Source organism: Phycicoccus sp. Root101 (assembly GCF_001426245.1).
Lineage (GTDB): Bacteria > Actinomycetota > Actinomycetes > Actinomycetales > Dermatophilaceae > Pedococcus.
Window position 1 is genome coordinate 567,394 of sequence record NZ_LMCM01000006.1, and the last position, 115,343, is coordinate 682,736.

Consider the following 115,343-nt stretch of genomic DNA (forward strand, 5'->3'; position numbering starts at 1 on the left):
GGTGACGACGAGCGTTGGCGCTACGACGGCGGCGTGCCCGGGCTCGGGGTGGCTGGATCCGGGGACGTCAAGGCCGGCGTGGTGGCTGGGCTCCTCGCCCGTGGACTGCCTCCTCACGGTGCCGCCGCATGGGGCGTACTGCTCCACGCCGGTGCCGGCCATTCCGCCAGCCAGCACCTGGCCCCGCTCGGCTTCCTGGCCCGGGAGGTTCTGCCCTGGGTGCCTCGGGTCATGAACCAGCTGTCCGAGAGCGCGGAGTAGACAGCCTCGGGCCGCGTCCGCCCGCCGATCGCGCCCAGTCCTGCGGCCGCGACCCCAGGCCCACGGCCACAGGACCGCGACCCCGGGGTCTGCGAGGCGGATCGTGAAACGTGTGCCCTGGCGCGTCAACGAGTCCCGTGCCCCGGCTCTGGCAAGCACCCCCGCGCGTGATCCGAGCCGGGACACGGTCACCCACTGTGTGCCCCGAACCGGTGACGCCAAACGACGCGCTCACAGGTGGCGACAAGTCGCCACGGGTTGGCGCGGCCCCACCGGACCTCGATCGTCGTGCGCGCCGGACGCCCAACGAGTCGGACAACTGCTCGGTGCTGGTCAGTCGTCCTTCTTCAGGCTCGGATACTTCTTCTCGACCGCTGACCGCACCTGCTTCTTCTCCTCCGCCGTACCGTGCTGCGCCACCCTGGCCAAGGCGTTCCGTGCGTGCTCGATATCCGGTATCGGGTACTTCCTCTGTTCCGGAAGGGCAAATGACGACTCCTTCAGCTTCTTGCGGTTGTCGTTGTCACTGAGATCCTTGGACATTGCAGACTCCTTGCTCGGGGTTCCACTCCTACTACCCCTTCGGCGACTGCTCAACCTGCTGGCGGCGTGGTGTGTCCTTCCTTCCCGGTGCCCGCGCCCAAGGGCTCCGGGCCTTGGCTAACGCCGTTCACGTTGGGATCATCGGATGATGGCTGGGAAACCCGAGACCTGCCCGAACTGCGACTCCCCCAAGTGGACGATCGTCACCCTTCCGCGCGCACGGGACGAGCCAGGACCGCACAGGATCCGGCACGTCGCCCGTTGCCTTGCCTGCAGTCACCAGTGGGAGCTGGCGCCTTCGACCTACCGGCCCGGTCAGTCCAAGCAGGGGTGACGCCCTTGGAACAGATCGCTCGCCTCGTCGTGCACCGTCGCAGGGACGTCACCGAGGGCGTCGATCTCAGCCGAGGTGACTCACGAATACAGCCCCTGATCTGCGCTTCCGCAGGTCAGGGGCTGTTTCACTGTTGGGCGATACTGGGTTTGAACCAGTGACCTCTTCCGTGTCAGCGACTTTCGCACCGTCCTTGGCCGTCCGCCGGCATCCGTCTGAGCACAACCACTCCCCCGCAGTCCCCCGACGTCCGCCCGAATCCGCGTTCGTTGTCACTCACTTAGTCACTCACCGCCGATACCTCGCCCGGCGCCCTTAGCCATGAGACCACCTGCGTCGACTACCAGTCCCCAGGGCACCTTCGCGGATCGGGACCGCACGCCGCCCGGACATGGCGCGCCGTCGACCCGCGTCTTCCCGCCGCTTTCGCAGCGTCCTGACCTGCCGACGACGGCCGGAAGGGCCCGCCCTGGATGCCGTTCGAGTGGTCGTTTCTATCGAGCGTGACGGCCTGCTTGGCTACGGACCTCGAGTTGTGCACCATGCTCTCAAACCCAGCGATGCCGCGATGATCGCGAGGTGTCTGGCTGCACGTCGCACTTCTCTGGTGGGCTCAGCCAATGATGTCTCCAACCCGACCCGACCCGGTTGACGAATGCTTCACCGTCGATAATAGTTAGGTCCGTGCCTAAGTATTATGACGAGCTGGACGCCGTGATCCGCGCTCTCGCGGATCCGACGCGTCGGGCAGTCGTGGAACGGTTGGCCAAGTCCCCCGCCGTCGTGTCCGAACTCGCGGCACCGTTCTCGATGGCGTTGCCCTCGCTCATGCAGCACCTGCGCGTCCTGGAGAACGCCGGACTGGTCACCTCGCAGAAGCACGGACGCATCCGCACCGTGAGCCTGCGACCGGGCGCCCTCGACGTCCTTCACTTGTGGCTGGGCCAGCAACGAACTCCCGCAGAGCACCAGGCCGACCGGCTCGGCATTCACCTGACCCGCAGCACCGCGAAGGAGACCTGACATGACCCGCGTCCGTATCAACCTGTTCGTCTCGCTGGACGGCTACACCTGTGCCACCGATCACGCGCCCGACGATCCGATGGGTGAGGACTGGGGGCGCCTCACGGCGGCCTGGGCGGCGACGCGCACGTTCCACGAGCGAATCCTCGGCGACAGCACCGGCATTGGCACGACCGGCATCGACGACTCCTACGCCGCCGCGCACTCCGACGACATCGGCGCCGAGATCATGGGCGCAGCCATGTTCGGCCTGCACACGTTCCCCGACGATCCCGACTGGAAGGGGTGGTGGGGTGACCAGCCCCCGTTCGGCACCCCGGTCTACGTCCTCACCCACACAGCACCGCGCCCGTCGATCCCGATGGCGGGCGGAACGACGTTCCACTTCCGCAACGCAGCGATCAAGGACGTGCTCGCCGAGGCAACCGAGGCTGCCGGCGGGCAGGACGTGCGCATCGGAGGCGGGGTCGGCACCGCGCGCGACTTCTTGCACGCCGGCCTGGTCGACGACCTGCACCTCATGGTCGCCCCGATCGTCCTCGGCCGGGGCAATCGGCTTTGGGACGACCTGCCGAGCCTCGACCTCACCCACAGGGTGACGACGGAAGTGGCCGAGAGCGGCACGATCCACGTCGCCTTCACGCGATAGGACGAACACATGACGATCGAACGCCGGCTCGCCCGCGCCGGGTTCACCCTGACCCGCGACTACCCCGCTCCCCTCGAGCGCGTCTGGGACGCGTTCGCCGAGGAGGACCAGAAGCTGGGCTGGTGGGGTGCCGGGGACGCCATCGAGTCCGGCGAGTGGACGTTCGACTTCCGCGTCGGCGGACGCGATGTCGCCGAGGGAAAGTTTCACGACGGTCCCGTCTCGCGCTACGAGGCCACCTACACCGACATCGTCGAGCATGTCCGCATCGTCACGACGTACGACATGTGGCAGGACGGGGTCCACATGTCCACGTCGGTGGCGTCGTTGGAGTTCGAGCCGATCGACGAGGGCACCCGATATACGCACGTCGAGCACGGCATTTTCTTCGACCAGTTCTGGGCCGACGGGCCGGGCCGCGAAGAAGGCAGCCGTGGCCTGCTCAAGGCCCTAGGCAACTACCTTGCGTAACCCGCGCGACTGGGCGGTAGCAGAGCAAGCAGCCCGGGCCGACACCCTGGCGCGCGTTAGCCGAGAAGTGCGACCTCCTTTGGCCAGGGCCTGCTCGACTTCTCCATCGACGAGGTTGAGGAACCGATCGACCAGCGCCCGCCGGTATCCACACGGTGCCTCGTATCGCCGCCTGTCGACCATCTGGGGCGGCGCCTCGCAGGCGCCCCTCGGTCAACCGAACTTTGCCGCCGCGACAAGGTACGTTCCGACCCAACGCTGAAGGTGGTCGAGGATCCGTGTCATGGCTTCAATCGTGCGGTCATGACCCAACCTGGGCTACCCGACAGATCTGCACCACCTGGCTGAGAAGGTGGCGGTGTCCGTCGCGGCACTCGAGCGCGACGAACCGACACGCCTTTGCCTGCGCCCACCTGCCCGAGTGAACGCCGCCGACCTGCTGCAGCATCAGACGCGTCGAAGCCCCTGTCCGGCCGAGCGTCATCCGGGCTCTTGACGGAACGATGAGTGCCGAACGTAGGCAAGGACCTAGGGCAGCGGATCGCTCAGGGCCGTTGGCGACTCGGCTGAGGGTCGGCCAGGTCAATCGCAGGCTTTGCTGCCATACGGGCACTCTCGGCCTCCTGAGCGTCGCGCCTCCTCGCCAGGATACGGCGTCCACGGCGAGCCGCCCACACGGCACACTCGGAGGATGCAGACGTTCCTGCCGTACGCCGACTTTGAGCGCTCGGCGCGCGCTTTGGACCACAAGCGGCTCGGCAAGCAGCGCGTGGAGACGATCCAGGTGATACGTGCGCTGACTAGGCCTGGCTACGGATGGGCCAACCACCCCGCAGTGCTCATGTGGAGAGGATTCGAGGAAGCGCTTGGCCGGTATGGCTTCACCTGCTGCCAAGCATGGGCCGAGCTCGGCTTCGGCGACACCTGCGCCCTCACCATCGCGACGGACCTACGCGCAGCCGGCGTCGACACTGTTCGCACGCAGCCAGAACTTGCCGCCGCCGAAGCGATGCCCCCATGGCTCGGGGATGAGGCGGTACACCGCAGCCACCAGTCCGCGCTCGTGCGCAAGGCCCCCGAGCACTACCGACCGCTCTTCCCAGACATCCCCGATGACCTGCCATACGTGTGGCCGGTTCGATCCCTGAGGGTCATTGCCGCGGAACAGCGCAGAGCCGACAACGAAATGCGGCGACAGCAACGGGTAGTCGAGCAAGAGCGACTCGAGGCCGAACGACTGCGCCGCATGCGCAGCCGGGCCGCCAAGAAGGCCTGGCAGACACGGCGGCAGAACAATGCTCCTCCGACTCGCGCTCGGTCCGAGCCTGACAAGGACGGATGACACCCATGGCTACCCGCCCGCCTCGCTCGGTGAGCCGAGCAGCACCCATAGGCGATCACTACGGGCTATGGGTAAGAGCCAGCCAGAAAAGGGACAGTCGAAGAAGTTCGGCCTTGGCACGAAGGCTTCGGAGTGGCGACCGGCGCCGCGCAGGACGACAGCTGGGAGCAACCGATGCACGTGGGAGACGACGCGACCGTGCGGTCGGTCACTGACGTGCTCGCGCATATCAAAGAACCCGCCGATCGCGTCGGCAACCTGAGCACGTACCCGTGTCTCGCGACCCGCATACCGGGGGTACCGAGGACCGGCTGAGACGCCGCGATCCGGCGGCCGTGAACACAACGGGTGGTCCTGATGAAGGTCCGCACCCGGATTGTCACTGTCCTGGTCGGCACGCTGCAGGTCATCGGGTGCCCTACCTCACCCACGGCCCTGCTCCGATCACCGGGCTAGTCGAGCCAATGCCATCCTGCGCGCCGGAGATTTGCCGATAAGTCTTTCTGACCAGACCCTCACCGCTTCGGGTACATCTTGCTCACCGCCGGCTCCTTGTCCGCCTCACGCGCGTGCCAAAGATGGCCAAATTTCGGTCCGCCCCTTATGTGCTGGCACGTGTCTGCACCGTCCTCACGAGGCTGGCACCCGACGGGCCGCGCGATAGGACGGTTCCCGCAGCGCTGAGACGACGGAATACCGAGGGGTGCCCGGCAAGGTATGCAGGACGGGGTCGTACCGACGCCGGTCGTGCGAATTCTCCTGAGCGACGCCTGTGAGGCTGGTGCCTCGGAGCCGTTGAAGGGCTGTCGTGCTCATCCGGCCGGGCACACCGCGTCGCGGTAGTGCCCCTGCTCATCCCCTGCTGAGTGGGGGCGTTCACGTCTACGGCAGGCCAGAGGCGGCGGCACGGCCGGGCCTTCGTAACGGTCACGTATCGGCCGTCACTTCGCGGTGGCACCGGACCAAAGTCACTTTTTCATCCGTCATGCGCAGACATACTGTGCCCATGAGCGACGAGAAGCAGGACGAGTTGGTGTCGCAGCGGCGCTTCGAGGAACTCAGCGCCAGAGTGAATGCCAACCGCGCGGACATCGAGGCCTTGCGAACGAGGGTCGACGTGGACCAGGAGCTGATCGCCGCCATCGACGCCCAGGCAGCGTTGGGTCTGGAGCGCGCTTCTCAGTTGCAGGTCGCCCTGCGTACGTCGCGAAAGATCGGTGCCGCGATGGGCATCATCATGGCCGAGCGCAAGTTGGGCGAGACCGACGCCTTCGCGGTTCTGTGCAAGGCCAGCCAAGACACGAACCGGAAGCTTCGCGACATCGCCGAGGCAGTTGTCGAGACGGGCGACGCGAGCGGGCTGCCGCAGCTGTAGGAGGTCGGCTCGCATCGCAGCCGTCCAACAGGGCCGTCGGCGTTTAGGTGCTCGGCTCTGGGTAGATCTTCAACCGTGGCACGGCCTCGCCGTGGGGCGTGAATGGGGGGCCACGGCAGGGCAAACGCTACCCATGTCGCCACGACGTCGGACGAAGAGCCCGGCCGGGGCTGGGTGCACCGGCCGGGTTCTCTCGTCGATCACGTGGCGCGGACGTCACCCGTGCGAGCGGCTTGACGGCGCAGCATCAGGCCAGCAGCGATCATGGCGGCACCGAGGAAGAAGTGCAGCCAGTCGTCCGCGGAGTTGACAGGCACGAAGTTGGCGGAGGACTCCTTGTCGATGAACAGACCGTAGAGCCACAGCACCAGGTATATGGCGCCCCCGCCGACGAGGTAGGTGAAGGCAGTGCGAGCCCTCTTCGCCATCACCAGACCAGCGACACCGAACGCAAGGTGCACGAGGTTGTGCAGCACCGACACCTGGAAGATGCCGAGCAGCTTGGCCTGGGAGTGATGGTCGGCGAACGCGAGTTGGTCGTAGTTGGTGGTGATGCCTGGGACGAATCCGAGGATCCCCACGAGAAGGAACACGGCGCCAACGAGGGCCGCCACGCGCTGAATTGTGGTCCGAGCGCCCGTCCCCGTGTCAGTGTCGAGTGTTCGGTTGGTGCTCATCAATCCTCCGTCTCATGCTCCGCGGCCATCGCGAGGCAACTTCTATCTGCCCCTTCCACGACCCGCCCAAACAATCGCCGTTCGGCGACGGCGCGGTCGGGCACGCGAACGCAGTCGACTCCGCATGGGAGAGGCTTGGCCCAGCCGAGGAGCCGGACAGACCACTACCGATGACGCATGCCATGCGCAGAGCACTCGCGCATGGTCATGCGAGTGCGGATCAAGGTGTGTCTTTTCGCCGCTCTTGCATCAACTCTCGCTAGAGCGAAGCCGACCCGGACGTGAGGAGCCGGCGCTCTCGTGAGCATGACGAGTCTTGGCTCCGGCGTGTGCATCACGCATGGCCTGATGGCTCCGGAGGATCTCGTGGAGCTCCTTTGCCCGGGCCGCGCTGATGTCACCGACGTTGCAGTAACGGAGCCAAGCATCCGCGGCGGCGACCCCCTTGACGACGTGGACCTCGTCCACAACCGTCCAGTCGTTCTCCAGTTGTCGCGCGCCGGGTCCCCAGATCATCAGCACCGCGTCGACAGGTACGTCCCTGACTCCTTGGGAGCGAAAGATCGATCGCACAGACCTGGCACTCGCGCGGGCACCATCCATCGCAGCCTCGCGATAGTGATCCGTCGCCCACTGCCGGCCAGCACCCACGAACTTGGTCTCGATCGCCAGCACCGCGCGGGGACTGACCGCGACGTGATCGATGTTGCGCTTCTCCATCGGGACGTCGTCCAGGAACGGCCAGCCGAACTCGCGACTGGCAAGGACCTCCCGCGTGAAGGACTCGCCCCACTCCCCCATCGTCACCGGATACGTCCGGATCAACGACGTCACGAACACCATCCACGCCCAGCTCGTTACCAGCGCCCCGGCGAAGGCCCCTCGAACCATGGTCGGCCCGACCGGCAGCACGACCACTACCAAGGCGGCACCCAGCATCCAGGCGGCCGCCGCCGCGATGTTGCGCCGACTACTCCATAGCTCGGCCCGCCCCAGCTCCCACCGGCGCCGCTGCTCGAACGTCTTCCTCCCCCGCCTCAACACCCCCACAGTCTGCGGCAGCCAGACATCGACCACGGCCCGAATGCGCTCAACCCACGGAAGAGGTCATCAGTGAGTCAACCCAAGGCCCACGGCCCGGGACCGAGTACCCACGCATGGCCAGGGATCGCCACGGACCCCGATGGACGACCGCTCCGAGTGAGCGCGAGGGACTTAGTCACTCAGTTAGTCACTCACCCGCACGGAAGAGGTCAGAATCGGCCCTCCGCAGCTGGCAACGAAACAGCCCCTGACCGATGTTTCCGCAGGTCAGGGGCTGTTTCGTACTGGTGGGCGATACTGGGTTTGAACCAGTGACCTCTTCCGTGTCAAGCATTCTCATGCCGTGCGTCACTGTTCGTCGACGTCCTGCTGCGCACGAACCAGTACCCCGATGTTCCTCGACATCCGGTCTAGCACGCCGGCGTTGTCAAGCAGTTAGTCAAGCAGACGTTATGCGACTGTCACGGGAACCGGGGGTCGGCCGGGGCGCGACCTTGGGTGGTTTCGTGCTGACGCGTCCGTGCCCGTCGCCACCCCAGACACGTTGCGATCTTTCGTTCCGCCGACCCGGACGAGCTAAACGGCCAGTCGATAGCCAGGCCCCTCCTCTGCACCTCCAAGGTGCTCAGCCTTCTCTTGATCGGAGCGCAGTGAAGGAGGGTATGCGGTCGTGCTCAATATGGGTGTAGGCGAGTGCCTCAGCCAGGCGCTCGTTGCCCGAGCGAATCGCATCAGTCAGATGCACGTGATCGTTGAACGCCTCGTCGGCATCGAGCTGCGAGGTCAGGTAGAACAGCCAGAGGGCTCGTTCCGAGACTGACCGCATCAACGTGGCCATCAGGTCGTTACCCGCCAGCTGAACGATTGCCTCGTGGTAGCGGGTGCTGGCCTCCGCGATCTTGTAGGGGTCACCCTCGTGCACGACATCTTGAGCTAATTGCAGTGCCGCATCCAGTGGCTCTGTCGACGCCCCGGCAGCGACCCGTGCGGCGGCGTAGCGCGCAGCCCCGACTTCGAGGCTCAGCCGCAGGTCGAACAGGTCGTTCACCCGCTTGGCGTCCCACGTGGCCACCACGGCACCTCTGCGGGGAGACGTCTCCACAAAGCCATGCATCTCCAGCTGCGGAACTGCCTCCCGGAGTGGAACCCGGGAGACTTCGAGCTCTTCGGCAAGGCGTTGCTCGATCAGACGCGAACCTTGCGGGTAGGTCCCGAGGATGATTCCTTCGCGCAGCGCCAAGTAGACCTGCCGCGCCAACGAGTCCTTCTGAGCAACCTCGACCAGTTCCCGTTCCTGGGTGGCCATGTGACTCCTTCATTTGGGTACGTGCGGCACTCGTGCGGTGACCCGATCTCGCCTGGGGGGCCAGCAGTCAGTCTGCTGGCCCCCGCTGTCGCGGGCGTGTCTACTTCTTGATGGACAGCATGCTGAAGTTGAGCTCATTGGCGCCAATATTCTGGGACTCCGGCACGCCTGTGAGCCACTTCTGCGCCACCACCCAGTCCTTGTTGTAGGACAGGTTCATCCAGCAACCCGTGGCTGAGTACGTCTGGGCGGCCTTGGCGAACAGCGCCTTGTCGCCGGTCTTTAGCGCGGCGTTGAGGTCGGCGTCCGTGGACGGGTCGTCGCACTTGAAGTAGTTGATGCCTCCGGTCTTGTCCCAGAATACGTGGCCCCACATGTACGGGCTGCCTCCGTCAGGTCCGTTGTTGCCGTCGAAGAAGACGTCTGGGCCCTTGGTGGGGTCGTTGGGCCAGTTGAAGACCTGCGACGTCGGATAGCTCTGAGCGCTGGCCTTGATCCCGAGGGCCTGCAACTGCGCAGCCACGATGTTGGCCATCTGCTGAGCGTTGACATTGTCAGAAGCATGTCCGATCACCATTGCCGTCCCGGCGGGCAAGCTTTTCGCATACTTGCTCAGCACGGACGGGTCGTACGTGATGTTCTGCTTGTCTGACCCGTCGTCGATCATTCCCTTGGCGTAGATCGTCGTCGCGGGCGTCGACCGGGCGCCCAGCACCTGTTCGACGAGCTGCTTCTGGTTGATGGATTGGAGGAATGCGGTCCGGGCCTCCTGCTTGGCGAAGAAGTCCTTGCTGGGGTTCATGAAGATCATCGCGGACTGGATGGTCGGCAGGAAGTAGCTGGCAACGGTCTGGCTGTCTTGGTACTTCTTCAGGCTCGAGGACGGCAGGTTTGCCACGCTGACGGATACGTCGCCGTTGTCGATTGCCAGTTGCAGCGACGACACGTCGTCGTAGACCGGCATGTTGATGGTCTTGAACGGCGAGATCGTCCCCCAGTAGTCCTTGTACTGGCTCAGGACGTACTTCGATCCCACCTGCACGTCACTCAACTCGTAGGGGCCTGTGCCAAGGTCGTGGGTGGACAGGTACGTCTGGGCGTTGTCCGAGCCCGCGTTCTTCTTCACACCGTCGGGCGAGACCATCTTCGGGCCGAAGGGGGATGCCAGATAGTCCAGGAAGGCGGAGTTCGAGGACTTGAGCTCGACGACGGCCGTGGCTGCGTCGGGGGTCTTAACCGACGCGACATCCTCGACCATGTAAGCAGCGCCACCCTTGACCGCCGCGCGGCGGGCGAAGGACGAGCGGACAGCGTCCGAGGTGAACGGGGTGCCGTCGTGGAAGGTGACGCCCTTGCGCAACTTGAAGGTATAGGTCTTGAAGTCCGGTGAAACGGTCCAGGACTCAGCCAGACGCGGCGCGACCTCTACCTTGTCGAGGTTGTTCTTGTACTGCACCAAACCTTCGTAGACGTTGAGGATGATGGCACAGCCATTGTTGGCGTAGTACACATCGGGGTCAGGTGGCTGTCCGATGTCACCCAGCAGTCCAACCGTCAACACGCCGTCGGTAGGGGCCGCCTTACCGCCCGCGGACCCCTGGGAGCTGGTCTTGCCAGCACAGCCGGCGACTGCGAGCAGAGGAAGGATGGCGACGGCGACCAACGCCTTCAGAGCCCTCTTCCCACCTAGTTGATTCATCACGCGCTACTCCTTAGTTGTGATCCGGCAGACTTCTTGTGTTCAAGCTGGGGGCACGCGCGCCCTTTCGGGGCAGCACGGCGGGTCATAGGTTCAAGCGTGGGTCGGCGGCCGCCTGAAGGAGATCTACCAGCGCGTTGGCGATGATGTAGATCGTGCCGAGGACAAGCGTGACCGCGGCGATGGCCGGGAAGTCTGATACCGGAATGCTCCGAGCCAGGTAGTTCCCGATGCCGGGCCAACTGAAGATCTGCTCGACGACGACCACGCCCGCAAACATGAAGCCGAGTTGCAGGCCGGCCATCGACAGCGCTGGTCCGATCGAGTTACGAACTACGTGGCCTCCCAGAACCGCCCCTTCGCTGAGGCCCTTGGCACGCGCGGTGCGGACGTGGTCGGCATTCATCGTGGTCTCTAGGCTCGCGCGCAGGATGCGTCCGATGGCGATGGCCGGGGCGATCGCCAGGGCAAGGGCGGGCAGAACCAGGTGCTGAAGGGCTGTCGCCCACTGCGCTACGTCTCCATGGAGGAGACTGTCGATCATCAGGAACCCGGTCGGGCCCGAGGCGTTGGCGCCGCGGTCGCCGCCCGGGAGCCAGCCGAGACGAGAGTAGAAGAGGACGATGCCGCCCAGGGCCAGGAGAAAGGACGGGCCGGTGGCCAGCACGAGCAGCAGGCCGCGTAGGACCGAGGTTCCCCACCACCGCAGTGCCCCCGATACGGCGAACAGAATGCCCAGCACAAGGGCGAACACGAACGCCACCGTCACCAGCTCGGCCGTCGCTGGCAGGAAGTCGCCTAGGTCGGAGACGACCGACCTGTGAGTGCGGAAGGAGACGCCAAGGTCACCGTGTAGGAGGCGTCCCAAGAAGTGCAGGTAGCGCAGGGGAAGTGGGCTGTTCAACCCGAGAGACTCCCGGGCCGCCGCAACGGCTTCCGGCGAGGCGTTCAGTCCGATGTAGGCCCTGACAGGGTCCCCGGGGGTGATCTCTTGGAGAAGGAAGATGATTGCTGACAGCACGAGGATGAGAACGAGGCTCGACCCTAGGCGACGCACGATGAACTTGAGCACGGTCGTCCCCTTATCGCTTTGAGTTCAGTAGTTGCCGGACGGCGTCCCCGCCCAGGTTGGCGATCAGGCTCATTAACAACACGGCAATGCCTGGAGTGATGGGAATCCACCACTGGGTCAGCAAGAGCTGCAGACTGCGGGCAGTGTCTGCTCCGAGCTCGGGGGCAGGGGCGGACTGGCCGAGCCCGAGGAATGACAGACCTGCCAGGAGCAGGATCACGTTCCCGATGTCCAGGCTGGCCGTCACCAGGGCCGTGGGCACGGCTCCGGGGACGATGTGTCGCAGCACCAAGCGACCGCGCCCGACACCGGCGAGCCGCGCCGCCTCCACATGCGGTCTCGATGCGAGGGACTTCACCTCGGCACGGATGATGCGGGCGTAGTAGGGCCACCAGACGATCATGATTCCGATCAGGGTGTTCTTGAGTCCGGGTCCGAGCGCAGCGACGATGGCGATGGCCACCAGAGCGCCGGGTAGCGCCAGAAACAGGTCGGTGAACCGCATCAGCAGGTTGTCGATCCAACCGCCACACACCCCTGCCGTGACGCCGATGGCACCGCCAATGACCAAGCCGGAGGCCACGACGACCAGTGAGGTGAACCAGCTGATTTGGATGCCCCACAGGGTTCGGCTGAGCAGGTCACGGCCGATCGAGTCGGTGCCGAGAAGGTGGTCGGGAGACCCTGGCGGCAAGTTGAGCATCCCCACCGGCTGGACTGGGTCGTAGGGCGAGAGGACGCGACCGAGAACGGCAACGATGGTGACGAGCAGAAGCAGTGAGGCGACAGCCATACTGGCCCGTGACCCCGAGGGGGTGCGAGACGTGAACGCCAGCACGCGCATTCGTGACGCAGGGATCTTCGCAACAGTCATGACGTCGTCACCTCGATCGTCGGGACCGAGGCAAGAAGAGAGCGCGTATAGGGGTGCTCCGGTCTCTCGATGACATCCGTCGCCGGTCCCATCTCGACGATCTGCCCTTGGGTCATCACGGCGATCTGGTCACCCATGAGGCGAGCTACCGACAGGTCGTGCGTCACGAAGATGACGGTCATCGCGAATGCGCTGCGCAGCTCACGGATGAGGTTGAGCACACTGGCCGCCAAGGAGGCGTCGAGGGCACTGGTCGGCTCGTCGCACAACAGCACGGACGGTGGGATGACGGTGGCACGAGCGAGGGCGACACGCTGCTTCTGGCCGCCGGACAGCTCGCTCGGGCGGGCGTTGGCAATACCAGCCGGGAGACCGATCGTGGTGAGCGCCAAGTCCAGCCGGCGCTGCACCTCAGCCGAACCCAGGCGCAGCGGGCGCAGGCGCTCACGGAGGAGTTCACCCACCGTCAACCAGGGCGTGAGAGATGAGCCGGCATCCTGGAAGACCATCTGCGCTCCCTTGTTGCCCACGTGCACGGCACCGGAGGTGGGGGGAATCAGTCCCGCCACCACGCGCAGCAGGGTGGACTTCCCCGACCCGCTCTCACCCACGATCGAGAGTGATTCGCCGGCTCCGACCGTCAGGTCGACGCCACGAAGGGCATGCACCTCCTCGCGGTGGCGCGCCCCGGACTTCAGGACGAACCGCACGTGCACGTCGTCGAGGCGTACCGACTCCCCTGCCTCCGAGAGCTGACGGCTCTCGGACCGCAGCACCGTATCGACGGGAGCCCGCGAGTGGGCAAGAGCCTGCACCTGAGCCACGGATCGCCAGCACGACCGTTCGTGCAGGAGCGTCGCATCGGCGCCCAAGGCGACGGGAGCTAGCGGCGGCTGTTCGCGCGAGCACTTTTCGTCGGCGAGGGGGCACCGCGAGTGGTAGGCGCAACCCAGCATGCGCTCGGCCGGGGTAGCCGTCTCCGGCTTCAAGGTCGTCAGTGGCAGGTTGCGTGGTGTCTCGAGGGAGAGCCGGGAACTCAGCAGCCCCACGGTGTACGGGTGCGTGGGACGTCGCAGCATCTCCGCGACGGGACCGAGCTCAGCCACCCGTCCGGCGTAGAGAACAGCGATGCGATCGGCAATCTGGGCAGCGACGGCGAGGTCGTGGGTGATCAGGACGACACTGCAGCCAAAGGTGTCACGGAGGTCGGCGAGCAGTTCCAGCACTTGGGCCTGCACCGTGACGTCCAGGGCGGTGGTGGGTTCGTCGGCGATGATCAAGGAGGGTCGCCCTGCTACAGCGATGGCCGTCATCACCCGCTGGCGCAGTCCGCCTGAGAGCTCGTGGGGGAATACCCGGAAACGTAGTTCGGGATCAGGGATCCCGACCGACGTCATCAGCTGGAGCGACGTTTCCCGGTCGTGGCTGACCTCACTGATCTGCGTGCCCACCCGCATGGTCGGATTGAGCGAGGTCATTGGATCCTGGAAGATCACACCTAGCTCGTGGCGGCGCAGGTCACGCAGCTCAGATGGCGCGCTGTTGAGGACGTCCACGCCCGCGATCTCAATCGAACCGTGCGTGCGCGGTCGGGACGCCTGGGGCAGCAGGCCCATCATGCTCAGCGCAAGCACGCTCTTGCCCGATCCGGACTCGCCCACCAGTCCTACGATCTCGCCGCGTCCGACGTCAAGGTCGACACCACGCAGCACCTCGCTGCGTGCACCGTCGCGTTCCAGGCTGACCGTGAGCCCACGGATGGAGGCAGCCAAACCCTCGGCGGGGTGCGTGTCGGGCCGGTCCCCGGTCGACCGCTTCGAGCGAACGTCAGCGAACTTCATCAGTCACGTCCATTCCGGTTGCTGCGGATCGTTCGTCAGCCATGACGCGGTAGATCTCACGCGGTTGGGTGAACCAGACTTGGTCTCCCCTGCCGGCGAGGTGCTCCAGCGCGCGAGCGAGCTGCCGAAGTCGGAACGGCGCGCCCGAGATGAACGAATGGATCACGATGCTCATGACCAGTCGCTGTTCCCCTGCAGCCAGCAGCAACTCCTCGAACTCGTCGATGATCATGTCCGCGAACTCGCGGGCGCCCACGTTGCGACCGATGATCGACGTGCTGTCGTTGAGCTCGAGGGCGTAAGGAATCGCCAGCAACGGAGCCGAGCGAGTGTTTAGCCAGACGGGCTGGTCGTCCAGGCGGAGGTCCAGCACGTACCGGTAGCCGCTCTCCCCCAGCAGGTCGAGCGTGTTGCTGGTCTGGGTCAGCCATGGGCTTGACCAGCCGAGGGGGGCTGCACCCTCCTCGTCATGGATCCGCGCAGCCACCTCCTTGAGGTACAGGAGCTCTTCGGGCTCGCTGAAGGAACCCAGAGAGTGTGAGTTGGACACTCCGTGGCCCACCACCTCGGCGCCGCTTCGACGCACGGCCTCGAGCAGCTGAGGCGCGCTGTCATAGAGCGCCGTGTTGAGCAGGACCGTAGGTGCGATGTCGAAGGTCTCCATGCGCCGTAGCAGCCTGAAGGCGCCCACGCGGTTGCCGTAGTCGCGCCAGCTGGCGTTCACCAGATCGGGCGCCGAGACTCCTTCAAGGAGGTCCTCGGTCTGGCCCTCTCCGAAGGTGTAGTGCTCCACGCCCATGGCCACGTAGACGGCGAGCTTCTTACCACCGGGCCAGGAGGCGGATGGGCGGTCCAGGATGGGTGAGTAGTCGTAACGCTCGTCAGGCCTTGGCACGCATGTCATGCAGATCCCACCCATCGGTTCATGCCGACGTCGGCGAGCGCCGCGTCGTGGACGAGCCCCTTGTAATGGGGAAGGAAAGCCTCGGCGTCATGGCGGGCGCGCTCGACCGCTGGCCGCTTCCGGGCGAAGAGGTCGCGCGCTTCGTCCAGGAGGGCGGATTCGTCGACGGTCGAGATGGCGCCGTCCTCGAAGACGATGCGCCCATCCACCATGGTCAGTTCCACGCTATTGCCGGACTCGCAGTAGACGAGCTGACCGCGCAGGTCGTTGAAGGGCGTGAAGGCCCGGCTATGAAGGTCAAGGACGACCAGGTCGGCCAAGAACCCCTCTCGCACCGCGCCGAGCTCATCAGACCTCAACAGGGCCGCCGCGCCGCCCACCCAAAGACTGTCGAGAACCTCATGAGGCGATGGCCAATCATCGCTCTCGAGTCCGGACACGTTGTGGATCAGGCCGGCCATCTTGACGACTCCCCACAGGTTGCACGAGTCGTCGCAAATCGCCTCGTCAATCCCCAGGCAGGTGGTGATCCCGCGATCCTTGAGCTTGCGGAAGGGCGCCACGCCGCTTCCCAGCCGCAGATTGCTGACCGGGTTGTGGGCGACGATGGCTCCAGAGGATGCGATGAGGTCCAGGTCGTGGTCATCGACCCAGACAGCATGGATGACGTTCATCCGCTCACTCAGCAGGCCGAGGTCCGCGGTGTACTCCACCAGGGACCGGCCAGCGAACCGTGGCTGGGTCGTCGCCAACGTCCGTTGCAACTTCGTCTCGAGCATGTGCGCGAACAGAGGGATCCGGTGGACACGACTCAGGTCGTCCAGCGCCGCAAAGTACTCAGGGCTCACTCGTTGCGGTGCCGACACGGACACGGCGGCAGTGAGGCGACCGCCCTCGGAGCCGTGCCAGCGGGAGATCAGGTGGTCGTACATGTCGAGCAGCGCCGCCGCGCCCATCGGGGGCGACGCCGACAGGGCGGCACGGACGTGGGGGTCTGCCGTCTGGGAGAGGGGGAGCTTGTCCGCCTCCGTGACCTCGGGCTGGTCCAGCGCCACGCTGGCACGCATGCCGGAATCCGCGTAGGCCTGCATGACGGCGTCGATGATCTCCGAGGTGGGAAAGGGCATGAGGAACGCGTCGTCCTGCACCGTGGTCACACCCGTGCGAAGCATCTCGAGAGCCGCCAGCATCGTGCGCACGTACGCTTCCCGCGGCGTGGGAACGAGCTGCTCGTCCGACGGTGACTCGAAGAGCATGAACATTTCCAGTGGCAGGCTGCGCAGCGAACCCTTGAGGTGGTTCGCGGGCGAATGGAAGTGAGCGTTGACCAGACCGGGGACGATGAGCTTCTGTGCCCTGCCGTCGATGACCCGGTGCGGGCCGTCCTGGCCGAGCCCCTCGTCGAAAAGCCGTCGAGCGTCAGCCCCGATCGAGGTCACCCGGTTGCCGAGGACCAGAAGGTCGGTGGGGCCCACCATCCCTGCAGGGTGGTCGCCGTCGTACACGAAGACATCCGTGAACAGGACGCTCATGATCGGTCCCCCGTCGTCGGTCGGTCGGGCCGAGCCCAGGTACCCGCACGGGAGGTGGCCACGCCCTGCGCGACCAGCCCCTCGGCCAGCACGACTGCTGCTGCTACTCCCTCGATCACCGGGACGCCGAGGCGCGCCTGAAGCGGAACGACGAGGTCAGCCAAGCCGGCACAGCCGAGAATGATGGCCTCGCTCGATTCCTGTTGGATGGCGATCCTGCCCTGCTCCACGAATGCTTCGAGCAGGTGGCTGGATCCGTCAGCCAGTTCGCTGACCGGCACGTCGATCGCACGAACCGTGCAGCGGTGCCCCAGCCCCAGGGCGCGCACGACCCGGTCAGACTGGGCCAGCGTGCGCCGCGGCATCGTGATCACCGTGAACCGGTGCGCCACCAAGGTCGCGGTGAGCAGCGCGGCCTCGGTCATCCCCACCACCGGGCCGAGTGCGACTTCGCGGGCCGCCTGCAGTCCCGTGTCACCGAAGCAGGCGATCACGTAGGCAGCCGGCGGCTCGTCCGTCGCCTCCGCCTTCTCGACCTCCTCGAGGACGCTGAGGGCAGCGGTGACCTCATCGGTGTGGCTCTCCACCGTGGCCACGCCGTGTCCCGGCGTGACACCCACCAGTTCTGTCCCCGGCCGGGTCGCCAGGGAAGCGCGAGCCACCACACCAGCAGTCATCGACTCGGTGGTGTTGGGATTGACGACCGCGATCCGCAGTACGTCCTTCATCTGCCGACACCTCCATCCCCAGCGCCTGGCCCAAACATCTGACCGGATCTTTCGACCTGTTGAGCTGCTGACACGAGGGCGTCGACGCCGTAGGCACTGATCGCGACCCTCGCTGCCGTGGCTCCGGCACGGGCGGCCGTCGCGGCGTCACCGGTGCGCAGGTGGACTGCCGCGAACGCTCCGCAGAAGGCATCTCCCGCCCCGGTGCTGTCGATCGCGGGAACAGGCTCGGTCGGCACTTCGAGGACGCGGCCTTCCTCGACCACGAGGCTCCCCCGCTCGGCCCGCTTGATCACGACCGTCCGCGGCCCAAGTCCTCGGAACTGTTGCGCGGCCGCCACCAGGTCCGTGGTGCCGGTCAAGGCGACAGCTTCGACCTCACTGGGCAGGAACACGTCGCAGCACGAGATCATCGCGTTGATCGACTCCCGGTTCCCCTCCAGGTAGTCCTCCTGGAGATCCAGGTAGAGGCGGGCACCACTGTTCTTCTTCAGCCACGGTGTGAGCGCGAGCTGCGAGGCCAAGCTCATGGCCAACAGGACGATGCCGTCGGCGCCCAACGCTGCGCGCGGGACGTCCACTGGGTAGACCGACATGAGGTCGAAGTCCTCCTCGGTCGACAACATGTCCCAGGTGCGGGTCCCGTCCGCGTGGTAGGTGATGATGTTGCGGATGGTCGCGCTGTCCCTCTCGGGGAGGTGATCGGCGCCGACGCCTGCCGTAGCGAGGGCGCTGAGGAGCTCCTGCGGGACGTCGTGCCCCACCGGGGCCAGCATCCTGACGTTCTCGGTGAACAGACGGGCGGCCAGCGCCGCATACGCCGCATCACCACCGAGCGCCGGTCTGCCGCGCTCTCCGCCGTACCTTGCTTCGTCGATCGTCAGGTTGCCGACGCAGACCAACGAGCGGTCCGACGTCCCGTCAGTCACCGAGGGCCGCCTCAGCAAGGGCGAACTTCGCCATCCCGAGGTGATAACCGATCATCTGGGCCGGCACTAGGTACAGCAGGGGGCTCAGGGTCTCCGAGACCGCAGGCATCTCCACAACCTGGTTGGCGTCCGCGTCGAAGGCTCGTTCTCCTTCGGTACTGATGGCGTAGAGCGTGCCGCCGTACCGTCGAGCGTCCCGCCCGGTGTATGTGGCCCGAGCTACCGAAGGTCCTGTGGGCGCGAAGAGGAACAACGGCTCGTGCGGCTTCTGGGAGTTGTAGTGGTGGTACTCCTCGACCTGGATCTCCACCGCGTGGTCTGGAGTCGTCTCCTTGACCTTGGCGGCGCCGACGATTGCAGCGGCCCAGTTCGGGCCTGCCGCCGAGAACAGGTACATCTGCCGTGCTGCTTCGGCAGCAGCGATCTGGGCGATGGGCCCGTCCACTCGATCAAGCACACGGGCCATCAGCTCGGGGGCACCAGCGAGTTCACGACCCAGGTCGGCCGCCCCCGTCGCGCCACGCTGGATACCGACCTTGCTCGCCAGTCGGAGCAGGAGCGCGAGAGCGGCTGTGGACGACTGCGTGGGCCAGCCCACTCTCGTGGCCTCGATCATCAGGGAGTGCTGGCTTTCCTGGTCGATCGAGGAGGCGGGTGTGTTCGTCAGCGCAAGGGTGTAGGCGCCAGCGTGCTGGGCCACCAGCACTGCCTCGACCGTGCGAGTCGTCTCTCCCGAGCTGGACAGGGCGATGACCATGGAGCGGTTGGTGACGAGGTGTTGCTGGTAGTAGGCGAACTCCATGCACTGCACGGCCTCGCAGGGCACGCCGGTCATCAGCTCCAGTGCCTGTCGCGCCGCGATCATCACGGCCAGGGAGTCACCGGCGCCGACCAGGAAGATCCGGTCGAACGACCGGGTAGCCATGTGCTCGCTCACCGAGTCGAGACCAGCGACGTTCCGCTCCCACGTGTCGAGGATGGCTTGCGGCTGGCCGAACATCTCTCCTCGGGTGACCTCGACGCGGTGTCGACGCTTCGGGTCCAAGGGGTCGTCGGTCGGCAGCGCGAGAATGCTCGCGCGTTCCGCTTCGGAGACACGCGCGACGACAGACTGCTGGCGCGCATCGAGGGGGCTGCCCGGCCCCAGGAGGGGGCTGTCGAGGGTCATTGGCAGGTGCCTTTCAGGTCAGTGGTCAACGGGTCACAGGGGCCGACGACGTCAGCGCGGAAGGGAGTCGCGATACAGCGACCCCAGATGATCGGCCCTCGCGGCGTCGATCCGCGGCGCGGACCCGCCGGAGGTCTTGAGCACGCTTCCTAGGATCGCTCCGTCGGCTCCCCGAAGAACCGCAGGCAATGACTCGGCAGTGACCCTGCCGCCAACAAGCACGTCGATCCCGGCGCCCAACTCGGCCTTGACGCGAGCGATGTCGTCGATCGCGTCGCCGACTCCGCTGTCTCGGGTCACGATGAGCTTGTCAGCCCCGCCGAAAGCCACGGCCTGCGCTGCCGCCCAGGGGGTGTCGCCAAGGAGGGATGCACTGGTCGCCTCGTGGGCGTCTGCCCAGACTTCCACCTCGCTGCCGAGAAGCCGCTTCATCTGTGCAACCTGCAGCGAGCAACCCTGGATGAACCCCGTCGGGCCCGCGGAGACGCCAGTGAGGACCTTGACACGGACAAACTGCGCGCCAACAGCATGGGCGACCGCAACGGAAGCGGCTCCATCGTTGTGGCCCACGATCACACCCAGCCCCAAGCTGGTGGCAGCGCGCACGGCCGCTCCAACCACGGCCAATGCCGCGACGGTCGGGGCCCCCACCAAGGAGGGCTGAGGATTGTCGCTGGCGTCTTGCACCATCACGTCGGTGAATCCCGCGGCCTCCAATATCTTGGCATCGGCCGCGGCGGCCTTCGCCATCTCCCGGACGCAGGCACCACCATAGTTGGCGGCCCCCGGCAGCGGCGGGAGATGCAGCACCCCTACAAGGCGGAACGTGCTCATTGGCACCTCTCAGTCGATAGATCTCGGACGGTATACAATCGCTCGCGACACGTCAATGGTCGCAGGAGCTGAAATCTCGGCTCTTGGACGAGCGCAGCGCTGAACGTCGCTCATTCCAACGACTTTGCCTCGATGACGGCACCGATCGACTCCTGAAGCCTATGGACTCCGAACTATTCGCGCCCAGTTCGGTATACATAGCGTGGGAAGCGTGGGCGACGTCCACCTGCCTGTTGATGACGCACCGCCTGGGCCACGTTTCAGACGTCATGGACGTGACAGTGGATGCGTCGGCCAATAGACCGGGGATTGCCCCGGCAGGATGCCGCTCTGCTGGGAAGTCCCCTAGTCCCAATCCTTCGAGGTGGTCGACCCACACCGAGATCCTGCGGCCCAGCTCCGCGGCACGTCAGGCCGCCCAGAGGGCGGACGTACTCGTCCAAGGTCCACAACACGATCGCCATGGCCGTGAGGTCGGTCTCAGGAGACTCGAGAGACGGCCTCGAGACGCAGCGACTGACCTCTTCCCTGCGCGGGAAGTGACTGGCTCCCCTCCGGACGTCCACGCACGTCAGCGGACGCGCAGGGACTGGCGCCGAGGTCGAAACGCGACCTCTTAGTCAAGCAGTTAGTCACGCAGACTCTATGGACGCCAAGCAACGAAGAAGCCCCTGATCTGCGTTTCCGCAGGTCAGGGGCTGTTTCGTACTGGTGGGCGATACTGGGTTTGAACCAGTGACCTCTTCCGTGTCAAGCATTCCCAGACCATCCGCGAACCTGCCTCGACGTCCGTGTGAGTACGAAACCAGTCCCCCGACGTTCGCCTGCGCCCACCCGGACGCGCTCCAGTTGTCAAGCAGTTAGTCAAGCATCCTCGGTCCTTCACTCTGTCGCTCGAGCGGCCTCGCGCACTCGCCATGTCTACCGACCTGCCAGCGCACACCCTCGCCCGTGACATCCCCGAAACAAGGGACCTTTGGCACTAGTCAGGCCAAGAAACTTCCCTATCTTTGGTTCGCGTGGCGCCCGCCGCCGATGGACATCGAGGAGACTGGACATGGCGAGCGAGGCCGTCGCATCTTCCGGTCATGGCGTCGAAGCAGACGAGCCACGGCCGCCGAGTGGAAGCGAGGCGACTTCTCCTCCGGTCGGTGTGCACCCGTCCGGCTTGGGAACCGGGTCGCCGTGGGTGATGCTGGCGATGGCCACTCTGGGTTTCGCCGTGAACTTCTGGGCCTGGGCGCTCATCAGCCCCTTGGGTCCACTCTTCCGCACGACCGGATCACTCGGTGAGCTCAGCGAGTCCGACGTCGCGCTGCTGGTGGCAGTGCCGGTCGTGGTTGGCTCGCTGGGACGCATCGTCGTCGGCGGCTTGACCGACCGGTACGGCGGCCGGGTGATGTTCCCCATCGTCTCGGGCGTGACGATCCTGCCCATCCTGTTCATCGCCTTCTTCGCGCTCGAGTCGTACGCACTGCTCCTCCTCGGCGGCTTCTTCCTCGGGATCGCAGGCACGGCGTTCGCCGTGGGCGTCCCCTTCGTCAACGCTTGGTTCCCACCGGAAAAGCGCGGCCTCGCCATTGGCGTCTTCGGCGCCGGCATGGGCGGAACGGCCATCAGCGCCCTGACCACGGTCAAGCTCACGGCTCACCTCGGTGCGAGGTCTCCCTTCCTCATTACGGCCGCCGTGCTGGCGGTGTATGCCGTCGCCGCCTGGGTGATCCTGCGTGACGCACCCGGCAGGGCCGTGCCCACCACCTCCCTCGCCTCACGGATCTCCGCGAACGCCCGGCTCCCGATCACCTGGCAGGCATGCCTCCTGTATGCGGTCGCATTCGGTGGGTACGTGGCGTTCTCGGTCTACCTCCCCGCCTACCTCAAGACCGCCCACCACCTCACCCCCGACAACGCCGCCAGCCGAATGGCGGGCTTCGTGCTCGTCGCCGTTGTCATGCGCCCGGTCGGGGGTTGGCTCGCAGACAAGGTGGGGGCGATCCCGGTGCTCGCGGCCGGTTTCGGCGTGGTCGTGGTGTGCGCAGGCATCTCGGCGGGGACCCCGCCCCTGCGGGGCATCGGCACCGTCGCCTTCCTCGCCATGGCCGCCGCACTCGGATCCGGCAGCGGGGCCACCTTCGCCCTCATCGCCAAGGTCACCGAACCGTCCCGCGTCGGCGGCGTCACCGGGCTCGTCGGAGCTGCCGGCGGCCTGGGCGGCTTCGTACCGCCCCTGGTCATGGGCTACGTGTACGGTCGCACAGAGTCCTACGCCATCGGCTTGTGGATGCTCTGCGCCACAGCCGCCCTCGCCCTGCTTCTCACCGTCACCGTCGTCCGACGAACAGCCGCCCAAGGACAGGAAGCGCGTTGACCCCTCCGCGGAAGAACTCCACGCCCGACATCGGTATGGACGGCCCCCTGTTGGGGGCCCTCGTCCGCAGCAGGAGGTTCTTCACCCGCGGGACCGTCTCCGCCGACCTGCGGACCATCTCGCAGGTCGGTGGTCGCCAGGCCGACGACTTCTACCGGGACCGGTGGAGCCACGACAAGGTGGTGCGGTCCACCCACGGCGTGAACTGCACGGGCTCCTGCTCGTGGAAGGTGTACGTCAAGGACGGGATCATCACCTGGGAGACCCAGCAGACCGACTACCCCTCCGTCGGTCCGGACTCCCCCGAGTACGAACCGCGCGGCTGCCCTCGAGGGGCGGCGTTCTCCTGGTACACCTACTCACCAACCCGTGTGCGCTACCCCTACGTCCGCGGCGTGCTGCTCCAGATGTTCCGCGAGGCCAAGGCCCAGCACGACGGCGACCCGGTCAAGGCTTGGGAGCACATCGTCGAGAACCCTTTGCGCGCCAAGGCCTACAAGTCCGCCCGCGGCAAGGGCGGACTCGTCCGGGCCACCTGGGACGAAGCGACCGAGATCATCGCCGCCGCGCACGTCCACACGATCAAGAAGTACGGGCCCGACCGCGTCGCCGGGTTCTCCCCCATCCCTGCCATGTCGATGGTCTCCCACGCGTCAGGCGCACGGTTCGTCAACCTCATCGGCGGCTCGATGCTGAGCTTCTACGACTGGTACGCCGACCTGCCCGTCGCCTCACCCCAGGTCTTCGGGGACCAGACCGACGTCCCCGAGTCCGGTGACTGGTGGAACGCCGGCTACCTCATCATGTGGGGTTCCAACCTCCCAGTGACCCGGACGCCGGACGCGCACTGGATGACCGAGGCCCGCTACCGCGGCCAGAAGGTGATCGCGGTGGCCCCCGACTACGCCGACAACGTGAAGTTCGCCGACGAGTGGCTTGCCGCCAAGCCCGGCACCGACGGTGCCCTGGCGATGGCGATGGGCCACGTCGTCCTCAAGGAGTTCTTCGTCGACCGGCAGACGCCGTACTTCACCCAGTACGTCAAGACCTACACCGACCTGTCCCACCTCGTGCGTCTCGAGGAATCGGCCAACGGGGAGTACACCGCTGGCAAGTTCCTCACGGCAGACGACCTCCCGGCCCACGCCGCGGAGGAGAACGCAGCCTTCAGGACCGTCCTCCTCGACTCGGTCACCGACCAGGCCGTCATACCCAACGGCTCCCTGGGCCACCGCTACGGCGAGAGCGGCATCGGGTCCTGGAACCTCGACCTCGGGGACGTCGACCCCCATCTGTCGCTCCTCGACTCCGCCACCGAGTCGGTCGTGGTCCGTATGCCGCGGTTCGACACCGCCGACGGCGCTGCCGCCGACCTCCCGCGCGGCGTCCCCGTGCGTCGTGTGGACGGCCACCTGGTCACCACCGTCTTCGACCTGCTCCTCGCCCAGTACGGGGTGGGCCGCACCTTCCAGGGCCAGCCGCTGCCCGGAGCGTGGCCGACCGGGGACGACAGGGGGTATGGCGACGCGTCCGCGCCATACACCCCTGCGTGGCAGGAGAAGATCACCGGCGTTCCGGCAGCCACGGCCGCACGGATCGGGCGCGAGTTCGCCCAGAACGCCGAGGAGTCCAAGGGCCGCTCGATGATCGTCATGGGTGCGGGCACCAACCACTGGTTCCACTCCGACACGATCTACCGCGCCTTCCTCACCCTGACCAACCTCACGGGCTGCCAGGGCGTCAACGGCGGCGGCTGGGCGCACTACGTCGGCCAGGAGAAGGTCCGCCCGATCACCGGATACACCCAGATCGCCAACGCGTTGGACTGGAACCGCCCTCCCCGCAACATGATCCAGACCGCGTACTGGTACCTGCACACCAACCAGTTCCGCTACGACCAGTTCGGCGCCGACACCCTCTCGGCCACCACCGGCAAGGGGCAGCTCGCTGGCAAGTCCACCGCCGACGTCATTGCGCAGAGCGCCCGCATGGGCTGGATGCCCTCCTACCCCACGTTCGACCGCAACCCCCTGGACCTGAGCGACGACGCCGCCGCCGCCGGAAAGCCGGTCGGCGAGTACGTCGTCGACCAGCTCAAGTCCGGCGACCTAGAGTTCGCCGGCGAGGATCCCGACGCACCCGGCAACTACCCCCGCATCCTGTCCATCTGGCGCGCCAACCTGCTGGGCTCCTCTGGCAAGGGAAACGAGTACTTCCTCAAGCACCTGCTGGGCACCGACTCCTCCGTACGCGCCACCGAGACACCCGTGGACCAACGCCCTGTCGACGTGACGTGGCGCGACACGGCACCCGAGGGCAAGCTCGACCTGCTGATGACGATCGACTTCCGCCAGACCAGCACCACGATCTTCTCCGACGTCGTCCTCCCTGCCGCGACCTGGTACGAGAAGCACGACCTCAACACGACCGACATGCATCCCTTCGTGCACTCGTTCAACCCGGCCATCGCACCTCCTTGGCAGACCCGCACCGACTGGGACGCCTGGCAGACGATCGCCGAGAAGTTCAGCGAGCTCGCAGGCACACACCTGGGGGTCCGTAAGGACGTCGTCGCGGTGCCGCTGACGCACGACACCCCGGACGCCATGGCCAACCCGCACGGCGTCGTCCGCGACTGGAAGAAGGGCGACTGCGAACCGATCCCGGGCGTCACGATGCCCAGGCTGGTCGAGGTCGAACGCGACTACGGCGCCGTGTTCGAGAAGATGAATGCCCTCGGTCCCCTGGTGGACACCCTCGGCGCGACCACCAAGGGCGTCACCTTCGAGCTCAGCAAGCAGGTCGACTACCTCCGGGCCAAGAACGGAGCCGTCCGCGGCGGTGTGGCCGACGGCCGGCCCTCCCTGAAGAAGGATGTCAACGTCTGCGAGGCGATCCTCGCCCTGTCCGGGACCACGAACGGACACCTGGCCACCCAGGGTTTCAGGACCCTCGAGAAGCGCACCGGTGTCCAGCTCGCAGACCTCGCTGCCGAGCACGAGGGAAAACAGATCACGTTCGCGGACACGCAAGGGCCACCGGTCCCCGTGATCACGTCTCCCGAGTGGTCCGGCTCCGAGACCGGAGGACGGCGATACTCCCCCTTCACCATCAACGTGGAACGCAAGAAGCCATGGCACACCCTCACGGGACGGATGCACTTCTACCTCGACCACGACTGGATGACCGAACTCGGTGAAGGCCTCCCGGTCTACCGGCCACCCCTGAACATGGCAGCCCTGTTTTCCGAGCCCACGTTGGGGACGGTGTCGGACGGGTCCGACGGCCAGGTCGAGGGGCTGACCCTGCGCTACCTGACACCCCACAACAAGTGGTCGATCCACTCCGAGTACCAGGACAACCTGTTCATGCTCTCGCTGTCACGCGGAGGCCAGAACATCTGGATGAGCGACCGAGACGCGGTCAAGGTCGGCATCAAGGACAACGACTGGATCGAGGCGGTCAACCGCAACGGCGTCGTCGTGGCCAGGGCGATCGTGTCCCACCGCATGCCGGAAGGAACCGTGTACATGTACCACGCCCAGGACCGGCTGATCGACGTGCCGCTGGCAGAGACCTCGGGCAAGCGCGGAGGCATCCACAACTCGCTGACCCGGTTGCTCGTCAAGCCCTCCCACCTGATCGGCGGCTATGCGCAGCTCACCTTCGCGTTCAACTACCTCGGCCCGACCGGCAACCAGCGCGACGAGGTCACCATCATCCGCAAGCGCAGCCAGGACGTGACGTACTGATGAAGGTCATGGCCCAGATGGCGATGGTGATGAACCTCGACAAGTGCATCGGTTGCCACACCTGCTCGGTGACCTGCAAGCAGGCGTGGACCAACCGGTCTGGCACGGAGTACATCTGGTTCAACAACGTCGAGACCCGGCCGGGTCTGGGCTATCCACGCACCTACGAGGACCAGGAGAAGTGGAAGGGCGGCTGGGAGCTCGACAAGCGCGGACGGATGAAGCTCAAGGCGGGCGGGCGCCTGAAGAACCTCATGACGATCTTCTCCAACCCCGTCCTGCCCTCGATCGGTGAGTACTACGAGCCGTGGACCTACGACTACTCGACCCTGACCGACGCCCCGGCGCAGGAGCAGACCCCGGTCGCACGACCCAAGTCCCTCATCAGCGGCAAGAACATGAAGATCGAGTGGTCGGCCAACTGGGACGACGACCTCGGAGGGTCGATGGCCACGGCCCACCGTGACCCGATGCTCAAGAAGATCGCCGACAAGGTGAAGTTCGAGTTCGAGCAGACCTTCATGTTCTACCTGCCCCGGATCTGCGAGCACTGCCTCAACCCGTCGTGTGCCGCGTCCTGCCCCAGCGGCGCGATCTACAAACGCGAGGAGGACGGCATCGTCCTGGTCGACCAGGAGAAGTGTCGTGGATGGCGCAAGTGCGTCTCTGGTTGCCCCTACAAGAAGATCTACTTCAACCACCGCACCGGCAAGGCCGAGAAGTGCACGTTCTGCTTCCCGCGCATCGAGGTCGGGCTGCCGACCGTCTGCGCGGAGACCTGCGTGGGGCGACTGCGATACATCGGGCTGATGCTCTACGACGCGGACAAGGTCCTCGCGGCCGCCTCGACCACCGATGACGAAGGTCTCGTCGAGGCCCAGCGAGACGTGTTCCTGGACCCCTTCGACCCCGAGGTGATGCGCGAGGCAGAGCGGGCGGGCATCGCCCGGGACTGGGTCGACGCCGCCCAGCGCTCCCCCATCTACGCGCTCATCAACACCTTTCGCGTCGCCCTGCCCCTGCACCCGGAGTACCGCACCATGCCGATGGTCTGGTACATCCCGCCGCTGTCCCCGGTGGTGGACGTCGTTGCCGAGACCGGCGAGGACGCCGAGGACACGGGCAACCTCTTCGCTGCCATCGACGCCCTCCGGATCCCGGTCGAGTACCTCGCGGAGCTGTTCACCGCCGGTGACGTCGGGCCCGTCGACGCGGTGCTCAAGAAGCTCGCAGCCATGCGCTGCTACATGCGCGACATCAACATGGGGCGCGACCCGGACGCGTCCATCCCCGCCGCGGTGGAGATGACCGAGGAGCAGATGTACGACATGTACCGACTCCTCGCGATCGCCAAGTACGACGAGCGGTACGTCATCCCACCGGCGCATGCCGAGCTGGCGCACTCCCTGGAGGAGCTGTCGACGGAGTGCTCCGTCTCGGACTACGGCGGCGGGCAGCAGGACGTCTTCGGCGAGGGGTCCGGAACGCCCACTCCGGTGGCGGTCGAGAACTTCCAGATGCTCCAGGCCCGGCAGACCTCCGACTCCCTTGCGGGACCGGTCAACAAGGCGGGACGCGTCAACCTGCTCAACTGGGACGGCAAGGGCTCACCCCCCGGCATGTTCCCGCCGACCGGGTCCGACTCATGAGCGACCGCAGACCTGCTCCCACGCTGCCCCCCGACCAGCTGACCATCGTGTGGCAGTCGGTCTCCCTCCTGCTCGACTACCCCGACGACCGGCTCCCGGACCGGGTCGCGCTCGTCCGATCGGCATCGCGCGACGTGTCCCCGGTCATCCGCGACTCCCTCACGACCTTCCTCGACCACGTCGAGCAGACACCCCTGCCTGAGCTCCAGGCCGACTACGTGGAGACGTTCGACACGCGTCGTCGCTGCAACCTGTTCCTCACGTACTTCGCGCACGGTGACACCCGCAAGCGTGGGATGGCGCTGCTGCGCTTCAAGCAGACCTACCTGCAGGCAGGTTTCGAGCTCGATGACGCGGAGCTGCCTGACCACCTCTGCGTCGTGCTCGAGTTCGCGGCCACGGTCGACCGGGCCCGCGGTCGGGACCTGCTCCTCGACCACCGCGCCGGCCTGGAGCTGTTGCGGCTCTCGTTGCGCGACATGGGTTCTCCGTGGGCCGACCTCATCGACGCGGTCACTACCACCCTGCCCAAGCTGCGTGGCGACGAGCGGGACGCAGTTCGACGGCTGGCCGCAGAGGGCCCACCCGAGGAGGAGGTCGGGCTCGCCCCGTTCGCCAGCCCGCAGTTCAGCCCCGGCGCCTCCAGCGGCGAGGTCGCCGGGTCCATCCAGCTGCCCATGCCCTCGTTCCCCGGAGCCCGGACATGAGCGTGTTCTTCTTCGTCATCTTTCCATACGTCTGCCTGACGACCTTCGTCGTCGGACACCTGTGGCGCTACCGCTACGACAAGTTCGGCTGGACCACCCGGTCGTCCCAGCTCTACGAGAACCGACTGCTGCGGATCGGGAGCCCGCTGTTCCACTTCGGCATGCTCGGGGTCGTCGGTGGCCACATCATCGGTCTCCTCGTGCCGGAGTCCTGGACCGAGGCGGTAGGGATCAGTGAACACGGCTACCACGTGGTGGCCGTGGCGGGAGGCCTCGTCGCCGGGCTGGCGGCCCTGGTGGGCATGGTCATCCTCATCTATCGCCGCCGCACCGTGGGGCCGGTGTTCTCCGCGACCACCGTGATGGACAAGGTGATGTACGCGTTCCTGGCCGTCGTCATCGTCCTGGGCATGTGGAACACCATTGCCGGGTCGATCCTGACCATCGGTGGCGAGTACAACTACCGCGAGGGCGTGTCGGTCTGGTACCGCTCGTTCCTGGCCTTCCAGCCTGACGCGTCCCTGATGGCAAGGGCACCACTGGGCTTCCAGCTGCACGCGCTCGTCGCCTTCGGGCTCTTCGCACTGTGGCCCTTCACCCGGCTCGTGCACGTGTTCAGCGCGCCAGTCGGCTACCTCACCCGGCCCTACATCGTCTACCGCAGCCGCGACGACGACCAGCTCGGCAGCCACCGGGACCGGCGAGGCTGGGATCGCGTCAGCTGATCACCCACGTGCGGGACACGTCGACGTCCCCACCCACCCCTAGCTCAGGAGCAAACGTGCAGAAGCAGTCACTGACGGCACTGGCCCGACACCAGCTGCAGATGGCATCGACCGCCTCCAGCGGTCGCAGCGCCCACACGGTCTACGGGGGCAACGAGCACGTCCTGCGTCAGACCCTCATCGCACTCGCGGCCGGGAGCAGACTGGATGACCACGAAAACCCAGGCGAAGCCACCCTGCAGGTGCTCCAGGGACGGGTCACCCTCATCGCCGGCGACGACAGCTGGAACGGATCGCCGGGCGACCTCCTGTTCATCCCCGACTCCCGACACGCCCTGCACGCAGTCGAGGACTCGGTCATCCTGCTGACCGTGGCCAAGAAGACGTGACATCGGTACCGACTGAAGGCGTCATGATCGCGCGACCGGGGACGAGGCCCTAGACGATGTGCCACTACTGCGGATGCCGCGACATACCGCTGATCCGGGACTACATCGCCGAACACGAACGCGCGACCAACCTGGGAGGCGACGCAGTGCGCGCGCTCGACCGCGGTGAGCTGACCGAAGCCACCGCACTGCTGCTCGCCATGGCCGCCGAGCTGCGTTCCCACTGGCAGGGAGAGGAGAACGGCCTGTTCGCCGTGATGCGTCGTGACGAGCTCTTCGCCGAGCACATCGGGCCACTGGTGAAGGAGCACCGCGAGCTGGAGACACTGCTCGACGCATGTGATCTCACCAAGCCCTCCGATCAGGCACGTGTGCGCACTGCGGTCTTCGAGCTGCACGAACACATCGCCAAGGAGGAGGACGGACTCTTCCCCGCAGCGCTGGTGACCCTCAGTGGCGATGAATGGGACGCCTCCATGCAGGCGTGGCACGAGGCGCACCCCAAGGACCTCATGATCGGCGAGTAGCCTGCCCTTCTCGGCCTGAACGTCCGCTCATGACCCGATCCGTCCGCCAAAGCGATGCCTCGAACTGCAGCGACTTACCGCCCGAATGCCGCGACGGTGCTCAGGTAAACGTGGTGCACGCCGACACGGTCCGTCGGCGCGTCACATGGATCTTTTCAAGAGCTCCGGTGCCTACGCTGTGCCAATGGCGGTCAATCGAAGTCGCAGGGCGAGGATCGCCCGCCGACGCAAACGCCGGATGGACAGCGTCGCCCATGACCTCAGCGATGCCGAATGGGTTGCCCTGCAGGCGGCTTGGGGTGGTGGCTGCGCCTACTGCGGAGCCACCAACAAACCTCTTCAGCGGGACTGCGTTCTGCCCATCTCACGTGGCGGGCGGTACACGCTCGACAACGTCGCTCCGGCCTGTGGTTCCTGCAACTCGAGCAAGTGCAACGACGAGGTCACGGGCTGGCTGCGGCGCAAGCGGCTGGACGAGCGCGCCTTCTTGGTGCGCCACCTGGAGATCAAGCGCGCGCTCGCTATCCAGTTCCACGCCGTGCCCAACGCTGCCACGGAGGCGCAGGAAGCGAAGACCCTCTGAGTTGCCGTGCGCGCGGTCAGGTTGACGAGGGCGCATTCGGGCGGAGGTGCTCCCTGAAGAACGCCGCGATACGCCGACGAGCATCCACAGTGGCCTCCTGGTCGTACCGGGTGCCCGAGCTCCGGGCCAGGAAGCGCAAGAACAGCGTCTGGTCTGCGGTTGCGTGATTGTTCATGAACCCGTGCCGGGCGCGGGGGTAGATCTTCACATCGTGCTGCACGTCGAACTCGGTCAGCAGGTTCTCCAGCCGTTCACCGGCCTTGGCGCCCAACGGGGACCTGTCAGCGCTGCCGAAGCTTCCGACGACCGGGCACGCGCGCGGCAGCCAGCCTGCGGCGTCCGAAGGGCAACCCCGTAGGTCACCGCCGAGGCGTCGAACCCGTGGCCTTCGGACAGTGCGATGGCGTACCCGCCGCCCATGCAGAAGCCGACCACGCCCACGACACCTGTGCAGCCGACCTGGTCACGTAGCCATTGCCGTGCCGCCTCGATGTCGTCGAAGGTGCGCCCACGGCGAGGACCGAGCTCACGCATGATCGTGCGAAGGCAGCGCAGCCGGCTGCCCCAGTAGTACAGGTCAGGTGCGATCGCCAGAAAGCCTTCTCCGGCCAGCCAGTCCGCGTGGTGCCGCAGGTCCTGGCTCATGCCGGTGAAGTCGTGGATGATGACGACGCCTGGCCACGGCGGCGCCGTCGGGGGGATCGCCGCACAGGACGGCATCAGGCCGTGAGGAGTCTCGATCTCGACCAGCGGCTCTGTCTCCCTGGCTCAGTGTCGCGTCCAGGCCGTGCGGCGACCAGAGGGTGACGCAGGGAGCAGGGGATGATGGCGGTGGGCTGCGGCATTCAGCGCTGTGGATGCCGCGGCGCGTGCCAATCTGGCACTCAGGAAGGGGGACGCCTGGTGGCGCCTTCATCGCCTGACCGAGGCAGTCTCCAGACCAGTCTTGTGAGCGCTCGATCTATTCGGCCGCCACCGACGCAGCGCAGCCGGCTCGTCAACGCTCAATCCGGGTGAGTGCCAGGAACTCCGTTCGCGTGCGCGCGTCCTCACGCAGGACGCCGAGCAGGCTCGAGGTGACCGTCGTGGTCCCCGGTGCCTGGACGCCGCGCAGAGTCATGCACAGGTGCTCTGCTTCGATGACCACGCCGACACCGGCGGCCCCCAGCTGGTCGCGCAACCATGTGGAGACCTGGGTGGTCAGGCGTTCCTGCACCTGGGGTCTGCGGGAGAAGTGCTCCATAACGCGGGCCAGCTTGGACAGCCCCAGGATCCGTTCGCCGGGCAGGTAGCCGATGTGCGCGACGCCGATGAACGGCAGCATGTGGTGCTCGCACACGGACCAAACGGCGATGCTGCGGGCCACGATCAGCTCGTCGTACCCGCCGTCGTTGGGGAACGTCGTCAGCTGGAACGGCCGTGGCGTCAAGAGCTCGGCCAGAGCCGACGCCATGCGCGCCGGGGTCTTGGTCATCGATTCGCTGTCCAGGTCCACACCGAGAGCGCGCAGCAGGTCGTGCGCCGCCGAGGTCGCCGCCAGAAGGTCGGGCCGTGGTACGGCTCCTGTACCGCCCCACCGCCCTCGCGGCTGTCGTCGTCCGGAGTGGGCGCCGTTCGCGTGGGGGTTCGGGTCCTCGTCGTTGAGGTCAATGGCTGAGGTGCTCACGCGAGCGTTCCTTTCATGAGTGCTGAGACGGCACGGGTGATGGGTGGGGCTGCGTGGTGGTGCGGGCCGTGGATGGCGAGAACGCTTGCGGCGCCAGCGTTCTGGGTCGCGATCGTCGTCGCGTGGGCGGGCTGGTCCAACCAGTGGCGGGTGCTGGTCAACGCGCGGCGAATGAGCGTGTTCGCGTGGGTGAAGTCGGCCGATGAGGTGGCCAGCGGGCAAAGGGGCGGGGCGATGTGCAGCCGGGCAGGGCCGGCATAGGCGCGCACCTCTTGGACGAGCTGCCGGTGCAGGAGCAGGTTCAGGGCGGTCAGACCCACCCCCAGTGCGGTGGCCGGGGGCGGTGCCGCGCACGGGTAGCCGGCCGGTAGGAGGTAGATGTCAGCAACCCCGTGCGCGTCGGCATACGCCAGCGCACCCGCGTGCCCGATCGCACCGTCGACCAGGGTCCGCCCACCGCGACGCACCGGGGGCAGCATCCCCGGCACGGCCGCGCTGGCAGCGACCGCGTCCACGACGGGGCCGCTGTCCAGCAACAGTGCTGCGCCGGTGACGATGTCGGTGGCCGTCACGGCAAGGCCGAGGCGTGCCCCCTCGAACGCTTCGTAGCCGAGGTGGGTGGTGAGGAGTAGACGCAACGGTCGAGACGAGAACATCGACGGCGCACCGCCCACGGCCGCGCGGACCCAGCGCCGCGGTTCTGCGACGAACACGTCCTGACGGCGCATCCCAGTCCACAAGGCCGCCAATGAGGTCAGCCGCTGCCCGGTGGTGCCAGGCCCGGCCAGGTATGCGGCGTTCACCGCACCGACCGATGTGCCGACCAGCACATCGGGATCGATGCCGTGCTCGTGCAGGGCCGTCATCATCCCGACCTGGACGGCTCCCAGGCTGCCGCCGCCGGTCAGGACGAACGCCGTCCTACCTGCGCCACCACGGACCGCGTTACCAGGGGCGCTCATGTCCTACGCCCTGCGAAGCGGCCAGAAGATGGCTCGAGAGTCGTACCTGGTCGCCAGTCGCTGCAGGGCGACAGCGGCCAGCAGCAGACCGAAGTCCCGAAGGGCGACGTCGTAGTAGCCGGGAATCAACAGCAGGTTGAGGATGATTCCCCCGAGCCAGCCGGCCACGACGATCCCGCCCAGACGTGGGTGGAAGGCGACGAGCAAGCCGGCCAACACTTCAACGACCCCGACGGCATACATGGCCTGATGGGGTGTGACGGGCAGCGGCCGGGCGATGACAGGGGCGAGGTACTTGTCCCAGTGGACGAGCAGGTTCGGGAACTTGTCGAGCCCGAACACGACGGGTGCGACCACGAACGCGGTACGAAGCACCAAGTACGCCTGGTACGAAGCGTCCCTCGGCGCGGGGTGGGGGACGTGGGTCTCGCGTGGGGTGAGAGTGGTGGCCATGGTGGGTCCTCCAAGGACTGGCGGTGTCCTCCCGAGGCTGCGGGTCTGGCTGGCACGAGCGAGCGCGTGGGAGGCTGACACCGTGTTAGTGGTGACCGGTCCTCAAGGTCTTACCCGCCCAGCCGGTTCGGGTAAGAGGTTCGGCGCCGCGGGCAGCAAACACGGTATGACCACCCATCGGACTCGCACCCCCGGGGCGTGCGCATTGCCCGGCCCACCGGTCGACGTCGTCGCCTGGCGGGCATGCCGACTGCGCGAAGCCGGCTTCCCCCTGCCACTGGCCGACGCCCTGGCGGCCCAACATGTCGACCTGCATGCGCTGCTGCAGCTCGTCGATGCGGGTTGTGCCCCCGATCTGGCCGCACGCATCCTGTCCCCGGCCGACGACACGAGAACCTCGTGGTGACCGCCGTCAGGCGTGACGAGCACCGGCCCGACCGCCCGAGTCCTGGCTCCGACAGGATCTCGGCGACGCCGATGACTGAGCGGGGCGAGCCTGCCGACTGGGTGGAGGCGCTCAGCACGCCCGGTCCCGGGCAGGTGCAGGCCTTGCACCTGCTGCACCAGTTGATGGTGCGCGCTGCAGCGCATCAGGTGTGGCGCATGCGGGCCGTCCTGCCCAACTCCTCACCAGGCGCCGTCGAGGTCATCGCCAACCAGGCCGCGGACGAGGCGATGACGGCCTTGTTGGCCAAGGTGCACACGTTCGAGGGCCGCAGCCGGTTCACCACGTGGGCGTACAAGTTCGCCATCCTCCAGGCCGCCACCGACGTACGCCGCGTGCAGTGGCAGCACCGTGAGGTCGAGTTGCACGACCTGGAACTGAGCGACCCGCCCACCGTCGGTCACGACAGTCCGGAACACCAGGCCGAAGCCAGCGACCTGGCACGGGCCGTCGCCCGTGCCATGCGCACCGCTCTCACGCCGCACCAGCGACGCGTCGCGCTCGCCCTGTTGGTCGACGACATCCCTATCGACGTCCTGGCCGACCGGCTCGGAACCAGCCGGGGGGCCCTGTACAAGACGGTCCACGACGTCCGGGTGCGCCTGCGCACCGAGCTCGCCAGCCGCGGCTACCTTCTCGATGCCACGGCAACCGTCGCTCCGAAGGACCAACCGATCCTCAGCAACCCGGCAGGTACGCCATGAACCCAACACCACCCTCCGAATCCGGGAGCCTGACCCCAGCTGCCATCGGAGAGCTGGTGCTGGACACCACCCCGTGGCTGTCCTGCGACGAATGCTTCGAACGCATGGACACCCACGTCGAGGCGCTGCTGCGTGACCCCGGCCATCACGACCTCGCCATGGACAGGCACCTGCAGGGCTGTGCCGCCTGTCAGGAAGAGGTCCAGTCGCTGCGTGCCCTGCTCACCTCCGAGGGCACCGCAAGGCGTGGCGACCATGGCCCGGAAGCCGGGTCAGCCGACCAACCGGGACCCCTGACTCGGTAACTGGGCTTGCGCACACGAGCGGCCGCGAACCGGACGTCCGCCCACCGGTACCTGACCGGTCCTGGAGGTGCCAGTGGCCCGGATCGGATCATCTGCTGTCCCGACGACCCACCGTCCGTGTCGTTGCTGTCACCGTGCGCACAACTCGACACCTCATAGCCACAGTGCCGTGCGGCCACGTGGAGGAGCTCCTCACCGAGGCTGCAATGTGACTCGCCGACCGAGGTGCGCTGCGTGGATCGCGCAGACTGACTGCCTCCCTGCCAGGTCTGCTCGTAGCGCGGGCGACATTCCCACCATGCGCGCCCTCCCTCAACTCACACCGATACAACCGGTGGTCAGCCGCAAAGCGAGCCGCCAGCCGATCTCCTGGACCGGATCTGGCCAGACACTCGACGTCTTTGTACCGGGCGCTGGCGCAGTCATGGTCGCTCTCCCGGAGTGAGAAGGTCCTGCAGACGATCAGGGCGATCAGGGCGATGAACCCGGTGACGGTCACGATGCGGCGTGCATGAGAGTGGAACGGGTCCTCGTGGGTATGCGGACTCATGGAGGCGTCGTCTCCTCCAGCAGCGTGGGGAGGCGGCGTCGCTATCAGGAGAACTCCCGCCTTACCAAGGGCGCGGCGTCCGTTCGTCCGAGCGGGACGTGTCGGACCAACTCAATTGAGCCTGAGGTCATTCAATTGCGCATACGCAATCATTGCGTGATAGAACGAAGGTATGACCAGCAAGGCCCCTTCCCCCCTCCCGCCGCATGTGTTGCGCGAGTATGCACTTCTGGCCGACGGTGAACGCGGCGCACTTGTCGGCCCTCGCGGAGACATTGCCTGGATGTGCGCCCCCCGCTGGCACGACGACGCCGTGTTCGCCTCGCTGCTGGGCGCACCAAGCGCGTATGCCGTGACGCCGAAGGACGACCGCCATGTTTGGGGCGGACGCTACGAGGACGGCTCCCTGATCTGGCGCAGCCGGTGGGTGACGAGCGGCGGCATCATCGAGTGTCGTGAAGCGCTGGCCTTTCCCGCCACCCCCGAGACTGTGGTACTACTGCGTCGGGTGCAGGCCATGTCGGGGCCGGCGGCCGTCCGCGTGACGCTCTGTCCGCGTGCGGAGTTCGGTCGCTTCGGCATGACTCGCCTGGCCGAGCGCGACGGGGTGTGGACCGGCCGTCTGGGTTCCCTCTACGTCCGGTGGTCCGGCGGTACCCAAGCCCGCTCCTCCCACGGGGGCGGTCTCGAGCTCGACCTTGTCGTGGCCGAAGGCGACCACCACGACCTGGTCCTGGAGATCTCGACGAGGCCATGGGATGGACCGGCGCCGTCCCCGGATGTCGCATGGGACAGCACCGAACACGCATGGTCGTCCGCCGTACCCGCGATGGACACGACCATCGCGGCGGACGACGCCCGACAGTCTGCGGCGACATTGCGTGGGCTGACCAGCAGTAGTGGGGCCATGGTGGCTGCCGCGACCTTCGGCCTTCCTGAGCGGGCTGCGCAGGGACGTAACTACGACTACCGATACGCGTGGATCCGCGACCAGTGCTACGCCGGACAGGCGATGGCCGCGAGCGGTGACCTGACCTTGCTCGACTCCGCCGTGCGGTTCGTCAGCGACAGGGTGTTGGCCGACGGTGACCAGCTCGCGCCGGCGTACACGGTGACCGGTGAACCGGTCCCCGAGGAGCGCCGGCTCGACCTGCCCGGGTATCCCGGTGGCAGCAGCACCGTCGGCAACTGGATCAACGGTCAGTTCCAGCTGGACAACCTCGGAGAGGTCCTGCTCCTGCTCGCAGCAGGCGCCGGGCGCGACCGCCTGGACGTCGAACATTGGCGCGCCGCGGAGGTCGCCGTTGCGGCCATCCGCGACCGGTGGCAGCAGCCAGACTCCGGCATCTGGGAGCTCGAGGGTCGCCGCTGGACCCACTCACGACTGATGTGTGCCGCCGGGCTGCGAGCCCTCGGCCGGCACGCGCCAGCGCGTCAGGGGTCAGCCTGGAGCTCGCTCGCCGACTCCATCGTCGCCGACGCGGCGCGGGACTGCCTCCACCCCTCAGGACACTGGCAGCGCTCACCCGACGATGGGCGAACCGACGCCAGTCTCCTGCTACCCGGGATTCGCGGTGCCTTGCCGACGTCAGATCCACGGACCGTGGCCACCGTCGACGCCGTGGCCAGACAGCTCGGCTCCCGGGGCTACGTGTACCGCTTTCGCCAGGACGAACGACCCCTGGGTGAAGCGGAGGGCGCCTTCCTGCTGTCCGGATTCCACCTCGCCATGGCGGTCCATCAACAAGGACGGCACACCGAGGCCATGCGCTGGTTCGAGCGCAATCGGGCCGCCTGCGGTGCTCCTGGACTGTTCAGCGAGGAGTACGACGTCGAGCAGCGCCAGCTACGGGGCAACTACCCCCAGGCTTTCGTCCACGCTCTGCTCATCGAGTCGGCCACGCGACTCGCCGGCCCGAGCACCGCACCCATGACCTGATCATCCGGCGGCAAGCCCTGCCATCCGAACCGCCCACGAGGAGAGATGAAGCTCATGACGGAACGACAGATGAACAGTCAACAGACCCGAAAGCCTGCAGCGCGAAGTCGCGTCGTCGCAGTCACGGGAGCATCCGGAGGCATCGGTCGGGCCACCGCGATCGAGTTCGCCCGGCAAGGGGCCGCAGTCGCGCTCGTGGCCCGCGGCGAGCAGGGCCTGAAGGCTGCCGCCGAGCAGGTGCGGGCCGCCGGTGGCGTGGCACTGGTCGTCCCCACGGACATGGCCGACCCTGCGCAGGTACAGGAGGCGGTCGACCAGATCGAAGCCGAGCTTGGCGCGATCGACGTCTGGGTCAACGTGGCATTCACGTCGGTCTTCAGCCGCTTCGACCACATCACCCCTGCGGAGTTCGCGAGGGTGACCGAGGTGAGCTACCTCGGCTACGTCTACGCGTCGATGGCGGTGCTCCCCCTGATGAAGGGCCGCGGTAGGGGAACCATCGTCCATGTCGGTTCGGCGTTGGCCTACCGCGGGATCCCGCTGCAGACCGCGTACTGCGGGTCCAAGCACGCGATCCAGGGCTTCCACGAATCGCTGAGGTGCGAGCTCCTGCACGACAAGAGCCCGGTCAAGGTCACCATGGTGCAGATGCCGGCCGTGAACACACCGCAGTTCTCCTGGGTGCTCTCGCGGTTGCCCCGCAGACCGCAACCGGTGCCGCCCATCTACCAACCAGAGGTGGCCGCACGGGCGGTCGTCCATGCTGCAGATCATCCCCAGCGGCGCGAGTACTGGGTGGGGGGCAGCACGGTGGGCACCCTCATCGCCAACGCCGTCGCCCCAGGGATCCTCGACCGCTACCTGGCCCGCACCGGAATGTCGTCACAGCAGACCCAGGAGCCGCAACCGTCGGACGCACCGGTCAACCTGTGGGATCCGGCCGACCAGGACCACGACTTCGGAGCACATGGCAGGTTCGACGCACGCTCGACCTCCCGCAGCCCTCAGGTCTGGGCCTCCCAACACCACGGAGTCGTCGGCGCGGGAGCCGCGCTGGTCGGCGGCCTGGTCGCCGGTATCTGGGCCAGGCGACGGTGAGGACCACGGTGCTCGACGAAGCACGGACCCGGTCTCCTCGATGAAGGTCCGCGACGCGGTGCGCCTCGGGTACGGATTCCTGCTCCTGACTCGTCCCGAGCGCGTGGCGAGGGTGCTGACCGGAGGCGGGTTGGACCGTCGGGCGCGCGTCACGGCGCGCATCCTCGGCGGCCGGCACATCGCCCAAGCCCTTCTGGTCGCGCGCGACGGCAGAGCCGCCGTGCGCCGAGTGGGCCGCGCCGTTGACCTGCTGCACGCCGCGAGCATGCTGCTGCTGGCCGCGTGGGCCCCGGACCGGACCCGCACGGCCATGGCAGACGCCGCCGTCGCCACCCTCTTCGCCGGACCCTCGAGTCCCACCGAGGACAACTCGAACGCCCTCGCCCCCCGTCGACGGCCCGCGACGCGGACGCCGCAGCCGTTGCTCGACCTCCCCGCACCCCCGCACCCGAAGGGAGTGCTCCCGATAGCGGACCGGGGACTGACGGGTGGCGCCGCGCTACGAAGGCGGCACCGGCACGAGCGTCAGGATGCCCTGAGAGAGGTGCTCGCCAAGTCCCCCGGCCTCAACCTGGCGCAGACCCGGGCAGCACTGGTGAGCGCTCTGGAGGCCCGAGGGCTCGGCGTGCCGCCAGAGCCCTGGTTGGAGGCCGCCGCGATCGACCTGGTCAACGGCAACATCTATGTGGTGAACGGTCCCGCCATGCAGGACACCGGGTTGGAGCTTCCCCCGCACGGCCCCACCTGACCACCGCCACCTACGTCAGGTGGGGAGCCCCAGAACATAGGCATCCTCACCCTCGGACGGCTCCCCAGCTGCCTCCGCGAACGATTCCAGCGTCCGGGCCAGAGCCCGACGGCTGGTGGGGCTCATGTTCTCCATCACCGCCAGGATCGACTCGCGACGGTAGGCCATCACGCGCTCGACCACGTCATGGCCACCCTTCGAGAGCTCCAGCGCCAGGTATCGACGGTCTGCGGGGTCCTCCGTGCGCTCGAGAAGCCCTGCGACCACCAACCGTTCCACCGTCCGGGTCGCGTTGGACGGGTGGACACCTAGGGCATCGGCGACCTGCCCGAGGTTCAGTGTCCCGCGACTGGCGACGAGGACCAGGACGCGCAGCTGTGGCAACGAGACGATGTCCTCCACCTCAGCCACCGACCGGGCGATCACCCCTACGAGCACCCGCGCCGCACGCATGACCGCATCGGCCTGCCGGTCTGGGTCATTGACACTTGCCACCGAATCACCACTCATGACACGAGTATGCCAGCCGTTGCAGCCACTCAATCGTTGCGCTTGTGGATTCATTCTTGGCGTGTCATCCTCGCTATAGTTGCACCCGCGCAATCGTTGCACCACGGCACCGACCTGTCAGGAGCCCTTTGTGTCCACACGTCATGACCACCACCCACCCAGCGCCTCCCATGGGATCGATCGCTTGGTGCGAAACGTCGCCCACGGACGGTTCGAGCGGAGCCTGTCTGCCTTGACCGCCGCCGGAGCCCTGATCACCGCCGCGGAGATCTACTTCGAGCACGACAAGGCGAGCTTCGGGAACCCGTGGATGTGGACACCAGTCGTCCTGGGACCGATAGGCGCCGCCGCAGGCGTTGCAGGAGTGGTGAGCCAGCGCGCCGCCAAGACCGCGCTGCCCATCGCCTCGGCCGCGATCGTCGCCAACGGACTCCAAGGCACCTACCTCCATGCGCGAGGCGTGGCCGACAAGCCGGGCGGATGGCGCAACTGGCGCTACAACGTGGAGATGGGCCCTCCCCTGCTGGCCCCCCTGCTGGTCACCCTGGTCGGCGGGATGGGCGTGGTCGCAGCCATTCTCCGGAGGGAGAAGTGAAAGGTGCACGCGGCCAAGGGGTTCCGCTGCCGTTGAGCCCCGAGGACGGCGGTGGCCGCTACCCGGGATTCGACACCCTTGCCCAGTCGCAGCACTGGGACGCCGCCACGACCGGAATCGTGGCGCCACGGATCGGGATCCCCGCCGACCTACGCTTCTTCACCCTTTCGGAAGAAGCCGCGGCGTGCGCCCTCACCGACCAGCTGCTGGGGCAGCGTGAAGACCCTCGCGTACCGGTGGTGCGGATGATCGACGCTCGCCTCGCCGAAGGCCAGGGGGACGGCTGGCACCACGTCCACATGCCCCCGGACGCCCAGGCCTGGCGAGACAGCCTGGCCGGGATCGACGCCGATGCACGCAACGCCTTCGGCGCCGACTTCGCAGAGTGCAGGTGGCTTGACCAGCTCGCGGTCCTGCGTGCCGTCCAGCATGCCACCGGGTCATGGCACGGCATGCCGGCCGACTCGGTATGGAGCCTATGGACCCGCTACGCCGACACCGCCTTCTACTCCCATCCCTTGGCGTGGAACGAGATCGGTTTCGGTGGCCCCGCGTACCCGCGCGGCTACAAGAACCTCGGCGTCGACGCCCTGGAACCGTGGGAGGTCAAGGACACCCGTCGCCAGCTCGACCCCCTGCGTCCGCGGGGCAACCAGTGAAGGGACTCGACGGCCGCGCGGTCCGCAGCCGGAACGAGTCCGCGTGGCTGGTGCCGGCCGACGGTCGCGACGTCAACCACCAGCTGCGCTCCGACATGCGCACCTTCGACGACGATGACGAGGTCGACCTCGTCATCGTCGGCTGTGGTGCAGGCGGCTCGACGCTGATGCAACGACTGGCGCGCCGGGGCTGGCGGGTCGTCGCCCTGGACGCCGGCCCGTTCTGGGACCCCGAGCGCGACTGGGTCAGCGACGAGGCCGGTTCCCACCACCTGTACTGGAACGAGCCCCGCGTCATCGCCGGTGAGAACCCGGTCCCCCTGGGCTCGAACAACTCCGGGCGTGGCGTCGGCGGATCGATGGTGCACTTCGCCGGGTACACACCTCGGTTCCACCCCAGCGACTTCCACACCAGGACCCAGGACGGGGTGGGAGCCGACTGGCCCTTGCAGTACACGGACCTGCGCCCCTACTACGAGGACATTGAGGGCGAGCTGCCCGTGGCCGGCGAGGACTGGCCCTGGGGGGATCCGCACCGATACCCCCACTCGGCGCACCCGGTCGGCGGCAACGGCGAGGTGTTCCTGCGGGGCGCCGAGGTGCTCGGCATCCCGGTCAAGGTGGGTCCGGTGGCGATCGCCAACGGCCGGTTCGGACATCGCGCGCACTGCATCTACAGGGGGTTCTGCCTGCAGGGGTGCAAGGTCAACGCCAAGGCTTCGCCCCTGATCACCCACGTCCCCGACGCCCTCGCTCACGGCGCGGAGGTCAGGGCGGACTCGATGGTCACCCGGGTGGAGGTGGACCAACGGACCGGCCTGGCCACGGGTGTGCACTTCGTCCGACGTGGCAGGGCACGCTTCCAACGAGCGCGCATGGTGGCGGTCGCCGGCTACTCCATCGAGACCCCACGGCTGCTGCTCAACTCAGACTCCGCCAGGTTTCCCCAGGGCCTGTGCAACGACTTCGACCAGGTGGGCCGCTACCTCATGGTGCAGGGGGCGCCCCAGACCGCGGGCAGGTTCGACGGCGAGGTGCGCATGTGGAAGGCGCCCCCGCCCGAGGCCAGCACTGAGGCGTTCTACGAGACCGACCCGGCCAAGCCGTACAAGCGCGGCTTCTCGATCCAGACGGTGTCCCCGCTGCCCATCACCTGGGCAGAGCACGTCTCGGCTCAGGGCCATTTCGGTGCGGACCTGCGCCGGTACATGAGCGACTACCCGCACTGGGCCTGTCTCGGTGCGCTCTGCGAGTTCCTCCCCCGGCCGGGCAACCGGGTCACCCTCTCTGACGAGCGGGACCGCCACGGACTGCCGGTGGCGCACTTCTCGTACTCACAGGGCGACAACGACCGCATGCTCCTGAAGGCGGCCGGTGAGGTGATGGAGTCGATCCTTCGCGCGGCAGGTGCAGGTGAGGTCATCACGATCAACCGCTCCGCACACCTGGTGGGGGGCGCCCGCATGGCCGCCAACGAACGCGAAGGTGTCGTCGATGCGTCATGCCGCAGCTTCGCCGTCCCGAACCTCTACATCACCGACGGCAGCGTCCTGCCGACCCAGGGCGCCGCCAACCCCGCACTGACGATCATGGCCGTCGCCGCACGAGCCGCCGACCTGCTCGCCGCTGGAAGTCGCGGCGGTGCCCCGCGCAGGGACCCGGAACGGCAGGCGGACCAGAACGCTCGCTCGAGGACCTCACGCGCCCACTGAGACGGGGCCCACCCGTTCGATCACAGGAGTAGACATGGCAGCACAGACGGTCGCCGACCACCTGCTGGAACGACTGCGTGACTGGGGAGTCGAGCACGTGTTCGCCTTCCCGGGCGATGGCATCAACGGCATCCTCGCCGCGTTCGGGAGAGCAGACAACACACCTCAGTTCATCCAGTCCCGACATGAGGAGATGTCCGCGTTCGAGGCCGTCGGCTACGCCAAGTTCAGCGGCCACGTCGGTGTCTGCATGGCCACGTCGGGCCCCGGAGCCATCCACCTGCTCAACGGGCTGTACGACGCCAAGCTCGACCACGTGCCGGTCGTGGCCATCGTCGGACAGACGGCGCGCAGCGGCATGGGCGGCGCCTACCAGCAAGAGGTCGACCTGCTCACCCTGTTCAAGGACGTCGCCGGCGACTACGTGCACATGGTCATGGTGCCGGAGCAGCTGCCCAACGTGCTGGACCGCGCCATCCGTACCGCTGTGGCGCAGCGCGCGCCGACGGCCATCATCATTCCCTCCGACGTGCAGGAGCTGGAGTACTCCGCCCCCACTCACGCCATGAAGATGGTCCCCTCCAGCCTCGGGGTCCGGTGGCCCGCGGTGGTCCCTGACGACGAGACCATCCGCGAGACCGCTGATCTGCTCAACAGCGGTGGGAAGCCTGCGATTCTCATCGGGCAGGGTGCCCGCGGCGCGGCGGACGAGATCGGACAGGTCGCCGAGATCCTCGGTGCGGGTGTGGCGAAGGCCCTGTTGGGCAGGGACGTGCTGTCGGACGACCTGCCCTGGGTGACCGGTTCGATCGGCCTGCTGGGCACCCGGCCCAGCTACGAGATGATGGCGGACTGCGACACCCTGCTGACCATCGGGTCGAACTTCCCCTACACCCAGTTCATGCCGGCGTTCGGGCAGGCGCGCGCGGTGCAGATCGACATCGACGGCAAGTTCATCGGGATGCGATATCCCTACGAGCTCAACCTCGTCGGCGACGCTGCGACGACGCTGCAGGCGCTGATCCCGCACCTGCACCGCAACGAGAACCGCGCCTGGCGCGAGACGATCGAGGGGAACGTCGCCGACTGGTGGGGAGCGATGGAGCGCGAGGCCATGGTGGACGCGGACCCGGTCAACCCGCAACGGCTCTTCCACGAGGCGTCCAGACAACTGCCCTCCAATGCCATGGTGGCCGCGGACTCAGGTTCGTCAGCGAACTGGTACGCCCGACAGCTGAAGTTCCGGGGAGACATCCGCGGCTCGCTCTCGGGCACCCTCGCGACGATGGGGCCCGGCGTGCCCTACGGCATCGGAGCGAAGTTCGCCCACCCCGATCGGCCTGCCGTCGTCTTCGCAGGTGACGGAGCCATGCAGATGAACGGTCTGGCGGAGCTGATCACCATCAAGCACTACTGGGAGCATTGGAGCGACCCGCGACTGGTGGTCGCCGTCCTGCACAACAACGACCTCAACCAGGTCACGTGGGAGATGCGGGCCATGGAAGGCGCGCCCAAGTTCGTCGAGTCCCAGCGACTGCCGGACGTGGACTACGCCGCCTTCGCGGAAAGCCTTGGCCTGCAAGCGATCCGCGTCACCCACCCAGGACAGCTCGAAGACGCCTGGAGGCGAGCGTTCGCTGCCGACCGCCCGACGGTGCTGGACGTGCACGTCGACCCGGACGTGCCCCCCGTGCCCCCGCACGCGACCTGGACGGAGATGAAGGCCACGGCACGGTCGATCCTCGGGGGCGACGAGGACCGGTGGGGTGTCATCAAGGAGGGCGTGAAGACCAAGGTCGCCGAGGTCATGCCCGGCGGTGACAGCTGATGTGCCGAGACCAGCGCGCATGACCGCCAAGCGGCTCCGGGGCCAGTCCCACCCGGTCATCGACGACGTGGACGTGAGCGTCTACACGGTGCCGACCGACGCACCCGAGGCGGATGGCACCACCACCTGGGACTCCACGACGGTGGTCCTGGCGCAGGTCAGGGCGGCCGACGTCGTGGGAACGGGCTGGACCTACGCCCCCGCCGCGGCGGCCGCGCTCGTCACCGAGCTCCTCTCCCCCGTGGTGTCCGGTGCCGACCCCCTGGACGTGACGGGCCTGTCCCAGTCGATGATCCGCGCGGTGCGCAACGCCGGGCGTCCCGGCTTGGTGTCCTACGCGATCAGCGCCGTCGACGTCGCCCTCTGGGACCTCAAGGCCCGCTTGCTCGACCTACCCTTGCACCGCCTCCTCGGCTTGGTCCGCCATGACGTGCCGGTGTACGGGAGCGGCGGCTTCACCACGTACGACGCCGCACAGCTGGACCACCAGCTCACTGGCTGGTGCGGGCAGGGCATCCCGCGGGTGAAGATCAAGATCGGCGAGTCCTGGGGCACCCACACCGGGCGCGACCTCGAGCGGATGCGCCATACGCGCACAGTGATCGGGCCGGAGGTCGAGCTGTTCGTGGACGCGAACGGCGGGTACTCGGCGAAGCAGGCCATCCGGTTGATTCGGGCCGCAGACGATCTGGAGGTGCGGTGGTTCGAGGAGCCGGTGTCCTCCGACGACCACCAGGGACTGCGCCAGGTACGCGACGCCATCGATGCCGATGTCACCGCCGGCGAGTACGGGACGGACCTCTACTACTTCCGTCGCCTGTGCCAGTCCGGGGCGGTGGACTGCCTCCAGGTTGACGCCTCCCGGTGCGGCGGCATCACCGAGTGGTTGCGTGCGGCGGCTGTTGCGGCGTCCTTCGGACTGGAGGTCTCCGGGCACTGCGCTCCCCACCTGCACGCCCACGTCGCTGCAGCCACCCCGAACCTTCGGCACCTCGAGTGGTTCCACGACCACGTCCGGATCGAGACGATGTTCTTCGAAGGCACCCTCGATCCCGCGCACGGTCACCTGACACCCCGCCCGGACTCACCCGGCCATGGTCTGACCCTGCGGGAGTCCGACGTCATCCCGTACAGGGTGGCGTGATGGACTCACGAAGGACCTTGGGTGGGGTCGCCGGCTGGCTGGACGACCGCACCGGTGCAGCCAAGCCCATCGGCCACCTCCTGCGCAAGGTCTTCCCCGACCACTGGTCGTTCATGCTGGGCGAGCTGGCGCTGTACTCGCTGCTGGTGCTGCTCGTCACCGGGACGTTCCTCACTGTGTGGTTCGTGCCGAGCAGCGGCACCGTCGTCTACGGGGGGTCCTATGCGCCTCTTCGCGGGCTCACGGTCAGCGAGGCCTACCGGTCGACCGTCGACATGTCCTTCGACGTGCGCGGTGGGCTCCTGATCCGGCAGGTCCACCACTGGGCTGCACTGCTGTTCACCGTTGCCATCGCCGTGCACATGATGAGGGTCTTCTTCACCGGTGCGTTCCGAAAGCCCCGCGAGCTTAACTGGGTGATCGGCGTGAGCCTGTCCCTGCTGGCCATCGTCGAAGGCTTCGCCGGGTACTCCCTTCCCGACGACCTCCTGTCGGGCACGGGTCTGCGCATCGCCAACGGCCTCATGCTGTCCATCCCGGTCATCGGCTCGTGGCTCGCGTTCGCGGTCTTCGGCGGACAGTTCCCCGGCGACGACATCATCCCGCGCCTGTATGTGGCCCACATCCTCCTGATCCCCACCCTGCTCGTGGGGCTGGCACTGGTGCACGTCCTGATCGTCGTCGTCCAGAAGCACACCCAGTTCGCCGGCCCCGGCCGCACCAACCGCAACGTCGTCGGCTTCCGACTCATGCCGACCTACCTCGCCAAAGCCGGTGGGTTCTTCTTCATCGTCTTCGGGGTCACCGCCCTCATCGCAGCCCTGGTCACCATCAACCCGATCTGGATGTTCGGTCCCTACGACCCCACGGCGGCCTCCGCCGGGTCGCAACCGGACTGGTACATGGGTTTTGCCGAAGGAGCCCTGCGGCTCATGCTGCCATGGGAGATCCACGCGTTCGGCCATACGCTCAGCCTCAACGTCCTCCTCCCTGGGGTCCTGCTGATCCCGGTGATGTACGCCGTCACCGCCGCGTACCCCTTCATAGAGCGATGGGCGACCCGCGCCGGCCCGCAAGAGCACCACCTCCTCGACAGACCGCGGAGCGCACCTACCCGTACGGCGATCGGTGCCGGTGCACTGACCTTCTACGTCGGCCTGTTTCTGGCCGGCGGGAACGACATCATCGCGCTCAAGCTGCACCTGTCCATCGAGGCGATCACCTGGTCGCTGCGGATCCTGGTCGTCCTGGCGCCCTTGGTCGTGGGGTGGACGACACGCCGGATCTGCCTGTCACTGCAGTCACGCGACCGCGCAACGGTCCTGAAGGGTCGTGAGACGGGCACGCTGGTGCGCACGGCCGGTGGCGGGTTCTTCGAAGCACACCGCCCACTGTCGACGTACGAGCAGTGGCGCCTGGTGGCGCACGGGCAACCCGACGTCGCTGCTGGAGATGGACAAGATGAGCGCCTGCCGACGTCCGACTCGGCGGAAGACGCTCCTGACCGCAACGTCCTTGGCACGCAGGCAGCTCGCCTGCACGTCACGGGGCTGCGTGGGCGGCTGAGTCGCGCAGCGGCAGGCCTCTACTTCTCGGACCAGGTCCCCACTCCGTCCCCACCGGACCAGCGCCGGGCCGAGGACCTCCTTCGGGAGGACCATGACGCCCTGCGGCACGAACGAGTAGGCGGCCCGAACCGCCTCGGGCGCAGCTGACTCCCGTCGGAGAAATAGTGTGCGGCATCGCATCTGTTGCGGGCGCGCACATACTTGGGCAGGCTGCAGTCAGGCCTCTCGGAGGGAGCACTCCCTCGCTGGACACCGGGGCGGGCTGACGACGACAACAAGGAGCGGACGATGACCGACTCGATCGATCGCATTGCGGACATCTGGGGCCCCCTGACCCCGCACGCGCGCGGCACGGCGTGGCCCGCCCGCGTCGACACCCACCTCGAGGAAGGAATCACCCCGGACTCGGTCGACCGGTGGGTCCAGTCGGCGTGCCTGCTGTGCAGCAACGGATGTGGATGTGACATCGCAGTCAAGGACGGCCGGATGGTAGGGGTGCGGGGACGTGGCGGTGACGTCGTCAACCACGGACGGCTGGGACCCAAGGGCTTGTACGGCAGCACGCCGTGGGCATCGTCCCCGGATCGCCTGACCCGACCACTGGTGCGGCGGGACGGGGTCCTGGTGGAGACCGACTGGCAGACAGCCATGGGCACAGTCGTCGAGGTGAGCAAGCGCCTTCTCGAGGAGAAGGGGCCGCTGTCACTCGGTTTCTACACCTCCGGGCAGCTGTTCATCGAGGAGTACTACGCCTTGGCCGTCATCGGCAAGGCCTGCTTGGGAACACCTCACATGGACGGCAACACGCGGTTGTGCACGGCCACGGCTGCGGCATCGTTCAAGGAGAGCTTCGGCGCCGACGGGCAACCGGGCTCGTACACCGACATCGAGCACTGTGACGCGATCTTCCTGTTCGGCCACAACATGGCCGAGACGCAGACCGTCCTTTGGACCCGGATCCTGGACCGGACGCGTGGTCCGAACCCGCCGACCATCGTCTGCGTCGACCCGCGCCGCACACGCGTCGCCGATGAGGCGATCCGCACGGGGGGCGTCCACCTCGCGGCCAAGGTGGGCACCAACCTGGCGCTGATGAACGCGTTGACCCGTGAGCTGTTCGTCAACGACTGGGTCGACCACGAGTGGGTGCAGGCGCACACCGTCGGGGTCGAGGACCTGCACGAGACGGTCGAGCACTGCACGCCCGAGTGGGCCGGTGAGATCTGCGGTCTTGATCCTGAGGACATCCGACGYGCGGCGCGRATCTTCGGTGAGAGCGACCGCGTGCTGTCCACGGTCCTTCAGGGCTTCTACCAGTCTCACCAGGCGACAGCGGCGTCGGTCGCGGTCAACAACCTGCACCTTCTACGCGGGCTGATCGGCAAGGTGGGGTCCGGTGTGCTGCAGATGAATGGCCAGCCCACGGCCCAGAACAACCGCGAGTGCGGGGCNTGGGTGCAGGCGCACACCGTCGGGGTCGAGGACCTGCACGAGACGGTCGAGCACTGCACGCCCGAGTGGGCCGGTGAGATCTGCGGTCTTGATCCTGAGGACATCCGACGTGCGGCGCGGATCTTCGGTGAGAGCGACCACGTGCTGTCCACGGTCCTGCAGGGCTTCTACCAGTCCCACCAGGCGACAGCGGCGTCGGTCGCGGTCAACAACCTGCACCTCCTGCGAGCGCAGATCGGCAAGGTCGGCTCCGGTGTGCTGCAGATGAATGGCCAGCCGACGGCCCAGAACAACCGTGAGTGCGGAGCCGACGGCGACCTGCCCGGCTTCCGCAACTGGGACAACGCCGCCCACGTCCAGGAGCTCGCCGACCTGTGGGACGTCGATGCGTCGGTCATACCCCATTGGGCTCCCCCGACCAACGCCATGGAGATCTTCCGCCACGCCGAGGAGGGCACCATCGGCATGCTGTGGGTGTCGGCGACCAACCCTGCGGTGTCCATGCCCCAGTCAGCCCGGATGCGCAAGATCCTCGGCGGCGACCAGTGCTTCGTCGTGGTGCAGGACCTCTTCCTGACCGAGACCGCGCAGCTGGCCGACGTGGTGCTCCCGGCCGCGGGCTGGGGCGAGAAGACCGGGACCTTCACCAACGTCAATCGCACCGTGCACCTGTCCGAGAAGGCTGTCGAGCCCCCAGGTGAGGCCAAGAGCGACCTCGAGATCTTCACGCTGTACGCGGAGCTGATGGGCTTCACCGACCGCTCGGGCCGGCCGTTGCCGTCATGGCGTACCCCTGAAGAGGCATTCGAGGCGTGGAAGGAAGCGACGGCCGGACGCCCGGTCGACTACACGGGACTGAGCTATGACCAGCTCCGCGGCCCCAGCGGCATCCCCTGGCCGGTCAACGCCCAGACCGCACCCGACGGCACCGACCGGCTCTACACCGACGCCGTCTTCCCCACCCACACGGACGAGTGCGAGACCTACGGACACGACCTGCTCACCGGAGGTGCCGTCACCGAGACCGAGCACCGTGCCCTCGCTCCTGCCGGCCGGGCCTTCCTCAAGGGGTGCGAGTGGACCCCCGCCCACGAGGTCCCGAGCGACGAATACCCGTTGCTGTTCACCACAGGTCGGACCGTCTACCAGTTCCACACGCGGACCAAGACCGGTAGGGCGCGCAGGCTCAACGAGGCCGCACCCGATGCCTGGGTCGAGCTCAGCGCCGAGGCTTCCTCAAGGGGTGCGAGTGGACCCCCGCCCACGAGGTCCCGAGCGACGAATACCCGTTGCTGTTCACCACAGGTCGGACCGTCTACCAGTTCCACACACGGACCAAGACCGCTAGGGCGCGCAGGCTCAACGAGGCCGCGCCCGACGCCTGGGTCGAGCTCAGCGCCGAGGATGCGGCAGGGCTCGGTGTCGCCGAGGGCGACGTCGTCCGCGTCGAGTCACCCCGCGGCGCCATCGAGGTTCAGGCCCGCGTGGGCCGCGTCATGAAGGGCGCGGTCTTCGCGCCGTTCCACTACGGCACCTGGGACCTCACCGACGCCGAGCTCGACAGCCCTTCACGGCAGGCCAACGAGCTGACCATGACCGTGTGGGACCCCGTGTCCAAGCAGCCGTACTTCAAGACGGCCGCCTGCCGAGTGGTCCCGACGCCGAGGTCGACAGCCCTTCACGGCAGGCCAACGAGCTGACCATGACCGTGTGGGACCCCGTGTCCAAGCAGCCGTACTTCAAGACGGCCGCCTGCCGAGTGGTCAAGGTGCGCGACGGCGACGGCCCCTCCCCCGCTCCCACCACGGCGGCCTCCGCCCCCGCTCAAGCCGACGTGCCACCGACCCGCGGAGGAACACCCACCTCCAGCGTCGTCCTCGACCCCATACCCCTTTATCCGAACGACCCTGCGCAGGCACCCAGGTCCGGACGCGTCCCTGTCCTGCCGGAAGGCGACGCCAGAACGTCGGAAGGGGGCCGGTCATGAGCACCCACCTCGCGACGTATGTCGCGCTCATCCACGCCAGCGAAGCCACCTTGGCCGACTCCTTCGACACTATCGGCCAAGGACACGCGAACCATCCAGACGTGCTGTTCACCTGCCAGGCCCTGGCCAAGATGAGCCGGCAGCACGTGGCGAAGCTGCAACCCGTTGCGGCCAGGTACGGCGAGGCCTCGGACGTCGAAGAACCACAACGCCTGCATGCTTCGGGTGTCGGCGAGGTTCGCAGTGGAGCCGTCGGCCTGCTGCGCGACCTGCAGGACCTCCACATGCTCGCGACCCTGGTCGACAGCACCTGGACGGTTATCGGACAAGGGGCGCAGGGACTGCGTGACGAAGAGCTGCTGTCCATCGAGAAGGCCGCACGCAAGGACGTCTCCCGCCAGCTGGCGTGGCTGGTGACCCGGATGAAGTCCGCCGCACCCCAGGCCCTGATCGTGGCTCCCCTGGCGACCCCGCAGGCATCCACCCCCATCCGGAGGACCTGAACGTGTTACCGCACCTGCCCTTGTGGGCGGAGCTGCTGCTCTTCGTCGCGAGTGCAGCCGTGATCTGGGTCGCGGGCATCCCGCTTTCCAACTACACGGACATCTTGGCCGACCGGCTCCACCTCGGTCAGGCGCTCGGTGGTCTCATCCTCCTTGCCGTGGCGACCAACCTCCCTGAGATCGCCATCACCTACAGCGCAGCGGCCAGCGGCAAGCTGGACGTGGCCGTGAGCAACATCCTCGGGGGCATCGCGATCCAGACGGTGGTCCTGGTGGCGTTGGACGCCTTTGGTGTCCGCGAACGACGTCCGCTGACCTACCAAGCCGCGAGCCTCACCCTCGTGATCGAGGGCGCGATCGTCCTTGCAGTGCTCGTCGTCGTGGTGATGGGCACCCAGCTGCCCAAGAACCTCGTCGTCGCCCGGCTGTCGCCCGACGTCGTCCTCATCGCCCTGGTCTGGGTGCTGGGCCTCATGCTGACCCAGGGGGCAGGGGGCAAGCTCCCCTGGTCCAACAGCGGTGAAGCACCCGACAGCCAGCCGAAGCCTCGCGGACACTCGCAGAAGACCCGCTCAGCCGAGGCAACCCGCAAGGGCGTCAGCACCAAACGCGTCGTCCTCATCTTCGGCGCCGCAGCGTTAGCCACCTTGGTCGCCGGCGCACTCGCCGAGGAGAGCGGCACGGCGGCTGCCGACCAGGTCGGCTTGTCCGGGGTGCTCTTCGGTGCCACCGTGCTCGCCGCTGCGACGTCGCTGCCAGAGCTCAGCACCGGCCTGAACGCGACCCGGCAAGGCGACTACAAGCTCGCCTTCGGCGACATCTTCGGCGGCAACGCGTTCCTGCCGGTGCTGTTCCTGCTGGCGGTCGTGGTGTCCGGCAAGGCCGTCCTGCCCAACGCCCACGCCGCCGACATCTACCTCACCGGCCTGGCAGCGCTCCTGACAGTCGTCTACATGGCCGGCCTGATCTTCCGTCCAGCGAAGCAGCACGCCCGTCTGGGCATCGACAGCATCGCCGTCCTGGGCCTGTACGTCGTCGGTGTCATCGGCCTCGTCGTCCTCCCGCAATAGGACCGACACACGGCTCGTCTCGGCGCTCCTGGCGGCACTGGGCCTGCCACCTCACCGTCGGTCGCGAGCGTTCAACACGATCGAGTCTCTGACCATGGGACGTCCAAGGACCGACGCGCCCTTCACGCAGCCAACTGACCTCTTCCCCGCATGGGAAGTGACTGGCCCTCCTTCGGACGTCCGCGCACGTCAGCGGACCTACAGGGACCGGCAACAAGCCCGAAACGCGGCCCCTTAGTCAAGCAGCTAGTCAAGCAGGCCTCTCCGACGAGCCCCAACGAAGAAGCTCCTGACCGGCGTTTCCGCAGGTCAGGGGCTGTCTCGTACTGGTGGGCGATACTGGGTTTGAACCAGTGACCTCTTCCGTGTCAACGACTTTCACACCGTCCGTGGCCGTCCGCCAGGGTCCGTCTCAGCACGAACCACTCCCCCACCGTCCCCCGACGTCCGCCCAAATCCGCACCGATTGTCACTCACTTAGTCACTCACCCAATTCGTGCCCTCGGGCAGCCCCCCACCGCCGCAGACCACTTGCGTTGACTACTGATCTCCCGGGGCACTACCTCGATTCTGCACCCGCATCGACCGCACTCGGAATCCCGTCGAGCCCGCGTCTTCCCGCCCACCATATGCGCGCCTTTCAATCCAACGGGGCCTGCGTCGCTCACTGCAGCCGGAAGCGATCGCTTGAACCACCGCGTTCCGGCAACAAACCGGCGGCGTCACAACCTCGCAAGGGTCGCGACCGGCCAACTCATGAGCTGTCGGTTGGCGGTTCAAGCCCGACCTGCCCCTCACATCGTTGGCCGAGGTCAGCGTCCTACGCGCGTCCTTTCGCCCTCTCGGATCCGCCGTAATCTCGCCGGTATAGGCATTTGTGGCACATGCGCATCGAGCAGAGCGCAACGGAGTCCAGGTCGTCACCGAATAGCCCCGGCGTAGACGTCAAGCATCTGGCGGCCGAGACCTGCCCCAACATCCGCTGCACAGGCCTTGACGTTGCTCCTGCCGCGACGGCCATAGTCACTGCTCGGCAGCACCGGATCAACCGAGTATGGATTTGACACCTTCGGGGGAAGGTCTCAGCGTGAGAAGCCGATGGCATCGACGTAGGCATAAGCGCGGGCGGTCGAGACGGGCGAGAGGACCACCTTGACGGTGTGCTTGCCGTACGTGACGGGCGCACTCCAGAGGGTCTGCCGGTACACCGTGCTCGCGGAGTACAGGTCCACGGTGGCCTTCAGCGAACCATCAACGTAGACCTTCAAGCGACCCGAGTTCGCCGCCTTCATACCGATGACGCTGATGCCGGAGGTCCAGACCGCGCTGGATGACAGTGCCGCGCCCGAGGTCGCGGAGCGCCGGACAGTACCGGCCCACGACGAGCTAGACGTTACGTCCGCCCAAGCGCCGGACTTAGTCAGTGAACGGTCATCGGTGGGCCAGAGCATCGAACTGACAGCGGACCATGATCCGATGCGGCCGAAGTTGTCCTTGGCGCGGACCCGGAACTGACGCACCGAACCCGCCGTGGCGACGTAGGTCTTGCTGGCGGCCGTGCCCGAGCTGAACGCAGTCCAGGCGCCGTAGGTCCGCGTCCCGGTTGATGACACGGTCACCACTCGGGCCTGCACCTCGAACGACGTGGTCGTACCCGGAGCGGGGCTCACCGCCTTCCACGTAACGGGAGCGGTCGTCGTCGCCGACACGCTTGAGGCAAGTGCGGCGTTGGTCATGGCCGCGCTTGGAGCCTGTGTGGCCATCCTGATCGACCCGGCGATGACCGAAGTGCCGTCCACGCCCACCGGAGAACCAGAACCGTCGCTGGCCACACCCGTGAGCGTCCAGGTGTAGGAGCCGTTGGGCTGCAAAACTCCTGCACCGCTCTTGCCGTCCCAGATGGCAGACCGGATCGAAGCGTTCGTGGTGGTGCCGCCCGTCAGGGTGCGTACAGCAGTGCCAGCGGAATTCTTGATGACCAGCGACCACGAGGACAGGTTCTTGGTGAGGTCGATCTGCGGCGACCAGGTCGTCGACTGACCGGACACGTTCGGGGCGAACACGCTCGGCAAACCCATCAGTCCCAGCAGCCGAGGCTTCGACTTTCCAGCGTTCAGGGTCGCTGGAAGCGAGCCGACCCGCGCCTGCTGATCGCTGTTCCCGACCCAGGCGACCTTTGCGCCTTCGACATCCCACGCGAAGGGGTCGGAATCGGTCGTGATCACAACCGGGGCGCTGCCACTGACTCCGTTCCACGCCTTGAGCGTGCTGCCTTCGCTGAAGACGACGATGCCGTCGTCAACCTTGAGAGTGTCGGGCTGCGCGGTCAGGGAGCCGGTGACGGTGCCGGTGCGTGCATCCCGGACCTTGATCGCACTGGCCCCGTCGAAGTACGCCAGCCGGTCACCCCACATGCTCACAGCGCCGGCAGTGTCAGACCACATTCCCAGTGACTTCGGGTTGGTGGCACTCGTCGCAGCTGACAGATCACGAATGTAGAGCTTGCCCGAATAGGAGTAGAGCAGCCGCGAGCCAAACAGCGCCACACTCGATGATCCATCGGGAAGAGTTGCCAGGAGCGCTCCATCTGCGCGCCTGATGGTGTACGTCGAAGGACCCGCCCCGTAGTTCAAGAGCCCGACGTACGGACCGCTGGCCGCAATGATTCCCGAACCGTGAGCGGTGTACGTCTTGGTCTGTCCATCGAAGAACGTCACGTCGTACACGTCCGGTGCTGGGCTGCCCAAGCCTGTCTCGAGGTACGTGCGTCCCGCGGTGGCGAAGTCGAAGCCGTACCAGAATGCGGCCTTGGCGGGGAAGACCGACTCGCTGCCGACCGGCGACGTGAGCGCACGACTCCACACGGTCTCGGGCGCAGCGCCCAGACGCACTGCATCCTGCCGCTGGTCAGCCCCCCATAGGCGACCCGCATTCAGATGCAAGAAGGTGGGACCGACGCTCACTCCCGGGCTCGCCACACGCGGCCCGACGGCTCCCGTTGTGCTCACCGCGTACAGCCCGCTTACACCAACACCGGACCCCCACACCTTGAACCCGGAAGGGCCAGCGGCGATGTAACCAAGAGCCACACCCGATGGCACCGACACGGACGAAACTGTGGTGCCCGTAATGAGATGCGGCAAGGGACTGTTGACGAGGGTCGCGGTGTCGTTCGCCGCCCACACGGGGTAATCCGGGGTTGGCACGGTGACCTTGCTGACCGCGCCACCTGATCGAGAGAACCGGTACACAGTTGCCGTGGTGGCGTAGTCCCACGCAAGAAGCACGACGGACGAGGGAGTGACATTGATATCTGGCCTAGAGCCAACCATCGGCACAGTACCCAGCACCGTGGCAGCTCCGCCCTTCGGCGGAACCGAGGTGATGGTGAGGGTCCTGCTGCCGTCGGCGAGAGTCTTGTCCTGGCAGAAGATGATGGCCGTGGCGTCTAGTGCACACGGGGGGTTGTCAAGCGCGTAGTCGCGCCTGTAGACGACACCGTTCTGGACGTATTCCGAGTAGAAAGCGTCCTTAGCGCTGTCGTACTGCCCCAAGAGGTAACCGTCGTCACTGACGAAGTCGAGCGAGCCGTCACGCAGGGGCTCAGTCGACTTCACCCCTGTGACCGGATCGAGACGGGTGAGTTGGTTGGTCGCCGAGTCCAACGAGTACAGCTTCGTGCCGGATGACTCCCAGGCCCCGCCATCGGGGTCGAATGAAGTCAAGGGTGCCCCGTCGACGCTCCGATACAGCTGCGGCCCGGCAACGATCGTCGTCCCAGCAGAGACGAGCAAAGGACTCATGCTCGTTGAAGTGGCCGAGGCAAGCGGAACCGCGACCGTGTCCGGTGGGTCCGCCACTGCGGGAGTCGCGACTAGCCCGAGGGCGGCGGCTACCGCCGCCGCCGTAAAGAAGACCGTCCCCCGCCGTGCCCGATTCACAATGACTCCGATCAGAACGCTCGCCCCGCCTCGGGACCAGATCGCGTTCAACTCGGCGAGTTATATCAGCACGCTGGTCGCACGCACCCGCACCTTCGAGAAACCGCGACATAGTCTCAAATTGCGGCATCAATCACGCCGCCAGGGAGGGCCCGCGGACGAGAGAGCGCAACTCCATCGGCCTGGTCCTCACCGTGCCTCTTGGCGGAACGTGGTCCCACGTGAGTGGCCGTACGCCAAGGCAGATCCTGCACCGAGCCGTTGCAGAGATCATGGCAATCACATAATTGGGCCCCTCGCGTGGACCTCGAACTCTCAGTGGAGTAGAAGCTATTCGCGACGCGATTCCAGTATGGGCTTAGACGTCGGCCACGATCGCGTGCACGGGCGCGCCTTGGGACTCTGACCGCTCCCCAGCCAGTATGCGAGGCGCCTGCAACGGCATCGTCACCCCACGGTCCAAGTGTGGCATTATCGTTCGGGGCACGGCGCGGATCACGTGTGGTGACGGGTTGCCAGTCCGTCACGTAGACCCGGGCGTCAGTCACCCCACATCTATCCGCCGCTTGGCGACCATGCCGGCCGCGGCGGTGTCATTAGCGCAAGTTCCGGTTCCGGGTCGTGGGTCAGGGGCTACCGCGCCCGGTGGACCGTGTTCCATGACTGCAAGGTGGCGCGCAGGATGAGGGCGGTGATGAGAAGTCCGATGATGGGGTCGGCGATGGGGAATCCCAGAGCTATGAACCCGGTACTGACGATGATGCCGGCACTGACATACCCGTCCGCCCTGGCGTGGTGCCCGTCCGCGATCAGTGCCGCACTGTCGAGTCGGCGACCGGCACGCCACCGGATGAGTGCAGCGACCTCGTTGCCGATCACGCCGGTGACCCCTGCCAGTAGAAGGGCCCATAGGTGGTTTGGAGTGCTTGGGCTCAGGAATCGCTCGACGACCTGTTCGAGGGCCAGGATGGCGCTGACGAGAATCACCCCGACGACGAAGTAGCCCGACCACCGTTCGGCTCGGCGGCTACGCAGGACGAAGGCGGCCCCGAGGGGAATCGCCGTGAGGGCATCGCCGCCGTTGTGGATGACATCGGTAAGGAGCGCGACGCTGCTGCTTGCCCGGAACATCAGGAACTGAGCGCACGAGGTGATCAGCAGGACGGCCAAACTCACTGCGACGGCCTTGACCCCGGCCCGGGACCTGACGATCGATGGGTCTACCAGCCCATGTGTGTGCCCGTGCCCGTGGGTGTTGCCGTGCTTAGTGCCTCGGCCCGACTCGTGGTCGTGGTCCTGGTCGTGGTGACCGTCGTTGCGCCCACGGGCCCCATCGGCTGCATGGTTGGGCGAGGGAGTTGCGGTCACATCTATTAGTGTCTGCGTGTTCACGCACATAAGCAAATTGACTAGCATGGCTCCCATGCATGACTCGCTCCGGGAATTCGAGATGCCTAACGACGAGGAGGTTCAGCTCGCCGCTGACGCCTTCCGGCTGCTTGCTGATTCGAATCGGATCAAGATCCTGTGGGCACTGCTCCAGGGCGAGACCTCGGTCAACTGCCTGGCCGAGCTGGTCGATGCAAGCGCGTCCAGCGTCAGCCAACATCTTGCCAAGCTGCGGCTCGCTGGCCTGGTCACCGTCCGCCGTGAAGGCACGTTTGCCTACTACGCCGCCGCGGACGCCCACGTGCGTCGGCTGTTGGATGAAGCCTTGTTCCATGCTGATCACACCGCCAACGAGATCGCCGATGGTCAACCCCACGATCATCGACGCCCAGCGACGGTCGGCGCTCGCACCTGACCTCGGCACGAGCGAGCAGATCCGGGCGGGTCTTTTCGCCGCCATGGCCGTGGGTTGGAAGCCTCCGCAGTCCGCTGGACGAGGACGCCTGAATGCCGCCCCCACTCGGGGGACAGTCTTCAGCGGGTGACTACGACCCGGGTCACTCCTTGGGTGGGGGCCATCCCGGTGTGCTCCGCTCAGGTACGCCACGTCGAAGCCCCCCGTCGTCGGTCACCCAACTTCAAGTCGGCTGACCGTCTCCGGGTCTTCGTCGCCACCGAAGTACTGCTCGAGGACAGCGCGGAACACCGCATTTTCCTCGTCCCTGTCCGCTGCATGCTCGAAGAGGGTCATCGACGAACGCAGCTTTTGGGCGTCGATGCCGCCTAAGACCAGCGAGGGGTCGTCGCCGGGCAGGTCTCGCAGCGCGTTAGCGCACTCGAGCAGCCGCGGACCGAGGACCCGGTGGTCGAGGTAATCCCGCGCCTCGTCGAGCCCAGGGATTGCGTAGAACCGCGACATCGGGCTGTGTCCGAGCCCGGCTACCTGGGGAAAGACGAACCACATCCAATGACCGCGCTTGCGCCCCGAACGCAGTTCAGCCAGCGCCGCCGCATAGGCGCTGCCCTCGTCGTGGGCTGTCAGGAACCGCGTCAAATCGAAGGCCATGCCGACAGGTTGCCCGATCCGGCCCCTGCGCGCGGACTGCTCTGCGTCCCGCCCCCATCACCGGCATGAGAGTGCGTATCGAGGCGCGTCCTTTCGCCGCCTGCGCTGCAATGCCGGATGCCGTGCACCGGGTGGGGTGATGCCGCGCTGGGAGTGGGTCTGGGCGCACGCTGGCGTGACTTTCGCACGACGTTGCCGGCGCCCGGTAGCGCTCACGACGGGGAACCGGGTGCGTGGTCTCGCGTGGCCGGTGGAGGGGAAGCGTTTGAGCGGTCTGAGCTCAGTGAGTCAACCGCTGGCGAGGTGGCCTTGCCTTGGAGGTCGGCTGACCACTCATCCTCGATGCGGCCGAACACCCATACCGAGATCGCGATGATCCAGGTCAAGACGAACAGGGCGAGATCGCGTATCCCACATAGTTCAGGACAAGTCTGTGAACGCCACGAGGGGCCCGTAGGCGAGGCCCAGCTTGTCGCTGAGGATGGAGCAGCTCGATCGCGCCGATGATCAGTGCGACGCGACGGAGAGTCCGGTGTGGTGATGTTGTGCAACACCTTGCGGACGGGTTTGGAGAGAGCCCAGCCGTAGCCGAAATTCATGAAGCACCCGTCGATGGTCCAGCAGGCTCATCTCGGCCGCGAACACGAGCGGCTAGGTGAGGATCGCGTACCAGGGCAGATTCAACGCGGCGGCCCCGCCGCGAACACGAACAGCCCGACCTCGGTGTCGGTGTCGGTGTCGGTGTCGAAGCCCAGTCCAAACAAGAGGCTGACGTAATGACGCGCGCGAACGCGCCGCCGCACCCGCGCCACCCGCGCATGCCGAAGAGTGCGTCGACATGGTCATGCTCGGTTCCATGCGTGCCCTTGCCAGCGCAGCGACGGGCCATTGAACCAACAGGTACACCCCACAGACTCCCCGTCGTCCGTCCGCTGGTGGTCGCGTGCTGGGGGCGGTGACAACCTTTTTGGTGAGCTCGCCGCTCTAAGGGCACGCGAGGACGACTTTGGCGAAGGAGGTGCCATGCCAGAAGTTGGTTCGGCGCCGACCTTCGAGGAGTTCGTCCAGGTCCGTGGTGCGGCGTTGCTGCGCACGGCGTGGTTCCTCACCGGGGACCACCAGAAGGCGGAGGACCTGGTTCAGACTGCGCTGGCGAAGGCGTGGCTGCACTGGGACAGCATTGACCGGGATGGCACCGGGTCACACATGGCGTACGTGCGCCGGGTCATGGTGACCACGTACTCCGGGTGGTGGCACCGTCGGTGGAACGTCGAGCAGCCGTACGCGGCGCCTCCGGAGTTGACGCAGGCCCGGGTCGAGGACACAGAGCTGCGCCGTGACGTGTTGGCTGCACTGGCGAAGCTTCCGCGGGGCCAGCGCAGCGTTGTCGTCCTGCGGTTCTTCGAGGACCTCACGGAAGCTCAGACCGCTGAGTCCCTCAACTGTTCGGTCGGCACGGTCAAGAGCCAGACGGCGCGCGCACTGGCGGTGCTGCGCCGCAGCCCGCTGCTCGCCGATGAGGAGTCCAGCCATGTCTGACGTGGAGATGCGGCTGCGCGAAGCGTTCGCGCAGGTGGCCCCGGCTGAACCGCTCATCGCGGGGCTGGTGGAGGGTGCTCGGCGCGAGGCGGGCCGGATCCGTCGCCGGCGCCAGGTCGCAGCGGCCGCAGTCGTTGCCGTGCTGGTTGTCATGGGCGGAGCGGTGGCGTCCTGGGATTTCCGCGACCGTGCCGTCATTCCTGCGGACCGGGTCACGCACCTGACGTGCGCGCTGGACGGTCGCCGTCTGCCGACTGAGCCGCTGAGTGACGCCCGGCCCACCAGTGCTGTGGTCAGCGAGGTGTTGGTGTGCCCGGACAGCGCGTCACCTCTGGGGTTGCCACAGGGCGAGCCGGTGTCGATGCCGGTCGACTTGGACTACCTGCGCTTCGACCCACCCACCGTTGGTCGCTCCTGCCCGAAGCTGCCGGCCGGTCACACCTCACGGTTGCTGTTCCTGGCCACCAACGGACAACCCCGCATCTTGGATAACACCGCATTGGCTTGCAACGGCTGGCCCGCCTTGGACAGGTACGCGGTCGCGCTCGGAGACCAGCAGTCCACCCAACAGTCTGCCCACATCACCGACCAGTTCCCGAAGTGTGAATCCATCCTGGGCCAGCACCTGGTTCGTGACTCTGGGCAGGCGCCGGCGCTGCCTCGAGGAACACGCATCGTCGCCGCGACCAGCTGCATACACCCGGTGTCGTGGCCGGACACCCTTCCTCAGGTCCTCCCGGTCCGGCGTCGGGCGCTGAGCGACTCGGACCTGGCCGTCCTCAACGACGCCCTGGCGCGCGCCGGGTCGGTCTGGAAGCGGGCGCAGACCTGCGCTGGGCCGAGGACAGGAAATGAGGGAGTCCTGCACGCAGTCACCTCCACCGGAACCAACGTCGTCCTGGCACACGTATGCCAGGACTCCTATCAGCTGGTCGTCAACTGGAACGAGGACGACGTCATCACCTTCACCCAGAAGACGTTTGACGTCCTGGGCGGCTGACGGCCACGGCTATCGCTGCGGTCCCCTGCGAATCCGAGAGACCACCCGCGCACCTGACCTGTTGAACACCAATGAAACCCAATCTCGAAAGGAACGAACATGATGCCGTCACAGCACAACCTCAACCGTCGTCCCCGCCCGGCCACCCCGGTCTCATCAACTTCGACGCTCTCTCATGGCCTGCGCGCCTGCCGTGCGCTCGGTGTGACCGCTCTGGCCGCGGCCAGCGTCCTGGGGGTTCAGAGCGCCTCGCAAGCGGCCGCGCCGGACCACTTCGCGTTCTCGGTCACGGAGACCTTCGCCGACCCCGACGTGTGTGGCGCGTACGGGTTCACCGTCGACACCGTCCTGCACGTGGACTTCTCTGGCATCGTGAAGCTCGACAGCAACGGAGTCCCGACCCAGCTCATCAACCACGTCCGGGCGACCACCACTCTGACTGCGAACGGCCGGACGGTGACCGACGTCGACCACTTCCAAGCGATCCAGGACCTGCCCGACGGGCAGCTTCGTGAGGTCGGCTCCGTCGTGCACATCAAGGGGCCGGGAGGTTTGGTCATCCGGGAGTCCGGCCAAATCGTGTACAACCCCGACGGAACCCTCACCCTCAAGGGCCCGCACCCCATCCTGGAAGGCACCGGGACGTTCTGTACAGCGCTGATGCCGTAGACGACCCCTGACGGGCCGATGTCACCGTTGCGGCTGGCGGCCCTGTGTCGTGTCGGGCCGAGTCCACGAGTGCCCTACGGGCGGCCCAAAAGGTTTGCCGCCAATCGGCAACGAGCGCCCCTGGCGTTCAATGCTGCCTTCGGGCTGTCCCCTGCACCGGTGCGTGCAAGGCCTGGAACACTCCGGTGCGCGCCCCCATGTCACCCAGGGCCACTCCCAGGAATGACGCGTTCGACTGGGCGACCGCCGGACTTCCCCAACGTCGACGTCTCCCCGCCGAAGGCGTGCGTCACACCGCCGCGTCAGCTCCCCCATTCTGGGCTACGGGGTCGGTAGCTCCTTCGCTTCACCTGGGGTGAGAGCTCGGATCGGTAGGAGCTCATGTCGTGCCACGGCTGACCAAGTCCGTTGGGGAGCGGTCGAGCCATGTGCTTCGCGGGACAGAGCAGCGAAGGTTCTGAAGTTTTCGGGCTGGGCCTGGGGCCGCCTCCATCACCCGGTCAGATGAGGCCGGTGGTCAACGCTTGGGTTACCGCGGACGCGCGAGTTGGCTGGTCGAGTTTGGCGAGGATGTTGGCGACGTGGCGATGCACGGTGTGTCGGCTGAGGGTTAGCGCGGTGGCAATCTCGTCGTTGCTCATGCCGCGGGAGATGAGCTGCAGCACCTCTTTCTCGCGGGGCGTCAGCAAAGCGGCAGAGCCCTCGTCGAGACACTTCTGGAGATCACCGGCGCGCGCCAGTCCTGCCTTGTCAGCCAGGTGGTTCATCAACTCGGTTGCGGAGGTTACTTGGTCTCGAGCGCCCTCCGAGTCGCCCTGAACCATCAAAGACGTGGCCAACAGCAGTCTGGCCTCGGCCTCGTCGTGGCGTAGGCCCGCCCTGCGGTAGCGCCATACCGCCTCATGTAGCAGCGAGGAAGATTCGTTGGGTGGGGCGAGAACCGAGTCAGCCACGGCTGACTTCGCGAACAGGGCATCGGTCCTCACCGCCGCGGCGGTGGCACGAAGTTCAGCGGCCGCCTGGGCAGCCTCGTCGTCTTCACCAATGGCGTGCGCGATACGGACGGCGGGAAGAAGCACGTCGGCACGGGCGAGACGGCTCTCCGTCGGTAGCGCGCGGAGGAGCCGCTGCACAGCCGTCCATGCACTCCTCTTGTCCCCGACGGCGAACTTGATGAGGATGCGGCCAAGTCCGGCGACAGGGTCGAACTCGGCCTGCTTGAACAGGGCCTCGGCCTCCACCAAGCGCCCTTGGCGTCGACGTAGTTCGCCTAGTTGGACGACTGCTTCCAGGCGGGAGGTCCGTCGTGTGCCGCCGAGACGGCCGAGAGTCTCGGTGAGTTCCTTCTCGGCCGCGGTCCAGGTCCCGGCCGATACTTGGACGGAGGCGTACTGGATCCGGCACACGTTGAGCAGTGGAACCAGGTCGCGGTCGACGCAGATCGCCTCGGCCCGACGGCACCACTCCTCGGCGCGCGTGACGTCCTGTGTCTCGTGGCAGGCGGCGATGAGCCAGCACAGCACCTTGCCCATCCACATCAGGTCGACGACGTCTCCTCCAGTCGCTGCAGCCACTGCCGAGTCCAGCCGCGCCATCCCCGCCTCGACCTCTCCGGAACGGACCAGCGAAAGACCCTGGACGGCCAAGCTGACAACCGAGAGGTCTCCATCACCGGTCCGGCGCCCCACCTCCGCCGCACGAGTCGCACACGCCAACGCCTGGACCGGGTCCTTGTGTATGGACAGCGCAAGCTCTGCTTCCCGGACTGAACACCAGCCATGCTCGGGACATTCCTCGACCGCAGCCAGCGTCTCTTGAGCGCGACCGAGCCATCCCATCGCCACGGATTCACCGCGCCCGAACAGCACACAGTCCCACGCCAACCCTGCCGCCATACGTGCTGCGCCAATGGGGTCCTTGCGTGAGCGGTAGCCCCGATACGCAGTCTCGCGTGCCGTCAGGCACGTATCCGCGTCGTCGAGCCACCAGGCGGCCTGCGCCAGTCCCTCATACGCCGCCGGGTCGCTGGTCTCCGCGATCACGGCCCGGAAGGCGCTGTCCGCCCGACACCATGAGCCGGCGGCCAGCGCCTTCTGAGCAGCATTGAGGGAAGCCATCAGGCCTATCATCCCGTTTGCCGGACCCACTGGAAAGAAGTCGGGATGGGCTTCCGCGACAACGGTGGTTCAAACGCCTACCCCGGAAGCCAAGGCCTTGACGTCAGAGGTGGTCAGGGGGCTGCCTGCGATGCCCCAGTCACCGCTGCGAACCTCCTCAACCAGACACCATGTGACGGGGCGCATGTTCTCCCCCTCGATCGCGACCATCGCGTCGGTCAGCCCACGCACGATTTGCTGTTTCTGCTCGTCAGTGAAGACGTTCTCGATCACCTTGACCTGAATGAGCGGCATGACTGTTCCTCCCTGTTTTGGCGCCCACGCTGGACGCCTGAGAACACCCTCCAGCAGCACACGCCGACAGACATCGCCCGCACCGGCCATCTTCCGTCGAAACTTTCATGGCCCGAACGGGCCATCAATGACCGGGCTCTCACGGGTGCGTTGGCCGCTGCACAAACCCGCTCGAGGGGAGTCCGGTGCAGAAAGTCACGAACCGCGGCAGAGGCGCGAACATGCGTCAAACCGCCGCGAGTCGGCGCACGCCCTTTACCGGATCTGGCCATGTGAGTGCGATCGGAACCCGGGCCGGTCATCAAGACCAGATAGGTTGCCAATCGACCCTCGGGAAGGACATTGATGAAGGCCGTCGACTCACACCTGCTCACCCTGCTCAAGGCGAGCAGCCAGTTTATCGTGCCGATCTACCAGCGTCTGTACTCCTGGCAGGAGCCAGAGTGCGCGCAACTGTGGGCCGACATCCTGCGGGCGGGCTCCAGCCCCAAGTTGGGGGCCCACTTCACGGGCTCGATCGTCTACGTGGCTCGTGATCAGGCCACGAACACTTCCGCCGAGCCCGACCTGATCATCGACGGCCAGCAGCGAGTCACGACCGTGACCCTGATTCTCACCGCTCTCGCCGCCCGGCTGGAGGAGCTGCCCGCGGACGAGCAGGAGCCGTGGGACGGCTTCTCGCCGAGGAAGATCCGCAACCGCTATCTCCTCAATGACGATGAAGAGGGTGAGCGCCAGTACAAGTTGATTCTGTCCCAGAGCGACAGATCCGCTCTTATTTCTCTTCTCCAGGGGGTCGCACCCTCGGGCGGCATGGTCACCCGAGTCATCGACAACTTCACCTACTTCCAGCAGAAGCTCGCTGACCCGACGGTCAACTTGGCGACGGTTTGCAAAGGGCTCGACAAGCTCGTGGTCGTCGACGTCAAGCTCGAGCGAAGTGTGGACAACCCCCAGCTCGTCTTCGAGGCGATGAACTCCACTGGCAAGAAGTTGTCCCAGGCCGATCTTATCCGGAACTACGTCCTGATGGACCTGCCACCGAAGGAGCAGGAGAAGGTGTACACGGCCTATTGGCGCCCGATGGAGCTGGAGTTTGCTGGCGCTGAGGAGAGCCAGTTCGACCAATTCGTCCGTCACTACCTGACGTTGAAGTCAGGGGAAATCCCTCGATTGGACGATATCTACGAGGCCTTCAAAGACCACGCTGTCGCTTGGAACGAGGCGGGCGAGACGATCACCTCGCTCGTCATGGAGCTGCGGCAGTACGCCCACCGCTACTGCGCGATGGCCCTTGGCAAGGAGGACGACCCCAAGCTGCGGGCAGCCTTCAAGGACTTGGACCAGATCAAGGCGGACGTGGTCTACCCGTTCCTGCTCGAGGTTTACACCGACTGCGAGCTAGGTACGCTCGATCGGGACGGGCTTCACCAGATCGTGCAGATGGTGACGTCCTACATCTTCCGTCGGGCGGTATGCCGCGTCCCTACCAACTCACTCAACAAGACGTTTGCCGGGTTCAGCGCGGCCGTCCGCAAGGACCGCTACGTCGAGAGCGTCAAGGCGCACTTCCTGTCACTTAAGAGTTACCGGGCCTTCCCGACGGACAAGGAGTTCCAGCACTCCCTCGTGACGACCGACCTCTATAACTTCCGTCGACGCTCGTACTTCCTTCGTCTGCTCGAGAACCACAACCGTAAGGAGCACGTGACGATCGAGGACTACACGATCGAGCACATCCTTCCGCAGAACGAGGACCTGTCGACGGAGTGGCGGAAGGCTCTCGGCGAGGACTGGGCCGACGTGCAGCAGCGCTACTTGCATACACTTGGCAACCTGACACTCACGGGCTACAACTCGGAGTACTCGGACCACTCTTTCGCCAAGAAGCGCGACATGGAGGGCGGCTTTAAGGACAGTCCGCTCCGGCTCAACAAGGGTCTCGGACAGCTCGAAGCATGGACGCCCACCGAGATCGAGAAGCGCGCAAAGCGTCTGGCCGACGATGCGCTCGAGATCTGGCCGCGACCTTCGCTGCCTGAGCTTATGGTTGCCGAGTTCCAGGTGCAACGAACCGCTTCCGACTTCTCGATCGAGGATCACCCCCACCTGCTAACAGCCGCCCGCCGAGAGCTGTTCAACAAGTTCAGCGCCGAGACGCTGGCTCTCGACCCTGGGATCACGCGACAGTTCTTGAAGCTCTACGTCGCCTTCAAAGCGGAGACCAACTTCGTGGACGTTGTCCCGCAGAAGGCGCGCATGCGACTCAGCCTCAACATTCCCCTGGAGGCGTTGCGCGATGAGCGCGGGCTGGCCTGGGACGTCAGCGACAAGGGCCATTGGGGCAATGGGCCAACCGAGGTCGGACTGGACGAGGCGTCGGACTTCGCATATGTCATGGGCCTGGTGCGGCAGGCGCTGGAGTACCAGCTGGGCGGCGACTGAGCGAGACGCGGGTTCTGTCGCCTCTGGCAACGCGGGCGGGCAGCGAAGCCACCGATCCTGTCGTCAAGGTGAAGGTCAGCAACGAGCGCTGCTGCAGGGCGTGCGACCAAATCCCGACGCTCGCCCCTGCCGCGGGGCGTAGACACGCCCTGCTGAGTTCCGGTGGCGATGATGGCGCCTCGCGGACGATGCTGCTGTGAGTCGCAGAATGTCTTTGTGGCCTCGTCATGTGCACGTTGATTTCGGGTTTTGGATCAACTGGGTCAGCGTGCCGCTTCTTCTGGCTCTGGCATCGCGATCACCCTCTACGCCAGGCACATGCCCGGCGACTGGATGCGGCCTTGGATCGGGATCAAGCCCATGTGGTGGTCGTGCTCATGTTGCCTCAGATCGGCTTACCCATTCTCGTCGTGAGTCTGTTCGTGCACAGGCGTACGCCCGGAGTCATCACCGGCCAAAGTGCCCCGGCTGAACATCTGATCATGCCGGGATCCGCTCGTTCATGCAGTTGTGTCGCCAGGTGCGTCTAACCGCCGCCTTTGCATCAGCTCTCCTTCGAGCGAGGCCGCCCTAGACGCATGGAGCCGACACTAACTTGAGCGTCACGAGTCTTGGCTCGGTGAGTGCGTCACGCATGGCTGGATGGCTACGGAGGATCTCGTGGAGCTCCTTCGCCTGGGCCGTGGTGATGTCGCCGTCGTTGCAGTGCCGACGCCATGCATCCGCGGCGGCAACACCCTCGACCACATGGACCCCGTCCCCGACCGCCCAGTCGTTCGAAAACTGTCTCGCGTCAGGTCCCCAGAATCATCGCACCACCTCGACGGGCACAACCTTGGCACCCTCGGAGAGAGATCCACCGCACGAACTTCGCACTCGAGCGGACACGATCCATCGCCACCTCGCGGTAGCGGTCCGTCCACCGGCCGGCGCCACGAACTTGGTCTCGATCGCTTTCGCTGCGCGCGGACCAAACGGCGACGTGATCGATGTTTCGCTTCTCCATCGGACGTCGTCCAGAAACGGCCAACCGAAATCGCGGCTCACGAAGGCCTCCCGCGTGAACGACCCACCCCACTCCCCATCGTCACCGGATGCGTCCGGATCAACGAGGTCATGCAAGAGCATCCACCCAGCCGGTCAGCAGCGTCCCGGCGACCAACCCCGAACCATGGCTGACCCGACCCGACTCGGAGCGCCATCACCACTGCCGCACCCAACACGGGTGGGATGAAGCAGAGGCCCGACTGGCTGCAAGCACAGATCAACGACGCCGCGACCTAAGTCCCCCTCAGCGCACGGCCACTGCTTTCGTCAACATGCGCGCGCACGGGTCTGGTCTGCGTGATCTCCATGGCAACTACCCGGTGACGGCATGAGCCGCCCCCTAGATGCCCCAATGTAACGCCTGCCAAAGCGCGCCGGCATGTCCGCTGACCCACGGTCACATGACCGATGCATGCAGCCCCACCGGATCGGATCGTGAGGACGGCCTGCTTGATGACTCGGACATGGGGAGATGTTGCATCATGACGGATACGGACCTCTCGACCTCGTTCCCAGACATAACGGTCGCACTGGTGCACGGAGCCTTTGCAGATAGTTCCGGCTGGAACGGAGTGATCGAATTGCTGGCCGCGCGAGGCCTCCGCGCAGTGGCGATCTCTAACCCTCTTCGTGGTGTGGCCTACGACTCGGATTACGTTGCAAGCGCCCTTTCACAGATCACCGGCCGAGTGGTCGCCGTTGGGCACTCCTACGGCGGCGCCGTCATCACCAATGCTGTCACGGGACTTCAGCAGGTGAAAGCCCTCGTCTACGTCGCTGCGTTCGCGCCGGACGAAGGAGAGGTCCTCGGTCAGATCACAGCAGACTCCAAAGACAGCGTCCTGAGTAGCGCTTTGACTTCACTGTCGTACCCCATTGGCGACGGATCCCTAACTGCGACAGAGTTTGCGATCAAGGCCTCGGAGTTCCACTCCGCCTTCGCGGCGGACCTCAGTCCGAAACAAGCCGCCGTCATGGCTGCTACACAACGTCCTGTCGCCGAGGCGGCCTTCACCCAGAGGTCCTCAACTCCAGCTTGGAAGTCCTTGCCGTGTTGGGCCGTGGTGGCAACCGGCGATAGAGCCGCAGGCTCCGACGTCGTGCGCCGGATGGCTACGCGCGCCGGAGCGAAAATCATCGAAGCGGCTGGCTCGCACGTGATCATGATCTCTAGGCCCGAAATCGTTACTGGCGCCATCGTCGACGCAGTTCGCAGCGTGGCCTAGGCCAGGCTGGAGGAGTCCATGAGTCGTGGTCAGTATGGAGGTGCCGCATCAACTGGCACCGTGGAAATAGCACAAGTGCACTTGGGAAGTCGCAGGGCGATCGCACGCCGGGAATGGCCGCAGGATGAAGGGTCGGGAACCCAGGGCCGGCCTGATATCACCACCTTCACACGCGACTTCATCCAGTGCATGTACACCTCTGCCCTCGCCACGGTGTCTAACACTCGACCTACCTACGTCCAGTTTCTAGGCAGCTCAATAGGTTTCGTCTATCGCCCTCACAGCCACACGTTGGCATGGTCTGACTTCTGTGGCAGCCAGCAACACATCACCACAGGCGACCTTGATCACGACACATGCGTTGCCCTCTTCTTCATGAGTTACCTCGACCACTTGCGACTCAAGGCCTTTGCGCAGGCTGCGATGGCGGATGTGCGGCGTGGCCGGAGGTGGCGGCCTCAGCCTGCTGTCGAGGGATACGACGCGCGGGTTGAACGTCCCGTTACCCATGCGCGTAGTTGCCTTCGATCGGAAAGGTTCGCAGCACACAACACCCAAGTCCACTGCCGCAAGGATGAGCTGTCTGACCGTTCCCTGGACAAGCGCTCACACGAACTTGAGGCCGAGATGGCCCAGATGTGCCGGTCTGCCCAATCGGGATGGTGAAAGGCTGAAGAATGTTTGTGGCGATGAGAAAACCGCGCGTGAGAGCCAACGTGCTCGGCCTGCCATTTGGTCTGGTTGGTCTAAGCCTGTGCTGGTCATGGCTCGCCCCGCCGCCCCTGGATCCGGTGACCGCGTTCACGTGGGTAGTGACCGTCGCGGCATGGCTCATCGTCTCCGTTGCGTATCTGCTGGGCGTCGGAGGCGCACGTCGAATTCGATCGGAGATCGACGACGAGGTGTTAGGCCCGTTCACCGCGCTCCTCTTCATCCCGTTGATGCCGGTAGGCGCGCGCCTCGCCTCCCATGCGCCTGTGCCCGGACGCGCGCTAGTCCTCGCCTCAACCGTGGGTGCCGTCGCCATAGGCGGCTGGCTTAACGCTGGCTGGGTCCTAGGTGAAACGGACATCTCGAAGTGGCATCCGGGCTACCTGTTGCCGACCGTCGCGGCCGGGCTGGTCAGTGCCGGATCCCTTTCTGCCGTCGGATATCCGAGCGCTGCCATGGTCATGTTCGGGCTTGGCCTTGTCTGTTGGCTCTTTCAGGGCGCAGTCATCTTCGTCCGCCTCGTCGGCCATCCACCACTTCCCATCCCATTGCGCCCAACGTTAGCCATCCTGGTAGCGCCGCCTGCCGTGGCGGGCAATGCTTGGATGAACATGAACGGGAATCGACTCGATTCGCTCGCCTTGGGCTTCTGTGGATTCATGTTGTTGATGGTTGTCACTCAGGCGCGCTTGGTGCCCCCCTTTTTGCAGGTGCCGTTCGGGCCGGGCTGGTGGAGCTTCTCCTTCTCTTACATCGCCGCGATAACATTCACAGCACGGGCACTAATCGCCTCTCATGTCGGGCAGCCACAATGGGTGGCTGCCGCCGCCCTCACTGCCGTGTCGTCCGCTGTTGCAGCCCTATTGGTGGCCACCGTCATCGCCATCGCGCGCGGTACCTACTTTCCCCCTCAAGGGACGGCAGCGACAGCCGGACTGACTGATCCTGGCGCTGGAAGCGCTGGGGCAGCTGCTGGTGGCCCAGCTGCCGATCACCCGCGTGTGCGGTAGCTCCACACGGCCGTGCTGCGCTCGAGGATCTGCCTGCTTTCACATGGGCGCGTTAAGTCTTCGCATGAAAGGAAAAGTGATGGACGACAAGTCGATCTTGAGCCGAGTTTCTGAACTCGTGGATGAGGAACACCGCCTGCGTAGCCGGCTGACCACTGATTCCGATCCGGCACGACAGGAAGACCGAGAGCAACTCCGCCACCTCGAGGAGTCCCTTGATCAGTGCTGGGACCTCCTTCGTCAGCGAAGGGCGTTGCGTGTTGCGGGGTCCGACCCCGATCTCGCCCACCTCCGGCCGGTGAAACAGGTCGAGGCTTACAAACGCTGGTGATGCGTCGCGCTACAAAAGTGCACCGATTCCATTGGCGTGGCACACGACGCAGTCCGGGTCCTGGCTACCTTCTACCGACCACCATGAATGCTGTGTCCGTTTGCTCGTAGCAAGTTCGCGGGGCCGGGGCACAGCGGTCAGGTGTGCCTCTGATCGGTAAGCAGGTCAGTCGCCTGGCTCGCTCATCGGTACGTTTGCTCCGAACCGTCGCAAGCTCCCCACTCGAGCGGTCCACGCTGAGTACGAAGCTCCTCTTCAACCACGGTGACCAGGACGCAGTTCTCGTGCCTCAAGGATGGCCGCGACAAAGGCCTCAGGCGCTTCCTGAGGCAGGTTATGTCCCGCATCCGCCACTTGGTGGTGGCGGCGGGGCCCAGAGAAATGCGCTGCCGTGGAGCGCCCATCCGTCGCCGGGAAGTTGCCGTCGGCCTCGCCGTCCAGCGTCACGCACGGCACTGGGATTGACGGCTGTCCCGCCAGCAGGGCCTCAATGGAGGCGTAGCGCGGGTCTCCCTCCACCGCTCCCAAACGATGCCGGTAGGAGTGCAATACGACTTCGACGTAGTCATCATTGCAGAATGCTCGTGCGGCTCGGTCCAGCGTTGTATCGTCAAAAGCCCAGAGCGGTGAATTTCGCCGCCAGATGACTTCTGCGATCTGTTTGCGGTTGCGCGTCAATCCAGCGCGTCCACGTTCGGTGAGGAAATAGAAGAAGTACCACAGGCCCGCTTCTAGGTCGGGCCGGATGGGGGTCATGGCATTCTTGATGTCCTGGATTAGGTAGCCGTTGACACTGACGAGTGCGTTGACCCGATGTGGCCACACGGCGGCAGCTACGCACGCGGCCCGACCTCCCCAGTCGAAGCCGGCCAGGGTCGCGTTGTCGATCGTGAGCGCGTCAAGCAGAGCAATGACATCGGCCCCAAGGGCCCCTTGCTGTCCCGAGCGAAACTGAGTCGAACTCAGAAACCGGGTGGGTCCGTGGCCTCTAAGGTAGGGAACGATCACCCGGAAACCGAGCGCAGTCAGCCTCGGGACGACAGCCTCAAAGCTGTGAACGTCGTACGGGAAACCATGCAGGAGTGCAACGCACGGACCTGAGCGCTCGCCGACGTCAATGTAGCCGATCTGCAGGACGTCGGTCTGGACCGTCTGAACTGGCCCAAGTCCGGTGTCGGAACCTTCAGTCATCGGATCCCCACCCATTGGGCACCCGCTACCCGTTCCAGGCGCTATGTTCGTCGCTTCGCTCGTCCACCAAAGTCGAAACCGGCTCGGTGGGATCGACCAGATAGACCGACAGCATTTGCCCTGTACCCGGCCCGACGTCCTTCGCGTTGTGTGGTGTGCGCGGCGGGATGAGGAATCCGTCCCCGGCCGCCAAGATGACTGGCTCTCGCCCCTTGACGTGCATTTCCACGGTTCCGGCCAAGATGTATCCGACCTCCTCGCCCGGGTGGTAGTGCCAACCGGACTGGACCCCCTCGGGGATCTGCGTCAAGACTTGCACGATCTCTCTGCCTGGTATTGAGGACCCGCTGCGCTGAATCTCGGTCCGTGTGAGATTGGACCGCAACTGATCCGATTCCGGTGAGCTGGCGGATGCCGGAGACTTGGTCACAATTTCGCCCTTCTGAATCACAGGAGCACGGTGCTTACCGGCTAGATCGCCGCCAAGGACCGCGGCGTGGTCGCCCGTTTGATAGGCACGCTCACACAGAGTCCACGGGGCCCGCATCTGCCATACGACTGCGACGCCCAGCCTGCGCAGTCCGTCGAACGCCCCTGAAGAGCGCGACGTCGACACCGGCGAAGGCTCGCCGCTCGCAACGTCCCTTGACGCGATGCCTCGCGACCGCCCGTTGCGAATCGTCAATGTGCGGCGGCCGGCGGGTGTCATCGTGTACCGCTCGGGGACCACTGCTCGGGTCTTTACCGCCGGCCATGGAAGGCCCTAGCCCCACACGGCATGCCAGGCAGCGGCGGTTGTGTCGTCTCGCGTGCGCGGTTGACCAACATCCCTGCCATGACGTCGATTGACTGATGCTGCTGTCGCGCCATGTAGATGACATTGACCTGGTGCAGCCCACCACGAGCGAGGAGGTGAGCGCCGATGCGCGCACATCCGGTTGTGCACCTACGTGACCATCCGAGCGGGATCTTTCCGCCCCGTCGCTTCGAATCCGAGCGTTGAACTGGCCATGACAACCTCAGAAGGATTCGTCGGCCGGCGTCTCGACAGCCACACGTCGTTACCACCCGGTCAGTACCTCACGGAAGGGTTCCCGGTCCTGTCGGCTGGCCCAACCCCCAACGTGTCGACCGATGATTGGCGCCTCTCAGTCACCGGAACCAGCGGCGAAGACACCGAGTGGGATATGCGCCGCCTACTCACCTTGGGCGTGGAGGATATTCGTGCTGACCTGCACTGCGTAACGGGCTGGTCGAAGCTCAGCTCACCGTGGCGTGGGGTGCCGCTGGAGTCAGTGCTCGCGCCGCACATCGCGGAGACGACCCAGCATGTACTTGTGCACTCCTATGGGGGATATACGACCAACGTGCCGCTTGCGGATCTACTGAACGGTCAGGCATGGCTTGCGCATTCTTTTGCAGGCGGTCCGCTTAGCGCCTCGCACGGCGGGCCCGTCCGGTTGCTGATCCCCCACCTCTACCTGTGGAAGAGCGCGAAGTGGGTACGTGCCCTCACCCTCACAGCTGAACCGGTCCTTGGATTCTGGGAGCGGCTCGGATATCACGCCTACGGAGATCCATGGCAAGAGCAGCGATACTCCAGCGATTGACCTGGGTGCGAGCCACCCTGGACTTTGTACGGCGAGAGACGCCCAGTGCGCGAACCCTGAGCTTCACCAGTCCGGCGTGGGCGGGACATCGACCGGGGCAACACCTGGATCTGCGCCTGACCGCCCCAGACGGTTACGCGGCGCATCGGCCGTACTCCATCTCCTCAGCCCCCACGTCCGGGCGTTTCGAGTTAACAGTGCAAAAGGCTCCGGGAGGAGAGGTTTCCCCCTTCCTTGCAGAGATTGCGACACCCGGTATCACGGTGGAGTTCCGTGGACCCCTAGGCGGTTGGTTCGTGTGGGCCCCCGATCAGCGAGGCCCGGTTCAACTCATTGCAGGCGGGAGCGGGTTAGCACCGTTGATGAGCATGATTCGAACGCATCGCAACGCTGGCCACCCGGATCCCATGCGCTTGCTGTACTCCACGCGGTCCCCCACGGAGATGCTGTTCGCACAAGAGCTAGCTCCGGCGGGGCAGGAAGTCAGGAAGGGCTTTGATGCAACCGAGGCGACCACAGTGTTTACCCGGTCCAGCCCTCCTGAGTCGATGCGCAAACCCTCTCGCCTCAGCGACGTAGACCTGCGCCGATACTGCTTGGCTGCTGTTTCCCGCCCACTCTGCTACGTGTGCGGGCCAACGCCCTTCGTGGAGGCCGTAGTGCAGATTTTGGTCGCGATCGGCCACGATCCTGAGTGCATTCGCACCGAGCGTTTCGGCTCGGAATCGGACGAGTGATGGACGGGTCCTATATCGATGGAAACGCCCTGGCGGGCGAGCTTTCCACGGTCTTCGCGCTCGAGCCGACGACGGCTAGGTGCTCGTGTGGCGGGTGTGGCGAGCCCTTCATCCTCGCTCAAGCGCGAGCATACGTTGGAGGCCCGGGACAGGTCCTTCGATGTCCCAACTGCGAGCAGGTTGTCCTCCGCATCGTTAGAACTACCACTCGCGCATGGATCGAGCTGACTGGACTGGACAGCATGAGTTTTACGGTCGATCCAGGATCTATCTCTACTTGAGAAGGTCGACTTTCATGCGCCTCGACCCGCGAAAGGGCGTGGGCGCAGACGGGTGTACCCGCTGAAATGCCGACCACGGCACAGGCCTTGACCGGTTCTGGGAGCCCGACGCCCGGTGGCCGCCCTCTCAGTGAGGTGGACTGCCTGATCGAGGACGGACAGCGAAGCGCCGATCAGTCGATTGACGGATGCCGTTTAGCGACGCAGAGAGCAACCTCGTGATCGCAACACTTCGCCAATGCAGAGGCTGGGCCTCCTCGTTGGTGTAAGTGCTGACTCGGCCAAACTTGTTGGCCGTATCTTGAGCGCGCGGGGCCGGTCTGGGTCATAAAGTCGGCCCCGCGTCCAGTGGCTGCGCGGCGCATTGAGCCGGAGCCGTTGCATGGCAAGCAATGAGGCGCGGGGGTGCCGGCACCTTCTCAATCAACGGCAGGTGTCACGAAGGTCGGTACCCTACGCGGACTGTAACCGGCCGGCTACGGACGGCGACCGACGTAGCGCTCGGGCCCACCACCGTATTCGCGCAAACGTTGCAGCGACCGCCAGTCGCCGTGCCGCGACATACGCCCTAGTAGATAGCTCACCTTGGTCTAGCCACCTTGCGGATGCGGCTGCCTGACTGGCTGTACTGCGGACGCGGCGACGATCTCTAAGAGCACCTGGACAGGGTCGGGGTCAATGAACGTCGGGTCACTCAGGCTCGCCGTGATGTACGCGGCGACGTCGGCGAGCCGGCGGTTCTGTCGGCTCGAGAAGGCGCGCAGCATGTCGAAAGCCTCAACATCGTCGATGTGGAAGGCCAACATCAGGGCGCCTTTGGCCTGTTCAATGGCAGCGCGATGCTGCATCGCCTGGTCAATGGCGTCTGTCTGCCACGTCTGCACGTCATTGGTCACGTCCAGCACGAACCCATGCAGGCTTAGCACCCGATCGTCCTTTGCGGTCGACTTCGCGACCAAGCGAAGCCGGCGGGAGCGACCGTGCGCATCGGTGACGCGGTAAACGTGGGTATAGGCCCCCGCGGTCCGCAGATGCTCGTGGAGGCGGTCGAGCATGGCTGGTTTGTCGTCGGCGTGAACCACTCCGACTAGGTGCTCGGTCGTAGGCGCCGCATCGGGAGAGAGTCCGTGCAGCTCGCGAAGGTTCGCAGACCATGTCCAGCGGTTGGCCAAGGCGTCATATGCGAACTCAGCCGCCATGACGTCGTCGTTAAGCGGCGCCAATTTCTCTCCTACCGACGAACGGGGGCCACCACAGCAAGGTAGCCATATACATTCAGATCGGACCACATGATGTTGGGGCCCTCAGGCTCCTGCAACTCGATGCGCCTCACGGGCCCACGGGGTGCCTGTCGTGGTGGTCCAGCGCAGTTCTGTGAGCGCTCGTGCCACGTAGGTAAGCAGTTCACGTGTTGCCTCGTCGGTTGTACTCTGCTCGGCATCGTCGAGCGTGCGCTCGACGGCCGCGATGGCGCCGGCAATCGACGTCAGGGCCATCGCGCGGTCGCCTACGGCCGCGGCCAATGGTTCTAAACTCGTGTGCTGCGCCACAACGCATGTGCGGCCTTCGGGGGCGTGCCCCAGGGTCCGCATCCGTTCGGCAACGACATCAGCGAAGTCCGCTGCTGTACGGGCGACTTCGTCCAAAAGGTCATGTGTGGCCTCTGCCTGCACCAAGGTCCAGTGCAGGTGCTTGGCTTGCGCCCGCAGCTCGACCAAGTCGATGAGTAGACACGCCAACTCCCCATTGGCTAGGCCAAACTCGGCTGGTTGTTGCGGCTGTGGCCGGCCGGAGCAGGCACTCCGGGTACGGCCAGGCGCCGATCCCTGTGACATGTCCCTCCCCGCGCTGTCATTTTCGACCGGTGGTGGAGCCAGATCGCGCTCCCTTCCTCGCGTTTAGTCCTGCTCCTTGTGGAATCGCACTCTCATTTCACGGTCATGGACACTCGTTCCTTGCGGCAGCACCCCCACCTCGGTGTGAGCCCTCACGTACGCCTGGCCCAACTGAGAAGGATCCACAGCACGAATCACCATGTCGGGGTCGGCCTGGAGCCCACCGGCCGGAGCGGCCTCGGGGTGGTGCAGGTCGAAGGCAGGTCGCTCCGAGCGGATGCGCGGGATGGTGTCGAAGTTGTGCCGCGGCGGCGGGCACGAGGTCGCCCACTCCAGCGAGGCGCCATAGCCCCACGGGTCGTCGGTCTCGACGAGCGGCGCGGTGCGCCACGTCTTCCAGACGTTGTAGAGGAACGGCAGGGTGGAGGCCGCGAGCAGGAACGAGCCGTACGTGGACAGCTGGTTCTCCCACTGGAAGCCGTCCTCGGGCAGGTAGTCGGCGTACCGACGGGGCATGCCGTCGATGCCGAGCACGTGCTGGATGAGGAAGGTGATGTGGAAGCCGAAGAACAGCATCCAGAAGTGGATCTTGCCGAGCGTCTCGTCGAGCATCCGCCCGGTGAACTTCGGCCACCAGAAGTAGAACCCGGCGAACATCGCGAACACCACGGTGCCGAAGACGACGTAGTGGAAGTGCGCCACCACGAAGTAGCTGTCGGAGAGGTGGAAGTCCAGGGCCGGGCTCGACAGGATGATGCCGGTCAGGCCACCGAAGAGGAACGTCACGAGGAAGCCGATGGCCCAGAGCATGGGCGTCTCGAACGAGAGCTTGCCGCCCCACATCGTGCCGATCCAGTTGAAGAACTTCACCCCCGTCGGCACGGCGATCAGCATCGTCATCACCGCGAAGAACGGCAGGAGCACCTGGCCCGTCGCGTACATGTGGTGGGCCCAGACCGTCACCGACAGGGCCGCGATGCCGATCGTGGCGAAGACCAAGGTCTTGTAGCCGAAGATCGGCTTGCGCGAGAACACCGGCAGGATCTCGGAGATGATGCCGAAGAACGGCAGGGCGATGATGTAGACCTCTGGGTGCCCGAAGAACCAGAACAGGTGTTGCCACAGCATCGGCCCACCGTTCCCGGGGTCGAACACATGGGCACCGAACTTGCGGTCGGCACCGAGTGCCAGGAGCGCGGAGGCGAGCACCGGGAAGGCCATCAGCACCAGCAGCGAGGTGATGAGCACGTTCCACGTGAAGAGTGGCATCCGGAACATCGTCATGCCGGGCGCGCGCATGCAGATGATCGTGGTGATGAAGTTGACCGCACCGAGGATCGTGCCGAAGCCACCGAGGGCGAGGCCGAACACCCACAGGTCGCCGCCGAGGCCGGGGCTGTTGTAGGAGTCGGACAGCGGTGCGTAGGCGAACCAGCCGAACGAGGCGGCGCCGGTCGGCGTGAGGAAGCCGGCCGAGGCGATCAGGCCACCGAACAGGTACAGCCAGTAGGCGAACATGTTCAGGCGCGGGAACGCGACGTCGGGGGCGCCGATCTGGATCGGCATGAGCGCGTTGGCGAAGCCGGCGAACAGCGGCGTCGCGAACAGCAGCAGCATGATCGTGCCGTGCATCGTGAACAGCTGGTTGTACTGGTCGGGGTTGTCCACGACCTGCAGGCCTGGCTCGAACAGCTCGGCGCGGATGAGCAGCGCCAGCACCCCGCCGAACATGAAGAAGATGAACGAGGTGATGAAGTAGAGGTTGCCGATCACCTTGTGGTCGGTGGTGGTCATCCACTTCACGACCGTCTGGCCCTTGGTGAGACGGCTTGTCGCCGTCGCGTGCGTGGAACGGAAGTACGTCCCGGCCGTCCTTGTCATGGTGCCCCTGCCGCCGTCCTCCACCTGAACGGGAGCCGCAAACCGACTTCCTGGAGCCATATCGGTGACTTATGCAACGCGCGCCCCAGCGAGCGTCAACGAAGCGGCGGTACCTAGTCGGTCTTCGCCAAACAGCGCACTTGCGACCGTTGCATCCTCACAGACCATGCGCTCCTTGCCGACTTTGGTGCCCCAACCGCCGAAGATCTGGCCGTGTTCATCCCCAGCGGACGTCACGCAGACCAACTCCTAGAATCGAAGCCTCGAAGGCGAAGACCAGTTCAGTAACGGAGCCATCAATGCAAGGTCCGCTTTCGTGTGCTGAAGGGTTTCGCTGACCAAGGAACCGTTGCACGCCAGTTACGGCATGCACATCGGTCAAGGGACTGTCCCTCCGCTCAAGGCACCCACGTGGCGCCTGAGCCAGCGGCGCCGCTTGGTTTGGGTGGCCCTGCCGCCGGCGGGTTCCAATATGTGAATGTCCGCTGATTCCGGGGCCCAACCGGTAGCTATCTTGGGGCTTCCAGCGCGAAGGACTACGTCGATGCAAGGTGGCTGGCGAGCACGCGAGATGCCGAAGCGCATCGCTTGACTCTGCTGACGCCGGGGCCCCGCCGTATGAGACAAGCGGAACCCCGGCGAGGCCAAAGGTTGCGAGATGCAGCTGTCAGTTTCGTGCCGCCGCTTCGATGACTCGCGCGATGGGATCGGGGAAGCTGAGCATGGATGCGTGCGGCGCAGGGATGGCGGTGATGTGAGCGTGAGCGCGCTGAGCCATGAAGTACTGGGACGCAGGCGGAATAGCGGTGTCCTTGGTGCCGATGACGTCCCAACTCGGGATGGTCTGCCAAGCCGCGGCTGATGCGGGCTCGGTGAGTGCGCTTTGCGCGATGGGTCGCTGCACTGCTGCCAGGGCGAGCGCTTCGCGGGCGGAGACCTTGTAGCCGGTGAACAGGGACCTGTACTTCGCCGGGTCGACGTACAGGTCGATGCCTGTACTGCCGTCTGGGAGGACGAAAGGCCGTGTCACGAGGGCCTCTCCAAACTTGCTGCCGGGGAACTTGTTTGTCAGTTCAGCCGCGTTCTCGCCGGGCAGCGGAATCTGGGCGTCGACAAACACCAGGCTCTTGACCTTCGCGTCGCCGGCAGCAGCCACCGAGATCAGCATTCCGCCGTAGGAATGGCCGACCAAGACGACACTGCCCTGAATCGAATCCACCAGTGCCTTGAGGTTCGCCGAGTCGCTGGCCACCCCACGCAGTGGGTTGGCGAAGGCGATCACGGGGTAGCCACGCCGTTGTAGGCGCTCAATGACGCCGAGCCAGGAGGAGGACTCCGCATCGGCCCCGTGAACCAGGACGATCGTTGGCTGGTCCCCGGGGGCGATCGTCGCCACGGCGTGCGGTGCGAAGCGGTCGGAGGCAGTTGTGGCGGTCTGGGATGAGGCTGGCGCGAACGGCAGCAGCACAACGGCGAGAAGGAGGGCGCCGAGGTAGCGGGCAGTGCGGGGAGTATGTGTCATGGGTGATCCTTCGTTGGGAGAGAGGAAGCTCGACCAGAGCCTGTGGTGGGTAGAAGCTGCGCCTAGTTGTCGCCGCCGCCCTGAAACAATCGGGCTGATGACGTCCAACACGGGCCATGAACCGGTCAGGTGACGTCCGTGACGGGCGGCCTACAGGGCTGGGCCCACTACGAGGGCGTCGTGCCTGGCTGCGAAAGAAGCCGGATCCGTCAATGCGCGGTTTGCGGGGCCAGTCGTGCCGCGACCTCAGTCACGCGCTTGCCTTGGTATCGGGCAGCGGTGAGGACGGCGTCGTTGGGCGGCTGACCGTCCCCGCTCGCCCACGATGTGCCGTATGGGTTGCCGCCCGCCGCGAACAGAAGCGGGTCGGTGTAGCCGGGTGCCACGATCAGGCACCCCCAGTGGTAGAGCACGTTGTTGATGGCCAGGATGGTCGACTCCTGCCCGCCGTGGTCATTTTGCGCCGACGTGAAGGTGGTCGCCGGCTTGTCGGCCATGACGCCTGCGAACCACAGTGAACCGCTGCGGTCCATGAACTGTTTGAGTTGGGCTGACGGCAGCCCGAAACGTGTGGGACTGCCAAACGCGTACGCGTTAGCCCACTCCAGGTCGCTGAGGTCCGCCTCGCTCACAGAGTCGCGTGTGGCATCGACATAGGAGCGCCACGCGGGGTTGGCGTCGATCGCCTCCTCACCGGCGAGCTCGGGGACGCGACGTACACGTACCTCTGCGCCGGCCTCAGTCGCCCCTTCGGCCAGGGCGTCTGCCAAGCGGTGGACCGAACCGGTGGCGGAGTAATAGATGACGGCGAGGCGCACATTCATGTTTCGCACCTCAACTCTTCGAGTCTTCGTCGGTGCTGGCTCTGACCGCGTCGAGGATGACGTCGGCGACAGCTTTTGGCTGCGACATCATGATCACATGCGAGCCGTCGACTTCAGTGATGCTGGCACCAGCCCGCTCGGCCATAGCACGAACGACGTCGCTGCCAGCCGCAGTGTCCTTGGTCGAGACGACTGCCCAGCTGCGGACCCGCTTCCATGCCGGAGGGCCGGACGGCTCAGTGAATGCCGCTTCCGCAACCGGACGCTGAGTGACCGCCATCACGTCGGTGACCTGGCGCGGCAGGTCGCCAGCGAAGGCGTCGTGGAATGCGGCCGGATTGATAGCGAACTCAGTCGCGCTGCCACCTTCGCTGGTTGGGTACGTCAAAGCGACCAGTGCGGAGTTCAGCACGCTGTCCTTGGAGTCGCCGACCCGTTGGCCAAGCACCTCGCCCTCGTCCGGGGCAAAGCCGGCGACGAAGACGAGCCCGACGACGTTGTCTACGTGAGTGGCAGCGTTGCTGATGACCGCGCCACCGTAAGAGTGACCGACGGCGATGACGGGTGCCTGGATCTGCCGAAGTGCGCTTGCGACATAGCGCGCGTCCTCCGCGATGCCCCGAAGAGGGTTGGCGACGGAAGTGACGGTCACCCCAGCGGCTTGGAGGAAGGTAACAACGTCATTCCAGCCGGAGTTGTCGGCGAAGGCACCGTGGACAAGTGCCACGTGGGGAGCGGCGCCATTAGTCGTGTTTGTCATGATGTTCTCTGCTCCTGATGTGTGTGCGTGGTTACTGATGCGAGCGGCCGGCTCTCCGCTGCCCGCGGTCTCGTCAGTCTCCGTAAGAAGGGTGGGGACATCCGCGAGGTCGGGGCATCGCGCTCAGGCTTGCCTCTTGCTTTGCCGTGCGCGTCGGGGTACGTCTAATGTCCTTATTCGCTGTGCAGGGCGGTTCGCAGGACAGCCACGGCCTGCGTCATCGCGCCTTGGGCAGCTTGAGTCGATCGGAGTGGGTTCAAGCCAACGAAGTCGTGAATCGCCGCCTGGTAGCGCACCGCGACCACCGGGACCCCTGCGCGGCGGAGCTTTTGGGCGTATGCCTCACCTTCGTCCCGCAAAACGTCTGCCTCACCCACGATGATGAGCGCTGGTGGGAGGCCGGCGAGCTGCTCGAGGCTGGCCTGCAGCGGCGACGCCGTTGGCTCCTTGCGCTGGGCAGGGTCGTCGATGTACTGGTCCCAGAACCATTGCATGGTGTCCCGCCGCAAGAAGTAGCCCTCGGCGAACTGGTGAGAGGACGGGGTGTCGAAGGTGGCGTCCGTGACCGGGTAGAACAGCACCTGCTGCACGAAGTGCACGCCCCCGCGCTCCTTGGCCAGCAGCGTGGTTGCAGCCGCCATGTTTCCACCGACGGAGTCCCCCACGATCGCATACCGGGAGATGTCGAAGTTCTGCTCGGCGCCCGACTTGGTGACCCATTGAGCAACCGCGAAGATCTCCTCGATGGCCGTCGGGTACTTCGCCTCAGGCGAAAGGCTGTAGTCGGGAAAGACCACGGCAGCGTGGGCGCCGACCGCAAGTTCCCTCATCAGTCGGTCGTGAGTTGGCTTGCCGCCGAAGACCCATCCGAGCCCGTGGATGTGCAGGATGACCGGGAGGGGCCCGTGGGCGCCGGGAGGCCGTACGATCCGGATGCTTACGTCGCCATTCGGACCGGGAACCAAGAGGTCGCTGGTGTCGGCGGAAGGAGCGTCAATCGGTTCGGACTGCATCGCGGTGATCGCTTCGCGAACCTGATCGATGGGCAGCTGGTGTGTGAAGGGCGGGCTGGCGTTGGCGTCGGCGAAGGCCTGGGCCGCCTCTTCGAGCTCGACTCTGTTGCTGGGCATCGGCTCTGCTCCTTGATCGTTCGACGGGGTCACCGCCCCGCCTGCACGAACGTGCTTGCCTCGATCTCGTGGGGCGAGCGGGACGTGAGCACAGGGTGTTCGCTCTGGGCTGCGCAGCCATCGGTCGATTGACTGCAGCTGATGCAACACGCCTGCGCTGCGATGCCGAAAGAATCGCTCCCAGCCATGGCACGGTCCGCGCGCCCCGCACGTGCAGGTGCACAGATCCGTGGACGTTGCCTCGGCTGACCTAAGGTCGCCTCTCCCAGTCTCGATCGACATCGATCAAGGGCAGGAGATGCATCTGGATCGCGCCTCGGTCGACCCATGCGCAAGCTATCTCCATGTACCACGGCGGCTCGAAAGAGCGGTATTCCAACATGCCGCCGAGGGCGATGGTGAGGGCACGGTTCAGGGGAGCCATTGCGTTCAGTTCCACCGCTTTGTGTGCCATCGCCTCCAACGCTCGCACGACGACGGGCACGGTGATGACAGCGCCTAGTGCAGGCTCTCGGTTGCCGAACAGGTTCTCGATTGCGTAGTCATACGAGATTGACGAGTACTTACGCTCGAAGATGATGACAGGGCCGTCGAACGATGCCGACTGTCCACGCGCGACCGGTCTGCCTTTAGCTGGCGCATGGCCCGGAGAGAAGCCGGCCAGGACGTCTTCGCGTAAGAGGCCATGCCACACAATTCCTGGGGTTGCTTGCCGCTCCAGCAAGTAGGTCCAGGTGATGGCGGCGTCGACCGACCCATCGAGTAGGCGCCGCATTGCCTCAGCCTGTTTGGTGATGGTCGTGACTATCTGAAGGGTCGGATGTTTGTGCTGGACCGTCTCAAGCAGCGCCTCGGTGGACGTCTCGACCCCGGTGACAAGCGCAACCCGAAGCTCGGCCTCCCCGCCGGCAGCGAAACGCGTTGCCGTCACAGCGGAACGGCTTTCCTCGAGCATCCGCAAGCCCCACTTCAGCAGCTCGGTCCCGGCGGCCGTCAGGGTGACGTGTCGTGTGCTTCGCTCAAGCAGCTCGACGCGCAGCTCCCGTTCGAGTGTCTTTATCTGTTGCGACAAACCGGACGTCGAAAGCCGCAACCGCTCGGCGGCGCGAGAGTAGCTGAGGGTCTGGGCGACGGTGACGAAGTACAGCACCCGCCGTAGATCGAGGACAGAGTTCGGTAGTACGCCTTCGGGCACAGCGTCGTTGTCGACGCGGCGAGAGCTGTGCCCAGTCGTGGCGTCTGCGCGCCTTGGTGCAGCGTTCGGATCGGATCCCATGGCAGTCGCCGACCTCCTGTCCGTCCTTAAGGATGGGCGGACGGACCAAACGCGTCAACGTGCCTGGGTTTAGGCGCCCGGGCAGCCACGCTTGGTCAAGGAGGTTTCCGAGCGACGGACTGGGCCTTCGACTATGTAGCGCTTCTTAACAATGTGAAGAGATTCGCCGTGGACTGGGCCGGTGGATCGGCCGACGATGCAGCTTAGGCGACCGCGCGCTGACGGGAGAGGCGTCCCTCGAACTTAGGAGGTGTGTGTGCTGAAGGCATTGCAGCGAACCGCGGCCGTCGCGCTACTCGGTCGCGAGGCCGAAACCGCGCTGGTGGACCAGACGCTCACTGACCTTCCCGTCCGGGGAGGGTCCCTGTACCTGTGCGGTGAACATGGTCTTGGGCGCTCGGCGATGCTTGAGTACGCGTCATTGCGGGCCGAGGCGTTGGGTTTTGCCGTACTTCGCGCCACGGGAGCGTCGAGTGAGTCCGAGACGCCATACTCCGCCCTCAATCAGGCGCTTCAGCCGATCTACCCGTACGTCGCTCGACTGTCACCGCCAGTCAGGGACGCCCTCGTCGGGGTCGCGGACCCCTCGGGCGGTGCGTTTGTCTCTCGAGGTGAGATCTCCGCCTCGCTCGCTCGACTGGTCCGAGGGCTCAGCGCCCAGCGGGCCCTGGTCGTTCTGGTGGACGACGTGGAGCGGGTCGACTCGGCAAGCGTGGAGGTCTTGCTGAACGTGTTCGGGGGCCGGTGGCAATCTGGTGCCGCGATCATCGCTGCCGGGCAGGGACAAGGAGGTGCCGGCGAGTGGCAGGTCACGTCGAGACACCGCCTTCAGCCGCTGACTCCCGAGCTGGCCCGCGCAATGATCGCTCTGTCCTACCCGGAGCTGCCCGCGAGCTTGGTCAGTGCCGTGGTGTCGGCCTCGTCCGGATACCCCCTCGCACTGGATGCGCTGGCCTCGGAGGCGAGCGTAGACCAGCAAAGGTTCGGTCAAAACATTGCCGCGGACCGCCTGCCCCTGCCCGGACGTGTGAAGGAACGCGGCTTCGCAGACCTCATGAGGCTCTCTCCGCAAGGCCAACGAAGGCTGCTCATTGCTGCGCTGTCACCGCCAGGCACGGCTCGAGTGGTGTTGGCGGACTTCTCGCCGGCCGACCAGGGGGCGGTGCGTGATGCAAGCTTGGTGACTGTCGGCCGCGATGGCACGTTGGCTTTTCCTCACCAACTGGCCCGTCGCGTCGTCATCGAGCACTCAGACAGCGGGGAGCGGCGCGCGATCCACAAACTGCTGGCGCAGGATGCGGCCCTCGACGAGCGTGCCCGCATATCACTCGCAGCCGATGCAACATTGGCCGCTGATGGAGCAGTCGCGCGATCCGTCATGGCGGCTGCCACCGAGACGCTCAGCGAAGGACATCCCGGTCGAGCAATCCTGGAATTTCTCCGGGCGGCAACGCTCGCTCCTTCCGCAGATCAGCAGGGAACGACACTTGCACGAGCCGCACACCTTCAGGCGGTGATCATGGGCCATCTCGACGGAGCCGACTCGCTACTGCGGGACGCCGAGGACCGCCTCGGGGGCCAGTCGGGACTGCGGGCCATCACCACCGACGTCGTCTTGCGATTCTTCCGCGGCGGCGACATCGACACCTCCTACCGAATGCTCACCGACGCCCTGGAATACGCGGCCTCCTCTGACGTCGACACAGACGCGGTGGTGGACACATTGGAGGCGCTGCTCGGCGTCTGTGCTTATTCCGGTCGTCATGACTACTGCGAACGCCACCTCGGCCTTGTCCGCCGACTCGGGATCACTGACGCTGGCGTCATCTTCAAAGCCATGCTGTACGCCGACCCGCTCAATAATGCCAAGGCAGCTGGCCCGGAACTGCAAGAAAGGCTGACCGCACTTCCGTTCGTTCAAGACCCGCTACGGGCGGCCCACCTAGCAGCTCTCGGCGTGATAATCCCGCTGTCTGCGCAGATGCGGCCAGCCCTCCTTCGGCTCGCCCTCGACGCTCGCGAAGGCGGACCTGTAGTGCTGGGCGCGGTCGCGATGCGGACGCTGTCCGTACACGCGTTCCTCAACGGCGAGTGGGACCAAGCCACACGCCTGGCAGACGAGGCTGTCGACATAAGTAAGGCGAACGACCTCCTCATTTACGCCACCGTGTCCCGACTCACGACGGCACTAGTTGCCGCCGGCCGAGGGGACATGGCCACCTGCAACGCCATCTGTGCAGCGATGGTCAGCTGGGCAAGACCGCGCGGCGTGGGCATCGTGCAAAGGTCCGTTGCCCATGTGCGAACCCTGGCCGCACTCGCCCACTGCGACTACCGAGCCGCTCGGCAACACGCCGCACCGTTCTTCGAGGCGGACTTCGCGCCCGTGGACCTCCTCCACCTGATGGATCCGGTCGAGGTGGCCGTGCTGAACGATGATTACGACCTCGCTCAAGCGGTTGCAGCAACGTATCAACGAAGCGACGTGGAGGTTGCATCTCCACACGCCCAGCTGCTGGTCGCGGGCGCGCGTGCCTTCTGCGCTGACCCGCTCGACACAGGACTGTATGAAGAAGCGCTGGCGCTTCCGGCGGCTTCTGAGTTCTGGTTCGACAGGGCCCGGATCGAGCTGCGCTACGGACAGCGACTGCGGCGAAACCGCCAACCTGTCGGGGCGCGTCGTCATTTGGAGGTGGCACTCGACCTCTTCGAAAGCATGGGGGCCGACCCGTGGGCCGATCAGGCACGTGCGGAGCTGCGGGCCACTAACCCCACGAAGTTCATGCCTGCCGACGCTGCTCAAGCACTACTCACCGCGCAGGAGGGTAGGGTCGCCGAGCTGGCCGCCAAGGGACTTTCCAACGCAGAGATCGGTGAACGTCTTCAAATCTCGACCCGAACAGTGGGAGCACATCTACACCACGTTTTCGGGAAGACGGGGCTGAAGAACCGCGCGATGCTGGCAGCCGCCCTGAGCCGCCGCGATACATCGATCGTCGCGCTAGCGCCACTGGAAATCGGCAGGGAGGTCGGCCTAGGGATCGAAGCCGCGCAAAGGCCGGCACGGAGTGTCCGGCATGAGTGACGTTATCCGAGGCAGGGTCCACCGGACCGGAGAAGGGGCGCTGGTCGGGCGAACGCTAGAGGAAGCGCGACTGAAATCGTTCGTCACTTCAGTCGGCACTCTCGGCAGCTGTCTCATCATGGTCGGCCATGCGGGGGTGGGGAAGTCCGCTCTCCTGGCGGAAGCGGGGCGGCTCGCGGAAGAGACCGGATTGGCGGTGGTCCGCACGACCGGTGTCGAGTTCGCTACCGCGGATCGGTTCGCCAGCCTCGGGCGGCTCCTGCGCCCCTTCCTCGTCGACCGAGCCCTGTTGGAACCCCCGGCTCGCAGAGCCATTGAGGTGGCCCTCGGCCTGCGTTCTGGGCCCGCCGTACAGCGAGAGCAACTCCATGCCGCGGTCCTGGACCTGCTTCGAATCGCGGCATCTCGCCGGCCACTGCTGGTCACCGTGGACGATGTTCACTGGCTCGACACCGGAAGTGCTGACGCTCTTGCACACGTCGCCCGTCGGGCTGCCGGTAACCGGATCGGTGTTCTCGCTACCCGGCGGATCGACTACGGGGGTCCGTTTACTTATGCCGCGTTGCCTGAGCATGAGGTGCGCCCGTTGCGCCACACCGAAGCCAACCAGCTCCTCGCGACCCGCTATCCGCAAATGCCGGCCGAGGTCCGTGACAGGGTGCTGCGCGAAGCCGACGGGCTGCCCCTGGCGCTAGTGGAACTGCCGCTGGCGCTGAGCAGCGGCCAGCGCGGTGGGCAGTCTCCCCTGCCCGCAGTCATGCCGGTCGGGCGGCGCCTGATGAACCTGTTCGCTGACCGGGTCGCAGCGCTGTCGGCTCCCGCCCGCCGTGAGTTGTTGGTGGCCGCGCTGCAAGGGTCGGGTGGAGACCTGCGGCGTCTTCATCTCGCCTGCTCCCAAGACGACCCGGAACTGCAAGGGCTAAGTGAGGCCGAGCGGGCGGGTTTGGTACGGGTTGATGAGAGATCGAATGCAGTCGCGTTCACTCATCCGCTGATGCGAGCCACAGTGGTCCAGTTGGCCAGCGACAACGAACGACGCGCAGCTCACCGCTCGTTGGCCGCTGCATCCACGGACGATCACAGCGCAGCGATGTGGCATCGAGTTCAGGCGGCGGCGGTGCCGGATGAGCCGCTAGCGCAAGCCTTAGAGCAATACGCCATTACCACGCTCACCATGGGCGACGCTGCGGGAGCGATGGAGGCTTTGCAGAGAGCTGCGGATGTCACCCCTGGCCGGGAGGCGAGGGCACGGCGGCAGGTGCAGGCAGCATTCATCGGTGCCGATGTCAGCGGCGACCTAGAGCGGGCGATCGAATTGCTCCAAGACGCCGACAGGCTTCAACCGGAGGTCACCTCGTCGCTGCCGGCCGCGGTCGCCGCTTCCTACATCTTGCTCAACGGCGAGTGTGAGGTCGACACAGCGCACGGGCTGCTAGCCGAGGCAATAGGAAGAGTCCACGCTGCCCAAGGGCCACAGGACAGTCGCGTACTCACCGATGCGATGCACAGTCTGCTGATGATGAGCTGGTTCGGGGGCCGTCGCGAGCTGTGGACGCCGTTCCTCGAGGGCATGGACCGGTTTGGGACCTCCGTTTCTCAGGAGGTCGATGTGGTTCACCGCATGTTTGGTGACCCGGTCCATCAGGCCCTGGACACCCTGCCACGGCTAGAGCGGATGTTGGAGAGCGTTCCTGATGAGCGCGACCCAGTCGCCATCACTCGAGTGGCGCTCGCCGGGGTCTACACCGACCGACTCGGGGTTTGCCGCGAGCCGCTGTGGCGAGTCATCCGCGATGGCCGGCAAGGCGGGGCGGTCGCCCTTGCGATCAACGCTTTGGTCTCTAGCTGTGTCGACGACTGGCTGACCGGGCAGTGGGACGAGGCGTTGGAGCTTGCGGATGAGGGTCTTCGCTTGTGCGACGACTATGGCTATCGCCGGTATTCAGTCATCCTGGGCGGCTACATCCGGGAACTGATTCGCGTCTGCCGCGGCGAAGGTGAGGACGGCGCCGACGTCGCGGCGGAGATGTCAGCGTGGGCTGCGAGTCGCGGCGCCGGCATGGCCATGACGTTCTCCCACCATTTGGAGACGCTGCGGGCGATATCGCGTCAGGACTACGCGGCCGCCTACCGGCATGCCTGTGACATCAGCACACCAGGGTCGCTGGACGGCTACTCACCTCACGTGTTGTGGGTGCTGTACGACACAGTAGAGGCCTGCCTACGCACGGGACGGGCTGAGGAGGGGCGGCGCCACGTCGAGGCGATGGCGGCTGCGCGCGTGGAGCGGATCTCGCCCCGGCTGGCCATGGTCAGCGCCGGCTGTGCCGCGTTGGTCAGCGGGAACGACCATGCAGCCGCCTCTTACGAGGCGGCCCTCATGGTGCCAGACGGGGCGCGTTGGCCATTCGATCGGGCACGCATACAGCTCAGTTTCGGGGAGTGGCTGCATCGACACCATGACCACGACTTGGCTGGTGCCCACATAAGTGAAGCGCTTGCAGTGTTCGAGTCCCTGTCAGCGCGGCCTTGGATACGCCAAGCCAGACACCAGTTGAGGGCCACGGGCGGGCGGGTCGACGAGGCAGCACCTCGCGGGAATGATGACGACCTGACCGAACAGGAACTGCAGGTGGCCAGAATGGCGGCGGCGGGCCTGACGAACCGCGAGATCGGCGGTCGACTTTTTCTGTCCCACCGGACGATTGGCTCGATTCTCTACCGCGTCTTCCCGAAGCTCGGCGTCACCTCACGCGCGCAGCTCAGTGAAGCCCTAGAGCGCCTCCCCCGGGCTGCCGAACCGTCGTCGGGCAGGAAGGCGAACCGGTTCACGTAAGCAACGGCTGTGGTTCGACGGATGCCGGGGCGTCGTTACTGCTGCAGCGTCTGTGATGAGGTTTCACTGTGCGTGTTGGCGACCAGGGACTCAGCACCAAGCCGCAGGTCAGCCGCTTGCTCGCGGACTGTGACTCTGAACGAGAGAGGCCACCGGCCGCGACACCTCGCTTGCGCACTGAATTCACCTGCAGTCGCCGCAGCCGACGGGTGAAGTTGGCACAGCGAGCGGGGAGTGACTATCCGAGGCAGTCACTTCGGCAGCCCAATCAACACTGTCACCGACAGGAACGCCAAGCTCTTAACCGTGTCCAGCGGACTGCCATAAAGCCGTAGTCGACGTCGGCGCGTCCGTCCATTAGCTCTCCTCTGAGCGCCCCTGGCAAAAACAACTGCGCCCGGAGGTGCAGTCACCTGACCGATTCCTCGCCGCGACCGGCCTAGGCACTCTGCGCAGTGTGCGGCCCGGTCGCGACCCGCGACAGTGGCAGGCGAGCGAAGAAGGGTTGAGGTGGACACGGACGGTTCCAGGCGGCCGGTCATCATGGCTGTCGACGATGACCCGCAGGTGTCGCGGGCCGTAGCTCGTGACCTTCGACGGCGCTACGCCCAGCAGTACCGGGTGATACGAGCGGAGTCGGGCGATGAAGCCATCATGGCCCTGCGCGAGTTGGCGATGCGCGGCGATTCGGTCGCCTTGCTGATGGCGGACTACCGGATGCCGGTGATGTCGGGAATCGCGTTCTTGGAGCAGGCCCTGACGCTGTACCCGACCGCGCGCCGCGTGCTGCTGACCGCGTACGCCGACACCGAGGCAGCGATTGACGCGATAAACGTCGTCGACTTGGATCACTATCTCCTCAAGCCCTGGAGCCCGCCCGAGGAACTCCTCTACCCGGTTCTGGACGATCTGCTTGACGAGTGGGAGGGCGCCGGCCCGGCCCAGCTGGTCGAGCTCCGAGTGGTCGGGCACCGATGGTCGGCGGCGACAGCGGCCGTCCGCAACTTCCTCGTCCGCGCCCAAGCCGCCTACGCCTGGTTCCCGATCGACGAACCCGCCGGCGAGCAGCTCGCAGCGGCCGTAGGCCTTGACCCCGCCAAGTTGCCGGCTGTGATAACAGCAGCGGGAGAAGTGCTCGTCGAACCCACCGAGGCTGACCTTGCCCGCTGTCTGGGCCTGGCAACGGTGCCCGTGCGTACGGTCTACGACCTGGTCGTTGCTGGCGCCGGACCAGCTGGCCTGGCTGCGGCCGTCTACGGCGCCTCCGAGGGGTTAAAGACGTTGCTGGTCGAGCGATCGACGGCAGGCGGCCAGGCCGGACAAAGCTCACGCATCGAGAACTATTTAGGCTTTCCGGACGGCGTGACCGGCGCGCAGCTCACCGAGCGTGCCCGACGGCAGGCGGCGAAGTTCGGCGCTGAGATGGTGACCACACGAACGGTCACTGGCCTGGAAAGGAACGGCGCCGCTCACACCGTCTCCTTTGCTGACGGCAGCTCCGTGGCCGCCCATGCCGTCTTGCTCGCCACCGGTGTCTCGTACACAACCCTAGACATCCCCGGAGTGGAGGAGCTGACGGGTTTCGGCGTCTATTACGGAGCAAGCCCGCACCAGGCTGTGGAGTGCGGCGGAAACGACGTCTTCATCGTCGGAGGCGCGAACTCAGCTGGCCAGGCTGCGATCCACTTCGCCCACCGGGCTCGCTTGGTCACCATGCTGGTGCGCGGGCCCAACTTGGCCGCGTCCATGTCGCAGTACTTGGCCGACCGGATCGCCGCGACGGCCAATATCAGGGTGAAAACCCGCACCGAAGTCATCGGAGCGTCGGGGACGACACACTTAGAGCAACTCACCCTCGCCGACCATGGCACAGGGGTCGCCGAGACGGTGCCGGCGCAGTGGCTCTTTCTGTTCATCGGCGCCCAGCCACGCACCGACTGGCTCGGCCCCGATGTCTGCCGCGACAGACACGGATTCATCGTCACCGGACCCGACCTCATCGATCACCCGGACTTCAGGCGAAGCTGGCCGCTGCCTCGATCGCCGTACCACCTGGAGTCGAGCGCCCCTGGGGTCTTTGTCGCCGGTGACTCACGCGCGAACTCCGGCAAGCGCGTCGCGTCCGCCGTGGGCGAAGGCGCCATGGCGGTCATGCTCATCAACCGCTACTTGGCGCAGTCATGACCGCCGAACGATGCCGTGCTGATGAGCTCGCCGGCATGTTCCTATTCGACCGGCTCACTCGAGAGCAACTCGACTGGCTAGCCGCCGAGGGCACTTGCCGCAACATTGAACCTGGCCGGCTGTGCGAGCAGGGCCAGCCGGCGGAGTGGCTCTACGTGCTGCTCACCGGCGAGGTGGCCATCACTACGGGATCCGGGCCAACGGAAGTCGAGACCGGACGAACCGACCGCCCCGGAAGTTACGGTGGAGCGATTCAAGCCTACCTAGACGACAGGCGTGGGCACGTGTACCCACACTCATTGCATGTGGTCTGCCGCTCACGGTTCTTCTGTCTTCCTGCTGAGTCATTCGCGACCTTCATGCGCCGCTGGTTCCCGATAGCCGTGCACCTGCTGGACGGGCTCAGCACGGGAACAGAGTTGCGGCACGAGGTCGCCGCACACCGGGAGTACCTGCTGGCCCTTGGCTCGCTCGCCGCCGGCCTCACCCACGAGCTGAACAACCCCGCCGCTGCCGCATCTAGGTCCGTCGCGGCCTTGCGCAACCGAGTGTGGCGCACGCGCGAGAAGCTCGCAGCGCTCGCCGGCGGTCGATACTCCGGTGACGACCTGCAGACACTCGTGCAACTCGAGAAGGTGGCGATTGCCAGCGTCGCGAGCGCACCGAACCTCGGTTCCCTGGAGTCCGCGGACGCCCAGGAGGAGCTCGTGCAGTGGCTGGAGGCCTATGAGATCAGCGGTGGCTGGGACCTCGCACCCACCTTTGTCCAGGCGGGCTTGGGGTTGAACTTCTTGAACCGAGTTGCGCACGGCATCGATACCCGACTTCTCGAAGACGCCATCCAGTGGCTGAACTACACGGTCGAGACCGACCTGTTGATGCGGGAGATCGAGGACTCCACAGCACGGATTTCCGCACTGGTCGCCGACGCCCGGCAGTACAGCCAGCTGGACCGCGGACCTGCCGAGTCGGTGAACGTGCATCAGCTGCTTGACTCGACGCTAGTGATGTTCGCCGACCGCCTCGCCGACATCTCCGTCGTCAAGCTGTACGACGCGGCGCTGCCTCCCGTTGTGGGCTTCGCGCACGAGTTGAACCAGGTATGGACGAACCTCATTGACAACGCGATCTTCGCGATGGCGGGCCACGGTGTCCTGACCGTAACAACGGTCGCCACGGAGGACCACGTTGTCGTCACCATCCAAGACTCCGGCGTTGGGATCCCTGAGGATCTTCATAAGCGGATCTTTGACCCGTTCTTCACTACCAAGCCGTTCGGGCAGGGCACTGGGCTCGGGCTCGACGTGGCCCGACGGATCGTTGCGCAGCGCCATCACGGTGACCTTTGGGTGGCGTCTCGTCCCGGGGAAACTGCCTTCAGCGTCCGTCTGCCGTATGGGCAGCAGCCTGCGGCTGTTGCCGAACGGGGCTGAGGGCGAGGCTACGCGTAGGCAGAGCGGCGTCGCCGCTGTTCGGCGTGAGCGCCGCAGCACCGCTAGCTGCAGCGTTGACACGAGGCGAGGACCGCCTAGATACCTGCCGACTCCTCTTCGCCATCGACCGACCGTTTCCCTAGGGCTCGGAAGCGAAGCATGCGGAAGGAGCACGTGGAGTTTCTGGCCGATACTTGCGGCATCTTCGCTGTGACGCGGTAGGTCCGGCCGTGGCCAAGGTTGATGTTCGTCGCCGCCAGCCGCGCCCTCCGCCTCGACGGGTATCCCGGTTCGGCATCCACAACGTGCCCCACAGTATTGGAGGTGAAGCTCGGTTCGATGACCCTGTCGTCTACGAAAGGAACTTCACGCTTCGCGGGTTCCGGACCGGGCCGATACCGGGGCGTTCATCTGTCCCGATGAGCGCCGCAGCCTCGCGTTCTCCTGCTCGAGCTCCTTGAGGCGTTGCTGCAGTGGCGCGATAGCCGATTCCAGCTCCTCGGTGGTGTACCGCGGCGTGATGTGCTGAGGACAGTTCCAGTCGAACGCGGTGATGTGAACTCGCACCTCGCGCTCGATCCGGGCTGGGTAGCCCGGAAGCTCCAGTGCCCGCGCCGCGTCAGGGTCGTGCATGAGATCGCGCACTTGTGCGACACCGAAGACCTTGAGTCGGACCTGGCGGGAGTAATCCAAAAAGATGATCGCTACCCGTGACTCGTCCTGCAGGTTTCCCGTAGTGATGTACTGCCGGTTTCCGCGGAAGTCCGGCCACGCGAGTGTGTGAGCATCGGGCGTGGTTACGAAGCCGCGGGGTCCACCTCGGAACTGGACGTAGGGCCAACCGCTCTGCGACATCGTGGCGAGGTAGAAGCCGTCCTGCTCGCCGATGAAGGTGCGCTCCGCCTCACCCATCGGGTCGTCAGGTCGTGCCGGGCCGTCTTCGACGTGGTGGAGGCGCCGCTGTGCCGCCCAGCTGCCGTATTCACGCTGCGCATCGCGGACTGCGGAAGTGAAAGCAATGTCGTAGTACTTGCTGCTCATCGCGTTCCCTCTCAGTCAGCGCGGGGTGATCTGGCCTTGGGCCGCCCTTGGGCAAGCTTGGACTGACCTGCGACCTGTGCCATCGGCTAGGTGACTGCATCACCAACGTGTTACGGCAGGGCCCCGTGGAAGGCAGGAGGATAGCGGCTGCGCAGCCAAGTGGCGGGCACGTCTGGGGGCTATGGAGTTGGCACGACGATGCTGCTTGATCTTTCGTGTAGCCGAGCGGAAACGTTTTCGCGGGGACGCGGGGTGCCGACCAAACGACGCGAGACAGCGTTCAGACTCGCCGGAACGCTGCTTGGATTGAGGCGGGTCGCGGTGCCAGTCCTTTCCTCTTCTTGTGGGCACCGTGTTCGGGGCATCGTCCTGGGAAGCAGCGACTGACGCGTGCCCGTGCATGGGCACCGCATGACGCTGTCCGGTGGCTGGCCCAGGAGGCGTGCGCGGGCGGTGAGTACCGGGCCACTGGTTGCCCTCTTGTACCGCTGACGGTGTAGGGCGGTGCATACGCCCGGCCTTCGAGGCACGAGCCAACCGTCCCGCGCACAAGCGCATTGGTCGCCTGTGGAGTTTGACCCTGCAGTCGATCGGCCGATGCTCCCGCTACCCCGGGGCGCGACGCTGCTGCGAATCAGAGTCGACGACGCGAAGCGGACGTCAGCCAGCTTTACCTTCGAGCCGGCTCACATGAACCTCAAGGAGGACACATGCCTACGAACGTTATTCTCATCCACGGCGCCTTCGCCGATTCCACGAGTTGGGAGGGGGTCATCCCCAAACTCGTCGGACTTGGGCACCGCGTGATCGCTTGGGCCAACCCCCTTCGTAGCGTTGCCGGCGATGCGGCGGCGCTCACCTCCTTGGTGCGGAGCCTGGACGGTCCGGTCCTCCTTGTCGGCCACTCATATGGTGGGGCTGTCATGACCAACGTTCCCCGCGACGCCGGGGACATCGTCGGACTTGTCTATGTTGCCGGGTTCGCGCTCGAGCAGAACGAGAGCGCTGGTGACGCTGCATCTCTCGCGCCGGGCAGCACACTGGCAGAGACCCTTCAGCCGGTTCCCCTCGCTGACGGTGGCGTGGATGTTTACATCCTTCAGGAGGGCTACCACGCCCAATTTGCGGCTGACCTGCCTGCGGAGCAGGCAGCCGTCATGGCGGTGACACAACGACCGGTCACCCAAACGGCCCTGTCGGAGCCGTCGGGCGCGACACCCCTGTGGCGGACCGTACCGAGCTGGTTCATCTTTGGCGAGCTGGACCGGAACATCCCGGCCGGCGCGCACCACGTCATGGCTGTGCGTGCGAACTCTCAGCACACCGTCGAGATCCCCGGCGCCTCTCACGTCGTGGGCATCTCCCATCCCGACGCGATCGTTCAGGTCATCGCCCAGGCCTCCGGCAGCAGGTCCTCGGTCGACGCCTGACCGTCTCGGCACTCACCGACCGCACCACCCAGCCGTATTTGGCGCGCCCTTCGCCGGGACACCCGGTCGCACAACGCCTGCGTGGCCTCGTCACGTCAGCTCCTTCCGAAAGGACACACCGATGATTCCCGTCCACCACCGCACCGTCGAAATCGACGGTCTCGACGTCTTCTACCGCGAAGCCGGCAGCCCCAGCGCGCCCACGCTCGTTCTGCTGCACGGCTTTCCGACCAGCTCGCGCATGTTCCGCAACCTCATGCCGCTCCTCGCCGACACCTACCACGTCGTCGCACCGGACCACATCGGGTTCGGGGAGTCGTCCATGCCCTCAATGGACGAGTTCCCCTACACCTTCGACGCCCTTGCCGACATCACCTCGAAGCTGCTCCAGAAACTAGACGTCGGGAAGTTCGCAATGTACGTCCACGACTACGGCGCACCCATCGGCTGGCGTCTTGCACTCGCCGAGCCCGGACGCGTTACCGCGATCATCACCCAGAGCGGCAACGGGTATGAGGCCGGGTTCGTCGAGGAGTTCTGGGAGCCCATCTGGGCCTGGGCCAAGAACCCAGGTCCCGATACTGAACCGGGAGTGCGCTTTCTCGTCAGCATCGAGGCCACCAAGTGGCAGTATCTGCACGGCGTCCACGAACCGGACCTCGTCAACCCCGACTGCTGGGCGATTGACCAGGCGTATCTGGACCGGCCCGGAAACGACAAGGTTCAGCTCCAGCTGTTCCACGACTACATCAACAATATCGACGGCTACCCGGCGCTGCATGAGTACTTTCGCAAGACGCAGGTGCCGCTCCTGGCGGTCTGGGGCGCCAACGACAAGATTTTCGGCGCGCCAGGAGCCCCCGCATTCAAGGACGACCTGCCAGATGCGGAGATCCACCTGCTGAACGCTGGGCACTTTGCACTTGAGAGCCAACTGGACACCATCTCCAGTTACATCCGGGGCTTTCTCGGCGCTCATTCCTGACTTGGACGTCTCGACACCCGTGCGCGCCGACCACCCCTCAGCCGACATGAACTTCCGATGGCTGGGGCCCGCGCCACCTGTCAGAGACCCGCCCGGGACGAAAGGCAGACGATGCCTGACGAGGACATCACCGTGGAAGCAGGCGCCCTCGCGCCTCCATCCGCGCGGACGCACGTAGGAACGGGCCGGCCCGTGACCCGACTTCGACTGGACCTTATGGGGGTGCCCTTGGGGTTTGCCGCGGTCGCTCAGTGCTACTCCGCATCCCGCCAGGTACTGCCGGGGCTTCCGATGTGGTCAATCAACGTGTGGTGGCTTGCCTCTGCGGCTATCGCCACCGTCATGGCGGCCGCATGCATCGTGGACGTTCTCACGCACAGCAGCTTCGCGGTCGAGGCGCGCGACGCGACACTAGGACCGTTCTTGGCGCTGACGCCGATCTTGTTGATGGTCTACGGGCCGGCCGTCGGCGTCCACGCAGAGAGCGCCGGTCGGGTGGTGTTCCTGCTAGGGCTCGGTTCTCTGGCGGCTTTCGGGTCGTGGCTTAGCGGTTGGTGGATCGTCGGTGACGTTCGACTCGAGCGCTGGCACCCGGGTTACCTGCTGCCGACCGCTATCGGGGGGCTCGTAGCCGCCGGCAGTGGCGCACTGCTCGGCTATCGAAGCCTGGCGCTTCTGGCCTATGGGTGGGGTCTAATCAGTTGGCTCTGGATCGGCTCGATCGTGTTGGTCCGATTGGCCCTTGCGGCTCCGTTGCCGCTCGCGCTCACGCCGGCCTTGGCCATCCTTGCAGCGCCCCCAGCCGCCGCCGCCGACGCGTGGTTACTCTTGGGGAACGCCCCTGTCAGCGCCGTCATGGGCGTCCTGGCCGGGTGTGTTTGTTTGATGGTGGGAGTTCAGCTCTGCCTGATACGGGTGCTCCGTCGAGTCCCGTTCGGCGCCGGATGGTGGGCCTTGGTCGTCTCCTACTCAACAGTCGCCGCCTTCGCACTGGACTGGCTTGCTCGGTCCCCGGCGCCACTCGGGGCGCAGAGGGCCAGTGCCGCTTCTCTTCTCGTGGCGGTGAGCGTCGGCATCGCGGTGCTTGCAGTCAGATCGACCCTCGCCATGCTGTCCCTTCTTGGAAGGGCCGTTCTTGAGCGGACCGAAGGGCGTCCAGCCGCACCTTCTCTGATCGGTCAGATACGCCCGAGAAGGTTTGACACCAGCCGTCGGCCAAAGGACACATGATGGCTTCGCTGGTGTCCGTGAATGTTGGCCGTCCAAAACTAGTCTCCTGGTCCGGTCGCACCGTACGCACGGGTGTGTGGAAGGAACCCGTCGAGGGGCGTCGCCTAGTGCGAAGCCTCAACATCGAGGGGGACGGCCAAGGCGATCTCGCCGGTCACGGCGGCGCGCAACGGGCCATTTTGGTGTATCAGTCCGACTCCTACAGGTACTGGGAAAACCATTTCGGCGTCGACCACCTGTCGCCGGGCGCCTTCGGCGAGAATTTCACCGTCGACGGGCTACCCGACGACAAGGTCTGCATCGGTGACCGGTTCGCAATCGGGACGGCGCAGTTCGAGGTGACCCAGCCCCGCGTGACGTGCTTCCGCGTCGGTATGCGGCTGGGTCAGCCGCAACTGCCGGCCCTACTTGTCGCCCATCACCGGCCGGGCTTCTACCTGCGGGTCCTTCAAGAGGGGTTCGTGGAAGCGGGGGATGAGGTCACATTGCTGGAGCGGGGAAGGCACCAGCTGAGCGTGGCCACCACCGACGCCCTGTTGTACCTCCCAAACCCGGATCTAGGCCTGGTGAACCTTGCGATCGACAACCCGGCGCTCAGTCCCGGTTGGCTCGGTTCGTTCACCGACATGCTCAAGGCCGGCCCTGGCGCCCGCTCACCGGCCGGTGTTCCGGCCGGCACCGGATCCGCATGGCCTGGCTTTCGAAAACTCGTGGTCCTAGACGTCGTGCCCGAAACCCGGCTCGTGAAGTCGTTCTACCTAGGGGCAGCCGATGGGAGGCCCCTACCCAGGGTGAGGCCGGGACAGTACCTCACGTTGCGGGTCACCGGTGCAGGCCAACCCGCGCCGGTACGCAACTACTCCCTGTCGGCCGTCGTCCCAAACACCACCGATACCGACGCCTCGCGGGCCAGCGGCGCAACATACCGGATTAGCGTCAAGCGGGAGTCAGCCGGTCGCGTCAGCAGCTACCTGCACGACCACCTTCTATGCGGAAGCGAGATCGAGGTAGCAGCACCGCGGGGCGAGTTCGTGCTGGACGACAGCACCGATCCCGTTCTATTGATCTCAGCCGGTATTGGGGTCACGCCCGTCCTGGCCATACTTCACGACCTAGCCCAAGCCCGTACGGAGAGGCAGGTGTGGTGGATTCACGCCACGCAATCCCTAGACACGCTCGCGTTCGCCGAAGAGGTCGAACAACTGCTAGCACTGTTGCCCTCAACTCGCTCCGCGATCTACCTCAGCGAGGGCCTACCCCCACTTCCGCCGGGAATCCGGGCAGGTCGCCTGACGCCTGAAATCATTGCGGCGATGGGGTTGCCGACGCCCGCGTCCGTCTACCTGTGTGGACCGCCGCCGTTCATGAACCAGACGGCCGACGCCTTGCTTTCTGCCGGTATAGGCGCAAGCAAGGTCCACACCGAGAGGTTCGGATCGGTATCGGCGATCAACCCGGGTGTCGTGACCGCACCCGGTCGCCAGGCTCACCAGCCACGCGGCGTCACCGGCACAGGCCCGGCGGTTACCTTCGCACGTACCGGGTTGACGACGCACTGGTCGGATGAGTTCGCGAGCGTCTTAGAGCTGGCTGAGGGGTGCGATGTGCCTACCCGGTGGTCGTGCCGAAGCGGCGTGTGCCACACGTGCGTCACCTCGATCATGTCCGGGACCATCGACTACATCACCGCACCCCTCGAGCCGCCTGGCCACGACGAGACCCTGATCTGTATCAGCCGACCTTTGGACGACATTGTCCTAGATCTCTGAACCGACGGCGCGGCTTTGTTGCGTAGGCAACTGGGTACGCATTCGCCCATCGGTGGACGCCTCACAGGAGGTCGCCATGACAAACAACCAAGCCGCGACGACACCTGATGTCATCGCGTTCGCATCAGTCCGCGTCCCGCCCGGCGAGGAGGTGGCGTAATGATCACGCACGAGTACGACGTGGTAGTGCTTGGCGCTGGGGCTGTCGGTGAGAACGTCGCCGACCGTGCCGTCCGCGGAGGACTCACAGTCGCCTTAATCGAGGGCGAGCTCGTTGGAGGCGACTGTTCCTACTGGGCGTGTATGCCGTCCAAGGCACTGCTCAGGCCAGCGGGGGCCCGGCAAGCCGCCCACGGGACGCCCGGCACTCCACCATCGGTCCTGGAGGCACTCGATGTGGAGTCGGCGCTTGCCACCCGCGACCGGTTCGCGAGCCACTGGGACGACACCGGTCAGGCCGAGTGGGTCGCGAACGCCGGCATCGACCTGATCCGCGGCCGCGGGCGCCTCTCCGGCCGACAACAGGTGACCGTGGCAACTGAGGAGGAGGAGCAGGTGCTTAACGCCCGCCACGCCGTGGCGGTGGCCACAGGTTCCGACGCCTACGTACCCGACATCGAAGGGTTGGGGTCTGCTCGTCCGTGGACCAGTCGGCAGGCGACGAGTGTCAAGCATGTGCCGAGATCGCTGGCCATCATCGGCGGAGGTGTCGTGGCGGTCGAGATGGCCACCGCCTACGCCTCGCTGGGCTGCCAGGTCTATGTAATCGCCCGCAGCGGGCTGCTCCAGGCGTTCGAGCCGTTCGCGGGCAAGATGGTCGCGGGCGCGCTCCGCGACCTGGGCATAGGGGTGTTTCTCCACACCGGCGTACAACGGGTGCACCGGACTACGCAGGGGCGGGTACAGCTGACGACCACGGCCGGTCAAGTTTCAGCAGATGAGGTGCTGGTGGCTACCGGCCGCGCTCCCCGCACTGACGACATCGGCCTTGAGACCGTCGGCCTGACGCCCGGAAGCTGGCTGACGACCGACGACACGCTTCGCGTGCAGGGCTATGACTGGTTGTACGGAGTCGGCGATGTCAACAGGCGAGCTTTCCTCACCCATCAAGGCAAGTACCAAGCGCGAGCAGCCGGTGACGTGATCGCGGCACGAGCTGCCGGACGGCCGGTGGAGAACGGGCCGTGGGGTAGGCATGTAGCCACCGCTGACCTCTTAGCGGTACCGCAGGTCGTCTTTACCCGCCCGGAGGTTGCCTGTGTCGGCTTCACCGCCCGAGCGGCAACCAACGCCGGCTACCGGGCCCACGTCGTTGACTATGACCTCGGCGCAGTCGCGGGCTCTAGCCTGCACGCCGATGGGTACAAGGGCTATGCGCGGATGGTGGTCGACCAAGAGCGTCAGGTCATCTTGGGCGCTACGCTCGTCGGCCAAGATGTCGGCGAGCTGATCCATGCGGCCACCGTGGCTGTAGCGGCTGAGGTTCCGCTTCACAGGCTGTGGCATGCCGTCCCCTCATATCCAACGATGAGCGAAATCTGGTTGCGGTTGCTCGAGACCAACGGTCGCACTCAACCCCAACCGCGCGAGCTTGTCTGAGCGGTGGGCGGTGGGCGGAGGGCCAAGCAACCAGGTCCATGCCAGCTTCGAGAGGCGCGAATACCCTTCGTGCAGGCGCATGATGATCGTCAGCAAAGTCCGGACGTAGTGGCACTGAGCAGTCCTCGCCGTCTTCCGCGTAGCGGCTGATGCGCCCTCCTGCCACGGTGCAGCGGGGGGACTTCGCGCCTAAAGGCCCACCTTCTACAAGCTCGCGCGGGCGGGTGTCGCCGGGCCGTCGACACCCGCCGAGAGACGGGTCCGGCCCGGCGCACCCCGCACCGCTCCCCGGAACGGCCCCGGGTCCGGGCCGTTCCGCGCCAGAGCGCCGCCTTGCCTCATCCGTTGCGGTGGATGCTGTGGGCGGCGCGCAGGATCATCTTCGCCGTGGCATACGGGTGAGATATGCCGACCACGTGCGAGGCACCTACTACTTCCACGACCTGCCGAGCGTGGGCGCGTTCAGCCATGTACCGGTGCGCTGCAGCGGGAATATTGCGGTCGAGTTCACCGAAGATGAACCAGCTGGGGGTGCCCTTCCAGAGAGGATCGGGCCCGGCCGGCTCTGAAAGCGCAGATTCCAGAATTGGCCGTTGGCCGGCCGCCATTTGGGCGCTTTGACGGTCATCGAGGTCGGCGCAGAACTGGGCGCGATACTTGGCCTGCTCGATGTAAAGGTCCCGTCCCCCAGTGCGGAGGTTGACGAAGGTCAGGGTTGGGGCGAGCGTCGAACCGGGGAACTTGCTACTCAGCGCTTGAGCGCTCTCCCCTGCAGCCGGGGCGAAACCTGCCACATAGACCAGACCGCGGATGTCAGCGGAACCGCGGTCGACGTTACTGATGACGGAACCGCCGTAGGAGTGGCCTCCGAGGATGACAGGGCCCGAGACTGTGGCGACGAGGTCGCTTATGTAGGCGGCGTCGTAAGCGACGCCGCGCAATGGGACAGCCGCGCTGACGACCGACAGTCGGTGGCGCTTCAGCAGGGTCACCACCGTGTCCCAGCTGGACGATTCGGCGAAGGCACCGTGCGCCAGGACGACAGTGGGAGTCTTGCTCGCTCCGCCAGTCCCACGTCGGCGCGAGTCGGTAGGGGCCGCGGTCGCTGCTCCCGCCGCAGCGCTCGTCGCGCCGATGGCGGCCCCGGCCAAGGCGGTCGCGCGCAGGACAGTCCGGCGGCTCACCCCGGAGGTGACAGGGGGGTCGGTGGACGGGTTGTGCGAGGGAGACGTTGTGCAAGACATTTGGGGGCGCGTCCTTTCGTGAGTGTGGAACCGGGTCGGGAGGTGGCAATTCAGGATCGGCGCGAAAGCACCACCCCTACTTGACGCGCGCCCTACCCGTCCACGGGCGCACATGTTCGCGAGGTGTGGTGCCGCATTGGTTCGCTCAGCACGCCGTGACGTCCCTAACGCTGCTTTTTGCGAACCCATCTGGCATCAGCCAATCGACTGTCGTCGCTCCCCCGGCCGGCCCGAGTCGCCTGCGCTCGCGACCAGCCCAATGAGCCGCCTGGGGTTCCTGCCAACTCCGCGAGGCTTTCAACAGCATCTTGGCCAACCGCGCGATTGCGGACGCCGAGAGGGGCGTGAGCACCAGCGGCCCCCATGCCCGCGCGGTCTCAAGGCCAAGGTTCGAATCAGCCCGGTGACCAATGGGGCCTCTCGTCAGATCTACCCTGCTTGGAACATCGTCCGCCGTACTGTCCTTGGTGAACAGCGAGGTCACCCGGGCTCCATGCATGTCGAGTTCCTCGGAACGGACTGGGCACGGGACGGCCGAAACTGCCAACACCACCCGGCCGGACGCAGTGCAGGGGGACGCTCGGTCGGGCCGGGCGGTGCGACAGAGACTGGCTCGGGCAAGCGCGCTAACCGAACGAACCAGTTCGTTACATATATTCCGAGATTAACAGCGTGAAGTCAAGCCGTCTGCCTTCAGGCCTGGCCATGAGCCCTAGTGCCACCTGACGCCGCGGCCTCTCCTGTAAGGAGCCTCAGAGACTCGACCATCGAGGCACGGTGAAGCTTCATGCGTCCCGCGCCCCACGCCTCCGCCCCCTCAGCGAGTTGAAGTGCACGGGGGGCCAGCAGCCAGGAGTGATGGATCGACCACACAACAGCGAAAAGGTCCACGGCCTGAGCGCTGCTAAGGTCCGGGCGAGCAGCGCCCAGTGAGGCGATGCACCGCCGATAGAAGTCGACCTCGCCCGGGGCGGCCTCGGGGCGCTCGAGTTGGCGCCAGAGGTTCAGCCGGAGAAGGTCAGGGTTGTCGGCAAAATAGTCATAGATGTCACTCACGTACCGCGGCACGTCATCCCACCGTTCGGGAATTGCGGCGGCGCTCCTCCACAAGCTATCGACGACCACTATGTCGAAGAGTTCTGCCTTGTTGCCGAAGTATTCGTAGATCGCGCGCTTGTTCGCAGATGCGCTACTGGCGATCCGATCGACGCGGGCGCCAGCCAGTCCGAACTTCGCGAACTCGTGAAAGGCGGCGTTCAAGATACGCCCCTTCGTCGCCTCGGCCCTCTCCTGCATTCGGTCACAGTAGCGGGCGCGGGCACCAGCGGCTTTGCACGAAGGCGGGCGCCTGGGCGAGCCTGCATCGACAGGAAGACTTGCCGCCCACGTAGGTCCGTGAACTAGGGGGAATGTCAACCTGTGTGTGTCACGCAGAGCAGGGTCGCTGGTGAAGCGGGGTGCGGTGCACAGCAGGGAACCGCACTTCATCCCGGACCGCGCCCTGGCCGCTCGCGGGTGACCACACCGGCCGCCCCTTGTCCTTGAATGCGCCACGGCGTCCGTGCCGCCGTGGCTTCGGCTCGACGCGTTTGGGTGGCGGAGGAGTCCGCGCCCGTGGCGGCGATGACGTGACGCAGCACTTCATCAGGATGCACATGCTCAGGCTCGCTGTGCCTGGTGGCACCGTCCGGGTCGTGGGTGGTGTCGACATACATTCGGTTCGATTCCCGGCCGCGGGTAGCCATGACGTACAGCGGCTCGCGTGTTGTGGTCGCGGTGACGTAGGCGTGCGCGGTGTCGACGGTGCGTCCCTGCGCCCGGTGGGCGGTGGAGGCGTACCCGAGCTCGAGGTGCTCCTTGACATAGTCGGCGGGGAGAGTCGCAGTCTCACCCGTTGCGACGCGGGCAACTCTGACCCTCCCGTCCCCCCGCGTCTCGCGAACGATCCAGTCATCGCCGTTCTTAACCCAGCCGCGCCCTGTGGACAGGGCGCGGACGTTCAGCCGGGTGACGACCACGTCCCCCACCCCAATGGTGTTGCCGTCGGCACTGGCGACACCACGGTCGGCGACTGCGCCCATGGCAACACTGTGCGCTCGGGCTCGTGCGTTAAGGTCCGCGACGGTCTGGGCGTCAGCGGCGATCATCAGGGACTGCAGGCCGGCGCGTGTGTCGTCGAGCCAGGCGTCGAAGAGAAGGTCGAGCATGTCCTCCCGGGTACCGGACTCGACCCGCCCGTGCGCCAGGTACGTATCGGCGGCCTCGGGTTTTCCGGTGCGCAGCTGGAGGGTGGCGTCGCGCTCCCATTCGTGGCGGAGTGACGCGGGCTTGTCAGCGGCGATGAAAGGTGACCGTTCGCTTCCCGCTGCTTGTCGCACCTCAGCACGCGCGGGGCGATCAACTGCCCCTCGCTCAAGAAGTGTCAGTCACCGGTTGAGAGTCGACCGGCCCATGCGGCCGCCTCACCACGAGTCGAGGTCTGGGACTTGCGCAGGATGTTGGACACGTGGGTGCTGACGGTCTTGTCGCTGATGAACAGAGCCTGCGCAATCTCGCTGTTCGATCTTCCGGCGGCAACGTGCGCAAGGACTTCTCGCTCGCGACTAGTGAGCTCGGCGAGGCCGGTCTTCGCAGATGCCTGCTCCCACGGCTCCACGACGACCGGGTCTAGTCGAAGGTGGCTTGTTTGGGCGCTGAGGGTCAGTGCTTGTTGCAGCGGCTGGGCGCCGAGCTTCTCGGCGATGGTCATGGCCTCGCGCAGTGATGCGGCTGCGTGGCCGCGAGGAAGTCCTTCTGCCAAGGCGCGCTGACCTTGGCGGAAGGCCGCCGTGGCCTGCTCCCAAAGCATGTCCGCCTGCTGACAGGCGGCCTTGGCCTGTGCCCACTTGTTCGACTGCTCGGGCAGGCCCCGAAGACGCCCTACCTCTGCCGCGTAGAGCGCTTGGCGGGCCGGCTGGATGCGATCAGTGGGGCCCCAAGGGATGAATGCCCTCGTTTGCCCGGCACTGCGCGCGTGGTAGACCCGGCTGAGGGCGGCGCCTGCTGTCTCGAGTGCGTCGTCACGGCTGTTGTCCCTGCCCTGTTCGGCCAGGTCCGCTGCTGCTCGGGCGGCAAGCAGGAGGAGCTCGTCGGCGTCGCGCGGGTCCGCCAGCGCCGCGCCCATCTGGGTCTCGATCACGGTGAGTGCCTGTGCCGGCTCTCGACTTCCGAGCAGCTGTTCGACCTGCGCGTAGGGGTAGGAGGCGGTGCCGCGGTAGTCAGTGGACGACAGTTCGGCGGCCCAGGCCAAGTGCCGTTCAGCGCGAGTCTGGTCGCCCCTTCGAAGGCTGAGAATGGCCAGGACGCAGTGGGCGTCTGCGCCGCGATGTCCGTCGTCTCCTGCCGACAGGGCCGGGCGCAGGTATTCCTCGGCCTGCTGCCACTGGCCCAGCGAAAGGGCGAACATGGCAGCACAGGTGAGCAGAAAGCGTCCTCTGGGCGCTGCGCCGGCGAGGATTACGTCGCGTCCGTGGTTGGCGTCCGCCTCGATACCGGCGGCGTTCTGGCCGCGGGCCGAGAGCTGATTGTGGATTTCGGCGGCGGCGTCGGCCATGTGGAGGACTTCGCCGGCGGCCGCAGCAAGGCCGTACGCCTCCGTGGCCCAGCCAAGCGCGTGCTGCGACTCCGGGTAGACAGCCGCCATGAGTGTGAGCGCTGGCACCAAGGCATCCGACGAACCCACTTGGCGCGCGGCTGTGAGGGCGGCCTCGGCCCGGTCTGTTGAGCCCGGTCGTCCCGACCAGAGCTCGGACCAGGTCGAGGTCACGTCAACGATGACGTGTTCCGGGGTTGCAGGCACTAGGACTGCCAACGCCATTGCTTCGCGCAGCGGCTGCGTCATCGCCCCAAAGGACAAATGCTCTGCCTCCATGAGCATCCGGTGCTGCAGGGTGAGCAGGCGACAGGCCATACCGGGGTCCGTCGTTCGGTCCGTCAGGGCTAGCGCCTCTTCGAGGAGACCGAGTCCCTCCTGAGGCCGGTTGACACCCTGGCAGACCATGCTCGTCCGCAGCAGCAACTGCACGTATTTCGCAACCGGCTCGATGCCAGCCATGACCTGCGGCCACAGTCGACACGCTCGGTGCAGGTGCTCCAGCCGTTCTGTTTCCCCTTGCGTCGACGCCGCCGAATCGGCGGCAATCAAGGACCACTCGAAAGCCTTTGCGAACTCTCCCGCCAGTTCGTGGTGGCTCGCCATATCCCCTGGTGCAAAGGTTGAGGTGCCGGCCAGAGCCCTGGCGTAGGCGGAGTGGACCGGAGCAGGGTCGGGGGCGTTGACGTCCCCGGTCAGGAGCTCTGCGATCAGTGGATGCCTGAACCACACTAGTTTGCTGACAGGGCGTGTCAGAATCCCAGCGGTCACCGCTTCGGCCACCGCGTCTCGAACTACGCCCCCATCGGCCAGTTCGGGGTCCACTAGGCGGCCCACGGTCTGGAGGACATCCAGGGTCACGGGACGTCCACCAAGAGCGAGCAGTCTGGTGCTCTGTCGCGCTGTCCCACTCAGGGAGTGCCAACGGGACAGCAGCGCCTCGCGAAGCGCCGCAGAAGGCGAACCGGACGGCTCGGCGCTGTCGGACCCAGCGACGCACACGAGCAGCTCGGTCAGGTACGGATTGCCCCCCGAACGAGAGTGCACGCGAGACACCTGCGCTGGGGACATCGCCTCACCGGTCAACGCCGCGACCTGCGCGGCCGTTCCATCTGGCCCGAGCCGCTCAAGGTGGATCTCCTCGACTGCGGGCATCCGCCGAACCTCGCCCAGCCACGAAGTGAGGGGATGCCCTTCGGGCCGATCCTCGTCCCGAACGGTTGCCAACACCGCCAACCGCTGATCGCGGAAGCCACTGATAAGGAACGCCAGCAGGTCCAGGGACGAGGCGTCTGCCCACTGCAGGTCGTCAATCACCAAGGCAGTAGGGCAGCGACGAGCCAGCCGGACCAACGCTGTGTCGATCTGTGGCAAGGCCAGCCCACGCTCGCCAGGGGCGCCCGAGCCCAGGCTAGGGAGCAGAGAGCTCAACACGTCCAACCCAGCGAACACGTCATCCCTGACTGCGCGGTCCACGGCGGCGACCCAACCGTCTAGGGCAGGGATGAGCGCGGCGAATGGCACCGAAGCAGCACCAAAGTGCACGCAGGTCCCCCACAACACCGCGCCGTCGAAGTGCTCGCAGACCTCGCGGACCAGAGCCGTCTTGCCGACCCCTGCCTCCCCATGGATGAAGACCACCCCGGGATCTCCCTGCGCCGCGGCACGCAAAACCCTTGCCAACCTCTGCCCCTCCACTGACCGGCCGACCACCGAGGCCTGAGGTGCCATTGAGCCTCCACGCATAACCGCAGTGTCCGCCGCCCCGACCGCAAAGTCACTGCCCGCCAGAGCCAACTCAAGTCGAGCGGGACAGGACACCCACCTGTTCCCCTGCCAAAGCCGCGAAGCCTCGCACCACACCGGGCCGAAGAAGCCCATGAGCACGTCACCGAAACGCTTCACCCGCCTCGCCAGCTACGGCCCGTCATCCACACGCCCACCCTTCGGTGGATGTCCTGCGCCCACGACCCAAAGTCGGTGCACGCTCGTCCCCCCCTCGGCGGCTCGCGCTGACTTGTTGGTTGGCGCGTAGCCATCTAAGGGGTTCGGCGGTGCGATCTAAGGCTTAGTACCGGATGCCGCTCACGACCACCAGGGGGAGCGTGAAGCAAGGAGTAAACCTCATCACCACGAGCCTCAAGGAGGCAGACATGAGCTGCACAACTAGCCAGCAATGCGACGCCAGCAGCGTCCTGGCTGCTGTCCCGAACCGGCGTGTCTTGGCCGGTGTCGCTGTCATTCGAACCCCCGGAACCCTCGGTAGGGCTAGTTCTGTCCGTCGCCACATCACGACCCTGATCACGGTTGCCGGCCTGACCGCACTTGCCCTCGCCTCTGCGAGCGCCCCGCCAGCGTCCGCCCGTCAGGACTTCGGAATCGACACAGGGACGACCATTTCCGGGCATCCGGCGCGCCTCACACTGGCCCGCATCGGAGGTCAGATTGTCCGCTGCGACACGGGCGAGGGGAACCTCGGCGGAGCCGGGGCGGAGGCGCCGCTCACCCTGCCTGCGGTCACTACTTGCAACCCGAGCACTCCAGCTGGGCCGGGCTCGGCTGCTCAGGCGCGACAGCTCGAGCACGACCCGCTGAGGTGAGGTCGATGCCCGACACCCGCAGTCGGCGGCTTGGGCCGCGACCCGCCACCCGCTCCCCTGCCGGTGACGACCTGGAGACCCCGCAGCCAGGGATTGTCGCTGGGGGCGTGCGGCGGCACCGAGATCTCCGCCGCCCCCACCTCGCGGTGGTCCTGACCACCGCGGTGGTGAGGGCGACGGGCGGGGTCGCGTCGGGGGCTCCTACGCGACCGCACCCCCGTCCGCCCGGGGCTCCCGAACCCGACGGCTCTTGCACGCACACCCGCGCTCCCACCTGGATCGACACCACCACACTCAGCACCAGCAAGGGCGCCTCCATTGGCACGTGTCACGGCAGACCTGGTCTGCGGCCCTCCCCGACGATGTGCCCCTTGCCACAGCGAACGCATGCCTCATACGGCTTGTTGTCCTTGGTCAATTTCCGGGTCCACCTGTGCAGGCCCACCAAGCAATGCCACCGACCAGACACCACTTGCCCCCTTCACGCCGAAGACACCCAAGCCTCGCGAGTAAAGATACCGACGCTCCTCGCACCGGTGCGACCCGTCAAGACGCCGGCGACGTCCCTTTCCTTGACCGGCCTACTGCGCAAGTTTCGTGGTGAGCTAGTTCCTGAGCAGGACCGCTCCTACGTGGAAATCAGATATCCACTCACCCTATGGATCAGCTCATCACGCGAATCCGGCCTAATCACCGCAAGCTCGTGGCCCTTCCCAGTCGACCTGCTCGGGGGGGACACTCGGGTCGTACCCCGGAGGTGCGCATGATCTCGCGCCCGCATTCTTCTGCTTCTAACGTCCCTACCGAACCTTCCGCGGTGACCCGGCGGGTGGCTGTAGGCCTGGCTGCCGCGATAGCAGCGGTGATGATGGTTAGCGGTTGTGCAGGGAACGACTCTTCGAGCGGCCGTGCATCGACGCTGGCCCAGTCGTCGGCGCCCCTACCCAGTCCGCCAGACGCAGGCACAGTTACCACTGCCACTGACAAGTATCTGTTCAACATCTTGTCGCCGGCGGTCTCGAACGTCCGGGCCGTCCTGGTCATCGTCGACCGGAAGCCGCTCGTGCAGCTCTACCGCTCCAGCACCCCCGCGCAGGCCCACGACGTGCACTCGGTCACCAAGAGCGTCATCGGCACGCTCATCGGGATCGCCCTGTCCGAAGGACGGCTGCACTCCCTCGACGACACGCTCGCGACGCTGCTGCCGCAGCACCACGCCGACATGGACTCCACGGTGGGCGCCATCACCCTTCGCCAGCTCCTGACCATGACCGCCGGCCTACCGCCGGACCAGGCCAACGGGGAACCACCCTCCTCGTTGTCCGGCCCTGACTGGGTGGGCAACATCCTGCGCACTGGCACCGTTGCACCTCCGGGCAGGTCCTTCGCGTACTCCAGCGCCGGGTCGCACCTGCTCTCGGCCATCCTCACCCACGCCACAGGCAAGTCCGCCCTGGACTACGCCCGACCACGCCTCTTCGACCCCCTCGGCATCAACACCCGCAACGCGGTGGAGCCACGTACCGCCGACAAGGCTGCCATCGCCGCATACGACAAGGCGGACTTCGCGTGGCCGAAGGACCCCCGCGGCATCCAGCTCGGCTTCGGCGCGTTGAAGATGGCGCCACGCGACATGGCCAAGCTGGGCCAGCTCTACCTCGACGGCGGTCGGTGGAACGGGCGCCAGATCGTCCCGACGCAGTGGGTGGAGGCGTCCACCACCGCCCAGGTGGCCACCCAGAGTGACCGCGGCGCGCTCGCGGAGAGCTACGGGTACCAGTGGTGGGTCACGCAGGAGAAGGGGCACGCCGCGTATGCCGCCCTCGGGTTCGCAGGTCAGGTGGTCGAAGTCGTCCCCGACCTACGCCTGGTCGTCGTGGTGGCCACCGAAGCCGGGGACAACAACCTTCGCTGGGAGCATGTCCGCGGCATGGTCGCGGACGCCATCGTGCCCGCCGTCGGCGGCTGAAGGACAGGGCGGCTGACGGGCTGCCGGACATGCCGGGTGTCGGCCGGCTATCCCCCACCGCCGCCCATGAAGCCACCAGCGATGCCCATCCCGGCGTTCGTCCCGGAGCTGATGCCGTCACGCCGTTCCTTGAGGCAACGGGCACAGCGCTCATAGCGCTGGCCATCCGGGGTTCGCGCGTACTCCCAGTGGTGGTGGAGATTCGTCTTGCACAACAGGGTCCTGCTCGATGGCTTCACGTCGTCCTCCTGGAGTCCACGGGACAGCGTTCTCGCCGTCCCGATTCCCTGCAGAACCACTTGCCTCGCGCCTGCCCAAGCGGACCTCCGGAGGGCACGAGCCTGCTTGACGTAGGGCGCTCCCGCGCCACCCAAAGGCCACGGCGCCCCTTGGACATCGGGCACCACGACGACAAAGCCTCCATCCCTGGGTCAGTGGTTTCCGCCGATGCCCTCGCCGTCGAGGCCATAGGCGACCCTCGGGTCGCTGGTCGCTGCCCATCGGCCCACCTTGGGGTCGAAGCCCCCGTCCGCCCACAGGGAGTCGTCCTCGGGCTGCGGCTCCGCCCCGTCCCAATAGGCGTAGCCGCCCAGCAGCCCGAAGGACGACTCGGACAACAGCACACGTGCGGCCAAGTCCTGGAGCGTGTCCGGCGGCAGGCCCATCAGCAGCTGCCCGGGGGACCGGCGCTCGCCGCTGGTCACGAGGTGGGCGATCTTCACGTGGTCGTGGGCGGTCAGGTGATCACCCACGAGCAGGCTGCTTCGAAGGGTCGCTACCAGCGCCTCCTGGTCAGCTTCCGACAGAAGCGGTATCGCTTCGAGATGGGCGGCTTCGAGCGCGTCGACCGGGGCCGTGCGCAGGAGATAGCGGTACTGGCGTACCACGGGGTCCTCGGGTGCGACGGCCGCGATGGCGTCCGGGTCCTGCGGCCCTTTGCCGAAACTGAATCGGCTCATCTTTCGAGGATAGGAGCTACGCCGAACAACACGCCAGTCCCCAGAGCCACCGACCATCAGCGAAAGCGCGAAGACGGGCAGGTCGGCAAGCGGCGGAAAGACGCACAGCCGGATAAAGCAAATTACTCCTGGTGACGGCGAGGTCGTACTTCGCGCCGATGCGGCCCGCGCGAACGTACCGTTGCGAGTTCAGTGCGGTATTCATGCTGTTTCCTTTGGCGAGTTTGGCGATGGATCGGGTTGGTTCCGTGGCCCGGTGGCCGCGCCGCATGCGGCTTGCGTCATCGGGTGGTCATTGGGCTCGGATGGTGAACGGGACGGTGATGACGTGACCGTTCACAAGGCGGAACTGCGCCCATGTCTGGTAGGTCCCGGCGGTGGGGAAGTCGGTGTGCACGGCGAGTTCGGGGCCGAACGTCTGGCCCGGCAGGGCGAAGACGGGACGGCCGTTGGAGTCGGTGACCTCGGCGTGCTCGTGGGTGAAGGTCTGCCCGTCTGCGCGCATGATGACGATGTGACCGGCTGCTGCGAGGTACGGCTGGAGGTTGGTGACCGGTGTACCGGTGGTGGCGTCGGCGAACGTGTAGTTCAGGTCGCTGCGCCGGCCGGCGCGGGGGTTGCCGTCGAGCTGGACGCGGATCCCGTCGACTACGGCGGTGCGTGACCCTTCGGCGAGGGTGATTGGTGCAGGGGCGGCGCCTGCGACGGTGACGACCTGGCGTTGGTGGATGTCGGCCATGTCGCCTTGGCGCCGGAACTCGGTGTTGATGATGTAGCTGCCGGCCGTGGGGAACGTGATGTCGACGGCGAGCTCGCCCGGCTGCCCGGTCGGCTGTGGGTGGATGTGAGCGAAGCTGCCGAGGTCTGTCCGGGTGGCAATGAGGTGCATCCACGCTTGGTGGCTACGGGTCAGGTTTTCGACGGGCTGACCGGTCTGGGCGTCGAGCACGGTGATCTTCAGCTGGGTGGGCACCCTTGGCCGGGTGTCGGCGGGCAGGTCGAGGCGGACATCGACTCCGGCGTCGGCGGCGTCGACCGGGGGCACTTGCGCGGTCATCATGACACTCATCGCGGGGCGCATCGGCATGCCGGTGCTCTGGGTCCAGGCCAGCTGGCCGTTCATGCCGCGTGCGGCGAAGTCCATGCGGCTCAAGGCGGTCAAGCCTGCGCCGAGGGTGAGGGCGACGACGGCGACACCCGACAGGTAGGCGTACTGGCTGATGCGGGAACGCAGTGGCGGCCGCAGGATTTCGGCGACGGTGTCGGGGCGGGTGAACCGGCGCAGTCGCAGCGCGTTGGTGAGGACGCTGACCGAGCTCATCGCCATGGCGGCGCTGGCGAGCACCGGGTCAAGCCGCAGGTCGTGCCACCAGGACAGTGCGCCGGCGGCGACGGGGATGAGCAGCAGGTTGTACCCGAACGCCCAGCCCAGGCCCTGCTTCATGGTGGTGACGGTGCGCCGGGACAGGGCGATGGCGGAGACGATTCCGCGCAGGTCGCCGCCGACGAGGGTGACGTCGGAGGCTGCGATGGCGACGTCGGCGCCGGTGCCGATGGCGATGCCGACGTCGGCTGCGGACAGGGCGGCGGCGTCGTTGATGCCGTCGCCGGCCATGGCGACCACGTGACCTTGCTGCTGGAGCTCGCGGACCTTGGCGGTCTTGTCGGCGGGCAGGACTTCGGCCAGGACGTGCTCGATGCCGACCTGGCCCGCGATGGCGTTCGCGGTGGCGGCGTTGTCGCCGGTGAGCATCCACACCTGGGTGCCGAGGGCGCGCAGCTGGGCTATCGCCTGCGCGGACTCGGGCTTGACTGTGTCGGCCACGGTCATGATGGCGGCCGGCTTGGCGTCGATGGCCACGAACATCGGGGTGCGGCCGTGGGCGGCTTCGGCGGTGGCGGCCGGGGTCAGGGCGGTCACGTCGATGCCGTGGGCGTCCATCAGGGCTTGGTTGCCGACCAGGACGTGGTGGCCGCCGACGGTGGCGTCGATGCCGTGGCCTGGGACGGCGTCGAACGACTGCACTGCTGGCAGGGTGAGCGATCGGGTGGTGGCGGCGTCGACGATGGCTTCACCGACGGGGTGCTCGCTGCCGGCCTCGGCGGCGGCGACCAGGGCAAGGACGTCGTTCTCCTGCCAGCCACCCGTGGGGGTGATGGAAGTGAGGACGGGCTTGCCGCGGGTGATGGTGCCGGTCTTGTCAAGGACGACGGCGGTGACTCGGCGCGCGGTCTCGAGGGCGTCGCCGTTGCCGACGAGGATGCCGAGCTCGGCTGCGCGCCCGGTGCCGACCATGACTGCGGTCGGGGTG

93 protein-coding genes and 1 pseudogene (2 of these 94 only partly in view) are annotated in these 115,343 nt (G+C 66.1%); 52 read left to right on the top strand and 42 right to left on the bottom strand.

Features of this window, described 5'->3' with window-relative positions; translation table 11 throughout:
- Positions 1–261 carry the 3' end of an NAD(P)H-hydrate dehydratase gene (locus ASC58_RS10080; protein ID WP_056919160.1) on the top strand. The gene continues 633 nt to the left of window position 1, outside the view, so the window shows 261 of its 894 coding nt (coding positions 634–894); its start codon lies off the left edge, out of view; it ends in the stop codon at positions 259–261.
- A 333-nt stretch (positions 262–594) separates the two neighbouring features.
- Here the strand turns inward: ASC58_RS10080 and ASC58_RS10085 are convergent, their stop codons facing one another.
- A complete protein-coding gene (locus ASC58_RS10085) occupies positions 595–804 on the bottom strand; it encodes a DUF6582 domain-containing protein (RefSeq protein WP_056919161.1) in 210 nt (69 codons plus the stop codon).
- A 1,018-nt stretch (positions 805–1,822) separates the two neighbouring features.
- On the opposite strand from ASC58_RS10085, the gene ASC58_RS10090 reads away from it, so the two are divergent.
- The 5 genes from ASC58_RS10090 to ASC58_RS10115 all read left to right on the top strand — a co-directional run bounded on the left by ASC58_RS10090 (position 1,823) and on the right by ASC58_RS10115 (position 5,998).
- Positions 1,823–2,161 (top strand): helix-turn-helix transcriptional regulator, encoded by a 339-nt coding sequence (locus ASC58_RS10090; protein WP_056919162.1) that lies wholly within the window; start codon positions 1,823–1,825, stop codon positions 2,159–2,161.
- Between the two features lies 1 nt (position 2,162).
- Positions 2,163–2,810 carry a dihydrofolate reductase family protein gene (locus tag ASC58_RS10095; protein ID WP_056919163.1) on the top strand — a complete coding sequence of 216 codons (648 nt, stop codon included), beginning with the start codon at positions 2,163–2,165 and terminating at the stop codon, positions 2,808–2,810.
- A 9-nt stretch (positions 2,811–2,819) separates the two neighbouring features.
- A complete protein-coding gene (locus ASC58_RS10100; protein WP_056919164.1) occupies positions 2,820–3,281 on the top strand; it encodes an SRPBCC domain-containing protein in 462 nt (153 codons plus the stop codon).
- A 691-nt stretch (positions 3,282–3,972) separates the two neighbouring features.
- Positions 3,973–4,623: an MSMEG_6728 family protein gene (locus tag ASC58_RS10105; RefSeq protein ID WP_200947774.1), complete on the top strand. Its 651-nt coding sequence runs from the start codon at positions 3,973–3,975 to the stop codon at positions 4,621–4,623.
- Between the two features lie 1,006 nt (positions 4,624–5,629).
- Positions 5,630–5,998: an ANTAR domain-containing protein gene (locus tag ASC58_RS10115; RefSeq protein ID WP_056919166.1), complete on the top strand. Its 369-nt coding sequence runs from the start codon at positions 5,630–5,632 to the stop codon at positions 5,996–5,998.
- A 200-nt stretch (positions 5,999–6,198) separates the two neighbouring features.
- Here the strand turns inward: ASC58_RS10115 and ASC58_RS10120 are convergent, their stop codons facing one another.
- The 13 genes from ASC58_RS10120 to ASC58_RS10180 all read right to left on the bottom strand — a co-directional run bounded on the left by ASC58_RS10120 (position 6,199) and on the right by ASC58_RS10180 (position 20,606).
- Entirely contained in the window at positions 6,199–6,675 is a 477-nt protein-coding gene (locus ASC58_RS10120; RefSeq protein ID WP_200947775.1) for a DUF4383 domain-containing protein, read from the bottom strand.
- A 249-nt stretch (positions 6,676–6,924) separates the two neighbouring features.
- On the bottom strand, positions 6,925–7,752 hold the full coding sequence (locus ASC58_RS10125) for a nuclease-related domain-containing protein (protein ID WP_056919167.1): 828 nt from the start codon (positions 7,750–7,752) through the stop codon (positions 6,925–6,927).
- A gap of 592 nt (positions 7,753–8,344) precedes the next feature.
- Positions 8,345–9,025 carry a GntR family transcriptional regulator gene (locus ASC58_RS10130; protein ID WP_056914673.1) on the bottom strand — a complete coding sequence of 227 codons (681 nt, stop codon included), beginning with the start codon at positions 9,023–9,025 and terminating at the stop codon, positions 8,345–8,347.
- A 100-nt stretch (positions 9,026–9,125) separates the two neighbouring features.
- The gene (locus ASC58_RS10135; protein WP_056919287.1) at positions 9,126–10,724 is read right to left on the bottom strand and encodes an ABC transporter substrate-binding protein; all 1,599 of its coding nucleotides are present in this window, start codon (positions 10,722–10,724) and stop codon (positions 9,126–9,128) included.
- Positions 10,725–10,809: 85 nt separating this feature from the next.
- Positions 10,810–11,796: an ABC transporter permease gene (locus ASC58_RS10140; protein WP_056919168.1), complete on the bottom strand. Its 987-nt coding sequence runs from the start codon at positions 11,794–11,796 to the stop codon at positions 10,810–10,812.
- Positions 11,797–11,806: 10 nt separating this feature from the next.
- Positions 11,807–12,670, bottom strand: a complete 864-nt coding sequence (locus ASC58_RS10145; protein WP_056919169.1) for an ABC transporter permease — start codon at positions 12,668–12,670, stop codon at positions 11,807–11,809.
- Positions 12,667–14,511 carry an ABC transporter ATP-binding protein gene (locus ASC58_RS10150; RefSeq protein ID WP_056919170.1) on the bottom strand — a complete coding sequence of 615 codons (1,845 nt, stop codon included), beginning with the start codon at positions 14,509–14,511 and terminating at the stop codon, positions 12,667–12,669. Before ASC58_RS10150 ends, ASC58_RS10145 begins: the two co-directional genes overlap by 4 nt.
- Positions 14,498–15,406 carry a polysaccharide deacetylase family protein gene (locus ASC58_RS10155; protein ID WP_200947778.1) on the bottom strand — a complete coding sequence of 303 codons (909 nt, stop codon included), beginning with the start codon at positions 15,404–15,406 and terminating at the stop codon, positions 14,498–14,500. The genes ASC58_RS10150 and ASC58_RS10155 overlap by 14 nt, the downstream gene beginning before the upstream one ends.
- A 5-nt stretch (positions 15,407–15,411) precedes the next feature.
- Entirely contained in the window at positions 15,412–16,947 is a 1,536-nt protein-coding gene (locus ASC58_RS10160) for an amidohydrolase family protein (RefSeq protein ID WP_056919171.1), read from the bottom strand.
- Positions 16,944–17,675, bottom strand: coding sequence for an aspartate/glutamate racemase family protein (locus ASC58_RS10165; protein ID WP_056919172.1), 732 nt, complete (start codon positions 17,673–17,675; stop codon positions 16,944–16,946). The genes ASC58_RS10160 and ASC58_RS10165 overlap by 4 nt, the downstream gene beginning before the upstream one ends.
- Positions 17,672–18,604, bottom strand: coding sequence for a carbohydrate kinase family protein (locus ASC58_RS10170; RefSeq protein WP_056919173.1), 933 nt, complete (start codon positions 18,602–18,604; stop codon positions 17,672–17,674). Before ASC58_RS10170 ends, ASC58_RS10165 begins: the two co-directional genes overlap by 4 nt.
- Positions 18,597–19,772: an SIS domain-containing protein gene (locus ASC58_RS10175; RefSeq protein ID WP_056919174.1), complete on the bottom strand. Its 1,176-nt coding sequence runs from the start codon at positions 19,770–19,772 to the stop codon at positions 18,597–18,599. Before ASC58_RS10175 ends, ASC58_RS10170 begins: the two co-directional genes overlap by 8 nt.
- Before the next feature lie 51 nt (positions 19,773–19,823).
- Positions 19,824–20,606, bottom strand: a complete 783-nt coding sequence (locus ASC58_RS10180) for a BtpA/SgcQ family protein (protein WP_056919175.1) — start codon at positions 20,604–20,606, stop codon at positions 19,824–19,826.
- A gap of 1,201 nt (positions 20,607–21,807) precedes the next feature.
- Between ASC58_RS10180 and ASC58_RS10185 the strand changes: the two genes are divergently transcribed.
- The 8 genes from ASC58_RS10185 (at position 21,808) to ASC58_RS10220 (ending at position 31,306) form a co-directional block, all read left to right on the top strand.
- On the top strand, positions 21,808–22,974 hold the full coding sequence (locus ASC58_RS10185) for an MFS transporter (RefSeq protein WP_235529169.1): 1,167 nt from the start codon (positions 21,808–21,810) through the stop codon (positions 22,972–22,974).
- A gap of 35 nt (positions 22,975–23,009) precedes the next feature.
- Entirely contained in the window at positions 23,010–26,726 is a 3,717-nt protein-coding gene (locus tag ASC58_RS10190) for a nitrate reductase subunit alpha (protein WP_056919176.1), read from the top strand.
- The gene (narH, locus tag ASC58_RS10195; RefSeq protein WP_056919177.1) at positions 26,726–28,375 is read left to right on the top strand and encodes a nitrate reductase subunit beta; all 1,650 of its coding nucleotides are present in this window, start codon (positions 26,726–26,728) and stop codon (positions 28,373–28,375) included. The genes ASC58_RS10190 and narH overlap by 1 nt, the downstream gene beginning before the upstream one ends.
- Positions 28,372–29,082: a nitrate reductase molybdenum cofactor assembly chaperone gene (narJ, locus tag ASC58_RS10200; protein WP_056914657.1), complete on the top strand. Its 711-nt coding sequence runs from the start codon at positions 28,372–28,374 to the stop codon at positions 29,080–29,082. Before narH ends, narJ begins: the two co-directional genes overlap by 4 nt.
- Entirely contained in the window at positions 29,079–29,807 is a 729-nt protein-coding gene (narI, locus tag ASC58_RS10205; protein WP_056914658.1) for a respiratory nitrate reductase subunit gamma, read from the top strand. The genes narJ and narI overlap by 4 nt, the downstream gene beginning before the upstream one ends.
- A 56-nt stretch (positions 29,808–29,863) precedes the next feature.
- Positions 29,864–30,196: a cupin domain-containing protein gene (locus ASC58_RS10210; RefSeq protein WP_056914659.1), complete on the top strand. Its 333-nt coding sequence runs from the start codon at positions 29,864–29,866 to the stop codon at positions 30,194–30,196.
- Between the two features lie 56 nt (positions 30,197–30,252).
- A complete protein-coding gene (locus ASC58_RS10215) occupies positions 30,253–30,723 on the top strand; it encodes a hemerythrin domain-containing protein (protein WP_056919178.1) in 471 nt (156 codons plus the stop codon).
- A 145-nt stretch (positions 30,724–30,868) separates the two neighbouring features.
- Positions 30,869–31,306, top strand: a complete 438-nt coding sequence (locus ASC58_RS10220; protein ID WP_235529171.1) for an HNH endonuclease — start codon at positions 30,869–30,871, stop codon at positions 31,304–31,306.
- Between the two features lie 16 nt (positions 31,307–31,322).
- On the opposite strand, the gene ASC58_RS21805 is transcribed toward ASC58_RS10220, so the two are convergent.
- From ASC58_RS21805 to ASC58_RS10240, 5 genes are all read right to left on the bottom strand, one after another.
- Complete coding sequence (locus ASC58_RS21805; RefSeq protein ID WP_255353297.1) at positions 31,323–31,577, bottom strand: dienelactone hydrolase family protein; 255 nt, start codon at positions 31,575–31,577, stop codon at positions 31,323–31,325.
- Complete coding sequence (locus ASC58_RS10225) at positions 31,538–31,951, bottom strand: dienelactone hydrolase family protein (protein ID WP_255353298.1); 414 nt, start codon at positions 31,949–31,951, stop codon at positions 31,538–31,540. The genes ASC58_RS21805 and ASC58_RS10225 overlap by 40 nt, the downstream gene beginning before the upstream one ends.
- Before the next feature lie 352 nt (positions 31,952–32,303).
- On the bottom strand, positions 32,304–32,846 hold the full coding sequence (gene folE, locus ASC58_RS10230) for a GTP cyclohydrolase I FolE (protein WP_056917116.1): 543 nt from the start codon (positions 32,844–32,846) through the stop codon (positions 32,304–32,306).
- Positions 32,847–32,968: 122 nt separating this feature from the next.
- Entirely contained in the window at positions 32,969–33,934 is a 966-nt protein-coding gene (locus ASC58_RS10235) for a patatin-like phospholipase family protein (RefSeq protein WP_082553140.1), read from the bottom strand.
- Positions 33,935–33,937: 3 nt separating this feature from the next.
- On the bottom strand, positions 33,938–34,387 hold the full coding sequence (locus ASC58_RS10240) for a hypothetical protein (RefSeq protein WP_056914663.1): 450 nt from the start codon (positions 34,385–34,387) through the stop codon (positions 33,938–33,940).
- 166 nt (positions 34,388–34,553) lie between these two features.
- On the opposite strand from ASC58_RS10240, the gene ASC58_RS20565 reads away from it, so the two are divergent.
- The 6 genes from ASC58_RS20565 to ASC58_RS10265 all read left to right on the top strand — a co-directional run bounded on the left by ASC58_RS20565 (position 34,554) and on the right by ASC58_RS10265 (position 40,176).
- The gene (locus tag ASC58_RS20565) at positions 34,554–34,793 is read left to right on the top strand and encodes a hypothetical protein (protein ID WP_082553141.1); all 240 of its coding nucleotides are present in this window, start codon (positions 34,554–34,556) and stop codon (positions 34,791–34,793) included.
- Complete coding sequence (locus ASC58_RS10245) at positions 34,787–35,536, top strand: RNA polymerase sigma factor (protein WP_235529173.1); 750 nt, start codon at positions 34,787–34,789, stop codon at positions 35,534–35,536. Before ASC58_RS20565 ends, ASC58_RS10245 begins: the two co-directional genes overlap by 7 nt.
- A gap of 56 nt (positions 35,537–35,592) precedes the next feature.
- Complete coding sequence (locus ASC58_RS10250; protein WP_200947779.1) at positions 35,593–35,841, top strand: hypothetical protein; 249 nt, start codon at positions 35,593–35,595, stop codon at positions 35,839–35,841.
- Positions 35,842–36,563: 722 nt separating this feature from the next.
- A complete protein-coding gene (locus ASC58_RS10255; RefSeq protein ID WP_056919180.1) occupies positions 36,564–38,330 on the top strand; it encodes a glycoside hydrolase family 15 protein in 1,767 nt (588 codons plus the stop codon).
- A gap of 69 nt (positions 38,331–38,399) precedes the next feature.
- Entirely contained in the window at positions 38,400–39,428 is a 1,029-nt protein-coding gene (locus ASC58_RS10260; RefSeq protein WP_056917118.1) for an SDR family oxidoreductase, read from the top strand.
- A 40-nt stretch (positions 39,429–39,468) separates the two neighbouring features.
- The gene (locus ASC58_RS10265) at positions 39,469–40,176 is read left to right on the top strand and encodes a hypothetical protein (RefSeq protein WP_056914665.1); all 708 of its coding nucleotides are present in this window, start codon (positions 39,469–39,471) and stop codon (positions 40,174–40,176) included.
- A 15-nt stretch (positions 40,177–40,191) separates the two neighbouring features.
- Here the strand turns inward: ASC58_RS10265 and ASC58_RS10270 are convergent, their stop codons facing one another.
- Complete coding sequence (locus tag ASC58_RS10270; protein WP_056914666.1) at positions 40,192–40,686, bottom strand: MarR family winged helix-turn-helix transcriptional regulator; 495 nt, start codon at positions 40,684–40,686, stop codon at positions 40,192–40,194.
- 232 nt (positions 40,687–40,918) lie between these two features.
- On the opposite strand from ASC58_RS10270, the gene ASC58_RS10275 reads away from it, so the two are divergent.
- The 11 genes and pseudogenes from ASC58_RS10275 (at position 40,919) to ASC58_RS10325 (ending at position 53,204) form a co-directional block, all read left to right on the top strand.
- A complete protein-coding gene (locus ASC58_RS10275; protein ID WP_235529174.1) occupies positions 40,919–41,281 on the top strand; it encodes a hypothetical protein in 363 nt (120 codons plus the stop codon).
- Positions 41,282–41,313: 32 nt separating this feature from the next.
- Entirely contained in the window at positions 41,314–41,940 is a 627-nt protein-coding gene (locus tag ASC58_RS10280; RefSeq protein WP_235529175.1) for a gluconate 2-dehydrogenase subunit 3 family protein, read from the top strand.
- Positions 41,937–43,652 carry a GMC family oxidoreductase gene (locus ASC58_RS10285; RefSeq protein WP_082553144.1) on the top strand — a complete coding sequence of 572 codons (1,716 nt, stop codon included), beginning with the start codon at positions 41,937–41,939 and terminating at the stop codon, positions 43,650–43,652. Before ASC58_RS10280 ends, ASC58_RS10285 begins: the two co-directional genes overlap by 4 nt.
- Positions 43,653–43,686: 34 nt before the next feature.
- Positions 43,687–45,480: a thiamine pyrophosphate-requiring protein gene (locus tag ASC58_RS10290; RefSeq protein ID WP_056914668.1), complete on the top strand. Its 1,794-nt coding sequence runs from the start codon at positions 43,687–43,689 to the stop codon at positions 45,478–45,480.
- A 19-nt stretch (positions 45,481–45,499) separates the two neighbouring features.
- On the top strand, positions 45,500–46,624 hold the full coding sequence (locus ASC58_RS10295) for an enolase C-terminal domain-like protein (RefSeq protein WP_056914669.1): 1,125 nt from the start codon (positions 45,500–45,502) through the stop codon (positions 46,622–46,624).
- Positions 46,624–48,339: a ubiquinol-cytochrome c reductase cytochrome b subunit gene (locus tag ASC58_RS10300; protein ID WP_157598426.1), complete on the top strand. Its 1,716-nt coding sequence runs from the start codon at positions 46,624–46,626 to the stop codon at positions 48,337–48,339. Before ASC58_RS10295 ends, ASC58_RS10300 begins: the two co-directional genes overlap by 1 nt.
- Before the next feature lie 141 nt (positions 48,340–48,480).
- A partial coding sequence (locus ASC58_RS21595) for a molybdopterin-dependent oxidoreductase (RefSeq protein ID WP_157598449.1) occupies positions 48,481–49,643 on the top strand: 1,163 nt, incomplete at its 3' end.
- A 142-nt stretch (positions 49,644–49,785) separates the two neighbouring features.
- Positions 49,786–50,310 (top strand): annotated as a pseudogene (locus tag ASC58_RS21600) (molybdopterin-dependent oxidoreductase); the annotation flags it as partial.
- A 623-nt stretch (positions 50,311–50,933) separates the two neighbouring features.
- On the top strand, positions 50,934–51,344 hold the full coding sequence (locus tag ASC58_RS21605; RefSeq protein ID WP_235529176.1) for a molybdopterin dinucleotide binding domain-containing protein: 411 nt from the start codon (positions 50,934–50,936) through the stop codon (positions 51,342–51,344).
- Positions 51,345–51,627: 283 nt separating this feature from the next.
- Complete coding sequence (locus ASC58_RS10320; RefSeq protein ID WP_056919183.1) at positions 51,628–52,134, top strand: hypothetical protein; 507 nt, start codon at positions 51,628–51,630, stop codon at positions 52,132–52,134.
- Positions 52,135–52,136: 2 nt separating this feature from the next.
- Positions 52,137–53,204, top strand: coding sequence for a sodium:calcium antiporter (locus tag ASC58_RS10325; RefSeq protein ID WP_082553146.1), 1,068 nt, complete (start codon positions 52,137–52,139; stop codon positions 53,202–53,204).
- Between the two features lie 1,082 nt (positions 53,205–54,286).
- Here ASC58_RS10325 and ASC58_RS10330 read toward each other — a convergent pair.
- Both ASC58_RS10330 and ASC58_RS10335 read right to left on the bottom strand, forming a co-directional pair.
- Positions 54,287–56,929, bottom strand: a complete 2,643-nt coding sequence (locus ASC58_RS10330; RefSeq protein ID WP_162246837.1) for a FlgD immunoglobulin-like domain containing protein — start codon at positions 56,927–56,929, stop codon at positions 54,287–54,289.
- 849 nt (positions 56,930–57,778) lie between these two features.
- Entirely contained in the window at positions 57,779–58,321 is a 543-nt protein-coding gene (locus tag ASC58_RS10335) for a cation diffusion facilitator family transporter (protein WP_056919185.1), read from the bottom strand.
- 247 nt (positions 58,322–58,568) lie between these two features.
- Here ASC58_RS10335 and ASC58_RS10340 point away from each other — a divergent pair, with 247 nt between their 5' ends.
- Positions 58,569–58,949 carry a metalloregulator ArsR/SmtB family transcription factor gene (locus ASC58_RS10340; RefSeq protein WP_056919289.1) on the top strand — a complete coding sequence of 127 codons (381 nt, stop codon included), beginning with the start codon at positions 58,569–58,571 and terminating at the stop codon, positions 58,947–58,949.
- A 213-nt stretch (positions 58,950–59,162) separates the two neighbouring features.
- Here ASC58_RS10340 and ASC58_RS10345 read toward each other — a convergent pair whose 3' ends face one another.
- Entirely contained in the window at positions 59,163–59,600 is a 438-nt protein-coding gene (locus ASC58_RS10345; RefSeq protein WP_056919186.1) for a DUF1810 domain-containing protein, read from the bottom strand.
- A gap of 1,023 nt (positions 59,601–60,623) precedes the next feature.
- On the opposite strand from ASC58_RS10345, the gene ASC58_RS10350 reads away from it, so the two are divergent.
- From ASC58_RS10350 to ASC58_RS10360, 3 genes are all read left to right on the top strand, one after another.
- Positions 60,624–61,139: a SigE family RNA polymerase sigma factor gene (locus tag ASC58_RS10350; protein WP_056919187.1), complete on the top strand. Its 516-nt coding sequence runs from the start codon at positions 60,624–60,626 to the stop codon at positions 61,137–61,139.
- Positions 61,132–62,139 carry a hypothetical protein gene (locus ASC58_RS10355; RefSeq protein ID WP_056919188.1) on the top strand — a complete coding sequence of 336 codons (1,008 nt, stop codon included), beginning with the start codon at positions 61,132–61,134 and terminating at the stop codon, positions 62,137–62,139. The genes ASC58_RS10350 and ASC58_RS10355 overlap by 8 nt, the downstream gene beginning before the upstream one ends.
- Positions 62,140–62,238: 99 nt before the next feature.
- Entirely contained in the window at positions 62,239–62,808 is a 570-nt protein-coding gene (locus ASC58_RS10360) for a hypothetical protein (RefSeq protein WP_157598427.1), read from the top strand.
- A gap of 500 nt (positions 62,809–63,308) precedes the next feature.
- Here the strand turns inward: ASC58_RS10360 and ASC58_RS10365 are convergent, their stop codons facing one another.
- Together ASC58_RS10365 and ASC58_RS10370 are read right to left on the bottom strand one after the other, a co-directional pair.
- Positions 63,309–64,925 (bottom strand): LuxR C-terminal-related transcriptional regulator, encoded by a 1,617-nt coding sequence (locus tag ASC58_RS10365; protein ID WP_056919190.1) that lies wholly within the window; start codon positions 64,923–64,925, stop codon positions 63,309–63,311.
- Between the two features lie 69 nt (positions 64,926–64,994).
- Positions 64,995–65,219, bottom strand: coding sequence for a 4-oxalocrotonate tautomerase family protein (locus ASC58_RS10370; RefSeq protein ID WP_056919191.1), 225 nt, complete (start codon positions 65,217–65,219; stop codon positions 64,995–64,997).
- Positions 65,220–65,564: 345 nt separating this feature from the next.
- Here ASC58_RS10370 and ASC58_RS10375 point away from each other — a divergent pair, with 345 nt between their 5' ends.
- The 4 genes from ASC58_RS10375 (at position 65,565) to ASC58_RS20580 (ending at position 71,989) form a co-directional block, all read left to right on the top strand.
- Positions 65,565–67,664 (top strand): DUF262 and DUF1524 domain-containing protein, encoded by a 2,100-nt coding sequence (locus tag ASC58_RS10375; protein ID WP_056919192.1) that lies wholly within the window; start codon positions 65,565–65,567, stop codon positions 67,662–67,664.
- Positions 67,665–69,193: 1,529 nt separating this feature from the next.
- Positions 69,194–69,937 (top strand): alpha/beta fold hydrolase, encoded by a 744-nt coding sequence (locus tag ASC58_RS10380; RefSeq protein WP_056919290.1) that lies wholly within the window; start codon positions 69,194–69,196, stop codon positions 69,935–69,937.
- A 704-nt stretch (positions 69,938–70,641) separates the two neighbouring features.
- On the top strand, positions 70,642–71,658 hold the full coding sequence (locus ASC58_RS20575; protein WP_162246838.1) for a hypothetical protein: 1,017 nt from the start codon (positions 70,642–70,644) through the stop codon (positions 71,656–71,658).
- A gap of 79 nt (positions 71,659–71,737) precedes the next feature.
- Complete coding sequence (locus ASC58_RS20580; RefSeq protein WP_082553149.1) at positions 71,738–71,989, top strand: DUF2630 family protein; 252 nt, start codon at positions 71,738–71,740, stop codon at positions 71,987–71,989.
- Positions 71,990–72,244: 255 nt separating this feature from the next.
- On the opposite strand, the gene ASC58_RS20585 is transcribed toward ASC58_RS20580, so the two are convergent.
- Positions 72,245–73,180 carry an alpha/beta fold hydrolase gene (locus ASC58_RS20585; protein WP_200947781.1) on the bottom strand — a complete coding sequence of 312 codons (936 nt, stop codon included), beginning with the start codon at positions 73,178–73,180 and terminating at the stop codon, positions 72,245–72,247.
- Positions 73,181–73,205: 25 nt separating this feature from the next.
- Positions 73,206–73,490, bottom strand: coding sequence for a cupin domain-containing protein (locus ASC58_RS21610; RefSeq protein ID WP_235529177.1), 285 nt, complete (start codon positions 73,488–73,490; stop codon positions 73,206–73,208).
- 700 nt (positions 73,491–74,190) lie between these two features.
- On the opposite strand from ASC58_RS21610, the gene ASC58_RS20590 reads away from it, so the two are divergent.
- Genes ASC58_RS20590 through ASC58_RS21955 form a run of 3 tightly spaced genes read left to right on the top strand, consistent with a single transcriptional unit; the run spans position 74,191 to position 75,808 of the window.
- Positions 74,191–74,790, top strand: a complete 600-nt coding sequence (locus ASC58_RS20590) for a molybdopterin-dependent oxidoreductase (RefSeq protein WP_082553151.1) — start codon at positions 74,191–74,193, stop codon at positions 74,788–74,790.
- Positions 74,760–75,527, top strand: coding sequence for an FAD-binding oxidoreductase (locus tag ASC58_RS10390; RefSeq protein WP_056919193.1), 768 nt, complete (start codon positions 74,760–74,762; stop codon positions 75,525–75,527). Before ASC58_RS20590 ends, ASC58_RS10390 begins: the two co-directional genes overlap by 31 nt.
- Positions 75,527–75,808 carry a DUF6510 family protein gene (locus ASC58_RS21955; protein ID WP_082553152.1) on the top strand — a complete coding sequence of 94 codons (282 nt, stop codon included), beginning with the start codon at positions 75,527–75,529 and terminating at the stop codon, positions 75,806–75,808. Before ASC58_RS10390 ends, ASC58_RS21955 begins: the two co-directional genes overlap by 1 nt.
- Before the next feature lie 590 nt (positions 75,809–76,398).
- On the opposite strand, the gene ASC58_RS10395 is transcribed toward ASC58_RS21955, so the two are convergent.
- The 8 genes from ASC58_RS10395 to ASC58_RS10425 form a co-directional block, all read right to left on the bottom strand.
- Complete coding sequence (locus tag ASC58_RS10395; protein WP_056919194.1) at positions 76,399–77,007, bottom strand: PAS and ANTAR domain-containing protein; 609 nt, start codon at positions 77,005–77,007, stop codon at positions 76,399–76,401.
- A 105-nt stretch (positions 77,008–77,112) separates the two neighbouring features.
- Complete coding sequence (locus ASC58_RS20990; protein WP_157598429.1) at positions 77,113–77,526, bottom strand: ferritin-like domain-containing protein; 414 nt, start codon at positions 77,524–77,526, stop codon at positions 77,113–77,115.
- A gap of 180 nt (positions 77,527–77,706) precedes the next feature.
- Positions 77,707–79,524, bottom strand: a complete 1,818-nt coding sequence (gene ctaD, locus ASC58_RS10400; RefSeq protein WP_082553199.1) for a cytochrome c oxidase subunit I — start codon at positions 79,522–79,524, stop codon at positions 77,707–77,709.
- Between the two features lie 667 nt (positions 79,525–80,191).
- Positions 80,192–81,046 (bottom strand): alpha/beta fold hydrolase, encoded by an 855-nt coding sequence (locus ASC58_RS10405; RefSeq protein ID WP_082553153.1) that lies wholly within the window; start codon positions 81,044–81,046, stop codon positions 80,192–80,194.
- A gap of 209 nt (positions 81,047–81,255) precedes the next feature.
- Positions 81,256–81,870, bottom strand: coding sequence for an NAD(P)H:quinone oxidoreductase (gene wrbA, locus ASC58_RS10410; RefSeq protein WP_056919195.1), 615 nt, complete (start codon positions 81,868–81,870; stop codon positions 81,256–81,258).
- A 10-nt stretch (positions 81,871–81,880) separates the two neighbouring features.
- Positions 81,881–82,597 carry an alpha/beta fold hydrolase gene (locus ASC58_RS10415; RefSeq protein ID WP_235529178.1) on the bottom strand — a complete coding sequence of 239 codons (717 nt, stop codon included), beginning with the start codon at positions 82,595–82,597 and terminating at the stop codon, positions 81,881–81,883.
- A 206-nt stretch (positions 82,598–82,803) separates the two neighbouring features.
- Positions 82,804–83,760 carry an alpha/beta hydrolase gene (locus ASC58_RS10420; RefSeq protein ID WP_056919197.1) on the bottom strand — a complete coding sequence of 319 codons (957 nt, stop codon included), beginning with the start codon at positions 83,758–83,760 and terminating at the stop codon, positions 82,804–82,806.
- A gap of 250 nt (positions 83,761–84,010) precedes the next feature.
- Positions 84,011–84,910, bottom strand: coding sequence for a LysR family transcriptional regulator (locus ASC58_RS10425; RefSeq protein ID WP_056919198.1), 900 nt, complete (start codon positions 84,908–84,910; stop codon positions 84,011–84,013).
- 382 nt (positions 84,911–85,292) lie between these two features.
- Here ASC58_RS10425 and ASC58_RS10430 point away from each other — a divergent pair, with 382 nt between their 5' ends.
- The 4 genes from ASC58_RS10430 (at position 85,293) to ASC58_RS10450 (ending at position 94,574) form a co-directional block, all read left to right on the top strand.
- A complete protein-coding gene (locus ASC58_RS10430; protein WP_056919199.1) occupies positions 85,293–88,121 on the top strand; it encodes a LuxR family transcriptional regulator in 2,829 nt (942 codons plus the stop codon).
- Positions 88,114–90,957: a LuxR family transcriptional regulator gene (locus tag ASC58_RS10440; protein ID WP_157598430.1), complete on the top strand. Its 2,844-nt coding sequence runs from the start codon at positions 88,114–88,116 to the stop codon at positions 90,955–90,957. Before ASC58_RS10430 ends, ASC58_RS10440 begins: the two co-directional genes overlap by 8 nt.
- Before the next feature lie 510 nt (positions 90,958–91,467).
- Entirely contained in the window at positions 91,468–93,141 is a 1,674-nt protein-coding gene (locus tag ASC58_RS10445) for an FAD-dependent oxidoreductase (protein WP_235529179.1), read from the top strand.
- On the top strand, positions 93,138–94,574 hold the full coding sequence (locus tag ASC58_RS10450) for an ATP-binding protein (protein WP_056919202.1): 1,437 nt from the start codon (positions 93,138–93,140) through the stop codon (positions 94,572–94,574). Before ASC58_RS10445 ends, ASC58_RS10450 begins: the two co-directional genes overlap by 4 nt.
- Positions 94,575–94,940: 366 nt before the next feature.
- On the opposite strand, the gene ASC58_RS10455 is transcribed toward ASC58_RS10450, so the two are convergent.
- Positions 94,941–95,615 carry a pyridoxamine 5'-phosphate oxidase family protein gene (locus ASC58_RS10455; protein WP_056919203.1) on the bottom strand — a complete coding sequence of 225 codons (675 nt, stop codon included), beginning with the start codon at positions 95,613–95,615 and terminating at the stop codon, positions 94,941–94,943.
- A 710-nt stretch (positions 95,616–96,325) separates the two neighbouring features.
- On the opposite strand from ASC58_RS10455, the gene ASC58_RS10460 reads away from it, so the two are divergent.
- The 5 genes from ASC58_RS10460 to ASC58_RS10480 all read left to right on the top strand — a co-directional run bounded on the left by ASC58_RS10460 (position 96,326) and on the right by ASC58_RS10480 (position 102,628).
- Entirely contained in the window at positions 96,326–97,045 is a 720-nt protein-coding gene (locus ASC58_RS10460) for an alpha/beta fold hydrolase (RefSeq protein ID WP_056919204.1), read from the top strand.
- 121 nt (positions 97,046–97,166) lie between these two features.
- Positions 97,167–98,030 (top strand): alpha/beta fold hydrolase, encoded by an 864-nt coding sequence (locus ASC58_RS10465; protein WP_056919205.1) that lies wholly within the window; start codon positions 97,167–97,169, stop codon positions 98,028–98,030.
- 192 nt (positions 98,031–98,222) lie between these two features.
- Entirely contained in the window at positions 98,223–99,260 is a 1,038-nt protein-coding gene (locus ASC58_RS10470) for a hypothetical protein (protein WP_162246839.1), read from the top strand.
- Positions 99,261–99,367: 107 nt separating this feature from the next.
- Entirely contained in the window at positions 99,368–101,029 is a 1,662-nt protein-coding gene (locus ASC58_RS10475; RefSeq protein ID WP_200947782.1) for an MOSC and FAD-binding oxidoreductase domain-containing protein, read from the top strand.
- A 159-nt stretch (positions 101,030–101,188) separates the two neighbouring features.
- Positions 101,189–102,628 (top strand): NAD(P)/FAD-dependent oxidoreductase, encoded by a 1,440-nt coding sequence (locus ASC58_RS10480; RefSeq protein WP_056919208.1) that lies wholly within the window; start codon positions 101,189–101,191, stop codon positions 102,626–102,628.
- A gap of 338 nt (positions 102,629–102,966) precedes the next feature.
- Here ASC58_RS10480 and ASC58_RS10485 read toward each other — a convergent pair whose 3' ends face one another.
- The 4 genes from ASC58_RS10485 to ASC58_RS21855 all read right to left on the bottom strand — a co-directional run bounded on the left by ASC58_RS10485 (position 102,967) and on the right by ASC58_RS21855 (position 109,384).
- Positions 102,967–103,665 carry an alpha/beta fold hydrolase gene (locus tag ASC58_RS10485; RefSeq protein WP_255353300.1) on the bottom strand — a complete coding sequence of 233 codons (699 nt, stop codon included), beginning with the start codon at positions 103,663–103,665 and terminating at the stop codon, positions 102,967–102,969.
- 900 nt (positions 103,666–104,565) lie between these two features.
- Positions 104,566–105,168 (bottom strand): TetR/AcrR family transcriptional regulator, encoded by a 603-nt coding sequence (locus ASC58_RS10490; protein WP_056919209.1) that lies wholly within the window; start codon positions 105,166–105,168, stop codon positions 104,566–104,568.
- Positions 105,169–105,356: 188 nt separating this feature from the next.
- Entirely contained in the window at positions 105,357–106,250 is an 894-nt protein-coding gene (locus tag ASC58_RS10495; protein WP_056919210.1) for a hypothetical protein, read from the bottom strand.
- A gap of 44 nt (positions 106,251–106,294) precedes the next feature.
- Positions 106,295–109,384, bottom strand: coding sequence for an AAA family ATPase (locus ASC58_RS21855; protein ID WP_369796220.1), 3,090 nt, complete (start codon positions 109,382–109,384; stop codon positions 106,295–106,297).
- Positions 109,385–111,106: 1,722 nt separating this feature from the next.
- On the opposite strand from ASC58_RS21855, the gene ASC58_RS10505 reads away from it, so the two are divergent.
- Complete coding sequence (locus ASC58_RS10505) at positions 111,107–112,072, top strand: serine hydrolase (protein ID WP_056919212.1); 966 nt, start codon at positions 111,107–111,109, stop codon at positions 112,070–112,072.
- A gap of 431 nt (positions 112,073–112,503) precedes the next feature.
- Here ASC58_RS10505 and ASC58_RS20995 read toward each other — a convergent pair whose 3' ends face one another.
- Positions 112,504–113,031, bottom strand: coding sequence for a hypothetical protein (locus ASC58_RS20995; protein ID WP_056919213.1), 528 nt, complete (start codon positions 113,029–113,031; stop codon positions 112,504–112,506).
- A 292-nt stretch (positions 113,032–113,323) separates the two neighbouring features.
- A protein-coding gene (locus tag ASC58_RS10515) for a cation-translocating P-type ATPase (protein WP_056919214.1) crosses the window boundary here: on the bottom strand, positions 113,324–115,343 show its 3' portion. It continues 1,238 nt past the right edge of the window; the window shows 2,020 of its 3,258 coding nt (coding positions 1,239–3,258); its start codon lies off the right edge, out of view; the stop codon is at positions 113,324–113,326.

Coding starts and splice junctions, on each gene's coding strand:
- ASC58_RS10260 (WP_056917118.1), top strand. CDS start 38,400: ATGAACAGTCAACAGACCCGAAAGCCTGCAGCGCGAAGTCGCGTCGTC.
- ASC58_RS10225 (WP_255353298.1), bottom strand. CDS start 31,951: ATGAGCCAGGACCTGCGGCACCACGCGGACTGGCTGGCCGGAGAAGGC.
- ASC58_RS10255 (WP_056919180.1), top strand. CDS start 36,564: ATGACCAGCAAGGCCCCTTCCCCCCTCCCGCCGCATGTGTTGCGCGAG.
- ASC58_RS10340 (WP_056919289.1), top strand. CDS start 58,569: ATGCATGACTCGCTCCGGGAATTCGAGATGCCTAACGACGAGGAGGTT.
- ASC58_RS10215 (WP_056919178.1), top strand. CDS start 30,253: ATGTGCCACTACTGCGGATGCCGCGACATACCGCTGATCCGGGACTAC.
- ASC58_RS10420 (WP_056919197.1), bottom strand. CDS start 83,760: ATGCCCAGCAACAGAGTCGAGCTCGAAGAGGCGGCCCAGGCCTTCGCC.
- ASC58_RS10165 (WP_056919172.1), bottom strand. CDS start 17,675: ATGAAGGACGTACTGCGGATCGCGGTCGTCAATCCCAACACCACCGAG.
- narJ (WP_056914657.1), top strand. CDS start 28,372: ATGAGCGACCGCAGACCTGCTCCCACGCTGCCCCCCGACCAGCTGACC.
- ASC58_RS10085 (WP_056919161.1), bottom strand. CDS start 804: ATGTCCAAGGATCTCAGTGACAACGACAACCGCAAGAAGCTGAAGGAG.
- ASC58_RS10175 (WP_056919174.1), bottom strand. CDS start 19,772: ATGACCCTCGACAGCCCCCTCCTGGGGCCGGGCAGCCCCCTCGATGCG.
- ASC58_RS10290 (WP_056914668.1), top strand. CDS start 43,687: ATGGCAGCACAGACGGTCGCCGACCACCTGCTGGAACGACTGCGTGAC.
- ASC58_RS10345 (WP_056919186.1), bottom strand. CDS start 59,600: ATGGCCTTCGATTTGACGCGGTTCCTGACAGCCCACGACGAGGGCAGC.
- ASC58_RS10300 (WP_157598426.1), top strand. CDS start 46,624: ATGGACTCACGAAGGACCTTGGGTGGGGTCGCCGGCTGGCTGGACGAC.
- ASC58_RS10100 (WP_056919164.1), top strand. CDS start 2,820: ATGACGATCGAACGCCGGCTCGCCCGCGCCGGGTTCACCCTGACCCGC.
- ASC58_RS10095 (WP_056919163.1), top strand. CDS start 2,163: ATGACCCGCGTCCGTATCAACCTGTTCGTCTCGCTGGACGGCTACACC.
- ASC58_RS10460 (WP_056919204.1), top strand. CDS start 96,326: ATGCCTACGAACGTTATTCTCATCCACGGCGCCTTCGCCGATTCCACG.
- ASC58_RS10370 (WP_056919191.1), bottom strand. CDS start 65,219: ATGCCGCTCATTCAGGTCAAGGTGATCGAGAACGTCTTCACTGACGAG.
- ASC58_RS10455 (WP_056919203.1), bottom strand. CDS start 95,615: ATGAGCAGCAAGTACTACGACATTGCTTTCACTTCCGCAGTCCGCGAT.
- ASC58_RS10150 (WP_056919170.1), bottom strand. CDS start 14,511: ATGAAGTTCGCTGACGTTCGCTCGAAGCGGTCGACCGGGGACCGGCCC.
- ASC58_RS20590 (WP_082553151.1), top strand. CDS start 74,191: ATGACAACCTCAGAAGGATTCGTCGGCCGGCGTCTCGACAGCCACACG.
- wrbA (WP_056919195.1), bottom strand. CDS start 81,870: ATGAATGTGCGCCTCGCCGTCATCTATTACTCCGCCACCGGTTCGGTC.
- ASC58_RS20585 (WP_200947781.1), bottom strand. CDS start 73,180: ATGACTGAAGGTTCCGACACCGGACTTGGGCCAGTTCAGACGGTCCAG.
- ASC58_RS10395 (WP_056919194.1), bottom strand. CDS start 77,007: ATGGCGGCTGAGTTCGCATATGACGCCTTGGCCAACCGCTGGACATGG.
- ASC58_RS10265 (WP_056914665.1), top strand. CDS start 39,469: ATGAAGGTCCGCGACGCGGTGCGCCTCGGGTACGGATTCCTGCTCCTG.
- ASC58_RS10375 (WP_056919192.1), top strand. CDS start 65,565: ATGAAGGCCGTCGACTCACACCTGCTCACCCTGCTCAAGGCGAGCAGC.
- ASC58_RS10240 (WP_056914663.1), bottom strand. CDS start 34,387: ATGGCCACCACTCTCACCCCACGCGAGACCCACGTCCCCCACCCCGCG.
- ASC58_RS10480 (WP_056919208.1), top strand. CDS start 101,189: ATGATCACGCACGAGTACGACGTGGTAGTGCTTGGCGCTGGGGCTGTC.
- ASC58_RS10235 (WP_082553140.1), bottom strand. CDS start 33,934: ATGAGCGCCCCTGGTAACGCGGTCCGTGGTGGCGCAGGTAGGACGGCG.
- ASC58_RS10190 (WP_056919176.1), top strand. CDS start 23,010: ATGGACGGCCCCCTGTTGGGGGCCCTCGTCCGCAGCAGGAGGTTCTTC.
- ASC58_RS10405 (WP_082553153.1), bottom strand. CDS start 81,046: ATGACACATACTCCCCGCACTGCCCGCTACCTCGGCGCCCTCCTTCTC.
- ASC58_RS20580 (WP_082553149.1), top strand. CDS start 71,738: ATGGACGACAAGTCGATCTTGAGCCGAGTTTCTGAACTCGTGGATGAG.
- ASC58_RS10180 (WP_056919175.1), bottom strand. CDS start 20,606: ATGAGCACGTTCCGCCTTGTAGGGGTGCTGCATCTCCCGCCGCTGCCG.
- ASC58_RS10390 (WP_056919193.1), top strand. CDS start 74,760: ATGGCAAGAGCAGCGATACTCCAGCGATTGACCTGGGTGCGAGCCACC.
- ASC58_RS10365 (WP_056919190.1), bottom strand. CDS start 64,925: ATGGCTTCCCTCAATGCTGCTCAGAAGGCGCTGGCCGCCGGCTCATGG.
- narH (WP_056919177.1), top strand. CDS start 26,726: ATGAAGGTCATGGCCCAGATGGCGATGGTGATGAACCTCGACAAGTGC.
- ASC58_RS21855 (WP_369796220.1), bottom strand. CDS start 109,384: ATGGGCTTCTTCGGCCCGGTGTGGTGCGAGGCTTCGCGGCTTTGGCAG.
- ASC58_RS10465 (WP_056919205.1), top strand. CDS start 97,167: ATGATTCCCGTCCACCACCGCACCGTCGAAATCGACGGTCTCGACGTC.
- ASC58_RS10135 (WP_056919287.1), bottom strand. CDS start 10,724: ATGAATCAACTAGGTGGGAAGAGGGCTCTGAAGGCGTTGGTCGCCGTC.
- ASC58_RS20565 (WP_082553141.1), top strand. CDS start 34,554: ATGACCACCCATCGGACTCGCACCCCCGGGGCGTGCGCATTGCCCGGC.
- ASC58_RS10360 (WP_157598427.1), top strand. CDS start 62,239: ATGATGCCGTCACAGCACAACCTCAACCGTCGTCCCCGCCCGGCCACC.
- ASC58_RS10440 (WP_157598430.1), top strand. CDS start 88,114: ATGAGTGACGTTATCCGAGGCAGGGTCCACCGGACCGGAGAAGGGGCG.
- ASC58_RS10220 (WP_235529171.1), top strand. CDS start 30,869: ATGGATCTTTTCAAGAGCTCCGGTGCCTACGCTGTGCCAATGGCGGTC.
- ASC58_RS10115 (WP_056919166.1), top strand. CDS start 5,630: ATGAGCGACGAGAAGCAGGACGAGTTGGTGTCGCAGCGGCGCTTCGAG.
- ASC58_RS10270 (WP_056914666.1), bottom strand. CDS start 40,686: ATGAGTGGTGATTCGGTGGCAAGTGTCAATGACCCAGACCGGCAGGCC.
- ASC58_RS10380 (WP_056919290.1), top strand. CDS start 69,194: ATGACGGATACGGACCTCTCGACCTCGTTCCCAGACATAACGGTCGCA.
- ASC58_RS10490 (WP_056919209.1), bottom strand. CDS start 105,168: ATGCAGGAGAGGGCCGAGGCGACGAAGGGGCGTATCTTGAACGCCGCC.
- narI (WP_056914658.1), top strand. CDS start 29,079: ATGAGCGTGTTCTTCTTCGTCATCTTTCCATACGTCTGCCTGACGACC.
- ASC58_RS10120 (WP_200947775.1), bottom strand. CDS start 6,675: ATGAGCACCAACCGAACACTCGACACTGACACGGGGACGGGCGCTCGG.
- ASC58_RS10350 (WP_056919187.1), top strand. CDS start 60,624: ATGCCAGAAGTTGGTTCGGCGCCGACCTTCGAGGAGTTCGTCCAGGTC.
- ASC58_RS10105 (WP_200947774.1), top strand. CDS start 3,973: ATGCAGACGTTCCTGCCGTACGCCGACTTTGAGCGCTCGGCGCGCGCT.
- ASC58_RS10130 (WP_056914673.1), bottom strand. CDS start 9,025: ATGGCCACCCAGGAACGGGAACTGGTCGAGGTTGCTCAGAAGGACTCG.
- ASC58_RS10145 (WP_056919169.1), bottom strand. CDS start 12,670: ATGACTGTTGCGAAGATCCCTGCGTCACGAATGCGCGTGCTGGCGTTC.
- ASC58_RS21955 (WP_082553152.1), top strand. CDS start 75,527: ATGGACGGGTCCTATATCGATGGAAACGCCCTGGCGGGCGAGCTTTCC.
- ASC58_RS10450 (WP_056919202.1), top strand. CDS start 93,138: ATGACCGCCGAACGATGCCGTGCTGATGAGCTCGCCGGCATGTTCCTA.
- ASC58_RS10185 (WP_235529169.1), top strand. CDS start 21,808: ATGGCCACTCTGGGTTTCGCCGTGAACTTCTGGGCCTGGGCGCTCATC.
- ASC58_RS20995 (WP_056919213.1), bottom strand. CDS start 113,031: ATGAGCCGATTCAGTTTCGGCAAAGGGCCGCAGGACCCGGACGCCATC.
- ASC58_RS10355 (WP_056919188.1), top strand. CDS start 61,132: ATGTCTGACGTGGAGATGCGGCTGCGCGAAGCGTTCGCGCAGGTGGCC.
- ctaD (WP_082553199.1), bottom strand. CDS start 79,524: ATGACAAGGACGGCCGGGACGTACTTCCGTTCCACGCACGCGACGGCG.
- ASC58_RS10295 (WP_056914669.1), top strand. CDS start 45,500: ATGACCGCCAAGCGGCTCCGGGGCCAGTCCCACCCGGTCATCGACGAC.
- ASC58_RS10320 (WP_056919183.1), top strand. CDS start 51,628: ATGAGCACCCACCTCGCGACGTATGTCGCGCTCATCCACGCCAGCGAA.
- ASC58_RS10160 (WP_056919171.1), bottom strand. CDS start 16,947: ATGAGCGTCCTGTTCACGGATGTCTTCGTGTACGACGGCGACCACCCT.